This window comes from Pseudomonas sp. GW822-FHT04H02, from assembly GCF_058800645.1.
The window spans coordinates 401631-515173 of record NZ_JBXAMM010000005.1; the positions used below are offsets into that span (position 1 = coordinate 401631).

General features: G+C 64.0%; 100 protein-coding genes (2 of these 100 cut by a window edge). 51 read left to right on the top strand and 49 right to left on the bottom strand.

What is annotated here, in order from left to right; genetic code table 11:
* Both AC1RMG_RS23815 and AC1RMG_RS23820 read left to right on the top strand, forming a co-directional pair.
* On the top strand, positions 1 to 119 hold the 3' end of the coding sequence (locus tag AC1RMG_RS23815; RefSeq protein WP_011063953.1) for a M48 metallopeptidase family protein. It extends 394 nt beyond the left edge of the window; only the last 119 of its 513 coding nucleotides appear in the window; its start codon lies beyond the left edge, outside the window; its stop codon occupies positions 117 to 119.
* 23 nt (positions 120 to 142) lie between these two features.
* On the top strand, positions 143 to 439 hold the full coding sequence (locus AC1RMG_RS23820) for a winged helix-turn-helix domain-containing protein (RefSeq protein ID WP_011063952.1): 297 nt from the start codon (positions 143 to 145) through the stop codon (positions 437 to 439).
* Positions 440 to 442: 3 nt separating this feature from the next.
* On the opposite strand, the gene AC1RMG_RS23825 is transcribed toward AC1RMG_RS23820, so the two are convergent.
* Positions 443 to 895: a GNAT family N-acetyltransferase gene (locus tag AC1RMG_RS23825; protein WP_011063951.1), complete on the bottom strand. Its 453-nt coding sequence runs from the start codon at positions 893 to 895 to the stop codon at positions 443 to 445.
* A gap of 277 nt (positions 896 to 1172) precedes the next feature.
* On the opposite strand from AC1RMG_RS23825, the gene AC1RMG_RS23830 reads away from it, so the two are divergent.
* Positions 1173 to 1910, top strand: coding sequence for a substrate-binding periplasmic protein (locus AC1RMG_RS23830; protein ID WP_011063950.1), 738 nt, complete (start codon positions 1173 to 1175; stop codon positions 1908 to 1910).
* Between the two features lie 86 nt (positions 1911 to 1996).
* On the opposite strand, the gene yccS is transcribed toward AC1RMG_RS23830, so the two are convergent.
* The 9 genes from yccS to betI form a co-directional block, all read right to left on the bottom strand.
* The gene (yccS, locus tag AC1RMG_RS23835) at positions 1997 to 4189 is read right to left on the bottom strand and encodes a YccS family putative transporter (RefSeq protein WP_019095267.1); all 2193 of its coding nucleotides are present in this window, start codon (positions 4187 to 4189) and stop codon (positions 1997 to 1999) included.
* 124 nt (positions 4190 to 4313) lie between these two features.
* Positions 4314 to 5492 carry a BaiN/RdsA family NAD(P)/FAD-dependent oxidoreductase gene (locus AC1RMG_RS23840; RefSeq protein ID WP_493170396.1) on the bottom strand — a complete coding sequence of 393 codons (1179 nt, stop codon included), beginning with the start codon at positions 5490 to 5492 and terminating at the stop codon, positions 4314 to 4316.
* A gap of 61 nt (positions 5493 to 5553) precedes the next feature.
* The gene (dbpA, locus tag AC1RMG_RS23845) at positions 5554 to 6891 is read right to left on the bottom strand and encodes an ATP-dependent RNA helicase DbpA (RefSeq protein WP_230493580.1); all 1338 of its coding nucleotides are present in this window, start codon (positions 6889 to 6891) and stop codon (positions 5554 to 5556) included.
* Positions 6892 to 7135: 244 nt separating this feature from the next.
* On the bottom strand, positions 7136 to 8566 hold the full coding sequence (gene mdtD, locus AC1RMG_RS23850; protein WP_015637327.1) for a multidrug transporter subunit MdtD: 1431 nt from the start codon (positions 8564 to 8566) through the stop codon (positions 7136 to 7138).
* A gap of 36 nt (positions 8567 to 8602) precedes the next feature.
* Complete coding sequence (locus tag AC1RMG_RS23855; protein ID WP_125062321.1) at positions 8603 to 9940, bottom strand: TldD/PmbA family protein; 1338 nt, start codon at positions 9938 to 9940, stop codon at positions 8603 to 8605.
* Positions 9940 to 11382 carry a TldD/PmbA family protein gene (locus AC1RMG_RS23860; protein WP_093405260.1) on the bottom strand — a complete coding sequence of 481 codons (1443 nt, stop codon included), beginning with the start codon at positions 11380 to 11382 and terminating at the stop codon, positions 9940 to 9942. Before AC1RMG_RS23860 ends, AC1RMG_RS23855 begins: the two co-directional genes overlap by 1 nt.
* Positions 11383 to 11611: 229 nt before the next feature.
* Positions 11612 to 13315 carry a choline dehydrogenase gene (betA, locus tag AC1RMG_RS23865; protein WP_015637324.1) on the bottom strand — a complete coding sequence of 568 codons (1704 nt, stop codon included), beginning with the start codon at positions 13313 to 13315 and terminating at the stop codon, positions 11612 to 11614.
* A gap of 143 nt (positions 13316 to 13458) precedes the next feature.
* Entirely contained in the window at positions 13459 to 14931 is a 1473-nt protein-coding gene (gene betB / locus AC1RMG_RS23870; protein WP_011063942.1) for a betaine-aldehyde dehydrogenase, read from the bottom strand.
* A gap of 108 nt (positions 14932 to 15039) precedes the next feature.
* A complete protein-coding gene (betI, locus tag AC1RMG_RS23875) occupies positions 15040 to 15633 on the bottom strand; it encodes a transcriptional regulator BetI (protein ID WP_011063941.1) in 594 nt (197 codons plus the stop codon).
* 486 nt (positions 15634 to 16119) lie between these two features.
* Between betI and AC1RMG_RS23880 the strand changes: the two genes are divergently transcribed.
* On the top strand, positions 16120 to 18072 hold the full coding sequence (locus AC1RMG_RS23880) for a BCCT family transporter (RefSeq protein WP_225368821.1): 1953 nt from the start codon (positions 16120 to 16122) through the stop codon (positions 18070 to 18072).
* 187 nt (positions 18073 to 18259) lie between these two features.
* On the opposite strand, the gene choV is transcribed toward AC1RMG_RS23880, so the two are convergent.
* From choV to AC1RMG_RS23895, 3 genes are all read right to left on the bottom strand, one after another.
* Positions 18260 to 19438 (bottom strand): choline ABC transporter ATP-binding protein, encoded by a 1179-nt coding sequence (gene choV, locus AC1RMG_RS23885; protein ID WP_011063939.1) that lies wholly within the window; start codon positions 19436 to 19438, stop codon positions 18260 to 18262.
* Complete coding sequence (gene choW, locus AC1RMG_RS23890; protein WP_019095263.1) at positions 19435 to 20280, bottom strand: choline ABC transporter permease subunit; 846 nt, start codon at positions 20278 to 20280, stop codon at positions 19435 to 19437. Before choW ends, choV begins: the two co-directional genes overlap by 4 nt.
* A 70-nt stretch (positions 20281 to 20350) precedes the next feature.
* A complete protein-coding gene (locus AC1RMG_RS23895; protein WP_011063937.1) occupies positions 20351 to 21307 on the bottom strand; it encodes a choline ABC transporter substrate-binding protein in 957 nt (318 codons plus the stop codon).
* 427 nt (positions 21308 to 21734) lie between these two features.
* Here AC1RMG_RS23895 and AC1RMG_RS23900 point away from each other — a divergent pair, with 427 nt between their 5' ends.
* Positions 21735 to 23111 (top strand): L-serine ammonia-lyase, encoded by a 1377-nt coding sequence (locus tag AC1RMG_RS23900; RefSeq protein WP_011063936.1) that lies wholly within the window; start codon positions 21735 to 21737, stop codon positions 23109 to 23111.
* A gap of 412 nt (positions 23112 to 23523) precedes the next feature.
* Positions 23524 to 24627, top strand: a complete 1104-nt coding sequence (gene gbdR, locus AC1RMG_RS23905; RefSeq protein WP_011063935.1) for a choline metabolism transcriptional regulator GbdR — start codon at positions 23524 to 23526, stop codon at positions 24625 to 24627.
* On the opposite strand, the gene aac(6') is transcribed toward gbdR, so the two are convergent.
* Complete coding sequence (gene aac(6'), locus AC1RMG_RS23910; RefSeq protein ID WP_019095262.1) at positions 24628 to 25074, bottom strand: aminoglycoside 6'-N-acetyltransferase; 447 nt, start codon at positions 25072 to 25074, stop codon at positions 24628 to 24630.
* A 62-nt stretch (positions 25075 to 25136) separates the two neighbouring features.
* On the bottom strand, positions 25137 to 25400 hold the full coding sequence (locus AC1RMG_RS23915; RefSeq protein WP_015637320.1) for a hypothetical protein: 264 nt from the start codon (positions 25398 to 25400) through the stop codon (positions 25137 to 25139).
* Positions 25401 to 25714: 314 nt separating this feature from the next.
* On the opposite strand from AC1RMG_RS23915, the gene AC1RMG_RS23920 reads away from it, so the two are divergent.
* Positions 25715 to 26143, top strand: a complete 429-nt coding sequence (locus tag AC1RMG_RS23920) for a DUF4952 domain-containing protein (protein ID WP_169892498.1) — start codon at positions 25715 to 25717, stop codon at positions 26141 to 26143.
* 254 nt (positions 26144 to 26397) lie between these two features.
* On the opposite strand, the gene AC1RMG_RS23925 is transcribed toward AC1RMG_RS23920, so the two are convergent.
* The 5 genes from AC1RMG_RS23925 to AC1RMG_RS23945 form a co-directional block, all read right to left on the bottom strand.
* Positions 26398 to 27558, bottom strand: a complete 1161-nt coding sequence (locus tag AC1RMG_RS23925; protein ID WP_123431070.1) for a gamma-butyrobetaine dioxygenase — start codon at positions 27556 to 27558, stop codon at positions 26398 to 26400.
* Positions 27559 to 27582: 24 nt separating this feature from the next.
* Entirely contained in the window at positions 27583 to 28059 is a 477-nt protein-coding gene (locus tag AC1RMG_RS23930) for a thioesterase family protein (RefSeq protein WP_015637317.1), read from the bottom strand.
* Between the two features lie 108 nt (positions 28060 to 28167).
* Positions 28168 to 29133: an L-carnitine dehydrogenase gene (locus AC1RMG_RS23935; RefSeq protein ID WP_019095258.1), complete on the bottom strand. Its 966-nt coding sequence runs from the start codon at positions 29131 to 29133 to the stop codon at positions 28168 to 28170.
* 159 nt (positions 29134 to 29292) lie between these two features.
* Positions 29293 to 30180: a 3-dehydrocarnitine:acetyl-CoA trimethylamine transferase CdhC gene (gene cdhC, locus AC1RMG_RS23940; RefSeq protein ID WP_019095257.1), complete on the bottom strand. Its 888-nt coding sequence runs from the start codon at positions 30178 to 30180 to the stop codon at positions 29293 to 29295.
* Positions 30181 to 30268: 88 nt separating this feature from the next.
* The gene (locus tag AC1RMG_RS23945; protein WP_262213791.1) at positions 30269 to 31213 is read right to left on the bottom strand and encodes a choline ABC transporter substrate-binding protein; all 945 of its coding nucleotides are present in this window, start codon (positions 31211 to 31213) and stop codon (positions 30269 to 30271) included.
* Between the two features lie 194 nt (positions 31214 to 31407).
* Between AC1RMG_RS23945 and AC1RMG_RS23950 the strand changes: the two genes are divergently transcribed.
* Complete coding sequence (locus AC1RMG_RS23950) at positions 31408 to 32367, top strand: GlxA family transcriptional regulator (RefSeq protein ID WP_015637314.1); 960 nt, start codon at positions 31408 to 31410, stop codon at positions 32365 to 32367.
* 37 nt (positions 32368 to 32404) lie between these two features.
* Here the strand turns inward: AC1RMG_RS23950 and AC1RMG_RS23955 are convergent, their stop codons facing one another.
* The 4 genes from AC1RMG_RS23955 to AC1RMG_RS23970 all read right to left on the bottom strand — a co-directional run bounded on the left by AC1RMG_RS23955 (position 32405) and on the right by AC1RMG_RS23970 (position 34431).
* The gene (locus tag AC1RMG_RS23955) at positions 32405 to 32821 is read right to left on the bottom strand and encodes a DUF3010 family protein (RefSeq protein WP_015637313.1); all 417 of its coding nucleotides are present in this window, start codon (positions 32819 to 32821) and stop codon (positions 32405 to 32407) included.
* Positions 32822 to 32855: 34 nt separating this feature from the next.
* Complete coding sequence (locus AC1RMG_RS23960; protein ID WP_015637312.1) at positions 32856 to 33179, bottom strand: helix-turn-helix domain-containing protein; 324 nt, start codon at positions 33177 to 33179, stop codon at positions 32856 to 32858.
* Positions 33163 to 33417 (bottom strand): type II toxin-antitoxin system RelE family toxin, encoded by a 255-nt coding sequence (locus tag AC1RMG_RS23965; RefSeq protein ID WP_011063923.1) that lies wholly within the window; start codon positions 33415 to 33417, stop codon positions 33163 to 33165. The genes AC1RMG_RS23960 and AC1RMG_RS23965 overlap by 17 nt, the downstream gene beginning before the upstream one ends.
* A gap of 99 nt (positions 33418 to 33516) precedes the next feature.
* Positions 33517 to 34431: a LysR family transcriptional regulator gene (locus tag AC1RMG_RS23970; RefSeq protein ID WP_011063922.1), complete on the bottom strand. Its 915-nt coding sequence runs from the start codon at positions 34429 to 34431 to the stop codon at positions 33517 to 33519.
* A 181-nt stretch (positions 34432 to 34612) separates the two neighbouring features.
* Here AC1RMG_RS23970 and AC1RMG_RS23975 point away from each other — a divergent pair, with 181 nt between their 5' ends.
* The 3 genes from AC1RMG_RS23975 to AC1RMG_RS23985 are packed head-to-tail and all read left to right on the top strand — an operon-like array spanning position 34613 to position 36862.
* Entirely contained in the window at positions 34613 to 35950 is a 1338-nt protein-coding gene (locus tag AC1RMG_RS23975; RefSeq protein ID WP_072451775.1) for a nucleobase:cation symporter-2 family protein, read from the top strand.
* A 55-nt stretch (positions 35951 to 36005) separates the two neighbouring features.
* Positions 36006 to 36515: a nucleoside deaminase gene (locus AC1RMG_RS23980; RefSeq protein WP_041120175.1), complete on the top strand. Its 510-nt coding sequence runs from the start codon at positions 36006 to 36008 to the stop codon at positions 36513 to 36515.
* Positions 36512 to 36862 (top strand): hydroxyisourate hydrolase, encoded by a 351-nt coding sequence (locus AC1RMG_RS23985; RefSeq protein WP_015637310.1) that lies wholly within the window; start codon positions 36512 to 36514, stop codon positions 36860 to 36862. Before AC1RMG_RS23980 ends, AC1RMG_RS23985 begins: the two co-directional genes overlap by 4 nt.
* 108 nt (positions 36863 to 36970) lie before the next feature.
* Here AC1RMG_RS23985 and AC1RMG_RS23990 read toward each other — a convergent pair whose 3' ends face one another.
* Positions 36971 to 37372: a lysozyme inhibitor LprI family protein gene (locus AC1RMG_RS23990; protein ID WP_011063918.1), complete on the bottom strand. Its 402-nt coding sequence runs from the start codon at positions 37370 to 37372 to the stop codon at positions 36971 to 36973.
* 236 nt (positions 37373 to 37608) lie between these two features.
* Here AC1RMG_RS23990 and AC1RMG_RS23995 point away from each other — a divergent pair, with 236 nt between their 5' ends.
* The 6 genes from AC1RMG_RS23995 (at position 37609) to etfB (ending at position 45418) form a co-directional block, all read left to right on the top strand.
* The gene (locus tag AC1RMG_RS23995; RefSeq protein ID WP_011063917.1) at positions 37609 to 38586 is read left to right on the top strand and encodes a dipeptidase; all 978 of its coding nucleotides are present in this window, start codon (positions 37609 to 37611) and stop codon (positions 38584 to 38586) included.
* A gap of 161 nt (positions 38587 to 38747) precedes the next feature.
* Positions 38748 to 39278, top strand: a complete 531-nt coding sequence (locus AC1RMG_RS24000; RefSeq protein WP_011063916.1) for a 4-vinyl reductase — start codon at positions 38748 to 38750, stop codon at positions 39276 to 39278.
* 15 nt (positions 39279 to 39293) lie between these two features.
* On the top strand, positions 39294 to 41354 hold the full coding sequence (gene dgcA, locus AC1RMG_RS24005; RefSeq protein ID WP_065365108.1) for a dimethylglycine demethylation protein DgcA: 2061 nt from the start codon (positions 39294 to 39296) through the stop codon (positions 41352 to 41354).
* A gap of 114 nt (positions 41355 to 41468) precedes the next feature.
* The gene (gene dgcB, locus AC1RMG_RS24010) at positions 41469 to 43418 is read left to right on the top strand and encodes a dimethylglycine demethylation protein DgcB (protein WP_072443626.1); all 1950 of its coding nucleotides are present in this window, start codon (positions 41469 to 41471) and stop codon (positions 43416 to 43418) included.
* Positions 43418 to 44638 (top strand): electron transfer flavoprotein subunit alpha, encoded by a 1221-nt coding sequence (etfA, locus tag AC1RMG_RS24015; protein WP_493170402.1) that lies wholly within the window; start codon positions 43418 to 43420, stop codon positions 44636 to 44638. The genes dgcB and etfA overlap by 1 nt, the downstream gene beginning before the upstream one ends.
* Before the next feature lie 9 nt (positions 44639 to 44647).
* On the top strand, positions 44648 to 45418 hold the full coding sequence (gene etfB / locus AC1RMG_RS24020; RefSeq protein WP_011063912.1) for an electron transfer flavoprotein subunit beta: 771 nt from the start codon (positions 44648 to 44650) through the stop codon (positions 45416 to 45418).
* Between the two features lie 373 nt (positions 45419 to 45791).
* Here the strand turns inward: etfB and AC1RMG_RS24025 are convergent, their stop codons facing one another.
* Positions 45792 to 46193 (bottom strand): hypothetical protein, encoded by a 402-nt coding sequence (locus tag AC1RMG_RS24025; protein WP_493170404.1) that lies wholly within the window; start codon positions 46191 to 46193, stop codon positions 45792 to 45794.
* Between the two features lie 494 nt (positions 46194 to 46687).
* Between AC1RMG_RS24025 and AC1RMG_RS24030 the strand changes: the two genes are divergently transcribed.
* The 3 genes from AC1RMG_RS24030 to AC1RMG_RS24040 all read left to right on the top strand — a co-directional run bounded on the left by AC1RMG_RS24030 (position 46688) and on the right by AC1RMG_RS24040 (position 53452).
* Positions 46688 to 50140, top strand: coding sequence for an alpha/beta fold hydrolase (locus AC1RMG_RS24030; protein ID WP_492575329.1), 3453 nt, complete (start codon positions 46688 to 46690; stop codon positions 50138 to 50140).
* Between the two features lie 140 nt (positions 50141 to 50280).
* Entirely contained in the window at positions 50281 to 52149 is a 1869-nt protein-coding gene (locus AC1RMG_RS24035) for a c-type cytochrome (protein WP_493170406.1), read from the top strand.
* A 46-nt stretch (positions 52150 to 52195) separates the two neighbouring features.
* Positions 52196 to 53452 (top strand): metallophosphoesterase family protein, encoded by a 1257-nt coding sequence (locus AC1RMG_RS24040; protein WP_368995164.1) that lies wholly within the window; start codon positions 52196 to 52198, stop codon positions 53450 to 53452.
* 188 nt (positions 53453 to 53640) lie between these two features.
* On the opposite strand, the gene gbca is transcribed toward AC1RMG_RS24040, so the two are convergent.
* Positions 53641 to 54936 (bottom strand): glycine betaine monooxygenase oxygenase subunit, encoded by a 1296-nt coding sequence (gbca, locus tag AC1RMG_RS24045; protein ID WP_011063910.1) that lies wholly within the window; start codon positions 54934 to 54936, stop codon positions 53641 to 53643.
* Between the two features lie 291 nt (positions 54937 to 55227).
* Between gbca and gbcB the strand changes: the two genes are divergently transcribed.
* Entirely contained in the window at positions 55228 to 56328 is a 1101-nt protein-coding gene (gbcB, locus tag AC1RMG_RS24050; RefSeq protein ID WP_011063909.1) for a glycine betaine monooxygenase reductase subunit, read from the top strand.
* A 78-nt stretch (positions 56329 to 56406) separates the two neighbouring features.
* On the opposite strand, the gene AC1RMG_RS24055 is transcribed toward gbcB, so the two are convergent.
* The 3 genes from AC1RMG_RS24055 to AC1RMG_RS24065 all read right to left on the bottom strand — a co-directional run bounded on the left by AC1RMG_RS24055 (position 56407) and on the right by AC1RMG_RS24065 (position 59986).
* Positions 56407 to 57234 (bottom strand): nitrilase-related carbon-nitrogen hydrolase, encoded by an 828-nt coding sequence (locus AC1RMG_RS24055; protein WP_493170408.1) that lies wholly within the window; start codon positions 57232 to 57234, stop codon positions 56407 to 56409.
* Positions 57231 to 58676, bottom strand: coding sequence for a purine-cytosine permease family protein (locus AC1RMG_RS24060; protein ID WP_370058171.1), 1446 nt, complete (start codon positions 58674 to 58676; stop codon positions 57231 to 57233). Before AC1RMG_RS24060 ends, AC1RMG_RS24055 begins: the two co-directional genes overlap by 4 nt.
* Before the next feature lie 269 nt (positions 58677 to 58945).
* Positions 58946 to 59986, bottom strand: coding sequence for a threonine aldolase family protein (locus tag AC1RMG_RS24065; protein WP_011063906.1), 1041 nt, complete (start codon positions 59984 to 59986; stop codon positions 58946 to 58948).
* Between the two features lie 100 nt (positions 59987 to 60086).
* On the opposite strand from AC1RMG_RS24065, the gene AC1RMG_RS24070 reads away from it, so the two are divergent.
* The 8 genes from AC1RMG_RS24070 (at position 60087) to fdhA (ending at position 70054) form a co-directional block, all read left to right on the top strand.
* Positions 60087 to 60827 (top strand): TraX family protein, encoded by a 741-nt coding sequence (locus tag AC1RMG_RS24070; RefSeq protein WP_493170410.1) that lies wholly within the window; start codon positions 60087 to 60089, stop codon positions 60825 to 60827.
* 312 nt (positions 60828 to 61139) lie between these two features.
* On the top strand, positions 61140 to 62393 hold the full coding sequence (locus AC1RMG_RS24075; protein WP_011063904.1) for a serine hydroxymethyltransferase: 1254 nt from the start codon (positions 61140 to 61142) through the stop codon (positions 62391 to 62393).
* A 23-nt stretch (positions 62394 to 62416) separates the two neighbouring features.
* Positions 62417 to 63667: a sarcosine oxidase subunit beta family protein gene (locus tag AC1RMG_RS24080; protein WP_011063903.1), complete on the top strand. Its 1251-nt coding sequence runs from the start codon at positions 62417 to 62419 to the stop codon at positions 63665 to 63667.
* Positions 63668 to 63681: 14 nt separating this feature from the next.
* Positions 63682 to 63984 (top strand): sarcosine oxidase subunit delta, encoded by a 303-nt coding sequence (locus AC1RMG_RS24085; RefSeq protein ID WP_125062332.1) that lies wholly within the window; start codon positions 63682 to 63684, stop codon positions 63982 to 63984.
* A complete protein-coding gene (locus tag AC1RMG_RS24090) occupies positions 63981 to 66998 on the top strand; it encodes a sarcosine oxidase subunit alpha (protein WP_015637299.1) in 3018 nt (1005 codons plus the stop codon). The genes AC1RMG_RS24085 and AC1RMG_RS24090 overlap by 4 nt, the downstream gene beginning before the upstream one ends.
* 133 nt (positions 66999 to 67131) lie before the next feature.
* Entirely contained in the window at positions 67132 to 67764 is a 633-nt protein-coding gene (locus tag AC1RMG_RS24095; protein ID WP_011063900.1) for a sarcosine oxidase subunit gamma, read from the top strand.
* Between the two features lie 62 nt (positions 67765 to 67826).
* Positions 67827 to 68684 carry a formyltetrahydrofolate deformylase gene (gene purU / locus AC1RMG_RS24100; RefSeq protein WP_011063899.1) on the top strand — a complete coding sequence of 286 codons (858 nt, stop codon included), beginning with the start codon at positions 67827 to 67829 and terminating at the stop codon, positions 68682 to 68684.
* A gap of 170 nt (positions 68685 to 68854) precedes the next feature.
* Entirely contained in the window at positions 68855 to 70054 is a 1200-nt protein-coding gene (gene fdhA / locus AC1RMG_RS24105; RefSeq protein ID WP_011063898.1) for a formaldehyde dehydrogenase, glutathione-independent, read from the top strand.
* Between the two features lie 197 nt (positions 70055 to 70251).
* Here fdhA and AC1RMG_RS24110 read toward each other — a convergent pair whose 3' ends face one another.
* From AC1RMG_RS24110 to AC1RMG_RS24120, 3 genes are all read right to left on the bottom strand, one after another.
* Positions 70252 to 70836 (bottom strand): hypothetical protein, encoded by a 585-nt coding sequence (locus AC1RMG_RS24110; protein WP_072443634.1) that lies wholly within the window; start codon positions 70834 to 70836, stop codon positions 70252 to 70254.
* A 157-nt stretch (positions 70837 to 70993) separates the two neighbouring features.
* Entirely contained in the window at positions 70994 to 71668 is a 675-nt protein-coding gene (locus AC1RMG_RS24115; protein ID WP_125062333.1) for an anti-sigma factor, read from the bottom strand.
* Positions 71665 to 72309: a sigma-70 family RNA polymerase sigma factor gene (locus tag AC1RMG_RS24120; RefSeq protein WP_015637290.1), complete on the bottom strand. Its 645-nt coding sequence runs from the start codon at positions 72307 to 72309 to the stop codon at positions 71665 to 71667. Before AC1RMG_RS24120 ends, AC1RMG_RS24115 begins: the two co-directional genes overlap by 4 nt.
* A 223-nt stretch (positions 72310 to 72532) precedes the next feature.
* Between AC1RMG_RS24120 and AC1RMG_RS24125 the strand changes: the two genes are divergently transcribed.
* From AC1RMG_RS24125 to AC1RMG_RS24140, 4 genes are all read left to right on the top strand, one after another.
* Positions 72533 to 73099 (top strand): DUF2780 domain-containing protein, encoded by a 567-nt coding sequence (locus AC1RMG_RS24125; RefSeq protein WP_011063894.1) that lies wholly within the window; start codon positions 72533 to 72535, stop codon positions 73097 to 73099.
* A 138-nt stretch (positions 73100 to 73237) separates the two neighbouring features.
* The gene (locus AC1RMG_RS24130) at positions 73238 to 73666 is read left to right on the top strand and encodes a DUF350 domain-containing protein (RefSeq protein WP_123431061.1); all 429 of its coding nucleotides are present in this window, start codon (positions 73238 to 73240) and stop codon (positions 73664 to 73666) included.
* 10 nt (positions 73667 to 73676) lie between these two features.
* Entirely contained in the window at positions 73677 to 74372 is a 696-nt protein-coding gene (locus AC1RMG_RS24135) for a DUF1190 domain-containing protein (RefSeq protein ID WP_123397713.1), read from the top strand.
* Complete coding sequence (locus AC1RMG_RS24140) at positions 74369 to 75526, top strand: glutathionylspermidine synthase family protein (RefSeq protein WP_015637287.1); 1158 nt, start codon at positions 74369 to 74371, stop codon at positions 75524 to 75526. The genes AC1RMG_RS24135 and AC1RMG_RS24140 overlap by 4 nt, the downstream gene beginning before the upstream one ends.
* On the opposite strand, the gene yihG is transcribed toward AC1RMG_RS24140, so the two are convergent.
* The gene (yihG, locus tag AC1RMG_RS24145; RefSeq protein ID WP_011063890.1) at positions 75527 to 76414 is read right to left on the bottom strand and encodes a 1-acylglycerol-3-phosphate O-acyltransferase, YihG family; all 888 of its coding nucleotides are present in this window, start codon (positions 76412 to 76414) and stop codon (positions 75527 to 75529) included. It abuts the gene before it with no gap.
* 237 nt (positions 76415 to 76651) lie between these two features.
* Here yihG and rloA2 point away from each other — a divergent pair, with 237 nt between their 5' ends.
* The 5 genes from rloA2 (at position 76652) to AC1RMG_RS24170 (ending at position 80941) form a co-directional block, all read left to right on the top strand.
* On the top strand, positions 76652 to 77152 hold the full coding sequence (gene rloA2, locus AC1RMG_RS24150; protein WP_011063889.1) for a retropepsin-like aspartic peptidase RloA2: 501 nt from the start codon (positions 76652 to 76654) through the stop codon (positions 77150 to 77152).
* 59 nt (positions 77153 to 77211) lie between these two features.
* Positions 77212 to 77892, top strand: a complete 681-nt coding sequence (creB, locus tag AC1RMG_RS24155) for a two-component system response regulator CreB (protein ID WP_011063888.1) — start codon at positions 77212 to 77214, stop codon at positions 77890 to 77892.
* The gene (creC, locus tag AC1RMG_RS24160) at positions 77892 to 79310 is read left to right on the top strand and encodes a two-component system sensor histidine kinase CreC (protein ID WP_072451764.1); all 1419 of its coding nucleotides are present in this window, start codon (positions 77892 to 77894) and stop codon (positions 79308 to 79310) included. The genes creB and creC overlap by 1 nt, the downstream gene beginning before the upstream one ends.
* A gap of 91 nt (positions 79311 to 79401) precedes the next feature.
* On the top strand, positions 79402 to 80778 hold the full coding sequence (gene creD, locus AC1RMG_RS24165) for a cell envelope integrity protein CreD (RefSeq protein WP_041120144.1): 1377 nt from the start codon (positions 79402 to 79404) through the stop codon (positions 80776 to 80778).
* Positions 80771 to 80941, top strand: a complete 171-nt coding sequence (locus tag AC1RMG_RS24170; RefSeq protein WP_158267418.1) for a hypothetical protein — start codon at positions 80771 to 80773, stop codon at positions 80939 to 80941. The genes creD and AC1RMG_RS24170 overlap by 8 nt, the downstream gene beginning before the upstream one ends.
* On the opposite strand, the gene AC1RMG_RS24175 is transcribed toward AC1RMG_RS24170, so the two are convergent.
* On the bottom strand, positions 80938 to 81567 hold the full coding sequence (locus AC1RMG_RS24175) for a glutathione S-transferase (RefSeq protein ID WP_011063885.1): 630 nt from the start codon (positions 81565 to 81567) through the stop codon (positions 80938 to 80940). The genes AC1RMG_RS24170 and AC1RMG_RS24175 overlap by 4 nt on opposite strands.
* 100 nt (positions 81568 to 81667) lie before the next feature.
* Here AC1RMG_RS24175 and AC1RMG_RS24180 point away from each other — a divergent pair, with 100 nt between their 5' ends.
* Complete coding sequence (locus AC1RMG_RS24180; RefSeq protein WP_493170414.1) at positions 81668 to 82120, top strand: hypothetical protein; 453 nt, start codon at positions 81668 to 81670, stop codon at positions 82118 to 82120.
* Here the strand turns inward: AC1RMG_RS24180 and AC1RMG_RS24185 are convergent.
* The 7 genes from AC1RMG_RS24185 to AC1RMG_RS24215 form a co-directional block, all read right to left on the bottom strand.
* Positions 82067 to 82255 carry a hypothetical protein gene (locus AC1RMG_RS24185; protein WP_011063883.1) on the bottom strand — a complete coding sequence of 63 codons (189 nt, stop codon included), beginning with the start codon at positions 82253 to 82255 and terminating at the stop codon, positions 82067 to 82069. The two genes, AC1RMG_RS24180 and AC1RMG_RS24185, sit on opposite strands and share 54 nt — an antisense overlap.
* Positions 82252 to 83373 (bottom strand): PepSY-associated TM helix domain-containing protein, encoded by a 1122-nt coding sequence (locus AC1RMG_RS24190; protein WP_053154262.1) that lies wholly within the window; start codon positions 83371 to 83373, stop codon positions 82252 to 82254. The genes AC1RMG_RS24185 and AC1RMG_RS24190 overlap by 4 nt, the downstream gene beginning before the upstream one ends.
* Positions 83374 to 83434: 61 nt before the next feature.
* Positions 83435 to 85894, bottom strand: coding sequence for a TonB-dependent siderophore receptor (locus tag AC1RMG_RS24195; protein ID WP_077934888.1), 2460 nt, complete (start codon positions 85892 to 85894; stop codon positions 83435 to 83437).
* Between the two features lie 180 nt (positions 85895 to 86074).
* Positions 86075 to 87052: a FecR domain-containing protein gene (locus tag AC1RMG_RS24200; protein WP_493170416.1), complete on the bottom strand. Its 978-nt coding sequence runs from the start codon at positions 87050 to 87052 to the stop codon at positions 86075 to 86077.
* On the bottom strand, positions 87049 to 87567 hold the full coding sequence (locus AC1RMG_RS24205; RefSeq protein ID WP_011063879.1) for an RNA polymerase sigma factor: 519 nt from the start codon (positions 87565 to 87567) through the stop codon (positions 87049 to 87051). Before AC1RMG_RS24205 ends, AC1RMG_RS24200 begins: the two co-directional genes overlap by 4 nt.
* Positions 87568 to 87835: 268 nt before the next feature.
* Positions 87836 to 88543 carry a 3'-5' exonuclease gene (locus tag AC1RMG_RS24210; protein ID WP_065365120.1) on the bottom strand — a complete coding sequence of 236 codons (708 nt, stop codon included), beginning with the start codon at positions 88541 to 88543 and terminating at the stop codon, positions 87836 to 87838.
* Complete coding sequence (locus AC1RMG_RS24215) at positions 88540 to 90474, bottom strand: putative nucleotidyltransferase substrate binding domain-containing protein (RefSeq protein ID WP_015637279.1); 1935 nt, start codon at positions 90472 to 90474, stop codon at positions 88540 to 88542. Before AC1RMG_RS24215 ends, AC1RMG_RS24210 begins: the two co-directional genes overlap by 4 nt.
* A gap of 258 nt (positions 90475 to 90732) precedes the next feature.
* Between AC1RMG_RS24215 and AC1RMG_RS24220 the strand changes: the two genes are divergently transcribed.
* A complete protein-coding gene (locus AC1RMG_RS24220) occupies positions 90733 to 91179 on the top strand; it encodes a response regulator (protein ID WP_015637278.1) in 447 nt (148 codons plus the stop codon).
* A gap of 79 nt (positions 91180 to 91258) precedes the next feature.
* Here the strand turns inward: AC1RMG_RS24220 and AC1RMG_RS24225 are convergent, their stop codons facing one another.
* A complete protein-coding gene (locus tag AC1RMG_RS24225) occupies positions 91259 to 93436 on the bottom strand; it encodes a malate synthase G (RefSeq protein WP_011063875.1) in 2178 nt (725 codons plus the stop codon).
* 473 nt (positions 93437 to 93909) lie between these two features.
* Here AC1RMG_RS24225 and AC1RMG_RS24230 point away from each other — a divergent pair, with 473 nt between their 5' ends.
* Positions 93910 to 94428 (top strand): glycine cleavage system transcriptional repressor, encoded by a 519-nt coding sequence (locus AC1RMG_RS24230; RefSeq protein WP_011063874.1) that lies wholly within the window; start codon positions 93910 to 93912, stop codon positions 94426 to 94428.
* A gap of 222 nt (positions 94429 to 94650) precedes the next feature.
* On the opposite strand, the gene rarD is transcribed toward AC1RMG_RS24230, so the two are convergent.
* The 5 genes from rarD to AC1RMG_RS24255 all read right to left on the bottom strand — a co-directional run bounded on the left by rarD (position 94651) and on the right by AC1RMG_RS24255 (position 100469).
* Complete coding sequence (rarD, locus tag AC1RMG_RS24235) at positions 94651 to 95538, bottom strand: EamA family transporter RarD (protein ID WP_011063873.1); 888 nt, start codon at positions 95536 to 95538, stop codon at positions 94651 to 94653.
* 239 nt (positions 95539 to 95777) lie between these two features.
* Positions 95778 to 96752 carry a serine/threonine protein kinase gene (locus AC1RMG_RS24240; protein ID WP_011063872.1) on the bottom strand — a complete coding sequence of 325 codons (975 nt, stop codon included), beginning with the start codon at positions 96750 to 96752 and terminating at the stop codon, positions 95778 to 95780.
* 158 nt (positions 96753 to 96910) lie between these two features.
* Positions 96911 to 98815, bottom strand: a complete 1905-nt coding sequence (locus AC1RMG_RS24245) for a PhoX family protein (protein ID WP_019094533.1) — start codon at positions 98813 to 98815, stop codon at positions 96911 to 96913.
* 84 nt (positions 98816 to 98899) lie between these two features.
* Positions 98900 to 99664 (bottom strand): TOBE domain-containing protein, encoded by a 765-nt coding sequence (locus AC1RMG_RS24250; RefSeq protein ID WP_011063870.1) that lies wholly within the window; start codon positions 99662 to 99664, stop codon positions 98900 to 98902.
* A gap of 64 nt (positions 99665 to 99728) precedes the next feature.
* The gene (locus AC1RMG_RS24255) at positions 99729 to 100469 is read right to left on the bottom strand and encodes a ComFC family protein (RefSeq protein ID WP_262213855.1); all 741 of its coding nucleotides are present in this window, start codon (positions 100467 to 100469) and stop codon (positions 99729 to 99731) included.
* A gap of 90 nt (positions 100470 to 100559) precedes the next feature.
* On the opposite strand from AC1RMG_RS24255, the gene bioB reads away from it, so the two are divergent.
* The 10 genes from bioB (at position 100560) to AC1RMG_RS24305 (ending at position 112992) form a co-directional block, all read left to right on the top strand.
* Positions 100560 to 101615: a biotin synthase BioB gene (gene bioB, locus AC1RMG_RS24260; RefSeq protein ID WP_011063868.1), complete on the top strand. Its 1056-nt coding sequence runs from the start codon at positions 100560 to 100562 to the stop codon at positions 101613 to 101615.
* Positions 101616 to 101738: 123 nt separating this feature from the next.
* Entirely contained in the window at positions 101739 to 102917 is a 1179-nt protein-coding gene (gene bioF, locus AC1RMG_RS24265) for an 8-amino-7-oxononanoate synthase (RefSeq protein ID WP_493170418.1), read from the top strand.
* Positions 102910 to 103641, top strand: coding sequence for an alpha/beta fold hydrolase (locus AC1RMG_RS24270; RefSeq protein ID WP_041120124.1), 732 nt, complete (start codon positions 102910 to 102912; stop codon positions 103639 to 103641). The genes bioF and AC1RMG_RS24270 overlap by 8 nt, the downstream gene beginning before the upstream one ends.
* Entirely contained in the window at positions 103634 to 104446 is an 813-nt protein-coding gene (gene bioC / locus AC1RMG_RS24275; protein ID WP_053154238.1) for a malonyl-ACP O-methyltransferase BioC, read from the top strand. The genes AC1RMG_RS24270 and bioC overlap by 8 nt, the downstream gene beginning before the upstream one ends.
* Positions 104443 to 105123 carry a dethiobiotin synthase gene (bioD, locus tag AC1RMG_RS24280; protein WP_011063864.1) on the top strand — a complete coding sequence of 227 codons (681 nt, stop codon included), beginning with the start codon at positions 104443 to 104445 and terminating at the stop codon, positions 105121 to 105123. The genes bioC and bioD overlap by 4 nt, the downstream gene beginning before the upstream one ends.
* A 107-nt stretch (positions 105124 to 105230) precedes the next feature.
* Positions 105231 to 105527 carry a hypothetical protein gene (locus tag AC1RMG_RS24285; RefSeq protein WP_011063863.1) on the top strand — a complete coding sequence of 99 codons (297 nt, stop codon included), beginning with the start codon at positions 105231 to 105233 and terminating at the stop codon, positions 105525 to 105527.
* Positions 105528 to 105823: 296 nt separating this feature from the next.
* Entirely contained in the window at positions 105824 to 107629 is a 1806-nt protein-coding gene (locus AC1RMG_RS24290; RefSeq protein ID WP_015637270.1) for a phenylacyl-CoA dehydrogenase, read from the top strand.
* A 220-nt stretch (positions 107630 to 107849) separates the two neighbouring features.
* On the top strand, positions 107850 to 109142 hold the full coding sequence (locus AC1RMG_RS24295) for a GGDEF domain-containing protein (RefSeq protein ID WP_011063861.1): 1293 nt from the start codon (positions 107850 to 107852) through the stop codon (positions 109140 to 109142).
* 91 nt (positions 109143 to 109233) lie between these two features.
* A complete protein-coding gene (locus AC1RMG_RS24300) occupies positions 109234 to 111030 on the top strand; it encodes an acyl-CoA dehydrogenase C-terminal domain-containing protein (RefSeq protein ID WP_125063491.1) in 1797 nt (598 codons plus the stop codon).
* Between the two features lie 183 nt (positions 111031 to 111213).
* Positions 111214 to 112992, top strand: a complete 1779-nt coding sequence (locus AC1RMG_RS24305; RefSeq protein WP_015637268.1) for an acyl-CoA dehydrogenase C-terminal domain-containing protein — start codon at positions 111214 to 111216, stop codon at positions 112990 to 112992.
* 236 nt (positions 112993 to 113228) lie between these two features.
* Here the strand turns inward: AC1RMG_RS24305 and AC1RMG_RS24310 are convergent, their stop codons facing one another.
* Positions 113229 to 113543, bottom strand: partial view of a LysR family transcriptional regulator gene (locus tag AC1RMG_RS24310; RefSeq protein WP_011063858.1) — the 3' portion only. The gene runs 615 nt beyond the window's last position; only the last 315 of its 930 coding nucleotides appear in the window; the start codon falls outside the window, past its right edge — the gene reads right to left on this strand; the stop codon is at positions 113229 to 113231.

A 113543-nucleotide genomic window follows, 5' to 3' on the forward strand; every position in this document is an offset into this window, starting at 1 on the left:
ACAAGGCGTTCTACAAGCTCTGCGAGCATATGCTGCCGGGCTATCACCAGCTGGAGTTCGACCTGCGGGTCTACCTGACCTGGCGCGACCTGCAAGGCAAGGCGGGAGCGCCGGATTAACCCCTGAAGGCAAGGAGTGGGCGATGGATGTGAGCAAGACCAAGAGTAGTTTCTACCGCCGCCTGTATGTGGCGTACCTGATCGACAGCGGCCTGGCCAGCAGCGTGCCGGCGCTGACCGAGGTCACCGGCATGCCGCGGCGCACCGCCCAGGACACCATCGCGGCCTTGGCGGACCTGGACATCCTCTGCGAGTTCGAGCAGCAGGACGGCGCGCGCAACCATGCCGGGCGTTACCGGATCCACAACTGGGGTGCCATCGACAAGGGCTGGATCGAGCCCAACCTGCGGCAGATCAAGGCCGTGCTGGGCTATCCCTGAGGCTCAGGAGCGACGCATGCCGATGTGAGGAATACCGTCCTCCAGGTATGCTTCGCCCGCCACCACGAAACCGTAGCGGCCGTAATAGGCCTGCAGATGAGCCTGGGCCGAGAGGTAGATCGGCGTTTGCGGCCAGTGCCGCTCGGCCTGCTTCAGCGCCTGCTCCATCAGGGTGTGGCCCAGGCCCTGGCCACGGGCCTGTTCAGCGATGACCACGCGGCCGATGACCACGTCGCCGCCCTGGGAAGTCGGGTCCAGCAGGCGCAGGTAGGCCAGCAACCGGTCGCCGTCCCAGGCCATCAGGTGGCAGGTATCGCCTTCAAGGTCGCGGCCGTCGACTTCCTGATAAGGGCATTTCTGTTCCACCACGAAGACTTCGGTGCGCAATTGCAGAATCGCGTACAACTGTTCCTTGCCCAGGTCGGTGTGGTGTTTGCAGACCCATTCGATGGTCATCTTCATATCCTGTATTGAGTGCTGCGCGAAATAGTAAGCACATCGCCACGGGATGTCTTGCCGGTTGTCACGCAGAAATTGTTTCTGTGAGATGGGTCAAAATGCCACTACTGAGATCACTGGTATTTGTCTTCTTTGTGTAATCTGTTTTCAAGACCTGTGCATGGGTTCTGATGAGCTAATGTTAGGAGCTGGGCCGACCTGTGCCGCACAGGCCGCGACCCTGGAGTATGGGCTGGAACGCGCTGGGCCCAGGGCCCGCTAAGGATCTATTAGCATGCTGCGACTGCATCGAGCTTTGGCTTTGATCGGATTGCTGTTGCTGGGCCAGAGCGCTTTTGCCGAAAGGCTGCGGCTGGTCGCCGATGCCTGGCCACCCTTTACCGACGCGACCCTGGTCAATGGCGGCGTGGCCACCGACATTGTCAGCACCGCCCTGTCCCGCGCCGGCTATTCCAGCGAATTCGAGCAGGTGCCCTGGGCCCGGGCCCTGCTGGGCATCGGCGAGGGGCGCTACGACGTGCTGGTGAATGCCTGGTACAACGAAGAGCGCACCCAGTTGGGGCAGTTCTCCGCGGAATACATGGTCAACCGCGTGCGCTTCATCAAGCGCAAGGACGCGCCGCTGGAATACAGCAACCTCAAGCAGCTGCATGAGTACCCGGTGGCAGTGGTGCGTGGCTACGCCTATTCCCCCGAATTCGACAATGACCCCGATCTGCAGAAGGTGCCGGTGCACAACTTCGCCATGGCGGTGCGCATGCTGGCGGCGGATCGGGTCAAGCTGACCCTGGAGGACGAATACGTGGCCCGCTACTACTTGGCCCGGGAGTCACCGCGGGTACGCAATGCGGTGGAGTTCCTGCCCAAGCCCCTGAGCGAGAACAGCCTGCATATCCTGGTCAGCCTGAAGAACCCCGAGCATGCGCAGATCGTGGCCAGGTTCGACAAGGAAATCGCTGCCATGAAAGCTGACGGCAGCTACGACCGCCTGCTGCGCCAGCACGGCATGTAACCGAAGGTGCAGGAGCTGGCTTGCCAGCGAAAGCGACTCCGGACCGTGCATGAGTCTTGCGGCCCCTTTCGCCGGCAAGCCGGCTCCTACGGTTTTGCGTTGTCGCTGGTGTCCTTGATCAGATGCGCCGCCAGGGTCCGCAACGGGCCCAGCTGACGGCAGATCAGCGCCAGTTGGGTCTGCACCAGGCGCTGGCCTTCGTCGACCTCGTCGGGCATTTGCTCCAGCTCATTGGCCAGGGCTTCTTCGGCATCGCTCTGGATATCGATCGGGGTCTTGTTGGCCAGACCCTGGGCAATCTCGTCGATGCTGGCCGCCAGGCTGACCCCGGCGCCTTCGATCAAGTGCTCGCGAACCTCGTCCGGCAGCCGGGTCTCGCGGTGTGCGCCCAGGCCCGAGAGGTAGCTGAGCAAGGTGTGGGACAGCACCAGGAAGCGGAAGCCCACGTCCGCTTCCTTACGGAAATGCCCGGGTTCCATGAGCATGTTGGCCAGGGTGGTGGACAGCGCGGCGTCGGCGTTGTGGGCGTTGCGCCGGGCCAGGCGGTAGGCCAGGTCGTCGCTCTTGCCGGCGGCGTACTGCTGCATGATCTGGCGCAGGTAGATGCTGTTGCAGGTCAGGGTGTTGGCCAGCACCTTGTTCAGGCGTCGGCCCTGCCAGTCCGGCAGGAACAGGAACACCGCCAGCCCGGCGATCAGGCTGCCCAGCAGCGTATCGAACAGCCGCGGCAGGAACAGCCCATAACCGTCGCCCACCTGGTTGAAGCAGAACAGCACCATCAGGGTGATGGCCGCCGTGGCCAGGGTGTAGCGGGTGGTGCGGTTGGTGAAGAACACCACCCCGGCGGCAATGGCGAACAGCGACTGCACCAAGGGGCTGGGGAACAGGTCGAACAGCGCCCAGGCGATGGTCAGGCCGATGGCGGTGCCGATGATCCGCTGGCCCAGCTTGCGCCGGGTAGCGCCGTAGTTGGGCTGGCAGACGAACAGGGTGGTGAGGATGATCCAGTAACCCTGGGAAGGGTGGATCAAATGCACCATGCCGTAGCCGATGCTCAGCGCCAGGGGCAGGCGCAGGGCATGGCGGAACAGCAGCGAGGTTGGCGTCAGCTGGGTGCGCAGGCGGGTCCAGACATCCTTGAAGTTGCGTGGCGAACGGTCCAGCAGGCTGCTGTCGGTGGCGTCCGCCAGGGCGTCGGGGTTGCTGGCGTCGCTGAGCAGGCGGTCGAGGGTGCCGAGGTTGGCCGCCAGGGCTCGCAATGAGCGCAACAGCCCGCGCCAGGCCGGGTTGCTCTGGATCCGCAGGTGTTCCAGGGAAGCGTGCAGGTCGCCCAGGGCCTCGGCGAAGGTGGCGTCATAGACGAACGGCTGGCGCAACTGGATGGATTCGGCCAGGGCACGGCAGGCCTTGCCCTGCTGGCGCAGCAGGCGCTGGCAGCGGAACAGCACGTCGCTGTGGAAAAACGCCTCGGTCAGGGCGTTGTACGGGTAGTGGGAAGAGCTGGCGCGCTCATGAATGTCCTGGGCCAGGAAGTACAGCTTCAGGTAGCGGCTGACCTTCGACCCCGGCCGGCCGTTGCCCACCCGGTGCAGGATGATTTCCTTGGCGACGTTGAGGGCCGCCACCACCTTGCCGTTCTGCTTGGCCAGTTCCAGGCGCCGGGCCTCCACGTCCAGCTGGCGGATGGGCTCGAACAGCGAGGACTTGAGCTTGAGGTAGTAACCCAGTTCGCGAAACAGCCGGGCCAGGCTCTGCTGCACCGGCTGGTTGGAAAACAGCGCCTGCCACAGCACCGACAGCAGGCCGTACCAGGCGGCGCCGGCCACCAGCAGCAGCGGCTCGTGCCAGAAATCGATCACCGCGCCGCCGCGCTGGTCGACGCCGATCATGGTGTAGACCGAGAGGATCAGGGTCGCCGAGGCGATGGCGCCATAGCGTTCGCCCAGCGCCCCCAGCATGGTCAGGCCGAAGCTGGCCAGGGCCAGGGCGATGGCGAAGATCCAGGGGTAGGGGAACAGCAGTTCCACCGACAGCGCGGCAATGCTGAAGCACACCAGGGTCACGGCCAGGGAATTGAGCCGGCCTTGCCAGCTGTCGTCGGTTTCCGCCAGGGCGCTGGCGATGATGCCGAGGAACAGCGGGATCAGCAGGGCCATTTCATCCTGATACCAGCACAGCGCCATGCTGCCGGTCAGGGCGATGAACACCCGCACGCTGTAGCTGAATTTATCCAGCGCCCAGAGGCGGCGCAGGGATTGGCGAAAAGAGGTCGAGGACATGGAGTAGGGCAGGCCTTCCGGGGCGATGCAGCTAAATTGAGCCAGTATTGACGACGGCGCAATGCCGTCGTCACATCCTTGAGCAAAATCTGTTCCTCTTTCCTACGGCGCCCTGGCCACAGGCTCAGACGTACTGCGCCGCCGCGTAGCCCGAGGCCCAGGCCCACTGGAAGTTGAAGCCGCCCAGGTGGCCGGTGACGTCCAGCACTTCACCGATGAAATACAGCCCCGGGCTCTTCAGCGATTCCATGGTCTTGGACGAAACTTCCCGGGTGTCGACGCCGCCCAGGGTCACTTCGGCGGTGCGGTAGCCCTCGGTGCCCGCCGGTACCAGTTGCCAGCTGCCGAGTTTCTGCGCCACGTCCGCCAGCTCCGCCGGGGTGTACTGCTTCATCGGCTTGGAGACGAACCAGTGGTCGGCCAGCAGGCCGGCCATCTTCTTGGTGAAGATCTCCCCCAGGAGGGTCTTGAGCTCGCTGTTGGGGCGCTCGGCCTGCTGCTGTTGCAGCCAGCCCAGGGCGTCGTGGTCTGGCAGCAGGTTGATCTCGACGCTGTCGCCGGGCTGCCAGTAGGAGGAAATCTGCAGGATCGCCGGGCCGCTGAGGCCGCGGTGGGTGAACAGGATGTTCTCGCGAAAGCTCTGGTCGTTGCAGCTCACCAGGCAATCCACCGAGGTCCCCGATAGCTCGCTGCACAGCTCCTTGAGCTGGTCGGTGATGGTGAACGGCACCAGGCCGGCACGGGTCGGCAGCAGTTCATGGCCGAACTGTTTGGCCACCTGATAACCGAAGCCGGTGGCGCCCAGCGTCGGGATCGACAGCCCGCCGGTGGCGATCACCAGCGATTGGCACTGAACCTGGCCGAGGGTGGTGTCGAGCAGGTAGCCGCTTTCGACCTTTTCGATGGTCTGGATCGAGGTGTCCAGGCGCAGCTCCACGCCGACATGATCGCACTCGTCGAGCAGCATGCCGAGGATGTCGCTGGACTTGTTATCGCAGAACAGCTGGCCGAGTTTCTTCTCGTGGTAGGGCACGCCGTGCTTGGCCACCAGGCCGATGAAATCCCACTGGGTGTAGCGCGCCAGGGCCGATTTGCAGAAGTGCGGGTTCTGCGACAGGAAGTTGGCCGGCTCGGTGTACATATTGGTGAAATTGCAGCGACCGCCGCCGGACATCAGGATTTTCTTGCCGGCCTTGTTGGCGTGGTCCAGCAGCAACACCTGGCGGCCCCGGCCGGCCGCGGTCAGGGCGCACATCAGGCCGGCGGCGCCGGCGCCAATGATCACGACTTCGGTAGAACGCAAAACGGTGTCCTCATTAGGAGCGAACGACCCAGCGGCAGCGGCTACAGGTCAAGCAGTGGGGTTAGAGGACGCGCACGCGCAGCGAACGGCCCTTGATCTTGCCGTTGTTCAGGCGCTGCAGCGCCTGCATGACCACGGTGCGCTCAACCGCCACATACGACTGGAAGTCGAAGATCGCGATCTTGCCGACCTGGGCGCCCGGGATGCCGGCGTCGCCGGTCAGTGCGCCGAGAATATCCCCCGGACGTACCTTGTCCTTGCGCCCGCCGGCGATGCACAACGTGCTCATCGGTGGCTGCAGCGGGGCGCCGCCCTGGGACTTGAGGTTATCGACCTGATCCCAGTTCAACGGGGCTTTCTGCAGTTGTTCGATGGCTTGCGCGCGATGGGCTTCGGACGGTGCGACGAGGCTGACCGCGATGCCTTTCTCGCCAGCGCGACCGGTACGGCCAACGCGGTGAATGTGGATTTCCGAATCGCGGGCCAGCTCGACGTTGATCACCATGTCCAGCGCATCGATGTCCAGGCCACGGGCGGCGACGTCGGTGGCGACCAGTACCGATGTGCTGCGGTTGGCGAACATCGCCAGCACCTGATCGCGGTCACGCTGCTCCAGGTCGCCGTGCAGGCCGACGGCGGAGATGCCTTTGGCGGTCAGGTGATCGACGGTTTCCTGCACTTGCTGCTTGGTGAAGCAGAACGCCACACAGGAGGCCGGGCGGAAGTGGTGCAGGACTTTGGTCACTGCGCTCATGCGCTCTTCCGGTGAAATCTCGTAGAAGCGCTGCTCGATCTGCGTATCGTCGTGGAACGCTTCGGCTTTCACCGTTTGCGGATCGCGCATGAATTTCGACGCCAGTTGCTTGATGCCCACCGGGTACGTGGCGGAGAACAGCAGGGTCTGGCGGCGCGACGGGGTCTTTTCGATGATGTCTTCGATGGCGTCGTAGAAGCCCATATCGAGCATGCGGTCGGCTTCGTCGAGCACCAGCGTGTTCAGGCCGTCGAGCACCAGCGAACCCTTGCGCAGATGCTGCTGGATACGCCCTGGGGTGCCGACGATGATATGCGCACCGTGCTCCAGGGAGGCGATCTGTGGCCCGAACGACACGCCGCCGCACAGGGTCAGGACCTTGATGTTGTCTTCGGCGCGAGCCAGCCGGCGCACTTCCTTGGCCACCTGGTCGGCCAGCTCGCGAGTCGGGCAGATCACCAGGGCCTGGCAGCCGAAGTAGCGCGGGTTGATCGGGTTCAGCAGGCCGATGCCGAAGGCCGCGGTCTTGCCGCTGCCGGTCTTGGCCTGGGCGATCAGGTCCATGCCCTTGAGGATCACCGGCAAGCTCTGCGCCTGGATCGGCGTCATCTGGGCATAACCGAGGGAGTCGAGGTTAGCCAGCATGGCGGGAGACAGGGGCAAAGTATTAAAAGCGGTGGCAATGGTGGTCACGGGACTGGCCTGCAAAACAAAATGTCGCGCAGTGTATCAGTCCCGCTCCCACAACCTGCAAATTCTGGACGAGCAGCCTTGCAGGGGCGGTTTTGTGTAGGCGCTGGCTTGCCAGCGAAAGCGGCCGCGAGGTTGGCGCAGGGCCCGGGGGCCTCTTCGCCGGCAAGCCGGCTTCTACGGGGTGAGGTGCGTGGGTTCAGTGTTCGATGTGCTGCTCCTCGAGCTTGCGCGCGCGCCGGCCATCGGTGGGCGACAGCTGGAGGAAGATCGCCGCCGCCAGCATCGCCATGATGCCTACCGTGAGGAAGGTCAGTTGGAAGGCGCCGAGCACGGTGTCCACGCCATCGTTGCCCAACTCAGCGGTAAAGCCGCCCAGCAGCGCGCCGGCACAGGCCACCCCAAGGCTCAGGGACAGTTGCGCCACCACCGACAGCAGGCTGTTGCCGCTGCTGGCGGCGGCATCGTCGAGGTCGATCAGGGTCACGGTGTTCATCGCCGTGAACTGCAGCGAGTTGATCGCCCCCAGCACCGCCAGCATGCCCAGCAGCAGCGGGTAGGGCGTCTGTTCGCTGACCAGCCCCATGCTGGCCAGCATGATGCCCAGGGCCAGGGTGTTGCCGGTGAGCACGATGCGGTAGCCCAGGCGCTCGATCAGTGGCCGGGCGATGGATTTGGCCAGCATTGCCGCGGCCGCCAGGGGCAGCATGCTCATCCCCGCCTGGGACGGTGAATAGCCCAGGGCCACTTGCAGCAGCAGGGGCACCAGGAACGGCAGGGCGCCGCTGCCCAGGCGGGCGAACAGGTTGCCCAGAATGCCCACGGCAAAGGTCCGCACCTTGAACAGTGACGGGGCGAACAGCGGGTTGTCGGTGTGCACGGCCCGCAGCCAGTAGGCCGCCAGGCAGGCCAGCCCGCCGAACAGCAGCAACATCACCCGCAAGTGCGGCAGGTGCAGTTCCCCCAGGCCTTCCATGGCGATGGTGATCAGCACCATCGCCGCGCCGAACAGCACAAAGCCCAGGCTGTCGAAGCGTGTGCGCTCGCTGCCGCGCAGGTCGGGAATGAAACGCCACACCGCATAGCAGCCAACGGCGCCTACCGGCAGGTTGATCAGGAAGATCCAGTGCCAGGTCAGGTACTGCACCATCCAGCCGCCCATGGTCGGGCCGATCAGCGGCCCCAGAAGCCCGGGAATGGTGATGAAGCCCATGATCCGCACCAGTTCCGAACGCGGGTAGGCACGCAGCACCACCAGCCGTCCCACCGGCAGCATCAGCGCACCGCCCAGGCCCTGGATCACCCGGGCGCCAATCAGCTGGGTCAGGGTGTTGGACAGGGCGCAGAGCAGGGAACCGATGCTGAACAGCAAGATGGCGCCGAAGAAGATCCGCTTGGTGCCGAAGCGGTCGGCGATCCAGCCCGAGGCCGGGATCAAGAGGGCCACAGTGAGCATGTAGGCGATGATCACCCCCTGCATGCGCAGCGGGTTTTCCGCCAGGTCCTGGGCCATGGCCGGCAGGGCGGTATTGAGGATGGTGCCGTCCAGGGACTGCATGAAGAAGGCGATGGCCACCACCCAGGGCAGCCAGCGGGCGGTGGTGGCATCGAGTGGCGCGCGTTCGGGCATGGGACCTCTGGGTGAGTTCAGGTTTGAGGGCGGTTTCTACAGGGTCAGGGTCAGGCGGCTGACCAGCGCTCCGGGCAAGTGCATCGAAGCGGTCTGGCGCTGGCCGTAGGTACTGGCCGACAGCAGCAGCTCGCGTTGCTCGGTCAGGGCCTCCAGCTGCGAGCCCAGCAGGCTGTAGACGCTGTCATCGAAGCGCATGGTGCTCACGGGCGCCTGGATCTCGCCGTTCTCCACCCAGAAGGTGGCGAAGCGGGTCATGCCGGTCAGGCGCGCCGCCGGCAGGTCCGAGTAGTTCAGGTACCACAGGTTGCTGATGTACAGCCCGGTGCCCAGCTGCTTGAGGATCTCCTGCTGGGACAACTGCCCCGCGGCCATGTTCAGTGCACTGGGGTACTCACCGCTGCCGGCACCATTGGTGGTCAGGCCGTACTCGGCGGCGCTGCGGGAGTTGATCAGTTGGGCATTGGCGCTGCCCGCGACGATCAGTGACAGGTCGCTGCGCGGGTAGCCTTCGTCGGAAAACGCCGGGCTCAGGGAGCCACTGACCTGTTCGTCGAGCGACACCAGCGGGTTCAGCGCGGCATCACCGGCATAGAGCTTCTGCAGCGGGCTGTGCTTGCTGGCGATCGACTGGGCCGAGAAGCCGCCCCAGGCCAGCATGCCCATGATCTCCTCCAGGGCCGCCGGCGCCAGGTAGGCCCGGTACTGCCCGGGCGCCAGGGTGCGCAGTGGCCGGCCAAGGAATTCCAGTTGTTCCCGGGCCTGCTGGAAGCGCAGGGCGAAGGCCTGGCTGTCCCAGGCGTGCCCGGCGTAGCTGGCCTTCACCGCCTCGCCGTTTTCGTGGAACAGGCTGAAATCGAAGTTGAAGCTGTTGGCCTGGTGCCAGCCGAAGGCCCCGCCGGAACTGGCGAAGCCACGGCTGATGGGGCCGGCAGCGTAGATGCCCACCAGGTCCAGGCCGGCGCCGGCGCGACCGATTTCTTCCACCACCTGCTCACTGCCGGGCAGCGGCTGGTCCTGCACGTGATGGCTTTGCCAATGGGTGTGGTTGAGCATCAGGTACGGGTCGGCCGGCAGCAGCGGCAGGGTCTCGCGCAGTTGTTGCAGGCCATCGGCCAGGCGCTGGCGATCCACCTCGGGGTCATTGCTCAGGGTGATGCTGAGGTCGGCGTGGCGGCCATTGTCGATCAGCTTGAAATGCACGCTGGCCTGTTGCACCTGCCCGGCCTGGCGCACCTTGGCGTGGTTGAAGCGAATGAACTCCGAGGCTTCGGCGGCGTAGCTCAGGGTGAACTGCTCGGTCTCGCGCAGCGCGTCTTTGAGCCACTGCACCAAGGCCTTGAATGGCTGGGCCTGATCGGCTGTCCTGGTCATCAGGCGTCTCCTCCAAATACATCAATCTTGCTGAATACGCAGGCCGGCGAAGCATGGCCGACGCGAATCACCTGGTTGGGCTCGCCCTTGCCGCAGTTGGGTGTGCCCAGCACCTGGAAGGTGCTGCGGTCGCCGACCGCGCTGAGGTTGCGCCAGAACTGCGCGGAAATCCCCCGGTAATTGGGGTTCTTGACCACGCCCCGGAGTTCGCCGTTCTCGATCAACTGGCCCCATTCGCAGCCGAACTGGAACTTGTTGCGCGCATCGTCGATGGACCAGGAACGGTTGGTGGACATCAGGATGCCGTGCTCGATGTGCCCGATCATTTGCTCCAGGGGCTGGTCGCCGGGCTCGATGTTGAGGTTGGCCATGCGGTCGATCGGTGCACGGTTCCAACTGCTGGCGCGGCTGTTGGCGACGCCGTCGAGGCCGCTGCGGTATTGCGACAGGGCGCTGCCCAGGGGGCGTACCAGCAGGCCCTCGCGAATCAGGAACTGCTTGCTGGCCGCGGTGCCGTCGTCGTCGTGACTGTAGCTGGCCAGTTCCTCGGGGATCTGCGGGTCGAAAGTCACGTTGAGCAGCGAGGAGCCGTATTGCAGGCGGCCGAAATCCTGCTGTTTGACGAAGCTGGTGCCGGCGTAATTGCGCTCGTCGCCGAGAATGCGGTCCAGCTCCAGGGGATGGCCGATGGATTCGTGGATCTGCAGCATCATCTGGTCCGGCATCAGCAGCAGGTCCCGCGGGCCCTGGGGGGTATTGGGCGCCAGCAGCAGTTGCAGGGCCTGGTCGGCGACCCGCGGCGCAGCCCCCAGCAGGCCACAGCGGCTGATCACATCGCCGGCGCCCTGCTGGCCGAAGTTCTCCCGGCCGAGGCTGCGGGTCTGGCTGTCGCTGCCGTCGTAGGCGGTCACGTCCAGGCCCGGGTAGACGAAACGCTGGGCCTGGCGCAGCTCGGCGCCGGCGCTGTTGAGGTAGATCTGCTCGACCTGGGTCACGCCGATGCCCACCTGCCAGTTCACCAGGCGTTCATCCTTGGGCACCGAGGCCGACTCATCGCCCAGCAGCTGATAGCAGTCGCTGAGGGAGGGGAAGGGCTGCTCCAGGTTGGGCGAGAAATAGTCCGCGCGGTGGCTGGAGACCGGTTGCTCACGCAGGTCCAGCAGGGCATGGGCGGCGATGACCCGGGCCTGCTGCTCGGCGCGGTCAAGGGCGGCCTGCAGGCCGCTTTGCGACAGGTCGTTGGTGGCGGCGTAGGCTTCCACGCCGCGCACCCGCACGGTCAGCATCGCCCCTTCGTCTCGGCCCAGGCTCGGCGGCTCGGCGACGTTCTTGCGCACCGACAGGTACTGGTCCGATTCGCGGACATAACGCAGGGAAAAGAATTCGGCGCCCGTGCGCAAGGCAGCGAAGCGCTGCTTGAGCTGGGGGTGAAAGTCGAACATGGAGGACCTCCTTGTGAGGCGCGATAGCGGGTCGACGCGTTTCGCCAGCAAACGGAACACCGCCCGGCGGTTCCTACAGGTATAGGTGCTGATGGGCGCGGGGGCGAAAGGGGATGTGCAAGTTGCAGAACTGTAGCCGCTGCCGAAGGCTGCGATCAAGGAAGTAGTTCTGAAGGAATGAAGGGAAGAGAAAAAGGGCGCCGACCCTTGCGGTCGGCGCCCGTCAGGCTTACTGCGCGGCGGGAGTCACATCGCGCATCGGCTTGCCACGTACCGGGGCTTCACCGGCTACGTAGTAGGCCGCGGTGCTGCGTGGCAGTGGCTGGCGGCCACGGATCTTGTCGGCGATTTTCTCGGCCATCATGATCGTCGGCGCGTTGAGGTTGCCGGTGGTGATGATCGGCATGATCGAGGCATCCACCACGCGCAGGCCTTGCATGCCATGCACGCGACCCTGGCCATCCACTACAGCCATGTCGTCGGTGCCCATCTTGCACGAGCAGGATGGGTGGAAGGCGGTCTCGGCGTGCTCGCGGACGAACTTGTCCAGTTGCTCGTCGGTCTGCACCTCGATGCCCGGGCTGATCTCGCGGCCGCGGAAAGGGTCCAGGGCCGGCTGCTGCATGATTTCACGGGTCAGGCGGATGCCGTCGCGGAATTCCTGCCAGTCCTGCTCGGTGGCCATGTAGTTGAAGAGGATGCTCGGGTGCTGGCGCGGGTCCTTGGACTTGAGCTGCACGCGGCCACGGCTCGGCGAGCGCATGGAGCCCATGTGCGCCTGGAAGCCGTGCTCTTTCACACCATTGCTGCCGTTGTAGTTAATCGCCACCGGCAGGAAGTGGTACTGGATGTTCGGCCATTCGAACTCTTCGCGGGTACGGATGAAACCGCCGGCTTCGAACTGGTTGCTGGCTCCGATGCCGGTGCCGTTGAACAGCCACTCGGCACCGATGGCCGGCTGGTTCCACCACAGCAGCGATGGATACAGCGACACCGGCTGGGTGCAGGCGTACTGCAGGTACAGTTCCAGGTGGTCCTGAAGGTTCTCGCCCACGCCCGGCAGGTCGTGAACCACCGGGATGTCCAGGCTTTCCAGGAGGGCGCGAGGGCCTACGCCGGAACGTTGCAGCAATTGCGGCGACGCGATGGCGCCGGAGCTGACGATGACTTCCTTGCGCGCACGGGCTTCCACGCGCTCTTCAGTGCTGCCTTGCAGGTAGCTCACGCCCACGGCGCGCTTGCCTTCGAAGAGGATCTTGTCGGTCAGGGCGTGGGTGACGATGGTCAGGGTCGAACGCTTTTTCGCGGTGTCCAGGTAACCGCGGGCGGTGCTGGCGCGACGACCTTTAGGGGTGACGGTACGGTCCATCGGACCGAAGCCTTCCTGCTGGTAGCCGTTCAGGTCTTCGGTACGCGGGTAACCAGCCTGCACGCCGGCTTCGACCATGGCGTGGAACAACGGGTTGTTGCCGGCCTTGGGCGTGGTCACGCTGACCGGGCCTTCGCCGCCGTGGTAGTCGTTGGGGCCGATGTCACGGGTTTCCGCCTTGCGGAAATACGGCAGGCAATCCAGGTAGGTCCAGTCTTCCAGGCCTGGCAGCTTGGCCCAGCCGTCGTAGTCCATGGCGTTGCCGCGGATGTAGCACATGCCGTTGATCAGCGACGAGCCGCCCAGGCCCTTGCCGCGACCGCATTCCATGCGACGACCGTCCATGTGTGGCTCTGGATCGGTCTCGTAGGCCCAGTTGTAGCGCCGGCCTTGCAGGGGGAAGGCCAGTGCCGCCGGCATCTGGGTGCGGAAGTCGAAACGGTAGTCCGGGCCGCCGGCTTCCAGCAGCAGGACGGTGACGCCTTCGTCTTCAGTCAGACGGGTCGCCAGGGTGTTACCGGCAGAGCCGGCACCGATGATGATGTAATCGAATTCTTGGGCCATTGGAGCCTCCGTGGAGAGCTGCAAGCCTCAAGCTTCAAGCTGCGAGAAAAGGCAGCGAAGCGGGCTTGGCGTTGAATGAGGAGCAGGCGGCAAGACAGGCTGTTGTCCTGGCTTGCCGCTTGTAGCTGGCTGCTAGCGGCTGCTTAGAACACCGAGGCGTAGTCGCCCAGCTCGACCTGCACCGACTTGATGCGGGTGAAGTTGTTCAGCGAGCTGATGCCGTTCTCACGGCCCACGCCCGACTGCTTGTAGCCGCCAACCGGCATCTTGGCGTCGGACTCGCCCCAGGCGTTGATCCAGCAGATACCGGCTTCGAGCTGATGAATCACGCGGTGAGCGCGGTTCAGATCCTTGGTGACCAGGCCGGCAGCCAGGCCGAAGTCGGTGTCGTTGGCGCGGCGGATCACTTCTTCTTCGGTTTCGTAGGTCAGGATCGCCATGACCGGGCCGAAGATTTCTTCACGGACGATGGTCATGTCGTCGGTGCAGTCGGTGAACACGGTCGGTGCAACGAAGGCGCCCTTGGCGAATTCGCCGTCGGTCAGGCGCTCGCCGCCGCACAGTACGCGGGCACCTTCTTCTTTACCCTTGGCGATGTAGCCCAGCACGCTTTCCATGTGCGGGAAGCTGACCAGCGGGCCGAAGTTGGTGTTTTCGTCTTCCGGGTTGCCGATGCGGATGCGCGCAACGCGCTCGGCGATCTTGGCTTCGAAAGCGGCTTTCAGGTGGCTCGGCACGAACACGCGAGTGCCGTTGGTGCAGACCTGACCGGAGCTGTAGAAGTTGGCCATCATGGCGGTGTCGGCGGCGCGATCCAGGTCGGCGTCGTCGAAGATGATCAGTGGCGACTTGCCGCCCAGTTCCATGGTCACGTCTTTCAGCGAGGAGCTGGAAGCGCTGGCCATGACCTTCTTGCCAGTGTCGGTGCCGCCGGTGAAGGAGACCTTCTCGATGCGCGGGTGCTCGGTCAGCCAAGTGCCGACTTCGCGGCCGCTGCCGGTCAGGACGTTGAACACGCCATCCGGCAGGCCGGCTTCGGTGTAGATCTCGGCCAGTTTCAGGGTGGTCAGCGAGGTCACTTCGCTCGGCTTGAAGATCATCGCGTTACCGGCCGCCAGGGCCGGTGCGGATTTCCACAGGGCGATCTGGATCGGGTAGTTCCACGCGCCGATACCGGCCACTACGCCCAGGGGCTCGCGACGGGTGTAGACGAAGGAAGTGGTGCGCAGCGGGATCTGCTCGCCTTCGATGGCCGGTACCAGGCCAGCGTAGTATTCCAGCACGTCGGCGCCGGTGACGATGTCCACGTACTTGGTTTCGGAGAAGGCCTTGCCGGTGTCCAGGGTTTCCAGGGCGGCCAGTTCGTCGTTGCGCTCGCGGAGGATTTCCACGGCGCGACGCAGGATGCGCGAACGCTCCATGGCGGTCATGGCGGCCCAGATCTTCTGGCCTTTCTCGGCGCTGACCACGGCGCGTTCCACGTCTTCCTTGGTCGCACGCTGCACTTGTGCGAGAACTTCACCGTTGGCCGGGTTGATGGCATCGAAAGTGGCGTCGCTGCCGGCATCGGTGTAGCCGCCGTCGATGTAGAGTTTTTGCAGTTCGAAACGGGCCATAGTGTCCTCGCAAGTGCATTAAGTAGTGGGCTTGACCACCGGGCATGCCCCTAAGTTCGGGGCGCGCTGATCAGTGGCGGTTCAGGGGCCGAGCGTCTCTTTTGTGCTCTAGCGCTCCTGCTTAGCCAGTTGTAGATCCATGTATTCGTAAGCGATCCGTATCGCCTGGTCGGTGTCGAATGCATCACCCGACAAGGCACCACGCAGCCACAAACCGTCGATCAAGGCCGCCAGGCCGCGGGCGGCCTTGCGCGCATGGTAGAGCGGCAGGGCACGGCGGAACTGGCAACACAGGTTGGAATACAAGCGGTGGTCGTTGATCCGCTGCAACCTGTGCAAATCGGGCTGGTGCATGCTGGAAGCCCAGAAGGCCAACCAGGTTTTCATTGCCGGGCCGTTCACCTGGCTGGCATCGAAGTTGCCCTCGATGATCACTTTCAGATGAGCGCGCGGGCTGTCGTCCGTCAGGGCCTGGCGGCGTGCTCTGACGCCTTCGTTGAGCATGCTCATGATGTAACCCATCGTCGCTGCGATCAGGCCGTTCTTGTCCCGAAAGTAGTGACTGATGATGCCGTTCGAGACACCGGCCAAACGGGCGATCAGCGCAATGCTGGCGTCCCCCATTCCGACCTGATCGACCGCTTGCAGCGTGGCTTCGATCAATTGCTGGCGGCGTATGGGTTGCATACCGACCTTGGGCATCTGATACCTCTCCTTAGGCCTGTCGATTGGCGTATGACGCCCGTCGACTTGTGGGCCAGTCTATTTTGTTTTGATTGAACGTTCAATCAACAAAGAATAAGATCTGCGACAAATCGTCGCTGCCTGGGGAGTTTCTCCTGCTCGCAGATGGCGGAAAAACGACCTCCGAAAATGCCCGAAACTTACACGCGGCATAGCGTGGACCGGCAAGAGAGCACACGTGTTGAAGGGGCAGGACGCTCCGGGTTCCAGGCGACGAACTGCAGGTTCGTCACCGGCCCCGGATGCGGTTGCGCAACGCGGCTTTTGCGGTTTCGGGTGTTTTCGGGGTGTCTTTATAACACCCGATGATCGGCTGCCAACTAACCGATTGGTCGGGTGCCGTGTTGCCTTGTGTCCTTCTCTCGCACTGCCCGGAGCATCTGCGCAATGAGTTCTGCCTCTCTTATAAAGACCCCACCGGAGAAGGTGCGGGTCAACGGTTGGGTGTTCTACACCTCCACCGCGCTGATCCTGTTGTTGACCGCCATTCTGATCATCGCCCCGCAAGAGGCCGGCCGACTGCTGGGCATTGCCCAGGCCTGGTTGTCCCGCAGCTTCGGCTGGTACTACATGGTGGTGATCGCCGCTTACCTGGTGTTCGTGGTGGGCCTGGCGTTCTCCTCCTACGGCAAGCTCAAGCTGGGGACCAAGCAGGACACCCCGGACTTCAGTTACGGCGCCTGGGCGGGGATGCTGTTTTCCTCCGGCATCGGCATCTCGCTGCTGTACTTCGGTGCTTCCGAGCCCCTGGACCACTACTTCAACCCGCCGGAAGGCGTACCGGGCAGCAACCTGGCCGCACGCCAGGCGCTGCAGCTGACGTTCCTGCACTGGGGCCTGCACGGCTGGGCCATCTATGCCCTGGTGGGCCTGGCGGTGGCGTACTTCGCCTATCGGCATAACCAGCCACTGGCGCTGCGTTCGGCGTTGTACCCGCTGGTGGGCGAGCGCTGGGTCAAGGGCGCGGCCGGCCACGCGGTGGACGGCTTCGGCATGTTCGTGACCCTGCTGGGCCTGGTGACCAACCTCGGGATTGGTTCGATGCAGGTGTCTTCCGGCCTGGAAAACCTGTTCGGCATGGAGCACAGCAACACCAACCTGCTGATCGTGATCATCGTCATGAGCACGGTGGCCACCATCGCCGCGGTGTCCGGCGTGGAAAACGGCATCCGCCGCCTGTCCAACCTGAACATCGTGCTGTTCAGCGGCCTGCTGATCTTCGTCCTGCTGTTCGGCCCGACCCTGCACCTGCTCAACGGCTTCGTGCAGAACATCGGCGACTACCTGAACGGTGTAGTGCTCAAGACCTTCGACCTCTATGTGTATGAGGGCGACAGCGCCAAGTCCGATCGCTGGCTGGGCCTGTGGACCCTGTTCTACTGGGCCTGGTGGATTTCCTGGGCGCCATTTGTAGGCATGTTCATCGCGCGTATTTCCCGTGGTCGCACCGTGCGTGAACTGGTGGCCGGCGTACTGCTGATTCCCCTGGGCTTCACCCTGGCCTGGCTGTCGATCTTCGGTAACTCGGCCCTGGATCTGGTGGTCAATCAGGGAGCCGTGGAGTTGGGCAAGACGGCGTTGGAACAGCCGTCCATGGCGATCTACCAACTGCTCGAGCACTACCCGGCCTCGAAGATTGTCATCGGTGTGTCGATCTTCGTAGGATTCGTGCTGTTCCTGACCCCCGCCGACTCCGGGGCGGTGATGATGGCCAACCTTTCGTGCAAGGGCGGCAACGTCGACGAAGACGCCCCGCACTGGCTGCGGATCTTCTGGTCGGTGGTGATCACCCTGGTGACCATCGGCCTGCTGTTCGCCGGCAACTTCGAAGCCATGCAGACCATGGTGGTGCTGGCCGGCCTGCCGTTCTCGGTGGTGCTGATCTGCTTCATGTTCGGCTTGCACAAGGCCATGCGCCAGGACGTGCAGATCGAGCAGGAACAGGCGCAACTGGCCGAGCGTGGCCGCCGCGGTTTCAGCGAGCGCCTGAGCCAGCTGGACCTGCAACCGACCCAGTCGGTGGTGCAGCGCTACATGGACAAGCACGTCAGCCCGGCCTTGCAGGAAGCGGCGGCGCAGTTGCGCAACCTGAGCCTGGAAGTGCAGACCAACCTGGGCAAGTCGAAGAACCTGCTGGGCCTGCGCGTGGAAATGGATGAAGGCAATCCCTTCGTCTATGAAGTGAGCCTGGACGGCTACCTGGCGACGCCTAGCGAATCGACCCAGCCGGAAGGGGCCGACAGCGAAGTGCGCAGCCGTTTCTACCGCGCCGAGGTGTATCTGCACAACGGCAGCCAGGAATACGACTTGATGGGCTTCACCCAGGAGCAGATCACCCGGGATGTGCTCGATCAGTTCGAAAGCCATCGGCAGCTCCTTGGCCGTGTCTATAGCTGAGTGAAGTCACGGGCCGCTCCCTACGGAGCGGTTCCAGCCGCTGTAGGAGCCGGCTTGCCGGCGAAGGCGTCCTCAAGGGCACTGCAAGGCTTAAGGGCCTGTTCGCTGGCAAGCCAGCTCCTACAGAAGGGGGTGGGTGGTTAAAGCAAAACGCCGCGATTGCTCGCGGCGTTTTTGTGTCTGCTGCTTAACCCAGGTTCTTGCCGAGCAGCGCGTGGTAGAGCTCGCTGTCGCCAAGGATACCCACCACTTTCTGGTTGTCGTGGAGCACCAGTTTGTTGCCGGTCTGGTAGCGGATCTGCAGGGCATCGCGCATGCCGATGCTGGAGTCCACCAGGGTCGGGCGTCGGCCCAGTTCTTCCACGGCTTGCCCCGGAACCCAGTTCTGCAGGTCCAGCTGCGAGCCGTTGCGGCGTGCGCCCTTGATGGTGTTGCCTTCGGCCAGGTCGAGCCAGGAATCGCCACCCGGGTCCAGGCATACCGAGCCGTTGACCCGCTTGCAGTTGTCCAGGCTGCGCATCAGGCTGCGCCCGCACAGCACGTTCAGTGGGTTGGTGTGGGCAACGAAAGTCCGTACATAGTCGTCCGCCGGGTTGAGCACGATTTCTTCCGGGTTGCTGTACTGGATGATCCGTCCGTCTTTCATGATGGCGATGCGGCTGCCCAGCTTCAGGGCCTCGTCCAGGTCGTGGCTGACGAAGACGATGGTCTTGCTCAGCTTGCGTTGCAGCTCCAGCAGTTCGTCCTGCAGGCCCTGGCGGATCAGCGGGTCGAGGGCCGAGAAGGGTTCGTCCATCAGCAGGATATCGGCGTCCATGGCCAGGGCACGGGCCAGGCCCACGCGCTGCTGCATGCCTCCGGAGAGTTCGTCGGGCTTCTTGTTGCGCCACTGGGTCAGGCCCACCAGCTCAAGCTTCTCGTCCACCAGCTTGCGCCGTTCCTTTTCCGGGCGGCCCTGCATTTCCAGGCCGAAGCTGATGTTTTCGCGCACGGTCAGCCAGGGCATCAGGGCGAACTTCTGGAACACCATGGCGATGCGCTTGGTGCGCATCATCTTCAGCTCGGCGGGGCTGCAGGAGGCGATGTCGATCTGCTTGCCTTCATGCTCGACGAACAGCTTGCCGCGGCTCACGGTGTTCAGGCCGTTGATGCAGCGCAGCAGGCTCGACTTGCCGGAACCGGAGAGGCCCATCAGCACGCAGATCTCGCCTTTCTCGATGTCCAGGCTGGCATTCTCGACGCCGACGATCTGCCCGGTCTTCTTCAGGATCTCGTTGCGGGTCATGCCCTGGTCCAGCAGCTTGAGGGGCTCGCGCGGGTCCTTGGAGAAAATCACGTCGACCTTGTCGAAGCGGATAATGCTCATGCGTCACCTCCTACTTTGGCTTCAGGTTGCTTGCAGATGCGGTCGAGCATGATCGCCAGCAGCACAATGGCCAGGCCGGCTTCGAAGCCCAGGGCGATATCCGCGGTATTGAGGGCGTTGACCACCGGCTTGCCCAGGCCATCGGCGCCCACCAGGGCGGCGATCACCACCATCGACAGCGACAGCATGATGCATTGGGTAATGCCGGCGGCGATGCTCGGCATGGCGTGGGGCAGTTCAATGCGCGACAACAACTGACGGCGCGAGCAGCCAAAGGCCTTGCCGGCGTCCATCAACTCTTGTGGAACATCGCGAATGCCCAGGTAGGTCAGGCGGATCGGCGCGGCGATGGCGAACACCACCGTGGAAATCAAGCCGGGCACCACCCCCAGGCCGAACAGGGTCAGGGTCGGGATCAGGTAGACGAAGGTGGGCACGGTCTGCATCAGGTCCAGCACCGGCCGCATCATGGTGTAGAACAGCGGCTTGTGCGCCGCGACTATGCCCAGCGGTACGCCGATGAGCACGCAGACCAGGGTGGCGAACAGCACCTGGGCCAGGGTTTCCATGGTTTCCTGCCAGTACCCCAGGTTGAGGATCAACAGGAAGGACAGCACGACAAAGGCGGTCAGGCCCCATTTGCGCTGGATCAGGTGCGCCAGCAGGGCAATCAGGCCGATCAGGGCCAGGGGGTTGAACCAGGTCAGCGCGAACGTCACGCCGTGGATCATGGTTTCCAGGGTGGTAGCGATCGCGTCGAAGGTGCTGGCGCCGTGCTTCGTCAACCACTCGACGAAAGCCGCGATGTACTGGCCCAGGGGGATTTTCTGATCAGTGAGCATGGTATTGAACGTCCGCATGCAAGGGAAAAACAGCCCGGGCGGGCGAGCCCGCCCGGCGTAAGCGCACTACTTAATTTGAAGCTTGTGCAAGCTTGGCTTTCACGGCCTCCAGGCCAGGTTTACCGTCAATGGTGGTCACGCCGGCGAGCCAGGTATCGAGCACCTGAGGGTTCTGCTTCAGCCAGGCCTTGGCGGCCGCCTCAGGCTTCATCTTGTCGTCCAGCACGTTGCCCATCAGGGTGCTTTCCATGTTCAAGGTGAACGACAGGTTCTTCAGCAACTGGCCGACGTTGCTGCACTCTTCGGCATAGCCCTTGCGGGTGTTGGTGTAGATGGTGGCCTGGCCGAAGTTGGGGCCGAAGAACTCGTCGCCGCCGGTCAGGTACTTCATCTTGAAACGGGTGTTCATCGGGTGCGGTTCCCAGCCCAGGAACACCACCGCGGTGTCACGGCGCTGTGCGCGCTCGACCTGGGACAGCATGCCTGCCTCGCTGGATTCCACCACCTTGAAGCCGGCGTCCTTCAGGCCGAAGGCATTCTTGTCGATCATGGTCTGGATGGTGCGGTTGCCGTCGTTGCCCGGCTCGATGCCGTAGATCTTGCCGTCCAGTTCCTTCTTGAACTTGACGATGTCGGCGAAGTCCTTCAGGCCCTTGTCGTACAGCGACTCGGGCACCGCCAGGGTGTACTTGGCGTTTTCCAGGTTGGCCCGCAGGGTGGCCACGGTCCCGGCGTCGCGGTAGGGCTTGATGTCGTTTTCCATGGTCGGCATCCAGTTGCCGAGGAACACGTCCATGTTCTTGCCGTCGGCCAGGGACTTGTAGGTCACGGGCACGGAAATCATGGTGGTCTTGGTCTTGTAGCCCAGGGCGTTGAGCACGACGCTGGTGGTGGCGGTGGTCACGGTGATATCGGTCCAGCCGACATCGGAGAAGTTTACGGTGCTGCATTGTGCCGGTTCTGCGGCTTGTGCCAGAAGCGGCAGACTCAGCATGGCGGCCAACAACAACGACGGGGAACCTTTCATAGGGGGGACTCCTGGATGTTTTTTTGGCGGCGTTTGGACCGCGCTTATAAGTGTGGCGGTTGGTGTGTCGGGAACAGCTCTACCACCGTGCCTTGCAATCGAGTCGAGACTGATCATGTACCAGTGAAAATCTGTCGCCTACAGGGTGCGTCGTATCCAGTACAGGGAGGGTCGCATCCAGTGTCGGTGAGGTCGCTTACAGTGTTTTCGAGCGATTTTTCCTACAACTGAGCCGCAAAAAACGCCCAAAACCCCTGCGTTGCGCCTGGCGGCGTTAGTGGGCATGAGTGAGTCGGTGTCAGACGTCGCGGGCCTTGGCAAAAGCCTGATGATGCGCCCTTCTCGGCGGATTGCAGCTTGAGCGTAGCAGCTCCGTCAGAGGGCGTTTCCGGCGCCCGGACAGTGCTCAACCAGGAGTTACGCAGCAATGGCTATCAGTGTTTTCGACCTGTTCAAGATCGGCATCGGCCCCTCCAGTTCCCACACGGTCGGGCCCATGCGCGCAGCGGCTTTGTTCGTCCAGGTATTAAAGGAAAGGCAACTGCTGGAGCAGGTACGCCGGGTCGAGGTGCAGCTCTTCGGTTCGCTGTCCGCCACCGGCATCGGCCATGGCAGCGACAACGCGGTGATCATGGGCCTGATGGGGGAGTGGCCGGACGCGATCGACCCGTCGCTGATCGGCACGCGCATCGAGCTGCTGCGGGAAACCGACACCCTGTTGCTGGACGGGCGGCTGCCAGTGCCTTTCATCTGGGCCCGGGACATGCAGCTGGTGGACCGCAACCTGCCATTCCATCCCAACGCCATGACCCTGGTGGCCGCGGGCGAAGAGGGTGAGCTGCACCGCGATACCTACTATTCGGTGGGCGGCGGTTTTGTCGTCGACCAGGCCCAGGCCGACAGCGGTGTGGCGGACCTGGACCGCAGCGAGCTGCCTTACGACTTTTCCAGTGCGGTGGAACTGCTGGGCCTGTGCCAGAAGCACAACCTGCGGGTCGCCGAACTGATGCTGGCCAACGAGAAAGTCTGGCGTTCGGAAGAGGAAATTCGCAGCGGCCTGATGGCGCTCTGGCGTGCCATGCAGGACTGCGTGGAACAGGGGCTCAAGCACGAGGGCATCCTGCCTGGCGGGCTCAATGTGCGTCGCCGCGCGGCCAAGTTGCACCGTAGCCTGCAGGAACTGAACAAGCCCAATGTGATCGGCTCCACCCTCAGCGCCATGGAGTGGGTCAACCTGTTTGCCCTGGCGGTGAACGAAGAGAACGCCGCCGGCGGACGCATGGTCACCGCCCCCACCAACGGCGCGGCGGGGATCATTCCGGCGGTGCTGCATTACTTCATGAAGTTCAGCGAAGACGTCACCGACGCCAACGTGGTGGATTTCTTTCTCGGCGCGGCGGCCATCGGCATCCTGTGCAAGAAGAACGCCTCCATCTCCGGTGCCGAAGTCGGCTGCCAGGGTGAGGTGGGTTCGGCCTGCGCCATGGCGGCGGCCGGGCTGGCGGAAATTCTCGGGGCGACCCCGGAGCAGTTGTGCAACGCCGCGGAGATCGGCCTGGAGCACAACCTCGGCCTGACCTGTGATCCGGTGGGCGGGCTGGTGCAGGTGCCGTGCATCGAGCGCAACGCGATTGCCGCGGTGAAGGCGATCAATGCCGCGCAAATGGCCTTGCGCGGCGATGGCCAGCATTTCATTTCCCTGGACCGGGTAATTCGCACCATGCGTGATACCGGCGCCGACATGCACGACAAATACAAGGAAACCTCCCGTGGCGGCCTGGCGGTCAGCGCCGTGGAGTGCTGATTGCCGGCGCGCACAAATCGCTCACATGCCCAGGGGCGCGCCACCTTTTAGCGCGTCGTGAATAGACAAGTCGCCAACCGGGCCGGGCAGCCCCCGTGCCCGTGGCCCGGTTGTGCTTTGAGTGACACTCGCCCGCCCCTGTGCGAAGTGCCTGCCGCGCAAGTGCTACCTAACTGCTCACAGCTCTCTGAGCCTGGCCACCGCACGCCGACGGCGGCGCTTCTTATCCGCACATTGACAAGGGCTATGTAGACACGTCGCGACGTCGTTTTCAGGAGTTATTGAATGCCCATTCAACTTTAGGCATGGCAATTGCTCTGTGAATATCAAGCCCGTCTCCCTTGAGGAACAGGGCACATAAAAAGAGCCTCCGCCTGAGGCCATCACCCGCTTTGTGTGAGGAGATATCGCGATGACGTCGTTCAACTCCGGGGCCCAACCCCAGAACCGTGCGCCTCAATCCATCGGCTTTCTGCTGCTGGACAATTTCACGCTGATTTCCCTGGCCTCCGCAGTCGAACCCCTGCGCATGGCCAACCAACTGTCCGGTCGCGAGCTGTATCGCTGGACCACCCTCAGCGTCGATGGTGGCCAGGTCTGGGCCAGTGACGGTCTGCAGATCACCCCCGATGCCGCGATGCACAAAGCCCCCAGCCTCGATACCGTGATTGTCTGCGGCGGTATCGGCATCCAGCGCACCGTCACCCGCGAACATGTGTCCTGGCTGCAGAGCCAGGCCCGCCAGTCGCGCCGTCTGGGTGCGGTGTGTACCGGCAGTTGGGCCCTGGCCTGCGCCGGCCTGCTGGACGGCTTCGATTGCAGCGTGCACTGGGAATGCCTGGCGTCGATGCAGGAAGCCTTTCCCCGGGTGGCCATGAGCACCCGCCTGTTCACCCTCGACCGCAACCGCTTCACCAGCTCCGGCGGCACCGCGCCGCTGGACATGATGCTGCACCTGATCAGCCGCGATCATGGCCGCGAGCTGTCGGCGGCGATCTCGGAAATGTTCGTCTACGAGCGCATCCGCAACGAGCAGGATCACCAGCGCGTACCCCTCAAGCACATGCTGGGCACCAACCAGCCCAAGCTGCAGGAAATCGTCGCCCTGATGGAAGCCAACCTCGAAGAGCCGATCGACCTCGACGAACTGGCGGTGTACGTCGCCGTGTCCCGGCGACAGCTGGAGCGGCTGTTCCAGAAGTACCTGCATTGCTCGCCGTCGCGCTACTACCTCAAGCTGCGGCTGATCCGCGCCCGGCAACTGCTCAAGCAGACTCCCATGTCGATCATCGAAGTGGCGTCGGTCTGTGGTTTTGTCTCCACGCCGCACTTCTCCAAGTGCTACCGCGAGTACTTCGGCATTCCACCGCGTGACGAGCGCATCGGTTCCAACACCACTCAGCAGGTGGCGATGATGCCGCTGCCGCAAGCCATGGTTTTGGCGCCGCTGTCCGGGCCATTGTCGGCCCTGAGCCAGGCACGCAACGAATCGACCTTCGCCAGCGTGCGCCTGTAGTCACAGGCGTTTCTTGAAATACACCACGCGCTCGGTTTCCTCGAAACCCAGCGCGTGGTGCAGATCCTGGCTGGCCAGGTTGTCGAGGCTGGTGTCCGAGGCCATTTCCACGCATCCCTGTTGTTGCCCCCAATAGGCGACCTGCTCGATCAGGCGCTGGGCTATGCCCTGGCGACGATGCCCGGGGGCCACATAGATGCCTTCAAGAAAGACCACGGGGGAGCTGTCGGTGCCGTTGACGTAGTCGTGGCGCAATGCAGCCTCGGCCAGGCCCACGGCCTCACCGTTCTCGGTGCAGGCCAGCCAGCAGCCATAGCGCTGGGGCTCGGCCAGAATCTGCTGGATTTCGGCCTGGTGTTCATCCTGCGGGCAATCGGGCCACAGGCCCTGGCGCAATTGCAGCCACCCGCCAGCGTTGGCGGATGAACCAGGTTCAATGGGGGTCATGAGCGGGCCTGTGGTTTGTGGAGGAAACCCACTTTAGCAACCCGCCCGGGCCCCGGGGGCGTTCACGCGCGTTTTTGCTGCTGGTACTCGGCCAGGGCCGGCAGCAGTTGGCGGTCGATGGCCTGGCGTACGGCAGGCAGGATGGTCGCATTGCCGGTGAGCATCTGCTCGACCATGCCCTTGAGCGCCTTGGCCCGTGCATCGCTCAAGCCCCTTACCGCACATTCGCAGGCCTGCTCGGCGCTGGCACCTGCGGGCATTTCGAAACCCAGGGCCCGGAGTTGTCCCAGCAGGTCGTCCTGGTCAATCAGATCCGCGTGCATCATGACTCTTATCCTTGTTCAGGGAGCGTGGTCGTGAGCCGATTCTGGTAGGGCGTCCGGGTGGCGGCAAGGGCAGATTGTCGCGATGGCCCGTTTACCTATGAACAGGTCGTTTTCGGCTAAGTCGATGGCCATGGCCGGTTGCCAGAGCGTTGGGAAAAGGCGGCGCAATCAAGTCTTGCGGCGCTTGCTTGTGAGGCCTCGGGCTTGCCTGAAGGGTGGGGTAATGAGCGTTCCTGCCGCGCAAAGACTTTCTGTGCAAGCGCTGGGTGTTCGGTAGGATGGCCGCCGAGTGGCAAACCATGGAGCTGGAGTGGATGAAAGTGATGTTCAGAATGGGGTTCGCCTGTTTGTTGTTGATGGTTTCCGGCGCCGCTCTGGCCGCTCCCGAGTGCGACGATTTTCTGAAGGCCATGACCGATCCACCGAAGTCCCTGGAGTTTTTCCGTTGTGAGTCGAGGCCCCAGGATCAGGGCGCACCGCTGACTGCCAGTTACCGGGTCAAAGGTAAGGACGCCCATGAGGTAGAGCGCTATCTGCAGCGGGAGTTGGGGGGGCAGGAGGGGCTCAGGTTTGTCTGCTGCGGCTGGGAAACGAAGGGCTTCATTTCCTATAGGGATAGAAAGACCGGGCGTAATTACCAGATTGGCATGGGCTCTGAAGAGACGCCCTACAACCAGCGCCAGGATTGGCACAAGATCGGCTATTTCTATGTGACGGTGGTGCTGTATACCGAGGACATCTGAAGGCGTGGCAGTGGCCCTATTACCTATGAGCAGGTCGCTCTCGGCTAACTCGCGGGAAGGCAGAGTGGGCAGACTGAAACCAGCTCGCGTCGTGTCGGTTTGGTCACCTTCTCACCGCAGCTCCTCAGAAGTAGTCCCTGCCTCGATCCTGTCACGGCTTGATCGGGGCTTTTTTTTGCCTGTGGAAAGCTCTCCGGCAAGTTTCGCCGGCAAGCCGGCTCCTACAGGGGAGCCGGGGGCGGGAGGGGTGAGGATCAGCGCTGCAGCACCAGGATTCTGGAGAGCAGTTCGTCGCGGTCGATGTAGCAGCCCTGGAAGTGCCGGGCGCCGCTGGCCGGGTCGAAGGCGTTGCGCGCGTGCAGGGTGCGGCGGTTGTCGAAGCACCAGAGCTGGCCCGGGTCCAGGCGGCGAATGACCCGGAACCGGGCTTCGCGGGTCAGGGCGATAAAGCGCCGGTAGGCGCGGTACAGCCGGGGCATCTGTTCTTCCGTGGTGTCGAAGGGGCCACGCAGGAAATTGGCCATGCGGATTTCCGCGACCTGGCCCCGGGCATCCAGGGCGATGACCGGCGCCAGGCAGCGGTAGTCGCTGTGGCGGTCCTTGTTGCGAAACTCCACGGGAATTTCGCACAGGGCGCGGAACGCCTCGGGGTCTTCCCGGCGCAGGGCGTCGGCAATGGCAAAGCCGTCGACGAAAATGCTTTCGCCGCCTACCGCGTCATTCACCAGGCAATGCAGGAATTGCAGCCCCGGTTGCAGCTCGCGGGTCGGCAGGTCGCTGTGCAGCGGCAGATTGAAGGCGGTGTAGGCGTTGCTGTCGGCATCGGCCTTGGACTGCACGTTGAACAGCACGCCGAAATTGCTTTCGCGGATAAACGAAATACGCCGCGCAATCAGGGCCAGCGAGCCGGGTTCGGTGGGCGCGCCACGGACCTGGGTCAGGCCGGTATCGCGCAGGGCCAGCAGCCATTGCAGCAGCACCTGGGGGTCCTCCATCAGCGCCTGGTACTGGAACTCGGGCAGTTGCAGGCTGGCGTCCCACAGCGAGTGCCGGGCCTTGGCGGCCTGCCGTTCTTCGCGCGACTGTCGATCATAGGCATGGGCCCGCAGCCAGCCGGGGTCGAAGCGGCTGCGGTGGCCGTCCGCCCAGTCGAGGTTCAGGCAGCCGTCGGCATCAATGCGTGCGGCGCTGCACTCGAGGTCTTCGGCAACATCGACGATTTCCAGCACCTGTTCGCGGGTCACGCTGTAGACGCATTGCGGGCAAGGGCAGTTGTCCCGCAGCCATTGATGATGAAAAGGGCTGAGACGGCCGTCGGCCCAGTGCACCTGGAGCCGGTCCGGCAGGACCTGGACAGTGGCCAGTGCGCTGATCAACGGGTAACTGCGGTAGTCGGCAAGGGCGGCGGTGTTCACGGCGATCTCCTTTTCTTCTGAGGGCTATTTTTCCGCGGGCAGGGCGATCACCCGGCCGAGGCAGGCCGGGCGCGGCAGGTCCGCCTGCTCGGCGGCCAGGGTTTGCAGGCGTTGCAGCACCGGCTCACTGAACGGCGCCGAACGCGGCCCGGCCAGGTCGACGTGGAGCAGCATTTGCTCGTTGCCTGCCAGCTCCCGGGGATCATCGAGTCTGTGCAGGCTGTGGTAGAGGTGCAGGCGCTTGCGATCGTGGCCGATGATCTGGGTGCGCACTTCGACCTCGGTGTCGAGCTTCACCTCATGCAGGTAGTTCAGGTGCAGTTCCAGGGTGAACAGCGAGTGGCCGCTGGCTTCGCGGTTGTCGCTGTCGAGCCCCAGGCGATCCATCAGGGCGTCAGTGGCATAGCTGAAGATCAGCAGGTAGAAGGCATCGCGCAGATGGCCGTTGTAATCGACCCAGTCGCTGATGATGCGGGTGCTGTAGGTGGTCAGGGCAGGCATAAGGTCACCGGATAACGGTAGGAGCCGGCTTGCCGGCGAAGGCGTCCGTTGGGTTTGCGCCTGGCTTGGCGGCCCGTTCGCCGGCAAGCCAGTTCCTACGGGGTTGGGTTAGTCGTGAAAGTGCATGCCGTGCTTGGCCTTGGTGGTTTTCACCGCCTCCAGCACCGCCAGCAGGCAGTCATCACGATAGCGCTCCAGGGCCGCAATGCTGTGGGTGCCCAGTTGCTCGGCGGTGCCTTCGACCACGTCGTCGATCAGCTTGTCGGTCAGCTCCGGGGCCGGCAGGTAGGTCCAGGGCAGTTGCAGCGCCGGGCCGAACTGGGCCATGAAGTGGCGCATGCCGGCGTCGCCGCCCGCCAGGGTGTAGGTGAGGAAGGTGCCCATGAACGACCAGCGCAGGCCGGCGCCAAAGCGGATCGCATCGTCGATTTCCCCGGTGGTCGCCACGCCGTCGTTGACCAGGTGCAGGGCCTCGCGCCACAGCGCTTCGAGAAGACGGTCGGCGATGAACCCCGGGACTTCCTTGCGCACGTGAAGGGCGCGCATCCCCAGGGATTCATAGACCTTGATCGCGGCCTGGACCGCTTCGGGCGCGGTGCGCTTGCCGCCCACCACCTCCACCAGCGGCAGCAGGTACACCGGGTTGAACGGGTGGCCCACCACGCAGCGTTCCGGGTGGGTCGAGCCCTCGTAGAATTCGCTGGGCAAAAGGCCCGAGGTGCTGGAGCCGATCAGCGCCTCAGGCTTGGCCGCGGCGCTGATTCTGCTGTGCAGTTCCAGCTTGAGCTCCAGGCGTTCGGGAGCGCTTTCCTGGATGAAGTCGGCATCCTTCACGCATTCCTCGATGGTGTCGACGAAGCGCAGGCGCTGTTGTGATGCTCCGGGGGCCAGCCCTTGTTTTTCCAGCGCGCCCCAGGCGTTGGCGACGCGCTTGCGCAGGGCCGCTTCGGCGCCGGGCGCCGGGTCCCAGGCCACTACGTCGAGGCCGTGGGCCAGGGCTCGGGCCACCCAGCCGCTGCCGATCACGCCGCTGCCCAGGGCGGCGAAAGTTTTGATATCGGTAATAAAAGTCATCGCGTCTTCCTGGATAAAGAGTTCGTAGGAGCTGGCTTGCCAGCGAAGCTATTGGCGGCCTTGCGGGCCCCTTCGCCGGCACGCCGGCTGCTACGAGCTCGGATGTGACGGCCTCTTCGCGAGCAAGCTCGCTCCTACGGGGGGAGAGGTGGATTGGGGTCAGCCGCGTTGCTTCAGGCCCATTTTCTGCCGGCCTTCGGCCGGGGTCAGGACCCGGGCGCCGAGGCGGCTGAGGATTTCCGTGGCCCGTTCCACCAGTTGGCCGTTGGTGGCGAGCACGCCGCGATCCAGCCACAGGTTGTCTTCCAGGCCGACCCGCACGTTGCCCCCCAGCAGCACCGCTTGCGCAGCCATGGGCATCTGCATGCGGCCAATCCCGAAGCCGGCCCAGACCGCGTCCGCCGGCAGGTTGTCGACCATGGCCTTCATGGTGGTAGTGTCCGCCGGGGCGCCCCAGGGAATGCCCAGGCACAGCTGGAACAGCGGGTTGTCCAGCAGGCCTTCCTTGATCATCTGCTTGGCGAACCACAGGTGCCCGGTGTCGAAGATTTCCAGCTCGGCCTTCACTCCCAGCTCCTGGATACGCTTGGCGCCGGCCCGCAGTTGAGCCGGGGTGGAGACGTAGATGGTGTCGCCGTCGCCGAAGTTCAGGGTGCCGCAGTCCAGGGTGCAGATCTCCGGCAGCAGTTCCTCGACGTGGGCCAGGCGGGTCAAGGGGCCGACCAGGTCGGTGTTGGGGCCGAACTCCATGGGGTTCTCGCCGCCGCCGATCTCCAGGTCGCCGCCCATGCCGGCGGTGAGGTTGACGATGATGTCGATGTCGGCCTCGCGGATCCGCTCCATCACTTCGCGGTACAGCGCCACATCGCGGCTGAACTTGCCGGTGGCGGGGTCGCGCACATGGCAGTGCACCACGGTGGCGCCGGCCTTGGCGGCTTCTACGGCGGCCGCGGCGATCTGTTTCGGGGTGACCGGCACGTGCGGGCTCTTGGCGGTCGTGTCGCCAGCACCGGTGAGTGCGCAGGTGATGATGACGTCGTGGTTCATGGTGCGGTTCCTTACAGGCGTGTTTGCTGAGGGCGTGAGGTGGCCGTGCGCAGCCCAGGGCGGGCTGCGGGGCGGCAGTGGCGGTGGCTTATTTGCTGGTCAGTTGCAGGTGCTCGGCGGCCGGCTTGCCATCGAAGGTGGTGACCCCTTCCAGCCAGCGCTGCTGGTCCTGCGGGTGGTCCTTGAGCCATTGCCGCGCGGATTCCAGGGCATCCTTGTGATCCAGCAGCGGCTGCATCATGCGGCTCTCGTCTTCGGCGCTGAAGGTCAGGTTGGTCAACAGCCGGTGCACGTTCGGGCACTGCTCGGCGTAGTCAGGCGCGGTGACGGTCCACACCGTGGCCTGGCCTTCGTTGGGCCCCAGGGCGTTTTCGCTGCCGCTGAGGTAGGTCATCTTGAAGTTGACGTTCATCGGGTGCGGCGCCCAGCCGAAGAACACGATGGCCTCGTTGCGTTTCACCGCTCGGGCCACCGCCGACAACATGCCCGCCTCACTGGACTCCACCAACTGGAACTTGCCCAGGCCGAACTGGTTCTTGGCGATCATTTCCTTGATCTGGGTATTGGCTCCCGAACCCGGTTCGATGCCGTAGATCTTGCCCCCCAGTTCCTTCTGGAACCTGGCGATGTCGGCAAAGGTCTTCAGCCCCTTGTCCGCCAGGTAGGCCGGCACGGCCAGGGTGGCGCGGGCGTCCTTGAGGCTCGGTTCGGCCAGGACCTTGACCTGGTTGGCGTCTACGAAGGGGGTGATGGTCTGGGTCATCAGCGGGTTCCAGTAGCCCAGGAACAGGTCCAGGCGCTGGTCACGGATGCCGGCGAAGATGATCTGCTGGGAAGCACTGGTCTGCTTGGTCTTGTAGCCGAGGCCGTCGAGCAGGACCTGGGTCAGGGCGCTGGTGGCGATCACGTCGGTCCAGTTGACCACGCCCAGGCGCACGTTCTGGCAACTGGCGGCATCGGCGGCCAGGGCCCCGCTGCTCAGAAAAACGCTACTACTAAGCGCAAGCACACAGCTGCTGATCAGTCGTTTCATGATGCTTTCCTCGGCAGGTCGTTATTGTCGGTCCCGGCGTCTTTGTGCGCAGGTGTTGCCAAGGTACGCAGGCGCCGCCGGTGGCAAGCGCACAGCGGCGACCGACTCTTGCACTGCAGCGACCTGCCCCCTTGTGGCACGGGGGCATTTGGCGTATCACAAGGCCCACGCTGGCCGTCACCGGAGTGCGTTGCATGTCCCAGGACTTCTATTTCCTGCTGATGCCGGGGTTTTCCGCCATCGGTTTCATCTCGGCCATCGAGCCGCTACGGGTGGCCAACCGCTTTCGTGGCGAGCTGTACCGCTGGCATGTGCTGAGCGCCGACGGCGGCGCGGTGCTGGCCAGCAATGGCATGTCGGTGAATGTCGATGCGGCCCTGGAGCCGCTGAAGAAAGGCGCGACCTTGTGGGTGGTGGCCGGTTTCGAGCCGCTGAAGTTTCTCACCCCGGCCCTGGAGCACTGGTTGCGGCGGCTGGAGGTGGAGGGCGTGACCCTGGGCGGGATCGACACCGGTAGCGTGATCCTCGCCGAGAGCGGTTTGCTGGAGGGGCACCGGGTGACCTTGCACTGGGAGGCCATCGAGGCCTTCAAGGAGTCCTACCCGCAACTGAGCGTGACCCAGGAGCTGTTCGAGATCGATCGACGGCGCATCACCTGTGCCGGCGGCACGGCGTCCATCGACATGATGCTCGACCTGATCGCCCAGGCCCACGGCCCGCAACTGGCGGTCCAGGTCAGCGAGCAGTTCGTGCTGGGGCGCATCCGCCCGCGCAAGGATCACCAGCGCATGGAAGTCGCCAGCCGCTACGGCATCAGCAACAAGAAGCTGGTGCAGGTGATCGGCGAAATGGAACAGCACAGCGAACCGCCCCTGAGCACCCTGGCCCTGGCCGAGTCGATCAAGGTCACCCGGCGCCAGCTGGAGCGCCTGTTCCGCCTGCACCTCAACGACACCCCGAGCAATTTCTACCTGGGCCTGCGCCTGGAGAAAGCCCGCAAACTGCTGCGCCAGACCGACATGAGCGTGCTGGAGGTGAGCATTGCCTGCGGGTTTGAATCGCCGTCCTACTTCACCCGCAGTTACCGCGCGCGTTTCGTGCGGTGCCCGCGGGAAGACCGGCGCCCGTCGGGCGGCGGCCGCGAGCTGGCTTGACTCGGGCTCGGTAGCGCCGGCCAGCCGGCTCCTACGGTTACTTTTTCAGCAGGGCGGCGCAGGCGGCTTTGTAGGCTTCGTGCTGGTATTTGTTGAGGCTCGCGGCCAGAGCGAAGCCGTGCTTCTTGTACTGGGCGTTGATGGTTTGGGGCGACAGCAGGGTCACCTCGCAATTCTCCAGCAACTGAAACACGCCTTCGATCTTGAAGGTGGTGGGGCCGCCGGCGAACTCGCCTTTCTTGCTGCGCTTCTTGATGGCGATGCGGGTGATCCCGTGTTCGCGCACGAAGGCCCCGACCTGGCTGGCGAAGGCCCTGACGTTGGCGGCCTCGTCATCGTCTTCCAGGGCGATTTTCTTGGTGGCCAGCGGCTGGTGTTGCACCGCGCCGTCTTGCAGGGTGGCGAGGGCGAAGATGGCTTCGCTGCCTTTGATCTCGATACCGCAGATGCTCATGGGGAACCCTTTCAATCAGTGAGTGAGGCGCAGCTTACAGCTCCAGCTGGTCGGCGCGTATGCCGAAGGCGGCGGCGATCTTTTCCCGGGTGGCCCGGCGCGGCCGGGCGACGCTTTCCTGCTGGGCAAAGGCCGGCTGGGAGATCCCCAGGCGCCTGGCGACTTCGTCCTGGGTGAGGTGCAGGTGCTCGCGCCAGGCGCGGATCGGCGTGGCGCCGTCGACCATGCGGCTGACCACGTCATGGGGTATCAGATCGGCTTCCTTGTACTGCGCCATGTACTGCGCGTAGGGAATCACCACGAATGCCGGGCTGCCGTCCGGGCCGTGGATGATCTGGATGTCAGTAGGTACGTTCATCACGTTTCTTGACCTCTTGAACACTGACGATGTGTATGGCTCCGTCCCAGTCGAACAGGACCCGGTACTGCCCGACCCGAAGACGATAGGCATAAGTGTGGCCGGACAGGGCTTTGACGTTGCCACTGGCGGGCATGTCGGCCAGCAGGGCAATCGCATCGCGAACCTGGACCTGATGCTCGTGGTGCAGTCGCATCAACTGCTTGACCGCTTTTCTACTCCAGAGGATCTCGTTCATGGCGGACTATATAAGTCTTTTATAAGGAATGCGAATCCTTGCTTATATTTCCTGCCCGGCCAAGTGCAGAACCTTGTCCCTTTGTTGCCCGCGCCAGCATTACCAGGTCGTGGACTGCCCGCGCCGGTCCACCTCGTACACCTTCTGGCGCAGCAGCCGCTCCTTGAGCCAGCGCTCGGCCTTGCCCATCACCCGTTGTCGGGCCCAGAGCAGGTCGACGCCGATCAACCAGTCGGTATGGGGGTAGGCCCCCAGTTGCAGTTCCACCAGCTCGCCCTTGGCCAGTTCACGCTGGATCAGTTGCCGCGGCAGGGTGGCCCAGCCCAGGCCGGCGCGGACCATTTCCAGCAGCGCCAGGTAGTTTTCCGCCTGCCACAGCTGGGTGGAGCGCAGGTATTCGCTGCTGGGCAGCTTGTTGGCGTGGGCGCTGAAGGCCAGGCGCCGGTGCACGTGCAGGTCGTCGAAGGTCACGCTGTCGAGCTGCGCCAGCGGGTGGTCCGGGTGGCAGACGTGCAACATGATCAGCTTGCCCAATTGCTGGAACTCCAGCTCCTGGGGGTAGCCCGGTTGCGAGAAGGCGATGCCCAGCACCGCTTCACCCCGGGCCACCAGCTCGCTGGCGTCCCCGGACAGCGGGTGGCGGATCAGCAGGTCGACATAGGGAAAGGCCTGTTCGAACTCCCGCAGGGCCGGCATCAGCGGGCCATAGGGGGTTTCGATGACGATCGACAGGTGTGGCTCCACCACCTGCGACAGGCAGTCGGCGTTGGCCTGCAGGGTCAGGCAGCGCTCCAGCACCGCCTCGGCCTGCAGCAGCATCTTCTGCCCGGTGGCCGTCAGCACCGGGCTGCGAGCGCTGCGGTCGAACAGCTCGACCCCCAGGTCCGCCTCCAGGTTGCCGATGGCCACGCTGACCGTGGACTGGGTCTTGCCCAGCTTGCGTGCGGCGGCCGAGAACGAGCCGCTTTGCGCGGCCTGTACGAACATCTGCAGTTGATCCAGCGAAAAGCGCATCGCGGCTCCCGGCCCTGGAAGAGGGCTGTCTGATCCATCGTTAAAAACGATGGCTGCTCATTTGTTTCATCGTATTCAAGCACAGATCATGGCCCCGACGTCCGTACTTCCTGCCGGCGGCGCTTGCCCCGGATGCCTGCCAAAACAAAAGCAAAAGCTGCACCTTCAGGAGACCTGCGACATGACAATTTCCCGCGTGCATCCCGTGGACGAGGTCCTGCCCGTCCGCCAGCTGTTCACCTTCGGCCTGCAGCATGTGCTGGTGATGTATGCCGGTGCGGTGGCGGTACCGTTGATTCTAGGCAATGCCCTGGGCCTGACCCCGGCGCAGGTGGTGCTATTGATCAACGCCAACCTGCTGACCTCGGGCATCGCCACCCTGGTCCAGACCCTGGGGTTCTGGCGTTTTGGCGCGCGGCTGCCGTTGATCCAGGGCTGTTCGTTCATCGCCCTGGCACCGATGATCATGATCGGCAAGCAGTTCGGCCTGACCGAGGTGTTCGGCGCGGTGATCGCCGCAGGCGTCATCACCATTGCCCTGGCGCCGCTGTTCAGCCGTCTGCTGCGGTTTTTCCCGCCCGTAGTGATCGGCAGCCTGATCACCATCATCGGCATTTCCCTGATGCCGGCAGCGGCGATCTGGCTCGGCGGCGGCAACCCCGCGGCGGACGATTTCGGCGCGCCGGCCAACCTGCTGCTGGGGCTGGCCACGGTAGCGGTGACGCTGGTGATCTACGGCAAGTTCTCGGGCTTTATCGGCAACCTCAGCGTGCTCATCGGCTTGCTGGTGGGCAGCCTGATCGCCGCGGCGTTCGGCATGACCGACTTTGCCCAGGTGAGCCAGGCGGCCTGGTTCGAACTGAGCCGGCCCATGGCGTTTGGGGCTCCACAGTTTTCCCTGGTGCCGATCCTGATCATGACCCTGGCGATGCTGGTGATCATGGCCGAGACCACCGGCAACTGCCTGGCCATCGGCAAGCTCACCGGCAAGCCGACCACTCAGCGCACCCTGGGCGATGCGTTCCGCGCCGATGGCCTGTCGACCCTGCTCGGCGGCCTGTTCAACAGCTTTCCCTACAACGCCTTTACCCAGAACACCGGGCTGATCGCGCTGTCCAGGGTCAAGAGCCGCTTCGTGGTGGCTGCGGCCGGGGCAATCATGGTGCTCATGGGGCTGTTTCCCAAGCTGGGTGCCCTGGTGGCCGCGGTGCCGACCCCGGTGCTTGGCGGTTGCGCCATCGTGATGTTCGGCATGACTACAGTGGCCGGCATCCAGGAACTGTCGCGGGTGCCGTTCGAAGGTACGCGCAACGCCATCGTGGTGGCGGTGTCGGTCAGCGTCGGGGTGCTGCCGATGTCCTTCCCGGCGCTGTTCGCCCATCTGCACGGTCCCCTCAGGCTGGTGCTGGAAAGCGGCATCTTCCTTGGCGCCATCACCGCCATCGTTCTCAACCTGCTGCTCAACCCCCGTGAGGCCGCCACCCAGGTGCTGGCAGCCCATGTCGAGCTCAATGACTGACGTTTTTCTCGCCGCCATTGCTGTGGCGGCTCCTGCCCATGAAAAGGAGGTCAAGATGACCCAGATTCTTTCTTCCATCCCTGCCGGCGTCACCGAACTGGACCTGCACCTGCTGCGCCAGAGCATCCAGCTCGCCGAAGAGGCCAAGGCCCGCGGCCGTCATCCGTTCGCGGCCCTGGTGGCCGATCGCGACGGCAAGGTCATCGCCAGCGCCGGCAACAACTCGATGCCCCCCGAAGGCGACCCGACCCAGCACGCCGAACTGGCGGCAGCGGCGCTGGCGGCCAAGCGCCTCAGCCCCCAGGCCCTGGCCGAGTGCACCCTGTACACCAGCGCCGAGCCCTGCTGCATGTGCGCCGGGGCCATCTACTGGACCGGCATTGGTCGGGTGGTCTACGCCTTGTCCGAACATGAGCTGCTGGAGTTGACCGGCGACCACCCGGAAAACCCGACCTTTTCCCTGCCGTGCCGCGAAGTGTTCGCCCGTGGGCAGCGGCAGATCCCGGTGTTCGGGCCGATGCTTGAGAGCGAGGCCGCCCTGGCGCACAAGGGCTTCTGGAAATGAACGGCGGCCTATCCATCCATGTGGTGGACGTCGCCAGCGGCAAGGTGGCCGAAGGCATGGCGGTGCGGGTGCGCCGCCTGGGCGGCGAGCTGCTCTGCGCAGGGCGAATTGCCGGCAACGGCTTGCTGAGCGAGCTTGCCGAGCGGTCGGCGAGCTTCGGCCAGGGCGTCTACGAAGTGGAGCTGGACGTGGCGGCGTTCTATCGCGAGCAAGGCCAGGCGCTGCCGCCGGTGCCCTTCCTCGAGGTGCTGGCGTACCGCTTCGGCCTGGATGATCCGCGCCAGCACTACCACCTGCCGTTCAAACTCACCGCCTGGGGCGTCTCGTGCTTTCGCGGTGGCGCCTGACCCGGCGCTGACCTGTAGGAGCGAGCTTGCTCGCGAAACGCTCGCAGCCACCACAACCGGTTCGCCAGAGCGCTTTTCGCGGGCCGGCCCGCTCCTAGCGGTGGCGGGTCATTCCTGGGCGATGGATTCGATGAACTCCGAGCGTTCGTCGCTCATGCGCGCCAGGCAGTCATTGGTGGCGATGGTGTAGGCCTTGGTGCCGGGCTTGGCCGGAAAGGACTCCATCGCGCAGTCGGCGTCGCGCTGCTTCTGCCACAGTTGCTGGGCATTTTTGACCTTGGCGCTGATGTCGGCCAGTTGCCCTTTGTCGCTGCCATAGAGGGTGCCCAGGCGTTCCAGCAGGCTCTGCACGTTGTCGCCCAGCAACTGTTCGGCGGTGGTCCTGTTGTAGGTCGCGCATTCCAGGGTCTGCACGTCGTTTTCCACGCCGTCGCAGGGAGAACTGTCGGTCTCCTCGGCTGCCTGTACGCCCGTCGCCATCAGTACCAAGGCCAGGAAGATCGGTTTCATTGCATCGCTGCCCCTAATCCGGTGAAGCATCCACTAAAGGCGCGAATTCTGGCGCAAGCCCCGGGCAAAGAACAGAGGCCACCCATGCCCTCCGTCCGGCCCTTTGTCGGCGCTTGACGCTTTCGGCAATTCCCCTGTCGTTTTTGCACCCAGGCGCCCCGGCCCTCAAGCATATGCTGACCCCAAAGCGCCGGCAGACGATTCGGCGCATGAATCGCCAATAAGGGGACAGCCTGATGAGCCCAGCCGAACTACACGCCGACAGCATCGTTATCGACGGGCTGATCATTGCCAAGTGGAACCGCGAGCTGTTCGAGGACATGCGCAAGGGCGGCCTGACCGCAGCCAACTGCACCGTGTCGGTTTGGGAAGGTTTCCAGGCCACGGTCAACAACATTGCCTCCAGCCAGAAGCTGATACGCGAAAACAGCGACCTGGTGATGCCCGTGCGCACCACCGCGGACATTCGCAAGGCCAAGGAGCTGGGCAAGACCGGCATCCTCTTCGGCTTCCAGAATGCCCATGCCTTCGAAGACCAGATCGGCTACGTCGAGGTGTTCAAACAGCTGGGCGTGGGCATCGTGCAGATGTGCTACAACACCCAGAATCTGGTGGGCACCGGCTGCTACGAGCGTGATGGCGGGCTCTCCGGGTTCGGCCGCGAGATCGTCGCCGAGATGAACCGCGTCGGGGTCATGTGCGACCTGTCCCACGTTGGTTCCAAGACCAGCGAGGAAGTGATCCTCGAATCCAAGAAGCCAGTCTGCTACTCCCACTGCCTGCCGTCTGGGCTCAAGGAGCACCCGCGCAACAAGTCCGATGCCGAACTGAAATTCATCGCCGACCACGGCGGTTTCGTCGGCGTGACCATGTTCGCGCCGTTCCTGGCCAAGGGCATCGACTCCACCATCGACGACTACGCCGAAGCCATCGAATACACCATGAACATCGTCGGTGAAGATTCGATTGGCATCGGCACCGACTTCACCCAGGGCCATGGCCAGGACTTCTTCGAATACCTGACCCACGACAAGGGCTACGCCCGGCGCCTGACCAACTTCGGCAAGATCATCAATCCCCTGGGCATCCGCACCGTGGGCGAGTTCCCCAACCTCACCGAGACCCTACTCAAGCGCGGCCACAGCGAGCGCGTGGTGCGCAAGATCATGGGCGAGAACTGGGTCAGCGTCCTGAAGGACGTCTGGGGCGAATAAGGCCACCCCCAACAGCACATTCCTGTAGCCGCTGCCGCAGGCTGCGATCGGCTCCGAAGGAGACGCGCTCTTGCGGCCCTCGGAAGGCTCTTCGAGCCTTTTCGCAGCCTGCGGCAGCGGCTACAGACGTACTTATCCACAGAATTCCGGAGTTTTGAAACATGGCCAAGATCGCCCCGCAATTGCCTATCGAAGTCGACAGCGAAACCGGTGTCTGGACTTCCGACGCCCTGCCGATGCTCTACGTGCCACGGCATTTCTTCGTCAACAACCACATGGGCATCGAGGAGGTATTGGGCGCCGATGCCTACGCCGAGATCCTCTACAAGGCCGGCTACAAGTCCGCCTGGCACTGGTGCGAAAAAGAAGCCGAATGCCACGGCCTGGAAGGCGTCGCGGTGTTCGAGCACTACATGAAGCGCCTGTCCCAGCGCGGCTGGGGCCTGTTCAAGATCCAGGACATCGACCTGGATAAAGGCACCGCCAGCGTCAAGCTCGAACACTCGGCCTTCGTCTACGTGTACGGCAAGGTCGGGCGCAAGGTGGACTACATGTTCACCGGCTGGTTCGCCGGTGCCATGGATCAGATCCTGGCGGCCCGTGGCAGCAAGATCCGCACCGTGGCAGAGCAGGTTTACGGTGGTTCCGAAGAAGGCCACGACGATGGCCTGTTCGTCGTCAAACCGTTGTAAGCGGAGTTAAGACAAATGGCTTTCGAAGCGATGTTCCAGCCGATCCAGATCGGCAAACTGACCATCCGCAACCGTGTGCTGAGCACTGCGCACGCCGAGGTCTACGCCACCGACGGCGGCATGACGACTGAACGGTATGTGAAGTACTACGAGGAAAAGGCCAAGGGCGGCATCGGCCTGGCGATCTGTGGTGGTTCCTCGGTGGTGGCCATCGACAGCCCCCAGGAGTGGTGGAGCTCGGTGAACCTGTCCACCGACCGCATCATCCCGCATTTCCAGAACCTGGCCGACGCCATGCACAAGCATGGCGCCAAGATCATGATCCAGATTACCCACATGGGCCGGCGCTCGCGCTGGGACGGTTTCAACTGGCCGACCCTGATGTCGCCGTCCGGGGTGCGCGAGCCAGTGCACCGCGCCACCTGCAAGACCATCGAGCCGGAGGAAATCTGGCGGGTGATCGGCAACTACGCCCAGGCCGCGCGCCGGGCCAAGGCCGGTGGCCTGGACGGTGTCGAGCTGTCGGCGGTGCACCAGCACATGATCGACCAGTTCTGGAGCCCGCGGGTCAACAAGCGCACCGACGAATGGGGCGGCACCTTCGAGAAACGCATGCGTTTCGGCCTGGAAGTGCTCAAGGCGGTACGCGCTGAAGTGGGCGACGATTTCTGCGTGGGCATGCGCCTGTGCGGCGACGAATTCCACCCGGACGGCCTGTCCCACGAGGACATGAAGCAGATCGCCAAGTACTACGACGACACCGGCATGCTGGACTTCATCGGCGTGGTGGGTTCGGGCTGCGACACCCACAACACCCTGGCCAACGTGATCCCCAACATGAGCTTCCCGCCGGAGCCGTTCCTGCACCTGGCGGCGGGCATCAAGGAAGTGGTCAAGGTGCCGGTGCTGCACGCACAGAACATCAAGGACCCGAACCAGGCCACGCGGATTCTCGAAGGCGGTTACGTCGACATGGTGGGCATGACCCGCGCGCACATGGCCGACCCGCACCTGATCGCCAAGATCAAGATGGGCCAGATCGACCAGATCAAGCAGTGCGTCGGCGCCAACTACTGCATCGACCGCCAGTACCAGGGCCTGGACGTGCTGTGCATCCAGAACGCCGCCACGTCCCGTGAATACATGGGCGTGCCGCACATCATCGAGAAAACCACCGGCATCAAGCGCAAGGTGGTGGTGGTCGGTGCCGGTCCTGCCGGTATGGAAGCCGCTCGCGTTGCCGCCGAACGCGGCCATGACGTGACCCTGTTCGAGAAGAAGGAAGCCATTGGCGGGCAGATCACCACGGCCTCCAAGGCCCCGCAACGGGACCAGATCGCCGGTATCACCCGCTGGTACCAGCTGGAGCTGGCGCGCCTGAAAGTCGACCTGCGCCTGGGCACCGCGGCGGACAGCGCGACCATCCTCGACCTGCGCCCCGACGTGGTGGTGCTGGCCGTGGGCGGCCATCCGTTCATCGAGCAGAACGAGCACTGGGGCGCCGCCGAAGGGTTGGTGGTCAGCAGCTGGGACATCCTCGACGGCAAGGTGGCGCCGGGCAAGAACGTGCTGGTGTACGACACCATCTGCGAGTTCACCGGCATGTCGGTCACCGACTTCATCGCCGACAAGGGTTCGCAAGTGGAAATCGTCACCGACGACATCAAGCCGGGCATCGCCGTGGGCGGCACCTCGTTCCCTACCTACTACCGCAGCTTGTACCCCAAGGAAGTGATCATGACCGGGGACCTGACCCTGGAGAAGGTCTACCGCGAGGGCGACAAGCTGGTGGCGGTGCTGGAGAACGAATACACCGGCGCCCGGGAAGAACGGGTGGTGGACCAGGTGGTGGTGGAAAACGGCGTGCGTCCTGACGAAGAGCTCTACTACGGGCTCAAGGAAGGTTCGCGCAACAAGGGCCAGATGGACGTCGAGGCGCTGTTCGCGATCAAGCCGCAGCCGTGCCTGAGCGAGACGGGGGAGGGCTACCTGTTGTTCCGCATCGGCGACTGCGTGTCCCAGCGCAACACCCATGCCGCGATCTACGACGCACTGCGCCTGTGCAAGGATTTCTAAGCCACTTCCTGTAGGAGCCGGCTTGCCGGCGATCGGCACTGGCGAGATACCGCGTGCTGCCTGATCGCTGGCAAGCCAGCTCCTACAAGGCCCCAGGTCTTTGGGAGCTCCACCATGTTGAACACCCTTCTTCCCATTCTGTTGTTCGCCGCCATCGGCCTTGCGGTCCTTGGCGCGCTGCGACGCGTGGCCATGTGGCGTCGGGGGCGAGCCTCCAAGGTCGATCTGATTGGCGGCCTGCTGGCCATGCCCAAGCGCTACATGGTGGATCTGCACCACGTGGTGGCCCGGGACAAATACATGGCCAACACCCACGTGGCCACGGCGGGGGGCTTTGTCCTGGCCGCCGTGCTGGCGATCCTGGTGCACGGTTTCGGCCTGCACAACCGCATCCTGGGTTATGCCTTGCTGCTGGCCACCACGCTGATGTTCGTCGGCGCGCTGTTCGTCGCCAAGCGCCGGCGCAACCCGCCGGCGCGGCTGTCCAAAGGGCCGTGGATGCGCCTGCCCAAAAGCCTGCTGGCATTCTCCGTGAGCTTCTTCGTGGCGACCCTGCCGGTGGCCGGGATCCTTCCGGAAAACTTCGGTGGCTGGCTGCTGGCGGCGCTGCTTGCGCTGGGTGTGCTCTGGGGCGTGTCCGAGCTGTTCTTCGGCATGACCTGGGGCGGGCCAATGAAGCACGCCTTCGCTGGCGCCCTGCACCTGGCCTGGCACCGGCGCGCCGAGCGCTTTGGTGGCGGACGCTCCACCGGCCTCAAACCGTTGGACCTGGAAGACCCGAACGCGCCTTTGGGGGTGGAAAAGCCCAAGGACTTCACCTGGAACCAGTTGCTGGGCTTCGACGCCTGCGTGCAGTGCGGCAAGTGCGAGGCGGCGTGCCCGGCCTTCGCCGCCGGCCAGCCGCTGAACCCGAAGAAACTGATCCAGGACATGGTGGTCGGCCTGGCCGGCGGTACCGACGCGCAGTTCGCTGGCAGCCCGTACCCTGGCAAGGCCATCGGCGAACACGGCGGCAACCCGCACCAGCCCATCGTCAACGGCCTGGTGGACGCCGAGACCCTGTGGTCCTGCACCACCTGCCGGGCCTGTGTCGAGGAATGCCCGATGATGATCGAACACGTCGATGCCATCGTCGACATGCGTCGCCATCTGACCCTGGAGAAGGGCGCCACGCCGAACAAGGGCGCCGAGGTCCTGGAAAACCTCATTGCCACCGACAACCCCGGCGGCTTCAACCCCGGCGGGCGGATGAACTGGGCGGCGGACCTGAACCTGTCCCTGCTCAGCGACAAACAAAGCACCGACGTGCTGTTCTGGGTCGGCGACGGCGCCTTCGACATGCGCAACCAGCGCACCCTGCGGGCCTTTGTCAAAGTGCTCAAGGCGGCCAAGGTGGACTTCGCCGTGCTCGGCCTGGAAGAGCGCGACAGCGGTGACGTGGCCCGGCGCCTGGGCGACGAAGCGACTTTCCAGCTGCTGGCCAAGCGCAACATCCAGACCCTGGCCAAGTACCGCTTCAAGCGCATCGTCACCTGCGATCCCCACAGTTTCCATGTGCTGAAGAACGAGTATGGCGCCTTCGATGGCAACTACCTGGTGCAGCACCACAGCACCTACCTGGCCGAGCTGATCGGCGCCGGTGCGCTGAACCTGGGCCAGCACAAGGGCAGCAGCGTGACCTATCACGATCCTTGCTACCTGGGTCGTTACAACGGTGAGTACGAAGCCCCTCGGGACGTACTGCGTGCCCTGGGCATCGAGATCAAGGAAATGCAGCGCTCGGGCTTCCGTTCCCGTTGCTGCGGCGGTGGCGGCGGCGCGCCGATCACCGACATTCCGGGCAAGCAACGGATTCCCGACATGCGCATGCAGGACATCCGCGAAACCGGCGCCGAGCTGGTGGCCGTGGGTTGTCCACAGTGCACGGCGATGCTCGAAGGGGTGGTGGAGCCGCGGCCGATGATCAAGGACATCGCCGAACTGGTAGCCGATGCCTTGCTCGAAGACGCCGCCCCGAGCAAAGCGCCGGCGTCGGTGAAACCTGAACCTGCGGAGGTGCACTGATGAGCGACATTATCCGCCGCGATCCCCGGGCCGAGTGGATCGCCCGCAACCGCCTGCACCCGCTGCACGCGGCCATGCAGCCGGCGCAACACAGCTGGATGGGGCCCAATGGCCTCATCCGCAAGAACCCCCACGGCATCGGTTTCATCGGCCCCAACGGCCTCAAGCGCATCGACCGCAGTGGCGCCCAGCAGGGCGGCAGCGCCAAGCGCACGGCAGCGGCCGAGGTGCAGTTGCCGCTGCATCAAGTGGCGCAGCCGGCGTTCTACATCAGCGTGGTGCCGGACATGGTCGGTGGCCGCCTGAGCAGCCACGACCGCGACCTGCTGGGCCTGGCCCATCAGCTGGCGGGCCAGGACGGCGCGGTGCTGGCGGTGGTGTTCGGCGAGCACAAGGAATCGGCCTTCGCCACCGCGGGTGTCGACCGCCTGCTGGTGCTGCAAGGCAGCGAGTTCGAAGGTTATGCACCGGAGCAACGGGTGCAGGGCCTGCGGGCTGTGGATAACCAGTTCAGCCCGCGCCACTGGCTGCTGCCCGACAGCCGCACCGGCGGCGGCGAACTGGGCCGGCGCCTTGCCGCCGCCCTGGGCGAACGCCCGGCGACCCGGGTCTGGCAGGCCAAGGACGGGCAGTGCATCGGCCGTGCCGGTGCGGGCCTGCAGGACCTGGCGCGGCCGGTGGCGCGCTTGATCCTGGCCGCCGCCGAATGCGCGGAGCCGGTCAGTGAAACCCGCCACGAAGCCTTGCCGGTGGAGTTATCCACAAGCGTGGCCCGCAGCCTGGCGCGGATCGAAGACCTGGGCGCAGTGGCGGTGGACCCGGCGGCGATTCCCATGGCCGAGGCCGAATTCATCTTTTCCGGGGGCAACGGGGTCAAGGACTGGCCGCTGTTTCACCAGACCGCCGCCGCCCTGGGGGCCACCGAAGGCGCTTCGCGGGTGGCGGTGGACGACGGCTTCATGGCCCGCGACCGGCAAGTGGGGGCCAGTGGTATCTGGGTCACCGCGCGGGTCTATGTGGCGGTGGGGATTTCCGGAGCGATCCAGCACCTGCAAGGCATTGGTGCCTGCGACAAGGTGGTGGCGATCAACCTCGACCCGGGTTGCGACATGATCAAGCGTGCCGACCTGTCGGTGATTGGCGACAGCGCGGAGATTCTCAAGGCCTTGATCGCGGCGGTAGCGGCCTACCGCAACGACGCCAAGCGCGATGCGGCTTAAGGGGATGTTATGCATAGCAATGTAATCAGCCTGATTTCGATTGGCGCCCACCCCACCTCCGGCCGCCCGCGGCGTGCCGAACAGGATGCCCGGGCAGTGGAACTGGGCCTGCAACTGGCCGGTGCGCAGTTGCAGGTGCTGCATGCCGGCGATGTAGCCGAACCGGCCCTGCGCGCCTACCTGGGCATGGGCCTGGAACAGCTGCATGTGCTGGAGCAGCCGGCGGGCGCCGATGCCCTGCCGGCACTGACCCAGTACCTGCGTCATGCCGGCGCCCAGGTGGTGCTCACCGGCAGCCAGGCGGAAACCGGCGAGGGCTCGGGGATGCTGCCATTCCTGCTGGCGGAAAACCTCGGCTGGCCGCTGGTGGTGGGGCTGGCCCAGGTCGAGTCCCTGGGCGATGGCGTGGCCCATGTCCTGCAAGCCTTGCCTCGCGGCCAGCGACGCCGGCTCAAGGTGCGCCTGCCATTCCTCGCCACTGTGGATAACGCCGCACCCAAGCCGCGCCAGAGCGCCTACGGCCCGGCGCGCCGCGGCGTGCTCGAAACCGACCAGGTGCTGGTGGTGGAGGACGAGTTGTTCACAGGCTCCAGCCTGCAGCCGGCCAAGCCGCGCCCCAAGCGCCTGAAAGTGATCAAGGCCAAGAGCGGCGCCGACCGCATGAAAGCCGCTACCGCCAAGGCCAGCGGCGGCACCGGCCAGGTACTCAAGGGCGTCAGTCCTGAGGCGGGTGCCGAAGCCATTCTCAAATTGCTCATCGAAGAAGGCGTAGTGCGCTGACCTCAGGGTTATGCACAACCCCAGGCACCGCTGTTCGCTGGCAAGCCAGCTCCTACGGGGGAAATGCACCCATGCCCTGTAGGAGCCGGCTTGCCGGCGAAGAGGCCAGCGCGGTTTTGCACAATTCCCGGGCGCAGCCGTGCGCAGCCGTGCGCTGGCAAGCCAGTTCCCACAAGGGGAAATGCACCGATGCCCTGTAGGAGCCGGCTTGCCGGCGAAGAGGCCTGCGCGGTTTTGCACAATTTCCGGCCGTCTTTCGCGACAGGGGGGTAGGGTTACTCACAATCCCTGTGTGCGGACCTGTGGATAAGGTGTTCGCGCCTCGCTCCAGCCCTTGTTCAGCAGGCCCTGGCGCCGCCTGTACGATTTTTGATCAGGCTAAGTCGAGGTTTTTTATGGCGTTTTTTCCATGATGGGAAAACCTTCGGGCAGACTTTTGCACAGCAGTTGCCCCCAAAGTCTGTTGGCGCTTCTGTGGATAAGATGTTCGCTTAGCGCTGTATCCCTTGCAGAACGGGGCTTTCAAGATTTTGTTCAAAAAACGACCAAATGCTGGTTTTTCCGCAGAATATCCTGGCGTGCCCCTGATAATGCGCGGCTTTTGGCGGTTTTCCACAGTGCCCGACTCGTGCACCCGAGTTGCCCCCAAAGTCTGTTGGCCGTTCTGTGGATAAGGTGTTCGCCTTCCTCTGTAGCCCTCTGAATACGTGGCTTTGATGGCCATGTTCAAAAAATGATCAATACCTTGTGAAACAGCACTTTCTTCATAAGTCACGGATTTTATTGCCATTGCCCGGCGAAATATCCCCATGCCAGAGGAACTTGCCCACAGTTGCTGTGGGCCAAGGTGTGGATAAGGTGTTCGTCGAAGGCTGCACCCCTTGTAATCCATAGCTTGTGCGGCAATAGATCAAATTTCATACAGTTCTAATGGCTGCCTTGACACTGGCAAGTGGCCTGTCTTCACTGATGCCACAAGGACTTGGCAGTTACTTATCCACATCCGGTTCCCGGGAGCTCAGGCAATGGACTGTCGTTTATCACAGGCTTCTGCGATCCGCGCCTTTCTCCCTCGACGCACCCGCCGCCGCGCCACCAACCAGCGCGCCCGCCTATAGCTGCGCCCCCGGGCTGTCGCCCGTTGGCACTTTTTCCACAGTTTGTGTTTCTGGCACCCAGGCCTGCCTGTGCGGCTGCTCGGTGCGCGTTCGGCTTCACCTATCAGAGGCGACCAAAGAGTGGCCCCATCTGCCTGAGAGGAATCCCGTCATGACTCGGATCGCGACCCCCATCAGCGAGATCCAGGAACACTACGACGTTATTGTCATCGGTTCGGGCTACGGGGGCGGCATTGCGGCCTCTCGATTGTCCCGGGCCGGCCGCCGGGTCTGCCTGCTGGAGCGGGGCCGGGAGATCCAGCCCGGCGAGTACCCCAACACCCTGGCCAGCGCCACCGAAGAACTCCAGGTACATGACCCCGAAGGCCATGTCGGCTCGCGCACCGGGCTGTTCGACTTGCATGTCAACGCCCAGCAGAACGTGGTGGTGGGGTGTGGCCTGGGCGGCACTTCGCTGATCAATGCCAACGTCGCCCTGGAGCCCGAGCCCGGAGTATTCGACGACCCACGCTGGCCCCGGGCAGTGCGCGAGCACCGTGACACACTGCTCAAGGAGGGCTACGACCGGGCCCGGGAAATGCTCAAGCCCAACCCCTATCCGAACTCGGCGCCGCCCCTGGCCAAGCTCCAGGCCAACCAGAAGTCCGCGGACTTTCTCAAGCAGGGGGCGCATTTCTACAAGCCGCCGATCAACGTGACCTTCACCAAGTTGCCCAACAACCTCAACCACGTCGGGGTCGAGCAACTGCCGTGCAACCACTGTGGCGACTGCGTCTCGGGCTGTAACAACAAGGCCAAGAACACCACCCTGATGAACTACCTGCCGGACGCCTGCAATCACGGTGCGCAGATTTTCTGCCAGGCCCAGGTGCGTCATCTGGAGCGTGATGGCGACGGCTGGATCGTGCACTTCCAGTACCTGGACAGCGGCCGCGAGAAGTTCTCGGCGCCGACCCTGTTCGTCAAGGCCGACATTGTCGTGCTGTCCGCCGGCACCCTGGGCTCCACCGAGATTCTTCTGCGTTCCCGGGCCAAGGGCCTGGCCACTTCGGACCAGCTCGGCGAGCACATGAGTGGCAATGGCGACATCCTTGGCTTCGGTCACAACTGCGAACAGCCGATCAACGGCATCGGCTTCGGTACCCACCCGGCCAGCGAACTGAAACCGGTGGGGCCCTGCATCACTTCGATCATCGACATGCGCACCGAAGGCGACTGGCGCAGCCGCATGGTGATCGAGGAGGGTTCGATTCCCGGCGCAATGGGCCAGGCCATGGTGCCAAGCATGGCGCTGTTCGCCGCTACCCTGGGCCAGCCTACCGACACCAGCCTCAGCGGCAAGCTGGGCTACAAGGAGCGGGAGGCCGAAAGCTTCCTGCGCGGGCCCTACCACGGTGCGCTGCACAACATGCAGACCTACCTGATCATGAGCCACGACGACGGTCGCGGCCGCATGCTGCTGGATGCCCAGGATCAACTGCGCATCGACTGGCCGGGCGTCGGCGAACAACCCAACGTGGTCCTCGGCAACGAGCGGCTGCATAAGGCCACCCGGGCCCTGGGTGGGATCTGGGTGGAGAACCCGATCTGGACCCCGTTGCTCAAGCACAGCATCGTCTCGGTGCATCCGCTGGGCGGTTGCGTGATGGGCGAGGACGCCGGGCAGGGGGTGGTCAACCACAAGGGCCAGGTGTTCAGCGGCCCCAGCGGCGATGCGGTGTACCCCGGGCTGTATGTGACGGACGGTGCGGTGATTCCCACCTCGCTGGCGGTCAACCCGCTGCTGACCATCTCTGCGGTGAGCGAGCGCAACATGCGCCTGCTGGCGGAGGATCGCGGCTGGCAGATCGACTACCGGCTGCCCTCGGCACCGAGCAAGGCGGTACCGGCGCCGACCCTGGGAGTGCAGTTCACGGAAACCATGAAGGGCTATTTTTCTACCGCCTTCACCCAGCCCCAGGGCACCGACCTCAAGCTGTACGAGGCGGCGGCCCAGCGCGGAGAAACGCAAAACTCGCCCATCGAATTCACCCTGACCATCACCGCCGACGACCTCAACCGGATGATCAAGGAGCCACAGCACGCCGCCACCCTGGTGGGCACCCTGAATGCTCCGCTGCTGTCGGCGCAGCCGCTGGTGGCCAGCCACGGGGTGTTCAACCTGTTCGAGGAATTCCAGCAGCAGGTCGGCGTGCGCCACATGAACTACGACATGCGCCTGAGCGCCGAGGACGGCAACGAGTATTTCTTCAGTGCCTTCAAGACCGTGCCCGAGGACCACGGGGTGCTGAACATCTGGCCCGACACCAGCACTCTCTACGTGACCCTGTACCGGGGCCGGGACAAGGCCGGGCCGGTGCTGGGCTCTGGTGTGATGCACATCCTGCCGGCGGACTTCGCCAGGCAGATGACCACCATGAAGGTGCTCAACGCTCGCAACGAGCGCGAGCGCATCGAAGCCCTGGCGCGCTTCGGCAAGTTCTTCGCCGGGATCCTCTGGGAAAGCTACGGCGGGGTATTCGCCGGGGACATCTACTTCAACCCCGACGCACCGCCCCGGATCAAGCGCCCCCTGGATGCGCCGGCCCCCACGGTGCATTTCTTCGAGACCGAAGACCGGGTGCAACTGCGCCTGACCCGCTACCAGGCCGGCGGCAAGGGCCCGGTGATGCTGGTGCACGGCCTGGGCGTGGGCTCCAATATCTTTTCCACCGACACCATCCAGGCCAACCTGCTGGAGTACCTGTGCAAGCACGACTATGACGTCTGGCTCCTGGATTTTCGGGTCAGCATTCTGCTGCCGGCGAGCAAGCAGGAGTGCAATGGCGACCAGATCGCGGCGTATGACTTCAAGGCTGCCATCGGCCAGATCCGGCAGGCGACCGGGGCCCGGGACGTGCAATGCGTGGTGCATTGCTACGGCGCCACCACCTTCTTCATGTCGCTGCTGGCAGGCCTGCAGGATGTGCGCTCGGTGGTCTGCTCGCAGATCGCCGCCGACACCGTGGTGGCCACGGCCACCGGGATCAAGGCCGGCCTGCACCTGCCGGGAATGCTCGATGCCATTGGCATCAAGTCCCTGACCGCCTATGCCGACAGCAAGGAAAGCTGGTTCAACAAGCTCTACGACACGGCCCTCAACGGCTATGCCCGGCTTGAGGCCCAGGGCTATTGCACCAACCCGGTGTGCCACCGCATCACCTTCATGTATGCCTCGCTGTACCGCCACGACACCCTCAACCAGACCCTGCACGACAACCTGCACGAGCTGTTCGGCGAATCCAACATCCAGACTTTCGAGCACCTGGCGCTGATCTGTCGCAAGGGGCACCTGGTGGACTTCAAGGGACGCGACGTCTACATGCCGCATTTCGACCGGTTGAAGCTGCCCATCTGCTTTATCAGCGGGGCCGATAACCAGTGCTACCTGCCGCAAAGCACCCAGAAGACCTATGAGCGCCTGTGCCAGATGCATGGTCCCGAGCTGTTCAGCCGCCATGTGGTGCCGGGGTATGGGCATATCGACTGCATCTTCGGTGAGAACGCCGTGGTCGATGTGTACCCGCTGATCCTCGCGCACCTGGAGAAGACCGCCCAGGGCTGATCCCTGCCGGCTCCCGCTCTGCGGTGCCTCAGGTGCCGCAGCCACAGGCCTCGCCCGGGTGACGAGCACCGCAGGCCAAGGTGCCCAGGGCCTTGGGGCGCCTTCGGCAGCAGTTCCACATGGATGCAGGAATGCTTGAAATGAACGTTTATATTCGCTGGTTCCAACGCTTTATCTGGCTGGGCATCGCCATGAACATGGTGTTCGCCCTGCCGGCGCTGTTTGCCCCGGCCCTGCTGACCGCCGTGGTCGGGCTGCCGCCGGTGCTCTCCGATCCCTGGCTGGAGAACGCCGGCATGCTGCTGGTGGGCATCAGCCTGTTCTACATGCCCTCGGGCTTCAATGCGCCGCGCTACGTAGTGCATTCCTGGCTCTGTGTGTTGTCGCGGCTGGTGGCCGTGGCGTTCTGGATCTACCTGATCGACACCAGCAACCAGCCCCAGGTGTTTGTGCCCATGCTCATGGGTGATCTGGGCATGTTCCTGGTCCTCGGCATTCTGTTGTACCTGGGCAATGTCCCGGCCAACCGGCCCTGGGCCTTGCTCAAGGCCGGCCTGCGCGCATGGTGCCAGGGCTGGGAAGCCTGCTGGAGGCGCCACAGTTTTCGTGTGGCGAGCCTGCTGGCGCTGCTGGTGCTGGGGTTCGTCGGTTATGAAACCTGGGTCAACATGCTGCGCGAGGTGCCCCAGCCGGTGGAGGCCACGGATGAGGATCACTTCAAGTACGCGGCCATCGGCCTGGGCATCGAGGCACGGATTCCTTACTACCTGTTCGCCGTGCTGCCGCAGTTGTGCCCGGAAAAACTGCCCCGGCCCGGCGGTTATGAGGTCTTCGGCTTCCTCTACGAGAATGGCCGGGACCTGCCCGTGGGCATGGCCAAGCGGCAGTTGGGCTACCCGACGGTGGAACCCAATTGCGCCCTGTGCCACACCGGCGCCTACCGCGCCAGCGCCAGCGATGTATCCCGAGTGGTGCCCACCGCGCCGGCCAACCTGATGCAGCTCCAGGCCTTCCAGTGGTTCGCCTACGATTGCGCCAACGACCCGAAATTCACCGTGGATGCGCTGATGACCGCGATCAACGCCAAGTTCCAGCTGGGCCTGATCGAGCGCCTGTACAACCGCTACCTGATCATGCCCATGGCCAAGAGCGCGCTGCTCAAGCAGAAGCAGGCCTACGCCTGGCAGAAGCTGCGGCCACAGCAGGGGCCGGGGCGCACCGACACCTTCAACCCGACCAAGATGGTGGTGTTCGGCTTCCCCGACGATTCCACCATCGGCACCGTGGACCTGCCGCAAATCTGGAACCAGAAGCCGCGGGAGTCCATGTACCTGCACTGGGATGGCAACAACAACCAGATTCGCGAACGCAACTACGCTGCGGCAATGGCGGTGGGGGCGACCCCGGAATCGGTGCTGCCGCAGAGCTTCAACCGGGTCACCAACTGGTTGCTGGGGCACAAGCCGCCGGCCTGGCCGTTCGCCCTCGATCAGGCCAAGGCTGCCCAGGGCAAGCCGCTGTGGGAGGCCAACTGCGCCGGTTGCCATGAGTTCGGCAAGGCTGACACCGGCCAGGTCACCACCGGCATCCAGGAGCTGGGCACCGACCCCCACCGCCTGGATTCCTTCACCACCGGGCTGGTGCAGGCCTTTCATGGCTTCAAGAAACCGCCCTTCGATTTTGGTGCCTATCGCAAGACCCAGAGCTACAGCAACACTCCCACCGACGGCATATGGCTGCGTGCGCCTTACCTGCACAACGGCTCGGTGCCCAGCCTCTGGGACCTGCTGCAGGCTCCCCAACGGCGGCCCCAGGTGTTCTTCACCGGCTCGGACGTCTATGACCCGCAGAACGTCGGCTTCATCACCAGCGGTCCGACGGTACAGGGCCCGGGCTACTTCAAGTACGACACCCGCCTGGAGGGCAACAGCAACAGCGGCCACCTGTACGGCACGCAGCTTTCCGACGAGCAGAAATGGCAGTTGATCGAGTACATGAAAACCCTGTGAGTGCCACGGGATATCAGGGCAAAGCACCATCAAGAGGGATGCCGCCATGTCATTTGTGAGCAACCTGGAACACGAATACGACCAGGTGAAGACCCGGGTCGACGGCCTGCTCGCCAGGCTCGATCTGGCCTGGAAGAAACTCAGCAACCAGCTCGAACCCAAGGAGTTGCAGGGCATTGTCAGCCTGTTGCAGCGCGCCCATGACCAGGCGCAGTACGCCATCCTCCATGGCGAGCTGCCGCCCGGCCAGGCACCGGTGCCCTGGGAACTGGCCCACGGCCTGTCGGTGCTGCACCTGGGCAACGCCGCGCCCTTGCCACAGACCGTGGCCGAGCTGCAGACCCAGGTGATGAAGGACGGCACCCTGCTGGGCTGTCGCCAGTGGGAGCTGCTGGATCTGCGCTGGAGCGAGGCCTTGCTCAACTGGCTGGAGAACCTGCGCGACCATGCCCCCTTCGGCAGCACCCCGGCGCTGATCGAGATGGCCGACGACGTGCTGCTGGACATGGCCGGCGACTGGGGCACCGGGTATTTCGACAGCCAGTCGGCGGCGCAGCGAGTGGCGAACCTGATCACCCAGGACAAGCCGGACTTCACCATTCACCTGGGGGATGTGTATTACGCCGGCACCGGCAGCGAAGAGAACGCCGATCTTGCGGACTGGCCCCAGGGTTCCCAGGCCTCGTTCAGCCTCAACTCCAACCATGAGATGTACAGCGGCGCCCATGGCTATTTCGCCGAGATCGACGCGCTGTTTCCCAGGCAGCAAGGCACCAGCTACTTCGCCCTGTTCAACAGCCACTGGCTGATCATTGGCCTGGACAGCGCCTATGCCGCCGACGAGATGAACCTGTACATGGACGGCAACCTGGACCCCACGCAGGCGCAATGGCTCAAGGACCTGGTGGCCAGCAAGGGGCAGGGACGCAGGATCATGCTGCTCAGCCATCATCAGGGCCTGGACATCAGTGGCCAGCAGCAGACCGCGTTGTACAAGCAAGTCTTCGCGGCCCTGGGCCGGGCACCGGACTACTGGTATTGGGGGCACCTGCACAACGGCATCTGCTATGCGCCCAGGGACGGCATGTACGGGCGCTGCATCGGCCATGGGGCGATTCCCTATGGCGTTACCAGCGAACTGAAGGGCAACGCCCAGGTGCAATGGTCGGAAACCCTTTCGGCAGACGATCCGAACTACCCGCTACGGGTGCGCAATGGCTATGTGAAGGTGAGGCTGGACGGCCCGCAGATCAGCGAGACCTTCATCGGCGAGACCGGCGCGGTCAGCTGGTCGCGGCCCTGAAGGCCCTGTAGCCGCTGCCGACCCCGCGAGGCTGCGACAAGGTCCGCAGGACCTTGCTTGACGGTTTTCCGCCGGACCTCAGGCGCTCTCAAGATCGCTGCGCCTGCTGCGTCGGAGTGCCGCCCAAGCCGTTCGCAGCCTGCGGCAGCGGCTACACAAGCCTTGTAGCCGCTACGGTGCTTGCAGTGTCAGCCGGTGACCGGAACACCCTTGAGGTAAGGCGCCGGTTCCGCCCCCAGGTTGCTCAGCATGCGCTCGCTGTACCAGTCGACGAAGTTGACCACGCCGAACTCGTAGGTCTTGGAGTACGGGCCGGGCTGGTAGGCGGTGGAGTTGATGCCGCGCTGGTTCTCTTCCGCCAGGCGCCGGTCCTGGGCGTTGGTGGCGTCCCACACCTGGCGCATGCGCTCGACGTCGTAGTCCACGCCTTCCACGGCGTCCTTGTGCACGATCCACTTGGTGGTGACGATGGTTTCCTGGGCGCTGATGGGCCACACGGTGAACACGATGATGTGGTCGCCCATGCAGTGGTTCCACGAGTGGGGCAGGTGCAGGATGCGCATCGAGCCCAGGTCCGGGTTCTTGATCCGGCCCATGAGTTTGGCGCAGCCCTGCTTGCCGTCCAGGGTCATGGACACGGTGCCCTTGAGCAGCGGCATGCGCACGATGCGGTTGCGCAGGCCAAAGCTGGCGTGGGCGTAAGGGATCTTCTCGGCTTCCCAGGCGGCAGCGGAGGCGGCCACGTGGTCCTTGAACGCCTGGTCGGCCCGCGGGTCGGTGACGTCGTCCCATTCCAGCAGGGTTTTCAGCAATTCGGGGTGCGAGCCGCCGCAGTGGTAGCACTCGCGGTTGTTCTCCAGCACCAGCTTCCAGTTGGCCTTTTCATGCAAGGTGGTCTGCACCGCCACCTTGGTGTTCTCCATGTCGTAGGGCTCCATGTAATGGGCCAGGGTCGCCAGGAAGTCGTCGATGGCCGGCGGGTTCTCGGCCAGGGAGATGAAGATGTAGCCGCCGGCGGTCTTCACGTTCACCGGTTTCAGGCCGTATTGCTTCATGTCGAAGTCGGCGCCCATCTCGGTGCCGGCGAACAGCAGGCGGCCGTCCAGTTCGTAGGTCCACTGGTGGTAGTGGCAGACCAGCTTGGCGACCTTGCCCTTGTCGCTGGTGCACAGCCGTGAGCCGCGGTGGCGGCAGACGTTGTGGAAGGCGTGGACCACGCCGTCGGCGCCGCGGATGACGATGATCGGGTTCTTGCCGATCTGCAGGGTGATGTAGTTGCCCTTGGTGGGGATTTCGCAGGTCATGCCGGCGATCAGCCATTCCTTCTGGAAGATCTCCTGCATGTCGATATCGAACAGCCTTTCATCGCAGTAGAACGGCTGCGGCAGGGAAAAGGTCCGCTCACGTTCCTGCAGCATCTGTGCAGTGGCCTTGCGTGCAGGTTCCAGCGGATCGCCCAAGCTCAGGGTTGCGGTGACGTCCATCGTTCAAGTCCTCATGGCCGTTCAGTGCGGCCGGCGAATTAATTAGTGGCTACGGTGGGTGCTACGCAAGTCACGAAAAAAACGGCTGTTGTCGTTGAGGCGAGTGTGGGTCCGCAGGCGCCAAGAACCTTATCCATGGGCGACATGGCCCAATCTGTTCCCGACGCGCCAGCCCCGGCAGCTGGGGGCTGGTCGCGATAAGCATGTGAATGTCGCAGATAGGTAAATGGGCGCGAGAAGCCTTACGCAGAATCGCTGACAAGACGCCGACCGTCGGCCGTGGAGAACAGCATGTCCAACACCTTCCTTAACCCGGTAACCACCCAGACCTGGGCCAATGGCCGTCACATCGTCCGTTGCGTCAAAGTCATCCAGGAAACCTGGGACGTGCGGACCTTCTGCTTCATGGCTGACCAGCCGATCATGTTCTTCTTCAAACCGGGGCAGTTCGTCACCCTGGAGCTGGAGATCGAGGGCCAGCCGGTGATGCGTTCTTACACCATCTCCAGCTCGCCCTCGGTGCCCTACAGCTTCTCGGTGACCATCAAGCGCGTGCCCGGCGGCAAGGTCTCCAACTGGCTGCACGACACCCTGCACGAAGGCCAGGAACTGGCGGTGCACGGGCCGGTGGGGCTGTTCAACGCCATCGACTTTCCGGCGCCGAAGATCCTCTACCTCAGCGGCGGCGTCGGCATTACCCCGGTGATGTCCATGGCGCGCTGGTTCTACGACACCAACGCCAACGTCGACATGGTGTTCATCCACAGCGCCCGTTCCCCCAAGGACATCATTTACCACCGCGAGCTGGAGCACATGGCCTCGCGGATCGACAACTTCAGCCTGCACCTGATCTGCGAAAAGCACGGCCTGGGCGAGCCCTGGGCCGGTTATCGCGGCTACCTGAACCACAAGATGCTGGAGTTGATGGCCCCGGATTTCCTGGAGCGGGAAGTGTTCTGCTGCGGCCCCACGCCCTATATGAGCGCGGTCAAGCGGCTGCTGGAAGCCGCCGGTTTCGACATGGCCCGCTACCACGAGGAATCCTTCGGCGCGACCCCGGCCGAAGCCCGGGCCGATGCGGTGGAACACGCCGAACAGGCGGCCGAGGCGCCGGAGCCGGACCTGGCGGACCTGCATCAGGTGGAGTTCACCGCTTCGGGCAAGAGCATCCGCGTGGCCCCCGGGGAAACCGTGCACGCGGCGGCGGCCAAGCTTGGCCTGATGATTCCCAAGGCCTGCGGCATGGGCATCTGCGGCACCTGCAAGGTGCTCAAGCTGGGGGGCGAGGTGGAGATGGAGCACAACGGCGGGATCACCGAGGAAGACGAAGCCGAAGGCTACATCCTGTCCTGCTGCAGCGTGCCCAAGGGCGACGTGCGCGTGGAGTTCTGATCGCCGGCAAACCGGCCCCTGCATCCGTTTGCTGTAGGAGCCGGCTTGCCAGCGAACAGGTGCAACCTGATCCTTCGGTTACTGATACAACGCCGGGCGCCGATCCAGGTGCACATGGTTATGTTCACTGATGGACTTGTGCCAGGCCTGGGTCAGGTCCAGCTCCGCCAGCAGCAACTGCTCGGCGCTTTTCCGATCCCTGCCCGCCAGTGGATAACCGTCGGCATCGACAAGGGTCGAGCCGCCCACCCAGTTCACTCCACGTTCCTCGCCGCAGCGGTCGCAGGCGGCGATGAACATCCGGTTGACCGCCGCATTGGCCTGCACCCGGACCATCTCCGCCGGCCGCTCGCCGAGCGGGCGCGGGCCATCCGGCCAGTTCACCGGGGCGCACAGCAGGGCCGCGCCGGCCAGGGCTGGCAGGCGCACCCACTCGGGAAACTCCAGGTCGTAGCAGATCATCATGGCGATCGGCCCGAAGCGGGTCGGCACCACCGGCGGCGGCTCGTCGCCCGGGGTGAAGATCAGGTTTTCCCGATCCCACAGGTGGGCCTTGCGGTACAGCGTCAGCCTGCCTTCGGGTTCGACCAGCGCCGCGCTGTTGGCCACGCGCTCCTGGTCCAGGCGCTCGCAGAAGCCGCCGACGATCACCACCTGCAGCTCTTCGGCCAGGGTTTTCCACAGGCTCAGGGTCGGCCCGTCGAGGCTTTCCGAGAGTGCCAGGGCTTCATTGCGGTCGCTGAACACATAGCCGCTCTGCACCAGTTCCGGCAGCACCACCACCTGGGCGCCGCGGGCGGCGGCCTGGCGTATCGCCTCGGCGCCCAGGGCGCGGTTGTACTTAAGGTCGCCGATGCGCGGGGCCACTTGCTGGCAGGCCACCTTGAGGGACGCCTGAGGAATCATTGCGCGCCTCCTTCCAGTTGCTGCTCGCTGGCCTGGATGGCCAGGCGCTCCGCGTCCAGGTCCAGGTTGCGGGTCAGTGCCCAGTAGACCAGCGCGGCCACGGCAAGGCCAACCACGAAGGCAATGTCGGCGCCGCCCAGGGCCTGGGACAGCGGGCCCTGGAAGAAACTCAGGGACATGAACGGCACCATCGCCAGCAGGCCGAGGAAATACGCCAGCAGCCCGGCGCTGGACCAGCGGCCATAGATCCCGGTGTGATTGAAGATGTCGCTGATGGCGTAGCGACCTTTGCGCACCAGGTAGAAGTCCGCCAGGTTGACTGCGGTCCAGGGCACCAGGAAATACAGCATCAGCAGCACGAAAGTGTTGAAGCTGCCCAGGTAGCTCTCGGGAATGTTCATGGCGATGAGAAAGATCACCACCGCCACCAGCACGATTCCGCAGACCCGGCTCTTGAGGTTGGGCTTGATCGACTTGAAGCCGTCGATGGCGCTGATGCCGGTGAGCATGGCGCCGTAGCAGTTGACCGCCATGATGCCCACCAGCGCCGGCACTGCGATCAGCACGGTGAAGGTGCCGAAGCCGGGGATCACCCGGTTGCCCACTTCGCGCACGCTGGCGATGGCATCGGGGGAGGGCAGGGCCGAGGCCAGGAACGCCCCCAGGGACATCAGCCACAGGGCCGAACCGGCGGCGCCCAGGTAGGTCCAGAAGATCACCTGGCGCGACGGCGTCTTGTGCGGCAGGTAGCGTGAGTAGTCGGAGACGTACACCGAATAGCTGATCTGGTAGCCGGCGGCGGCCGACAGCTGGATCAGGAACGCCGACCAGGAGAACTGCGGGTCGGCCAGGGCCGAGTCGGCCTGCAGGGTCAGCAGGGCACTGACGGTGAGCACCGCGAACACGCTGATCATCACGTAGGTCAGCCAGCGCTGCACGGTGTGCAGCAGGTCATGGCCGATCACCGCGATCAGCACCGCCACGGCGATCATCAGGGTGTACCAGGGCGCCCGGGCGCCGGGCATCACGGTGTTGATGGCATCGGTGGCGAGAATCACGTTGAACACGTTGAAGCCGATGTAGACGAACACCACGGCGGTGAACGGCACGATGGCGCCACGCAGGCCGAACTGGGCGCGGGACTGGATCATCTGCGGCAGCCCCATGCGCGGGCCCTGGTTGGCGTGGAAGGCCATGCAGAAGGTGCCCAGGCAGACGCCGATGACGATCGCCAGGATGGCGTATTGCAGGGCGAGGCCCAGGGCTGCGCCGGTGAAACCGGTGACCATGGTGGTGAGCACGAAGTTGCCGGTGAACCAGAAGGGCCCCTGATGCCAGACCTTGCCGTGGCGCTCGTTGCGCGGCACGTAGTCGATGGAACGGGTTTCGATCTTCAGGCCGGGAGGCTGGGCGTTCTCGGTGACGCAAGAAGAAGTCGTCATGGGGTACAGCCTTATTTTTATAGGTCGACCCCGGAGTCTCGGACAAACGCTGCGGTTGTTGAATCAGTGGGGGCAAATAATCAGTTCAGGAATTTGTGAACTGATGTGGGGGGCTTGACGGGCCTCTTCGCTGGCAAGCCAGCTCCTACGGGGCGGGAGGCGTGCTGGCCGTTGTAGGAGCCGGCTTGCCGGCGAAGGCGTCGGTGAGCGCGGCGCTTGGGTTGCGGGCCTCTTCGCTGGCAAGCCAGCTCCTACAGGCGGGGGGTGGGTCAGGCGCTCATGACGGTGCGGATGTCGGCTGCCAGTTCGCGCACGCGGTCTTCCTCGGTGTCCCAGGAGCACATGAAGCGCGCGCCACCCTTGCCGATGAAGGTATAGAAGCGCCAGCCCTTGGCCGTCAGTGCGGCAATGGCCGGTTCCGAGAGTTGCAGGAACACGCCGTTGGCCTGCACCGGGAACATCAGTTCCACGCCAGGAATGTCGGCCACCAGTTGGGCCAGCAGCTGCGCGCAGTGGTTGGCGTGGCGGGCGTGCTTGAGCCAGGCGTCGTTTTCCAGGAGGCCGACCCAGGGCGCGGAGAGAAAGCGCATTTTCGAGGCCAGCTGGCCAGCCTGCTTGCAGCGGTAGTCGAAGTCTTCCGCCAGCTTGTGGTTGAAGAACAGGATCGCTTCACCCACCGCCATGCCGTTTTTCGTGCCGCCAAAGCACAGCACGTCCACGCCGGCCTTCCAGGTCAGCTCCGCCGGGGTACAGCCGAGGAAGGCGCAGGCGTTGGAGAAGCGCGCGCCGTCCATGTGCAGGTTCAGCCCCAGTTCCTTGCAGGTGGCACTGATGGCGCGAACTTCTTCCGGGGTGTAGACACTGCCCACCTCGGTGGCCTGGGTCAGGGTTACCACCCGCGGCTTGGGATAGTGGATGTCCTGGCGCTTGAGGGCGATCTCGCGGATCGATTCCGGGGTCAGCTTGCCGTTCTGGGTGCCGGCGATCAGCAGCTTGGAGCCGTTGGAGAAGAACTCCGGGGCGCCGCACTCGTCGGTTTCGACGTGGGCGGTTTCCGAGCAGATCACGCTGTGGTAACTCTGGCACAGCGACGACAGGGCCAGGGAGTTGGCGGCGGTGCCGTTGAAGGCGAAGAACACTTCGCAATCGGTTTCGAACAGTTTGCGGAAATGATCCGAGGCGCGAGCGGTCCACTGGTCGTCGCCGTAAGCGCGCTCGTGGCCGTGGTTGGCCTGCTCCATGGCGGCCCAGGCTTCGGGGCAGATGCCGGAGTAGTTGTCGCTGGCGAATTGTTGGCTCTTGTCGGTCATGGCCGGCTCCGTGGTCGATGATGGTGCGCACTTTAACCAAGAATAATGGCCCAGCACACGCTCTGTTTATGCCGGAATAATGCATGGCCCATAAGGATTTATGCGTGACGCGATGCTGAAACCCGACACTGCCCGGCGCGACGGGGCGCTGGATGCGCTGAAATGGCTGGCGCTGCTGAGCATGGTCCTCGATCACCTGCGTTATGTGGGCCTGAGCCTGGACTGGCTTTACGTACCCGGGCGCCTGGCGTTTCCCTGGTTCTGCCTGGCCATGGCGGTGAACCTGACCCGGGCCAGGGATGAAATCGACCGCCGGCCCGGCCCATGGCGCTACCTGGGCTGGTTGCTGCTGTTCAGCCTGCTGAGCGAGATTCCCTATCGCCTGTTCATTCCCGACCCCGATACCTTGAATGTGTTGCCCTCCCTGGCCCTGGGCCTGCTGGTGGCTCGCGGCTGGCAGCGGCGCAGAGGCCTGGACCTGGGGCTTGGCCTGCTGGCCTTGCTGCTGGCGGTGGTTTTCAGCGAGCGGCTGATGTTCGGCGCCTTCGGGGTGTTGCTGCCGCTGGCCCTGGTACTGGTGTTGCGCCGGCCCTGGTATTTCAGCCTGCTGCCTGGGGCGCTGTGCCTGGCGGCCAATCAATGGGAAACCTTGTTCCCGGCGGCGCGCCTGGGCAATCAGGTGGCGACCTGCGGTATTGCCGCTTGTCTGCTGGCGCCGTGGCTGGGGCTGATGCTGCTGCGGGGGCTGCGTGGCAGGTCGGTGCCGGCCATGCGCCGCTGGGCCTACCTGCTGTACCCGGCGCACTTTCTCCTGCTGCTGGCCCTGCGCGCAGCCCTTTAGGAGCCGGCTTGCCGGCGAAGGCGCCCGTGAGGGTTTGCGCCCGGCTTGCGGGCCTCTTCGCTGGCAAGCCGGCTCCTACGGCAGAGAGCGTTGCGTTCCGGGGGAAGGACAGGCCCGATCCAGAGCCGTTGGCGGGTGGTGCGGGCAGGCATTTATCTCCGCACGCCAGGGCATGTCGTAAACGCACCTTTGCGTGGCGTCCATAGGCATTTGAGTTCCCCTTCCCGGTCATACCATCGCATCCAAAGGGCGTAGCTGTAAGGCTCGCCTCACCGAGACGAAAGGCGCACCGCCGCCGCTGGGAGAGACGTGATGTTCAGCAAGCAAGACCAGATCCAGGGTTACGACGATGCACTGCTGGCGGCCATCAATGCCGAGGAACAACGCCAGGAAGATCACATCGAGCTGATCGCGTCGGAAAACTACACCAGCAAGCGGGTGATGCAGGCGCAAGGCAGCGGGCTGACCAACAAGTACGCCGAAGGCTATCCGGGCAAGCGCTACTACGGTGGCTGCGAGCACGTGGACAAGGTCGAGGCCCTGGCCATCGAGCGCGCCAAGCAACTGTTCGGTGCCGACTACGCCAACGTCCAGCCGCACTCCGGTTCTTCGGCCAACAGCGAGGTGTACCTGGCCCTGCTGCAGGCCGGCGATACCATCCTCGGCATGAGCCTGGCCCATGGCGGCCACCTGACCCACGGGGCCAAGGTGTCGTCCTCGGGCAAGCTGTACAACGCGGTGCAGTACGGCATCGACACCCGCACCGGGTTGATCGACTACGACGAAGTCGAGCGCCTGGCCGTGGAACACAAGCCGAAGATGATCGTCGCCGGCTTCTCGGCCTACTCCAAGACCCTGGACTTCCCGCGCTTCCGGCAGATCGCCGACAAGGTCGGGGCGCTGCTGTTCGTCGACATGGCCCACGTCGCCGGGCTGGTGGCCGCCGGTCTGTATCCCAACCCGCTGCCCTATGCCGACGTGGTCACTACCACCACCCACAAGACCCTGCGCGGTCCCCGTGGCGGGCTGATCCTGGCCAAGGCCAACGAAGAGATCGAGAAGAAACTCAACGCTGCCGTTTTCCCGGGTGCCCAGGGCGGTCCGCTGATGCATGTGATTGCGGCCAAGGCAGTGTGCTTCAAGGAAGCGCTGGAACCTGGCTTCAAGGCTTATCAGCAGCAAGTGATCGACAACGCCCAGGCCATGGCCGGCGTATTTATCAAACGTGGCTACGATGTAGTGTCCGGCGGCACCGACAACCACCTGTTCCTGGTCAGCCTGATTCGCCAGGGCCTGACTGGCAAGGATGCCGATGCCGCCCTGGGCCGCGCCCACATCACCGTGAACAAGAACGCCGTGCCCAACGACCCGCAGTCGCCGTTTGTCACGTCCGGCCTGCGCATCGGCACCCCGGCGGTCACCACCCGCGGTTTCAAGGTCACCCAGTGCACCGAACTGGCGGGCTGGATCTGCGACATTCTCGACCACCTCGGCGATGCCGACGTCGAGGCCAATGTCGCCCGTCAGGTGGCGGCCCTGTGTGCTGATTTCCCGGTTTACCGCTGAGAGCCGCAACTGGAGCAATGACTATGCAACGCTATTCGGGCTTCGGCCTCTTCAAGCACTCTCTCAGCCACCATGAAAACTGGCAGCGCATGTGGCGCACCCCGACCCCGAAGAAAGTCTATGACGTGGTCATAGTCGGCGGCGGCGGGCATGGCCTGGCCACCGCCTACTACCTGGCCAAGGAACACGGCATCACCAATGTCGCGGTGGTGGAGAAGGGCTGGCTGGGCGGCGGCAACACCGCGCGCAACACCACCATCGTGCGTTCCAACTACCTGTGGGACGAGTCGGCGCAGCTCTACGAGCACGCCATGAAGCTGTGGGAAGGCCTGTCCCAGGACCTCAACTACAACGTGATGTTCTCCCAGCGCGGGGTCTACAACCTGTGCCATACCCTGCAGGACATCCGTGATTCCGAGCGCCGGGTCAGCGCCAACCGGCTCAACGGCATCGACGGCGAACTGCTCAACACCCAGCAGGTGGCGGACGAGATCCCCTACCTGGACTGCTCGAAGAACACTCGCTACCCGGTGCTCGGCGCCACGGTCCAGCGCCGCGGCGGCGTGGCCCGTCACGACGCCGTGGCCTGGGGCTTTGCCCGCGCCGCCGACGCCCTGGGCGTGGACCTGATCCAGCAGACCGAAGTCATTGGTTTTCGCAAGGAAAACGGCGTGTGCATCGGCGTCGAGACCAACAAGGGCTTTATCGGTGCCAAGCGCGTCGGGGTGGTCACCGCCGGCAACTCCGGGCACATGGCCAAGCTCGCGGGTTTTCGCCTGCCGATCGAATCCCACCCGCTGCAGGCGCTGGTGTCGGAGCCGATCAAACCGATCATCGACAGCGTGATCATGTCCAACGCGGTGCACGGCTACATCAGCCAGTCGGACAAGGGCGATCTGGTGATCGGTGCCGGTATCGACGGCTGGGTCGGCTACGGCCAGCGCGGTTCCTACCCGGTGATCGAGCACACCATCCAGGCCATCGTCGAGATGTTCCCGGTCCTCTCCCGTGTGCGCATGAACCGCCAGTGGGGCGGCATCGTCGACACCAGCCCGGACGCCTGCCCGATCATTTCCAAGACCCCGGTGCCGAACATGTTCTTCAACTGCGGGTGGGGCACTGGTGGCTTCAAGGCCACCCCGGGCTCGGGCAACGTGTTTGCCGCAAGCCTCGCCAAGGGCGAGATGCATCCTCTGGCCGCCCCTTTCTCCATCGACCGTTTCCACAACGGCGCGCTGATCGACGAACACGGCGCTGCTGCGGTCGCCCACTAAAAGGACAACTCCCTATGTTGCATATCTTCTGTCCTCACTGCGGCGAGCTGCGCTCCGAAGAGGAATTCCATTCGTCCGGCCAGGCGCATATTCCACGGCCCCTGGACCCCAGCGCCTGCACCGACGAGGAGTGGGGCGACTACATGTTCTTCCGCGACAACCCTCGCGGCCTGCACCACGAGTTGTGGATCCACGCCGCCGGTTGCCGCCAGTACTTCAACGCTACCCGCGACACCGTGACCTACGAAATTCTTGAGACCTACAAGATCGGCACCAAGCCGCAATTCACCGCCAAGGCTGCTGGAGAGAAGGTATGAGCCAGACCAATCGCCTGTCCAACGGCGGACGCATCGACCGCAACAAGGTCCTGACCTTCACCTTCAACGGCCAGAGCTACAAGGGTTTTGAGGGCGACACCCTGGCCTCGGCCCTGCTGGCCAACGGCGTGGACATCATCGGCCGCAGCTTCAAGTACTCCCGGCCCCGGGGCATCTTCGCCGCAGGCTGCGAGGAGCCCAACGCGGTGCTGCAGATCGGTGCCACCGAAGCCACCCAGATCCCCAACGTGCGCGCCACCCAGCAGGCGCTGTACCAGGGCCTGGTCGCCACCAGCACCAACGGCTGGCCCAGCGTCAACAACGACATGATGGGGATTCTCGGCAAGGTCGGCGGCAAGCTGATGCCGCCGGGCTTCTACTACAAGACCTTCATGTACCCGCAATCGTTCTGGATGACCTACGAGAAGTACATCCGCAAGGCCGCGGGTCTGGGCCGTTCGCCCACCGAGAACGATCCGGACACCTACGACAACATGAACCAGCACTGCGACGTGCTGATCGTCGGCGCCGGCCCCGCGGGCCTTGCCGCCGCCCTGGCAGCGGCCCGCAGTGGCGCCCGGGTGATCCTCGCCGACGAGCAGGAAGAGTTCGGCGGTACCCTGCTGGACAGCCGCGAGAGCCTGGACGGCAAGCCGGCGGCGGAGTGGGTGGCCAGTGTGGTTGCCGAACTCCAGTCGCTTCCGGATGTGTTGCTGCTGCCACGGGCCACGGTCAACGGCTACCACGACCACAACTTCCTGACCATTCACGAGCGTCTCACCGATCACCTCGGCGACCGCGCGCCCATCGGCCAGGTACGCCAGCGCATCCATCGGGTCCGCGCCAAGCGCGTGGTGCTGGCCACCGGCGCCCATGAGCGGCCGCTGGTCTACGGCAACAACGACGTGCCGGGCAACATGCTGGCTGGCGCGGTCTCCACCTATGTGCGGCGCTACGGCGTGGCCCCGGGCAAGAAACTGGTGCTGTCCACCAATAACGACCACGCCTACCGTGTGGCCCTGGACTGGCTCGACGCCAGCCTGCAAGTGGTGGCCATCGCCGATGCGCGGCACAACCCGCGCGGCGCCCTGGTGGAAGAAGCCCGGGCCAAGGGTATTCGCATCCTCACCTCCAGCGCGGTGATCGAGGCCCGTGGCAGCAAGCACGTGACCGGCGCGCGTGTAGCGGCCATCGACGTCAAGGCACACAAGGTCACCAGCCCCGGCGAATGGCTCGACTGCGACCTGATCGCCAGCTCCGGCGGCTACAGCCCGGTGGTGCACCTGGCCTCGCACCTGGGCGGCAAGCCGGTGTGGCGCGAAGACATCCTCGGTTTCGTGCCCGGTGAAGCGCCGCAGAAACGTGTGTGCGTCGGTGGCATCAACGGCGTCTACAGCCTCGGCGATACCCTGGCCGACGGTTTCGAAGGCGGTGTGCGCGCCGCCAGCGAAGCCGGTTTCCAGGCCGTTGAGGGCGTTCTGCCCAAGGCCCTGGCCCGTCTTGAAGAACCGACCCTGGCGCTGTTCCAGGTGCCCCACGAAAAAGGCACGGCGCGTGCGCCGAAGCAATTCGTCGACCTGCAGAACGACGTCACTGCGGCCGCCATCGAACTGGCGACCCGCGAGGGCTTCGAGTCTGTGGAACACGTCAAGCGCTACACCGCCCTGGGCTTCGGCACCGACCAGGGCAAGCTGGGCAACGTCAACGGCCTGGCCATCGCCGCCCGCTCGCTGAACGTCAGCATTCCGCAGATGGGCACCACCATGTTCCGTCCGAACTACACGCCGATCACCTTCGGCGCCGTGGCTGGCCGGCACTGCGGGCACATCTTCGAGCCGGTGCGCTTCACCGCGCTGCATGCCTGGCATGTGAAGAATGGCGCCGAGTTCGAAGACGTCGGCCAGTGGAAACGCCCCTGGTACTTCCCTAAGAACGGCGAAGACCTGCATGCCGCGGTCAAGCGTGAATGCCAGGCCGTGCGCGACAGCGTCGGCCTGCTGGACGCCTCGACCCTGGGCAAGATCGACATCCAGGGCCCCGATGCCCGGGAGTTCCTCAACCGCATCTACACCAATGCCTGGACCAAGCTCGACGTGGGCAAGGCCCGCTACGGCCTGATGTGCAAGGAAGACGGCATGGTCTTCGACGACGGCGTCACTGCCTGTCTGGCCGACAACCACTTCCTGATGACCACCACCACCGGCGGCGCGGCTCGCGTGCTGCAGTGGCTGGAGATCTACCAGCAGACCGAATGGCCGGACCTCAAGGTGTACTTCACCTCGGTCACCGACCACTGGGCCACCATGACCCTGTCCGGGCCCAACAGCCGCAAGCTGCTGAGCGAAGTCACCGACATCGACCTGGACAAGGACGGCTTCCCGTTCATGACCTGGAAGGAAGGCCTGGTGGGTGGCGTACCGGCGCGGGTGTTCCGTATCTCGTTCACCGGCGAGCTGTCCTACGAGGTCAACGTCCAGGCCGACTACGCCATGGGCGTGCTGGAGCAGATCGTCGAGGCCGGCAAGAAGTACAACCTGACCCCCTACGGCACCGAGACCATGCACGTGCTGCGGGCCGAGAAGGGCTTCATCATCGTCGGCCAGGACACCGACGGCTCCATGACCCCGGACGACCTGAACATGGGCTGGTGCGTGGGCCGGACCAAGCCGTTCTCCTGGATCGGCTGGCGCGGCATGAACCGTGAAGACTGCGTGCGCGAGCAGCGCAAGCAACTGGTGGGCCTCAAGCCGATCGACCCGACCCAGTGGCTGCCGGAAGGTGCGCAACTGGTGTTCAACCCCAAGCAGGCGATCCCGATGAGCATGGTGGGCCACGTGACCTCCAGCTATGCCCACAACTCCCTGGGTTATTCCTTCGCCCTGGGTGTGGTCAAGGGGGGGCTCAAGCGCCTGGGCGAGCGGGTCTTCGCACCGCTGGCCGATGGCCGGGTGATCGAGGCGGAAATCGTTTCCTCGGTGTTCTTCGACCCCAAAGGCGACCGCCAGAACATCTAAGGCACAACACGCTCATGTAGGAGCTGGCTTGCCAGCGAAGGCGGCCTCAAGGCTGCCACAAGGCCCAAGGGCCTCTTCGCCGGCAAGCCGGCTCCTACAGGGTGTTATCAATAGAATTCAGGACAGGTGCTCTATGACCGCAGTCAACGTTTACCAACAGCGCCCCACCACCGGGGCCAAGGCCGAGTCGTCGTTGCACCACGCCGACCTGCCGAGCCTGGTGGGCAAGGGCCGCAAGAACGCCGGGGTGACCCTGCGCGAGAAAAAACTCCTCGGCCACCTGACGATCCGTGGCGACGGCCACGATCCGGCCTTCGCCGCCGGCGTGCACAAGGCCCTGGGCATCGAACTGCCGGGCGCCCTGAGCGTAGTGGTCAAGGGCGAGACCAGCCTGCAATGGCTGGGCCCGGATGAGTGGCTGCTGATCGTGCCCAGCGGCGAAGAGTTCGCCGCCGAGCAGAACCTGCGGGCCGCCCTGGGCGACCTGCATATCCAGATCGTCAACGTCAGCGGCGGCCAGCAGATTCTCGAATTGTCCGGGCCCAACGTGCGCCAGGTGCTGATGAAGTCCACCAGCTACGACGTGCACCCCAACAACTTCCCGGTGGGCAAGGCCGTGGGCACGGTGTTCGCCAAGTCGCAACTGGTGATCCGCCGTACCGGCGAAGACACCTGGGAGCTGCTGGTGCGCCGCAGCTTTTCCGATTACTGGTGGATGTGGCTGCAGGATGCCGCGGCCGAATATGGCCTGAGCGTCCAGGCCTGAAACCCGCTCCTACAGAGAACCGACCGCGCTGCGGTTGCCCCAACGAACAGGAGTTATCCCGCATGAGCCGCGCCCCCGACACATGGATCCTCACCGCCGACTGCCCCAGCGTGCTCGGCACGGTGGACGCGGTGACCCGCTTTCTGTTCGAGCAGGGCTGCTACGTCACCGAGCACCATTCCTTCGATGACCGGCTCTCGGGCCGTTTCTTCATTCGCGTGGAGTTCCGCCAGCCCGATGGCCTGAACGAGCAGGGTTTCCGCGAGGGCCTGGCACAGCGGGCCAAGGCTTTCGAGATGAACTTCGAACTGACCGCGCCGCACTACCGGCCGAAGGTGGTGATCATGGTCTCCAAGGCCGACCACTGCCTCAACGACCTGCTCTACCGCCAGCGCATCGGCCAGTTGCCCATGGACGTGGTGGCGGTGGTGTCCAACCACCCGGACCTCAAGCCCCTGGCCGACTGGCACCAGATTCCCTACCACCACTTCCCCCTCGATCCCAACGACAAGCCGTCCCAGGAGCGCCAGGTGTGGCAGGTGATCGAGGACTCCGGCGCCGAACTGGTGATCCTTGCCCGCTACATGCAGGTGCTGTCGCCGGAGCTGTGCCGCAAGCTCGATGGCAAGGCCATCAACATCCACCACTCGCTGCTGCCGGGCTTCAAGGGCGCCAAGCCTTATCACCAGGCCTACAACAAGGGGGTGAAACTGGTGGGAGCCACGGCGCACTACATCAACAACGACCTGGACGAAGGCCCGATCATCGCCCAGGGCGTGGAGGTGGTGGACCACAGTTACTACCCCGAAGACCTAATCGCCAAGGGGCGGGATATCGAGGGCCTGACCCTGGCCCGGGCGGTGGGTTATCACATCGAACGGCGGGTGTTCCTGAACGGCAACCGGACGGTGGTGCTCTGATGATTCCCAGGGCTGCTGCGCAGCCCTTCGCGAGCAAGCTCGCTCCTACAGGCGTTGCGCCTGTTCGCGCGAAAGCGATTTTGAAAACGAAACAGCATCTGTACCCGAGCAATCCACGTGTTTCCCCTTTGGGTTACGCGGTTCCATAACAACAACAGCGAGGTGAAAGCATGTCTGGTAATCGTGGTGTCGTGTATCTGGGCAGCGGCAAGGTCGAGGTACAGAAAATCGACTATCCAAAAATGCAGGACCCGCGCGGCAGGAAGATTGAGCACGGCGTCATCCTGCGCGTGGTCTCCACCAACATCTGCGGTTCGGACCAGCACATGGTCCGTGGTCGTACCACCGCCCAGGTCGGCCTGGTGCTGGGCCATGAAATCACCGGCGAGGTGATCGAGAAGGGCAGCGACGTCGAGAACCTGAAGATCGGCGACCTGGTCTCGGTGCCGTTCAACGTGGCGTGCGGGCGCTGCCGCTCCTGCAAGGAACAGCACACCGGGGTCTGCCTGACCGTCAACCCGGCTCGCGCCGGCGGTGCCTATGGCTACGTCGATATGGGCGATTGGACCGGCGGCCAGGCCGAATACGTGCTGGTGCCTTACGCCGACTTCAACCTGCTGAAACTGCCGAACCGCGACAAGGCCATGGAGAAGATCCGCGACCTGACCTGCCTTTCCGACATCCTGCCCACCGGTTATCACGGCGCCGTCACCGCCGGTGTCGGCCCTGGCAGCACCGTCTACGTGGCCGGTGCCGGTCCGGTGGGCCTGGCGGCCGCTGCTTCGGCGCGCCTGCTGGGGGCCGCGGTGGTGATCGTCGGTGACGTCAACCCGGTACGCCTGGCCCACGCCAAGGCCCAGGGTTTTGAAATTGCCGACCTGTCCAAGGACACCCCGCTGCACGAGCAGATCGCCGATTTGCTGGGCGAGCCGGAAGTGGACTGCGCCGTGGACGCCGTGGGCTTCGAAGCCCGGGGCCACGGCCATGCCGGTGCCCAGCACGAAGCCCCGGCCACCGTGCTCAACTCCCTGATGGGCGTGGTGCGGGTGGCGGGCAAGATCGGTATCCCTGGCCTGTACGTCACCGAAGACCCGGGCGCCGTGGACGCCGCGGCGAAGATGGGCAGCCTGAGCATCCGCTTCGGCCTGGGCTGGGCCAAGTCCCACAGCTTCCACACCGGCCAGACCCCGGTGATGAAGTACAACCGCCAACTGATGCAGGCCATCATGTGGGACCGCATCAACATTGCCGACGTGGTAGGGGTTGAAGTCATCAGCCTCGACGACGCCCCGCGCGGCTATGGCGAGTTCGATGCCGGCGTGCCGAAGAAATTCGTCATCGATCCGCACAAGCTGTTCAGTGCTGCCTGAGACTTGAGGCGATAGAAGAAAAAGGGCGACCCACGGGTCGCCCTTTTGCGTTGTGGCATAAGCCCGAGACCGCCGCGAGCACTTCGTACCCCGTGGCTAAAAACACCCCCCTGTAGCCGCTGTCGAGCTTGCGAGGCTGCGCAAAGGTCCGCAGGACCTTGCGTGGCGATCCTGCGTCGGGCGCTGCCGATATCGAGTCAGAAACCCTTGCCCGGGTAGTCGACCCAGTGTTCTCCACTGAGGATGTACTGCGCGGCGGCCTCGCTAAACACACCTGGCGCATCCCGCTGGAAACGCGATCGCCACTGGGGTAGCCACCAGTAGTTGAGCGCCGTGCCTCTTGGGAAAAGCACCATGCTCAGGACGGATTGGTCGATGAGCCCGCGCTGATACAACTGGTGAATGCGGTCCATGAAATCCAGGTAGTAGCCGATGGGCAGCGAGAGCATCAGCACGGCGGTATGGAATTTTTCCGTGGGCGCTCGTTGCGGGTTTTCCAGCAGGCCCAGGGCTTCGCAGTAATGGGCCTGGGGCTGGCGAGCCAGGGTCTGGGCCGCCGGGACTTCGAGAATGATCAGTGAGTGGATCTCCTCTTGCCAGTCGGCGCCGTGGGTCTCCTGGAAGTACTGGCTGATGACCTCGGTCAGGGGGCCGGTGGCATGGGCTGCGTCCGAGCAACGGTTGCCGTCGATGGGGCGGCCGATGATCCAGATGACGAGGGGGATGGCCAGGACCAGGGCGATGCAGCTGTAGAGGGCCGTTCTGATTGGAGATCGTTTCACTGCAAGTGCCGAAAGGTGCGGGGGGCTTGCGCGGCAACCCGGGGCTGGCGCAGACCCTGCTGGTGAGTGGGCAGGGCAGTTTAGCGTTGGCGGCTTCGCTGGCAAGCCAGCTCCTACACAAGCCTTGCAGGAGCCGGCTTGCCGGCGAAGATTCCCGTCAGAGCGCCGCCAATTGCCCCTGGTACAGCACCGGCCCGGTGGGTTGCCCGGTAGGCGAGCCGCCGTGGGGTTCCAGGCTCACCGCCAGGGCGATCGGGGTACCCAGCAGGTCGCGCTGGGCCTGGGTCAGGTTGATCCGGCCCTTGCCGCCCACCGGTACCACGCCCAGGGAAATAGGCTTGCCATCGGCAGGAATCGCCCAGAGTTCCAGGCTGCGGTCCAGGCCGATGGCGGCCAGGGCCAGGGGTTCCACCTGCAGGTACTGGGCGTGGGCCTTGATCTGCAAGGCCGGTTGCTGGTCGGCGCTGAGCAGGGTGGCGCTGTAGCGTACCTGGTCGTCCTGCCGGATAAAGCCGATGTACAGGGTGGCCAGCACGGCGCAGGCGGCGATCGCCAGGCGCAGGCGCATCCACAGCGGGTTTTTCTGCGGCATGTGCAGGACCTGGGGCTGGATACGCGCCTGGATGCCTTGCCACACATGCTCCGGCACTTCCTGCTCGGGCAGGCCTGCGGTCAGGCTGGCGAGGCTCTCCTGCCACTGCGCCAGTTCCTCGCGCAGGGCCGGGTCGTCCAGCAGGAGCATGTCGAAGCGCCGGCGCGCGGCGCCCTGCATCAGGCCGATGGCGTAGTCGGCGGCGAGGGCGCGGCGCCGTTCGGGGGTTCGATAATTCATGATTCAAGGCACCTGCGCAGGCGTTCCATGCCGCGGCGGATCCAGGACTTGACCGAGCCCAGGGGCGCGGCCAGTTGCTCGGCCAGTTCGGAGCAGGACAGGCCCTGGAAGTAGGCCACGGTGATGGATTGGCGTTGCATACCCTCCAGGCTTTCCAGGCAGCGGTTCAGGGCCCGGGCCTGGCGGGCGCTGTCCAGTTGTTCGTGGGCCGAGGGGGCGTCGTCCATCAATTGCTGTTGCTCCCCCTCGCCCAGGGGCCGCTCGCGGTGCTTGCGCAGTTGGTCGATGGCCTGGTTGCGGGTGATGTTGATCATCCAGGTCAGGGGGGCGGACAGGTGCGGCTGGTAGCGCACGGCGTTGTTCCAGATGCGCACGAAGCTTTCCTGCAGCACCTCCTCGGCCAGGTCGCGGCGGCCCATGAAGCGCAGGGCCACCCCATTCAGGCACGGGGCAACGCTGCGGTACAGGGTTTCGAAGGCGCGGCGATCGCCCAGTGAGCACTGGGCCAGCAAGTGCCGCAGTTGATCGGGGTCGAGAGCGGAAATGGCGGTTCTCCAGGCAGGTGGCAAATGAATGGACCACGGCTGGCAACGGTCGATCCAGCCAGAGGGTAGTCCAGGGTGGGCGGTTGTTCCATTCACGGGTTGCGACCTCCTGCTACGGCCGGTGCCGATGTGCCTGCGCCGGTCGTCGTTGCTGCATATACGCAGAGCGGCGAGCCGTGGATGCGTGATTCTCGACTAAAATCCACAGGGTGCGGGCGCCGCTGCGCCACTTTCGGAACATTCGCCCGATGCTTCAGTCAAAAGGCTGTTTTCCAGCCATCCGAACACGGGTGGTTTCCTGCCCCATGAGGTTGTTTCGATGAATATTCCACGCGGTTTCGCCTTGGCTACCCTGATGACCCTGGCAGCCGGTTCGGCCCTGGCCGGCGGTTTCAGCCTGAACGACGCGGCCAATGCCATTTCCGGCATGCAGGGCGGCGACAAGGCTGCCGCCGCGGCCCCCACTTCCCAGACCGCCGGCCTGCTCGGAGCCCTGGGTTCGCAACTGAATGTCACTCCCCAGCAAGCCATCGGCGGTACGGGCGCCATGCTTGGCCTGGCGAAGAACCAGTTGAGCAGCACCGACTATTCCCAGTTGAGCAAAAGTGTCCCGGGCCTGGACAAGCTCTCGGGCAGCAACGCCCTGGGCAGCCTGGGTGCCCTGAGCGGCCTGCTGGGCCAGTCGTCCGGGCAGACCAAGGGCCTGGACAGCGCCCTGGGCGACGTCAAGGACACCAATGACCTGAACAACGCCTTCGGCGCCCTGGGCATGGACAGCGGCATGATCGGCCAGTTTGCGCCGGTGATCCTGCAGTACCTGGGCCAGCAGGGCGTTGGCGGCTCCCTGCTGCAAAGCCTGAGCGGCATATGGGGCGTGGCCAAGTAGCGCGCTCCGGCCCCGGCGCCTGGCGCGCCGGGGCCCTCCCAGTTTCCTGCAATCCTGGTCTTTACCTTTCCCGGAGTTTTCGCCGAATCGGGCCTGTGCTATATCTCGCGCCCCGTTTTCCAAGGAAGCTTGAACGCGATGTTCATGGATGCACTGAAGATGTCTCTGCCCGCCGATGCGGTGCTCGGTTTCATGCTCTACATGCTGGGCGCGGCCCTGGTCTTTGCCCTCTATGCGTTCATCTATACGCGCCTGACCCCCTATAACGAATTCGCCCTGATCCGCGAGGGCAACAGCGCGGCTTCCATCGCCCTGTCCGGTGCCTTGCTGGGTTTTGCCATTCCGGTGGCCAGCGCTATTTCCCATTCAATCTCGATCATCGACTTCCTGCTCTGGGCCGGCATCGCCGCGGTGGTGCAGCTGCTGGCGTTCTTTGTGGTCAGCCTGACCCTCAAGGGCCTGTCCCAGCGCATTGCCAGCCAGGAGTACGCGGCGGCCATCCTGGTGGCATCGGTTTCTGTCGGTGTCGGCCTGCTGAACGCGGCCTGCATGACCCCTTCGGTCTGAGGGCGCGGCCATGAAACGCAGCAAGAGCGTGCGCCTGGTGTTGCTGGGCAGCGTGCCGTTTGCCCTGGCCGCCTGTGACGGCCAGTCCCAGGCGACCCGGGAAGTGCGCCAGACCCAGAATTTCAGCAGCGTCAGCGAATGCGAACGGGCACAGATTCCGTCCGCCATTTGCCAGGCCGCCCGCGATGACGCCCGCGAGCGTGGGGAGCGTGTGGCCCCGCGTTACCTGGACCTGCAACGTTGCGAGGAGGATTTCGTCACCGCCAACTGCATGGTCTCGCGCGATAACCGAGCCTATGTACCGATTTCCAGCGGTTTTGCCCTGACCTCCCAGCGCACGGTGCCGGACAAGCCCGAAGAAGAACAACAGACCAGCTCCAGTGGTGGTGGTGGTGGTGGTGGTGGTGGCTCCAGCTCGGGCTCGCGCTTCTGGCGCTGGATCGGCCTGGATTCGACCCCTGAACCGCGCTATTTCAGCGAGGCCCTGTACAAGCAGCGCGATGGTCGTGGCGGTACCCAGCTGAGCACCCTCAGCCAGCAGGTGGAGGCCGGCAAGACCTTCTCCGGCGCCAGTGGCGGGCGCTTCGGGATATCCAGCCCGGAACACTTCACCAGCGCCGGCAACCCGCTGGCCGGCGCCCATGAAGTGGTCAGCCGCAGCGGCTTCGGTTCCTCCAGCCGCAGCAGTTGGAGCTTCGGTTCTTGAAGCGCATCCCCAGCACCCCGCGTGCGGACTGGCAAGCCACGGCGGAGCAACTGGGTTTTGCCTTCCACACCTTCGACGGTGAGCCTTACTGGGACGAGTCGGCCTACTACCGCTTCAGCCTGCGGCAGATCGAGGACGACCTGGAAGACCCGACCCAGGAACTGCACGAGCTGTGCATGGCCCTGGTGGCCGAGGTGGTGGACAGCGAGGAACTGCTGGAGCGCCTGGCTATCCCTGCGGCCTTTCATGAGTTGATCCGCCAGTCATGGAAGCAGGGCGACCCCCACCTCTATGGGCGCATGGACCTGTGCTACGACGGCACCGGCCCGGCCAAGCTCCTGGAAACCAACTACGACACGCCGACCTCGCTGTACGAGGCGAGCTTCTTCCAGTACGTCTGGCTCGAACAGCAGATGCAGCGCGGGCAATTGCCGGCCGGCTGCGACCAGTTCAACAGCATCGAGGACAAGCTGCTCCAGGCCTTCGTCCAGGGCGGCTTCAAGTCGCCGATGCACTTTGCCTCGGTCAGGGATTCGCTCGAAGACCGCGGCACGGTCGAATACCTGCGCGACATTGCCCGTCAGGCCGGCCTGGGGACGCGGTTGCTCGACATCGAGGACATCGGTCTGAATGCCGGCGGGCGTTTCGTCGACCTGCTGGGCACCCCCATCGACAGCCTGTTCAAGCTCTACCCCTGGGAGCACCTGTTCAACGAAGCCTTTGGCCCGGCCATTGCCGGCAGCCGCACGCAGTTTGTCGAGCCGCCGTGGAAAGCCATTCTCTCCAACAAGGGCGCGCTGGCCCTGCTCTGGGAACGGCATGCGGGGCACCCGAACCTGCTGCCGGCGTTTATCGACGACGACCCCGCCGCCAGCCTGGGCCCGGGGTGGGTGCGCAAGCCGTTCTTTTCCCGAGAGGGCGCCAATGTGGAAATCTGCACCGAAGGCGGCGAGCATTTGATCGAGGCCGGGCCCTACGGCGGCGGGCCCTGCATCCGCCAGCAGTTCCACCCCTTGCCGGTGTTTGCTGGCAACCACACGGTGATCGGCAGTTGGGTGATCGGGGACCAGCCGGCGGGTATCGGCATTCGTGAGGACAACTCGCCGATCACCAAGGACAGCAGCCGCTTCCTGCCCCACGTGATCAGCGATTGATCAGCGGCTTTCGCCCAGCAACTCGCTGATGCGCTGGTCCTTGTCGGTCCACAGCCGGTTGACCCAGTCCTGCACCTGCTGGCGGAACGCCGGGTCGTTTTCGTAATCGCCCTGCCACAGCGCGGGGTCCAGTTCGCGGGTGCGGATGTCGATGATCACCTTGGGCACGCTGCCGCAGATCAGGTCCCAGAAACCGGGAATGCGTTCCTGGGGATAGACCACGGTGACATCCAGCATGGCGTCCAGCTGTTCGCCCATGGCCGCGAGGACAAAGGCCACGCCGCCAGCCTTGGGCTTGAGCAGGTGCTGGAAGGGCGAGCCCTGCTGCTGGCGCTTGGCCGGGGTGAAGCGGGTGCCCTCCAGGTAGTTGACCACGGTCACCGGCTGGCGCTTGAACAGCTCGCAGGCAGCCTTGGTGATTTCCAGGTCCTTGCCTTGCAGTTCCGGGTGCTTGGCCAGGAAGGCCTTGCTGTAGCGCTTCATGAAGGGGTAGTCCAGGGCCCACCAGGCCAGCCCCAGGAACGGCACCCAGATCAGTTCCTTCTTGAGGAAGAACTTGAAGAACGGCGTGCGCCGGTTGAGGGTCTGGATCAGGGCCGGGATGTCGACCCAGGATTGGTGGTTGCTCACCACCAGGTAGGAGGTGTCGACCCGCAGGCCCTCGCCGCCGCGTATGTCCCAGCGGGTGGGGATGCACAGGGCGAAGATCAGCTTGTCGATCTCGGCCCAGGTCTCGGCGATCCACATCACCGCGGCCGAGGCGTAGTCGCGCAGGCGCCCGGGCAGGACCAGCTTGAGCAGGGCGAACACCATCAACGGGCCGAACAGCACCAGGGTGTTGAGCAGCAGGAGCAGGGTGACGAAACAGCCGGTGAGCAGGCGGCGCATAAGGCACTCTTTGCAATCTTTTGGGCGCGCCATGATAAGCAGCTTCGGCGGGCAGGCCAAATTCTAGTGTGCTGACGAATGTTTCACCTGGGGGCGGGTAGGGTGGGTGGCAATTGGCTGGGGTGTCTATCGGGGCCCTTTCGCCGGCAAGCCGGCTCCTACGGGGCTCGGGTAGAACCAATTCGTTGGCGGCGGTCTAAAATCCCGCTGCCCACTTTCTTCAAGGAATCCACCGTCGTGAAATCTGTCCTTGCTCTTGTGTCTCTGTTGGCGCTGCCGGTGATGGCTGCCGAGCCGACCCTGTATGGCCGTTACGAATACATCCGCCTGCCGGAAATCGGCGAAACCCTGCAAGCCAAGATGGACACCGGGGCCCTGACCGCTTCGCTGTCGGCCAAGGATATCCAGACCTTCACCCGCGATGGCGAGGACTGGGTGCGCTTCCGCCTGGCCACCAAGGACGCTGGCAGCAAGGTCTACGAACACAAGGTGGCGCGCATCAGCAAGATCAAGAGCCGTTCCGACGAGGACGATGACCGGGAAGAGCCGCAGGCGGCCAAGCGCCCGGTGGTGGAACTGGAAATGTGCCTGGGCAACGTCAAGCGCACGGTGGAGGTCAACCTCACCGACCGCAGCAGCTTCAACTACCCGCTGCTGATTGGCGCCAAGGCCCTGCGCGAATTCGGTGCGGCGGTGAACCCGGCGCGGCGTTATACCGCCGATAAACCCGACTGCTGATTGACGACTTACCAGGCATCCGGCACCGTTCGCCCACTGAATTTGCGTGCTTGGATGCCATGCCCCATATCCTGATTGTCGAAGACGAAGCGGCGATTGCCGACACCCTGATCTTTGCCCTGCAAGGCGAAGGCTTCACTACCACCTGGCTGAGCCTGGGCCGTGCGGCCCTGGAGCATCAACAGGCGAGCCCGGCGGACCTGATCATCCTCGACATCGGCCTGCCGGATATCAGCGGCTTTGAAACCTGCAAGCAACTGCGGCGCTTCAGCGAGGTGCCGGTGATGTTCCTCAGTGCCCGGGACGGCGAGATCGACCGGGTGGTGGGCCTGGAAATCGGTGCCGACGATTATGTGGTCAAGCCCTTCAGCCCGCGGGAAGTGGCGGCGCGGGTCAAGGCGATCCTCAAGCGCATGGTCCCGCGGGTGGCTCCCGAGGCGGTCGCGGCGTTGTTCGTGATTGACCCTGAGCGGGTGCAGATCAGTTACCGTGGCCAGCCCCTGAGCCTGACCCGGCATGAGTTCCGCCTGCTGCAATGCCTGCTGGAACAGCCCGAGCGAGTGTTCAGCCGCGAGCAGTTGCTGGACGCCCTGGGGGTAATGGCGGATGTGGGCTATGAGCGCAACATCGACAGCCATATCAAGAGCCTGCGGGCCAAGCTGCGCCTGGTGGCGGCCCAGGCCGAACCGATCCAGACCCATCGCGGCCTGGGCTACAGCTACAGCCCGAGCCACGCCTGATGACCTTGGGGCTGCGGATCTTCCTGGTCTATTTGCTGTTCATCAGCCTGACCGGCTATTTCGTGCTGAGCACGGTGATGAAGGAGATTCGTCCCGGGGTCCGCCAGTCCACCGAGGAAACCCTGGTGGACACCGCCAACCTGCTGGCGGAGATCCTGCGGGATGACTTCAAGGCCGGCACCCTCAGCGAGAACCGCTGGCCGCAGCTGTTGCGTGCCTATGGCGAGCGGCAACCGGCGGCGACCATCTGGGGCCTGCCGAAGAATCAGGTCAACCACCGCATCTACGTGACCGACGCCAAGGGCATCGTGGTCCTGGATTCCAGCGGCCTGGCGGTGGGCCAGGACTATTCGCGCTGGAACGACGTGTACCTGACCCTGCGCGGCCAGTACGGCGCGCGCTCGTCGCGCTCGCTGGCCGACGATCCCAATTCCTCGGTGATGCACGTGGGTGCGCCGATCCGCGACAACGGCCAGATCATCGGCGTGGTCACCGTGGCCAAGCCCAACAGTTCCCTGCAGCCCTATGTCGACCGCACCGAGCGGCGCCTGCTGTGGTACGGCGCCGGGCTGATCGCCATGGGCCTGCTGTTCGGTGCCTTGCTGTCCTGGTGGCTGAGCGCCGCGCTGCGGCGCATGACCGCCTATGCCCTGGCGGTCAGCGAAGGGCGCCGGGCCGAGTTGCCGCACTATCGCGGCGGTGAAATGGAACAGTTGGCCACGGCGGTGGAACACATGCGCACCCAGCTCGAAGGCAAGGCCTACGTCGAGCGCTACGTGCATACCCTGACCCACGAACTGAAAAGCCCCCTGGCGGCGATTCGCGGGGCGGCGGAGCTGCTGCAGGGCGAAATGCCCCTGGAACAGCGCCAGCGTTTCGTCGGCAATATCGACAGCGAAAGCGCGCGCATGCAGCAGTTGATCGAGCGCCTGCTGAACCTGGCGCAGGTGGAGCAGCGCCAGGGCCTGGAAGAGCGGGTGAATGTGCCCCTGGCGCCGTTGTGCAAGGAGCTGCTGAACAGCCAGCACGGGCGTATCGAAGGCAAGCAACTGCAGGTGGAACTTCGGGTGTCGGCGGACCTGGCCTGGTCCGGCGAGCCGTTCCTGCTGCGCCAGGCCCTGGGCAACCTGCTGACCAATGCCCTGGACTTCAGCCCCGTGGGCGGCCTGTTGCGTTGCAGCGCGCAACCTGTGGAGGAGGGCGTGGAGCTGGTGCTGTTCAACCAGGGCGAGCCGATTCCGGACTATGCCCTGCCACGCCTGTGCGAGCGGTTCTATTCCCTGCCGCGCCCGGACAGCGGACGCAAGAGCACCGGCCTGGGGCTGAACTTCGTCGAGGAAGTGGTGCAGTTGCATGGCGGCCAGATGCGTATCGACAACGTTCCGGGCGGGGTGCAGGTGACCTTGCGCCTGCCCTGAGCGGGGATTCTCCACAGACTCTCCACATTGCTTCCATAAAACCCCCATAGCCGCGTTCCAGACTCTCTCCCATTCGAACCGGGAGAACCTCATGAACCGCAACCTGACCTTCAAACTCGGGGCCATTGGCCTGTTGATCCTGCTGTTGCTGATACCGCTGCTGATGATCAGCGGCCTGATCAGCGAGCGCCAGAGCCTGCGCGACGGCGTGCTCGACGATATTGCCCGCAGTTCCAGCACCCAGCAGCAGATCCGCGGCCCGGTGATGGTGGTGGATTACCGCAAGACCGTGCGCACCTGGAAGACCGACGAAAAGACCAAGAAGCGCTATCAGGAAATCGGCGAGGAGCAAGGGCGCATGTTCTTCCTGCCGGAACACTTCGAGCTGGACGGCAAGGCCCAGACCGAGCTGCGTGCCCGGGGCATCTACGAGGCTCGGCTGTTCCACGCCGACAACCACATCAGCGGCCATTTCGCCGTGCCCGAGCAATACGGGATCAAGGAAGATTTTGCCGACTACCAGTTCGACCAGCCCTTCCTGGCGGTGGGCATCAGCGATATCCGCGGCATCGAGAACGCCCTGCAACTGCAACTCAACGGCCAGACCCTGGACTTCGCCCCGGGCACCTTCGTCAGCTGGCTGGATGAAGGCGTGCATGTGCTGCTGCCGCCCCTGGACCTGAAAAAGAACACCCGCCTGGATTTCGCCTTCGACCTGCGCCTGCAGGGTACCGGCCAGTTGCAGGTGCTGCCGGTGGGCAAGACCAGCAAGGTCCTGCTGACGGCCAACTGGCCGCACCCGAGCTTTATCGGCAACTACCTGCCGGTGCAGCGTGAAGTGACCGAGCAGGGCTTTTCAGCCATCTGGCAGACCTCGTTCTTCTCCACCAACCTGGAACAGGCCATGGAGCGTTGCGCATTCGGCACGCAATGCCAGGACTTCAACGGCCGCAGCTTCGGCGTGAGTTTCATCGACCCGGTGGACCAGTACCTGAAGAGCGACCGGGCCATCAAGTACGCCTTGCTGTTCATCGGCCTGACCTTCGCCGGCTTCTTTCTCTTCGAGGTACTCAAGAGTCTGTCGGTGCACCCGATCCAGTACGGGTTGGTGGGCGTGGCCCTGGCGTTCTTCTACCTGTTGCTGCTGTCGCTATCGGAGCACCTGGGCTTTGCGCTGGCCTATGGCGTGTCGGCGGCAGCCTGTGTGGGGCTGATCGGCTTCTATGTCAGCCATGTGCTGCACAGCTGGCGTAACGGCGCGCTGTTCGCGATCGCGCTGGCGGCTTTGTACGGCCTGCTCTATGGCCTGCTCAGCGCCGAGGATTACGCGCTGCTGATGGGCTCGCTGCTGCTGTTCGGGCTGTTGGGCGTGTTCATGGTGCTGACCCGCAAGCTGGACTGGTATGGCATTGGCCAGCGCAAGGCAGCGCAGCCTTTGCAGTTCGATCTGGAGGCCGTCCATGAGTAGGTCATTGGGTTTGCGTGAGGATCAGCGCCAGCGGGAGCATCTGGCGCAGCGCATCGGTCAGTTGTTTCCGCTCGATGCCTGGTGGCTGGTACGCCAGCAAGCCATGCCCCGTGCTGCAGGAGCCGGCTTGCCGGCGAAGAGGCCCGATCGCCTGACCGATTAGACCGGCGGCCGGGTCGCCAGCATCGACGGGCGCTGGCTGATCTCGAAGTACCAGGCGGCCAGCTGGGGATGGTCCTGGCGCCATTCCAGGTCGGGGTGGCGGAAATCCAGGTAGCCCAGGGCGCAGGCAACGCTGATGGCGGCAATATCGAAGTGGCTGGCCAGTTCGGCAATCGCTTCGGCTTCCAGCACCGCCAGGGCTCGGCGGATCTTGTCGCGCTGGCCGTCGAGCCACTGTTCCCAGTGTTTTTCCGGGGCACGCAGGGCCAGCTCGTAGCGCACCAGTACCGAGGCGTCCATGATCCCGTCGGCCAGGGCCGCGAGCGTCAGGCGCCGCCAGCGGGCCGAGCCGTCCCGGGGGATCAGCGGGTTGCCGACGTGCTGCTGGTCCAGGTAGTCGAGGATTACCCGGCTGTCGTACAGCACCTGGCCGTTGTCCAGGCGCAGGGCGGGGATCTTGCCCAGGGGGTTGTCCTGGTTCAGCGCGGCGTCCGGAGCTACCGGGCTCAACTGGCTGGCTTGCAGGGCGACCCGGTTCAACTGCCCGGTTTCATGCAGCAGCACCATGACTTTGCGTACGTAAGGTGATGCCGGGTTGTGGAACAGCGTCATGCTTGGGGTGGACATGAATATTCCTCGCGGGTGGAAGTCTCGCAGCCCGGGGATCTTAGCGCAGCCTGTGGCATTGGCCACAGGGGCGATTGGCGATACAGACGAGGAGTGATGAGTGCGCAGGTCCTATCTTCTACACGGGTTGTACAGCCTGGCCCTGACCCTGTTGGGCGCGCTGGCGGTGTATCTGGCCTTGCAATACGAGTTCCGCCGCAAGGGTGAAGGGGAGCCGGAGCTGGTCATAGCGTTCGCCTACATGGCCTGGTACTGGGCCCTGCCGGCACTGGCCCTGCCGGGCCTGGGCTGCGCACTGCTGGCCTGGCGCGGGCCCGACCCGGTGACCCAGCCCTGGCGCTGGAGCCTGGCGGCCAGCTATGTGCCGCTGCTGGGGCTGGCGTTGTTCAGCGTGCTGGTGGCCATCGAGGCGCTGCTGGAAAATCGCCTGTTCATCCCGGTGATGCTGATCGGCCTCGGGCTCTCGATGTACCTGTGGCGTGGTTTCCCGGCGCCAGGTTCAGGCCGCCGGCTTGCGCCGCAACAGGCCGCGCAGGGCGATCAGCGTCGGTAGGCCCAGGCCCAGCCAGCTCAGGCTGTCCCAGGCCCCGTCTCCCAGTAGCGCCGCGAACAACCCGGCGGCGCAGAGCAGGCCAATGCCCAGGGGCGCGGCGAAGACCTTCCAGAAGTTCGATTGCCGGGGTTTCATGGGCGCACCTGCGGCATCGACTTGCCGGCTCGCCGGCGGGCTAGCCACAGGTACAGGCCGCTGCCCAGGACAATGATGGTCAGCACGTCCATCGCCGCCCACAGCACCTTCATCGGCATGCCGCCGTAGTCGCCGAAATGCAGCGGCTGGGACATGCCCATGGCGTCCATGTACCAGGGCCGCCCGGCCACGGCGGTGACCTGCAGGCTACTGGCGTCGATCAGCACCGGGGTCAGCAGGTGCGAAGTCAGGTGGCTGCTGCCCTTGAGGAACACCGCGTAGTGATGCTCGCTGGAAAAGCGTGTGCCGGGGAAGGCGATGAAGTCCGGCTGCATGCCCGGGGCGGCTTCCCTGGCGATATCCAGCAGGCGGCTGGCCGGCGCCAGTGAGGTCAGTGGCGGCGCGTCGCGGTAGGGCGCGACCATGGCGCTGAGGCTGTCGTTGCGCCAGGCGGCGATGATCAGGTCGGCACAAGCGCTGATCACGCCGGTAACGCCCACCACCAGGGCCCAGGTCAGGGTTACCACGCCGATCAGGTTGTGCAGGTCGAGCCAGCGCAGGCGGCTGGACTTGTCCTGGCGCACCGTGGCGAACTTCAGGCGGCGCATGAACGGCAGGTAGAGCACCGTGCCGGAGATGATCGCCAGCACGAAGAGGATGCCCATGAAGGCCAGCAGCAGCTTGCCCGGCAGCCCGGCGAACATGTCCACATGCAGGCGCAGCATGACCATCATCAACCCGCCATTGGCCGAGGGCATGGCCACGGCCTCGCCGGTGCGGGCGTCGAGCATGAAGGTGTGGGAGGCGTTGGGCTCGGTGCCGGCGGTCCTGGCCATGATGGTCATCACGCCATTGGGTTCGTCCTCGTCCCAGCCGAAGTACTGCATGACCTCACCCGGGCGATGAGCCTCGGCGGCCTTGACCAGTTGTTGAAGGTCCAGGTGCGGGGTGTCGGCAGGCATCTCCCGCAGTTCGGGGGAATCCCCCAGCAGGTGGTCGATCTCGTGGTGGAAGATCAGCGGCAGGCCGGTGAGCGCCAGCATCAGCAGGAACACCGTGCAGATCAGGCTGGTCCAGGTGTGGATAAAGGACCAGCGGCGGATTGTCTTGCTTTTCATCGAGGCTCCAATGGCAAAAGGGCCGCGGTTCAGGCGGCCCTTCGGCGAGGGTTTTCCCTTCTTAGAATTTGTAATTCACGCTGGCCATGACGTTGCGGCGGTCGCCGTAGTAGCAGTAGGTGCCGTCGCAGGTCGACATGTATTCCTTGTCGAACACGTTGTTGGCGTTGAGGGCCACGCTGGCGCCCTTGAGCGAGCTGTCCAGGCGGCCGAGATCGTAGTGCACCGCGGCGTCATACACGGTGTAGGACGCGGTATCGCCGTCGGATTTGCGCGCGACATAGGCCAGGTTGCCTGCCGGCACGTTGTTGGTCTCGCCGATATAGCGGGCGCCGAAGCCTACGCCGAAGCCGTCCAGCAAGCCGTTGTGCCAGGTGTAGTCGGCCCAGATCGAGGCCTGGTTCTCCGGGGTCAATGGCAGTGGGCGGTTTTTGTCCTGAGGGTCGCCGACCTTGGTCATCTTGCTGTTGGCATAGGTATAGGCCGCCGTCAGCTTGAGGTTCTCATTGACGTTGCCCACCGCTTCCAGCTCGAAACCACGGACCTTGGCTTCCCCCAGGGGCCGGCTGACACCCAGGCTGTCGGTAAGGACGATGTTCTGCCGGGTCAGGTCGTACACCGCGGCAGTGAACAGCATGTCGCTGCCAGGAGGCTGGTACTTGAGGCCCAGTTCGTATTGCTTGCCGGTGCTGGGCTCGAAGGCCTGGCCCTTGGCGTTGCCGCCGGGTTCGGCCTGGAAGGATTCGGCGTAGGAGATGTAAGGGGTGAAGCCGGAATCGAAGACGTAGCTGAGGGCCGCGTTGCCGGTGAAGGCCTGGTCGTTGCGCTCATCGTGGGGCTTGTTGGCGATGTTGTAGAACCGGGATTCGGTGTGCAGCCAGTCCTGGCGCCCGCCCAGGGTCAGGCGCCAGTTGTCCAGGGCCATCTGGTCCTGGACGTAGAGGCCGGTGCCCTGGCGCTTCTGGTTGTAGTCGTTGTAGGCAAAGTAGGCGACTTTGCTGAAATCCTGACCGTAGACCGGGTTGATGATGTTGCTGGTTGGCGCTTCACCGTACAGCCACTTGTAGTTGGTGTTGACGCGCTGGTAGTCCAGGCCCAGCAACAGGGTGTGCTTGAGCTCGCCGGTGTCGAAGTCGGCCTGGAAGTTGTTGTCCACGGCGAACTGGCTGATGTCCTCGTTGACGATGTTGGCGCCACGGCGCACGGTGCCGTCGGCACTCACCGCCTGGTCGGGCTTGTTGGGCCAGTAGCTGCCACCGGCGGTAATGCCCTGGAACGACAGATCGCTCTTGGTGTAGCGCAGGTTCTGGCGGAACTGCCAGACGTCATCCAGGCGGTGCTCGAAGGCGTAACCCAGTGCGTAGTAGGTCTTGTCGTAGTATTCCCAGCTCGGATCGCCAAGGTTCTTGTGGTACTTGATCTCGCCCGCCGGGCTCGCCAGTTTGGTGCCCTGCAACGGCAGGAACTGGCTGGTGATGCCGGTATCGTCACGATTGAACTGGCTGAGGAAGGTCAGCTTGGTGTCTTCGTCAATGTTCCAGGTCAGGCTGGGGGCCAGGTTGTAACGCTTGTCCTGGTTGTGCTCGATGGCGGTGTTGCTGTCGCGGACCACGCCGCTGACGCGATACAGGAAACGCCCTTCGTCATCGATGGGGCCGGTGCTGTCGAAGCTGATCTGCTTGCGCTGGTAACTGCCGATCTGCAGTTGCACTTCGTGGCTGCTGCTGTCTTCCGGGCGGCGGCTGACCATGTCCAGCAAGCCCCCGGGTGGTGTCTGGCCGTAGACCGAGGACGCCGGGCCGCGGAGCAGGGCTACACGCTCCAGGTCCCAGGTTTCCAGCTTGGGCATGGTGTAGGTGCCCTTTGGCAGGGGCAGGCCATCGAGGAACTGGGTGGGTTCGAAGCCCCGCACCTTCAGCCACTCGGCGCGGCTGTCGCTGCCGTAGCTGCTGGCGGTGACGCCGGGCATGTAGCGCACGGCATCGTCGAGGTTCTGTACCGCACGGTCGCTCATCTGCTCACGGGTAGCGACGGAGATGGATCGAGGCACTTCACGCAGTTCGGTATCGGTCTTGGTGCCGACGGCAGTGCGCTTGGCCATGTAACCCTCGACTGGACCCCACGCCGTTTCATAGCTGCTCTGGCCGCTGATATTGGTTTGCGGCAAGGCCACCACGCCTTCCGGTGTCGCCACCAGGCTGTAGGTGCCGGCGCTGCTGTGCTCCAGTTGCAGGCCGGTGCCACGCAGGGCCTCACGCAGGGCGCCCGGCGCATCGAACTGGCCCTTGACCGGGGCCGAAGTCTTGCCCGCCGCCAGGGATGGATTCAGGCTCAGGGCCAGGCCGGCCTGGCTGGCGATCTGGTTCAGGGTGCTGGCCAGCGGTGCGGCCGGCAGGTTGTAGGCGCGCACGCTGGTGGACTGTTCGGCAGCCATCAGCGCCGGGCTGGCCAGGGGGGCGCAGAGGGCGATGGCAACGGCCAAGAGACTGGGGCGCAACAGGGTGTCTAGCGGGCGGGACATACGGCGGCTCCTGAATGGAAATGTTTCGCAATTGCCTAGGTGCCGGACGAGATTGGAAAAGTGATAGGGCGGATTGAAAATAATTTAGATTTAGACTGATTGAGGCTAATTCGCCGGCAAGCCAGCTCCTACGGGATCGGTGCAGGAGCCAGCTTGCCGGCGAAGGCTGCGACACCGACCTCAGTGCTTGGCGTCGGCCTTGGCCACCACCGTCACCCACCAGGGGGTGTGCCGTTCGATCTTCACCGGCAGGGTCGGCAGCAGGGCATTGAGCGCGAGGTCCGTGTCATGCAACGGGAAACTGCCGGTGATCCGCAGGTCGGCCAGTTCCGGTGCGACGCCCAGGTGACCACGGCGGTAACGGCCCAGCTCATCGATCAGGTCACCGAGCCGGGCGTTGTCCACCACCAGCATGCCCCGGGTCCAGGCGTCGGCCCCCAGGTTCAGGGCCTGCAGCGGGCCGAGGCCATCGCGGCGCATCAGCACTTGCTGGCCTTCCTTGAACACTTGCTCGTCCTGACCGGCTTGCGGCCGCGCCGCCACCGCCGATTGCAGCACCCCGAGGCGGGTGCCCTGGTCCTCGCGCTTGACCAGGAACCGCGTGCCCAGGGCGCGCATACGGCCGTCGCGGGTTTCGACGATGAACGGCCGGCTGTCGTTGTGCCCGGTCTCGATCAGGATCTCGCCTTCCTGAAGCACGATCCGCCGCTGCTTCTCGTCGAAGCGCACATCCAGCGCACTGTGGGTATTGAGGTTGATCACCGTGCCGTCGGCCAGGCGCAGGGTGCGCTGCTCGCCGGTGGCGGTGCGCTGGTCTGCCAGCCAGTAGTCCATCGGCAGGTAGCGTTCCCCGGCAAACAGCGCCAGGCCGCCGAACAGCACGACGCTGGCGACCCCGCGACCCAGCTTGCGTACCCGCCGGCGCAAGCCTTCGCGCGATTGCAGCAAGGCGTTGCGGGCCGGGCCGGTGGCCACGCCAAAGCGCTGGTCGAGCATGCCCAGCTGGCGCCAGGCGCGGGCGTGTTCTTCATGGGCAGCGTGCCACTTGGCAAACTCTTCGCGCTCCACGGCACTGGCGCCGCCATCCAGCGACAGCTGCCAGGCGATGGCGGCATCCAGCACCTGGGCCGACACCGGCTTGGAACTCATGGGGGTCATAGCGGCTCCCCGTACAGGGCGATGTAGCACTGGCGGATGCCCTGGGCCAGGTATTGGCGCACCCTTGGCACCGAGACCCCCAGGCGTTCGGCGATCTCGGCGTGGCTCAGGCCGTCGAGGCGGTTATAGAGGAAGGCCATGCGCGCCTTGCTGGAGAGCTTGCCCAGCAGGCGGTCGATGGCCTTGAGGTCTTCGAGGATCATCTGCTGTTCTTCGGGCGACGGTTGTTCGCCTTCGGGGATCAGCATCAGTTCGCTGAGGTAAGCCTGTTCCAGCGCGGCGCGCCGGAAATAGTCGAACAGCAGGCCCTTGGCGATGGCCACCAGAAACGCCCGCGGCTCCCGGGGCGCCTTGAGTTCGTCGCGGCCCAGCAGGCGCACGAAGGTGTCCTGGCTCAGGTCCTCGGCCCGCTGGCTGCAGGCAACGTTGCGCCGTAGCCAGGCCAACAGCCAACCACGATGGTCGCGATACAACGCACCAACCAGCTCATTGTGAGGGCTTTGGACTGACGACAACGGAACTCACCAATCGAGAAGTTTAAACTAACGAGAATTATTCGCGATTGTGGCAGAGGCGAAACAGTGGCGCAATTGACGCTGGTCGGCTGCCTTGTGGCTGAAGAGGGCGGGTGCCCAAGACAAGGAACCAGTTGTGTCGAGGGAACTGGCTCCCGTTGGCGTGCGCAGCACGCCCAAGGCGTTGTATCTGTTAGATCCAGGACTCAGGTTCTACGGCCGCGGCGCGGCCGAGCGGGAGCAAGCTCCCTCGCCACAGTGCGGCTGCTCAAAACGAAGGGGCCTGCTGCCGGCGTTTCCACTGGCCCAGGCGCTGTTGCAGGTTCAGCGGGCTGTGGATCTGCTGCTGGCGGGCGCGGTTGAACAGGATCAGCGCCAGCTCCGCGGTGGCCAGGGCATCGGCCGCCGCGTTATGCCGCTCCACCACTTGCAGGTTGAACCAGCGCACCCAGTCGTCCAGCCCGGCTTCGCGGATCTGGGCCTGGGGGCACAGCAGCGGCGCCATGTCCGCCACATCGAGGAAGCTGTGTTGCAGGCGGTAGCCCAGGCTGTCCTTCAGCGCCCGGCCGAGCATGTGCTGGTCGAACGGGGCATGAAAGGCCAGCAGCGGGCTGTCGCCGACGAACTCCATGAAATCCAGCAGGGCCTCCACCGGATCACAGCCGGCGGCGATGGCGCTGGGACCCAGGCCGTGGATCAGTACGCTGGGGCTGAGCTTGTGGCCCTCGCGTTGCAGGGTGCGCTCGAACTGCTGGCTGAAGTCGATGGCACCGTCTTCGATCACCACCGCGCCAATGGACAGCACCTGGTCGCGGTTGAGGTTGAGGCCGGTGGTTTCCACGTCCACCACTACCCAGCGCTGCTCTCGCAGGCTGCTTTCATTCAGCTCGGTGAAGGCCGGTAGCCGATCGCGACGCTGTTGCTGCTCGGCACTCAGCAGGCTGACTGCGGGGCGGAACCAGGCAAACAGGCTCATAGCTGGTACCGCAAGGCCAGGCTGCTTTGCAGGCGCTGGGCCTGGCGCAGGGATTCACGCAGGATGCGCCGGTCCAGGTGGTTCAGGCTGTCCGGGTCGACCCGGTTGGAATAGGGCTGGTTCTCCCGGGTCTGGCGCTGGTGCTGCTGCATGCGGGTCTGCTGGATGAAGTGATAGGCCTCTTCATAGGCGGCGCCGTCCAGGGGCTCGATCACTTGTTTGGACACCAGCTGGCGCAGGCGCTCCAGGGTATTGATCGCGCCGATGCCGTTGGCCAGGGCCAGCAACCGGGCACCGTCGACGAAGGGGGTGAGGCCCTGGACCTTGAGGTCCAGGGTGGCCTTTTCGCCATTTTTCCTGGCCAGCACGAACTCGCGAAAACGCCCCACGGGCGGGCGCTGGCGCAGGGCGTTTTCCGCCATCATGCGTTGGAACAGACGGTTGTCCGCCACCTGGTCGAGGATGCCCCGACGCAGTTGTTCGGCGCTCTGTTCATCGCCCCAGACCACCCGCAGGTCGAAATAGATGCTCGAACCCAGCAGGTTTTCCGGGGTGGCCTCGCGGATGAAGGCCGCGAAGCGCCTGGCCCATTCAGCACGGGACAGGCACAGCTCGGGGTTGCCGGCCATGATGTTGCCCTTGCACAGGGTGAAACCGCACATGGCCAGGCTCTGGTTGATCTGCTGGGCGATGGGTAGCAGCTTGCCGCGGATTTCTGCCGCGTGGGCCGCGTCCCGGGCCTCGAACAGGATGCCGTTGTCCTGGTCGGTGTGCAGGGTCTGTTCGCGTCGGCCTTCACTGCCAAAGCACAGCCAGCTGAAAGGCACGCCGGGGTCGCCCTTGTCGGCCAGGGTCAGCTCGATGACCCGGCACACGGTGTGATCGTTGAGCAGGGTGATGATATGGGTGATCTGGGTCGAGGAGGCGCCGTGGGCCAGCATGCGCTCCACCAACTGGCCGATCTCGCCCCGCAGCGCCACCAGGTGTTCGACCCGGGGCGCGTTGCGGATGGTCCGCGCCAGGTGCACCAGGTCGACCCGCTGCAGGGAAAACAGATCGCGCTCGGAAACCACCCCGCACAGGCGCTGTTCTTTCACCAGGCAGACGTGGGCGATGTGCCGCTCGGTCATGGCGATGGCGGCGTCGAAGGCGCTGTGGTCCGGGCTGAGGAAGAACGGCGCCTGGGTCATGTGCTGTTCGATGGGCTGGTTGAGGTCCTGGGTGCCGTCGGCCACCACCTGGCGCAGGTCGCGCAGGGTGAAGATCCCCAGCGGGGCCTTGCGTTCGTCCACCACGACGATGCTGCCGACCTGCTGCTCATGCATCAGCGCCACGGCTTCGCGCAGCGGCGTCTGCGGTGAACAGGCCACCGGATGACGCATGGCCAGCTCGCCCAGGCGGGTGTTCAGGGAATACTGGGTGCCGAGGGTTTCCACGGCTTTCTGTTTGACTTGCTGGTTGACCTGGTCCAGCAGGCTGCTGACTCCACGCAGGGCGAAGTCGCGAAACTCCGCGGACAGGGCGAACAGCTTGATGAAAGCGCCCTTGTTCAGTTGCAGGCAGAACGTATCTTCGGCGGCGCGATGCTCGGTGCGGGTCGCGCGCTCGCCCAGCAGCGCGGCCAGGGGGAAACACTCGCCGGAAGTGATTTCGAAGGTGGTCTCGGTGCTGCCCTTGGCGGCGTGTGTGCGTTCGCCCACCACGCGGCCCTGCTTGACGATATAGAAGTGCTCAACCGGGCCGTCGGCCGGCTTGATGATGCTGTCGCCGGGGCCGTAGAAGCGCAGTTGGCATTGTTCTACCAGGTAGGCCAGATGCAGCTGCTCCATCTGGTTGAACGGCGGGAACCGTTGCAGGAACTGCACGGTCCCCTGGATGTTCTGCAACACCGCGGTCTTCCCGGCCTGGGTGAAGGCGTCCGCTTTACTCATAACGATTACCGCAGTCTTTTTGGATTTGTTGTGGTCGGATCACGGCATGGTCGGCTGCAACGTCTGGGGTGCCCATTGGACGTAAGTCTAGGTAGCGCCCTAGGGGCCGGACATTTGGCTTTGAAGCGTCGGCAATCAATGCGAAAAAGCTCTGATCAAGACTCTTGGCAATTTTTCCGACGAAGTGCACATTGGAGGCCTGCTTAGCGATGTCTGACCACTGTGCTAGGGGATTGATCTGTTCATGTAGAGAAATGTATGCCCGACCACGATATTTTGAGTGACGCCGAGCGCGAGGCCCTGAGTGCGGTCATGCTGGAACCGGATCTGCCGCCCCAGCGGGTGCTGATCGCCGATGACGACAAGGATGCACGGGAGCTGCTTGCGGAGATTCTTGGCCTGGATGGCATCCGTTGCATCACGGCGGCCAGTGGCAAGGCCGCACTTGAGTTGCTTGAATCGAATAAATCCATCGGCCTGTTGATCACCGATCTGCGCATGGCGCCCTGCAATGGCCTGGACCTGATCCGCCAGGTGCGTGAATCGGAGCGGGCGGCGCTGCCGATCATCATCATTTCCGGCGACGCCGATGTCCGCGATGCCATCGCCGCCATGCACCTGAGCGTGGTGGACTTCCTGCTCAAGCCGATCGACACCACCAAGCTGCTGGCCCTGGTCAAGCACGAGCTGGGCGTGGTGCTCTAGCCGATCCCTTGCCACACAGGCGAAAAAAAGCCCCGGCCTTGCGACCGGGGCTTTTTTAATTACTGCTGGTTACGCGGGCTTACAGACCGTTCTTGGCCTTGAACTCGCGACGCCGGCGGTGCAGGACCGGCTCGGTGTAGCCGTTTGGCTGCTTGGTGCCTTCGATCACCAGTTCCAGGGCGGCCTGGAAGGCGATGTTGCTGTCGAAGTCTGGTGCCAGGGGACGGTACAGCGGGTCGCTGGCGTTCTGCCGGTCAACCACCGGAGCCATGCGCTTGAGGCTTTCCAGCACCTGCTCCTGGGTGACCACGCCGTGGCGCAGCCAGTTGGCGATGTGCTGGCTGGAGATACGCAGGGTGGCGCGGTCTTCCATCAGGCCGACGTCATTGATGTCCGGCACTTTCGAACAGCCCACGCCCTGGTCGATCCAGCGCACCACGTAACCGAGAATGCCCTGGGCGTTGTTGTCCAGTTCGTTCTTGATCTGCTCCGGCGTCCAGCTCGGGTTGACCGCCAGCGGGATGGTCAGGATGTCATCCACCGAGGCGCGGGCACGCTTGGCCAGTTCGGCCTGGCGGGCGAATACGTCGACCTTGTGATAGTGCAGCGCGTGCAGCGCAGCGGCGGTCGGGGATGGAACCCAGGCAGTGTTGGCACCGGCCAGTGGGTGAGCGATTTTCTGTTCGAGCATCGCTGCCATCAGGTCCGGCATCGCCCACATGCCCTTGCCGATTTGCGCGCGACCTTGCAGGCCGGTGCTCAGGCCGATATCGACGTTCCAGTTCTCGTAGGCGCCGATCCATTTCTCGGCTTTCATGTCGGCCTTGCGCACCATGGCGCCGGCTTCCATGGAGGTGTGGATTTCGTCGCCGGTGCGGTCGAGGAAGCCGGTGTTGATGAACACCACGCGCTCGCTGGCCGCCTTGATGCAGGCCTTGAGGTTGACCGTGGTGCGGCGCTCCTCGTCCATGATCCCGACTTTCAGGGTGTTGCGCGGCAGGTTCAGCACCTCTTCGATGCGGCCGAACAGCTCGTTGGTGAACGCCGCTTCTTCGGGGCCGTGCATCTTCGGCTTGACGATGTACATCGAGCCGGTGCGGCTGTTCTTGCGCGACGTGTTGCCGTTGAGGTTGTGGATCGACGCCAGGCTGGTGACCAGGCCGTCGAGGATGCCTTCCGGCACTTCGTTGCCATCCTTGTCGAGGATCGCATCGATGGTCATCAGGTGGCCGACGTTGCGCACGAACAGCAGCGAACGACCGTGCAGTTTCACCGGCTCGCCATTGACCCCGGTGTATTCGCGATCGGCGTTCATGGTGCGGGTGAAGGACTTGCCACCCTTGGAAACTTCTTCCGCCAGGTCGCCCTTCATCAGGCCGAGCCAGTTGCGGTAGATCACCACCTTGTCGTCGGCATCCACTGCGGCGACCGAGTCTTCGCAGTCCATGATGGTGGTCAGGGCCGCTTCCATCAGCAGGTCCTTGACCCCGGCGGCGTCGGTCTGGCCGACCGGGCTTGTGGCGTCGATCTGGATCTCGAAGTGCAGGCCGTTGTGCTTGAGCAGGATCGCGGTAGGGGCCGCAGCGTCGCCCTGGTAGCCGATCAGTTGCGCGTCGTTGCGCAGGCCGCTGTTGCTGCCACCCTTGAGGCCGACCACCAGCTTGCCGCCGACGATCTTGTAGCTCACCGAGTCCACGTGGGAGCCGGCAGTCAGCGGCGCGGATTCATCGAGGAAGGCGCGGGCGAAGGCGATGACCTTGTCGCCGCGGACCTTGTTGTAGCCTTTGCCTTTTTCCGCACCATCGGCTTCGCTGATGGCATCGGTGCCGTACAGGGCGTCGTACAGCGAGCCCCAGCGAGCGTTGGAAGCGTTGAGGGCGAAGCGCGCATTCATCACCGGCACCACCAGCTGCGGGCCGGCCATGTGGGCGATCTCTTCATCGACGTTTTGCGTCGTGGCCTGGAAATCCGCCGCTTCTGGCAGCAGGTAACCGATGTCTTGCAAGAAGGCTTTATAAGCCACAGCGTCATGCGCCTGGCCGGCACGGGACTGGTGCCAGGCATCGATACGTGCCTGGAAGTCATCGCGTTTGGCGAGTAGGGCTTTGTTCTTCGGCGCCAGGTCGTGAATGACCTTGTCTGCACCGGCCCAGAACGAGTCGGCGGTGAGGCCGGTACCGGGAATGGCTTCGTTGTTCACGAAGTCGAACAGGACTCTGGCGACCTGCAGGCCACCGACTTGAACGTGCTCAGTCATTGCTTGCCTCACTCTGCTCAGCTATTTCGCTTTTCAGCTCTTCAAATTAACAATGAAGCCGGCGGCCATTTAAAGCACAACCCTGTTCTCCAGTACATGCCATCGCTGGCGGCTGGGTCCTTCCAATCAACGGCGGAGCCTTGCTGACGGGCTGTTGCGGGGGTTGCGATCAGGCCTTGGCGGACATCGTTCCAACGTTATGTAGTGCGCGCTGCGGCATACTACATGATGAACTGCGGTTGTGAAAATTAGACTAAAAGCGTCGTTCCGCGACTTTAAAGTGCAGTGCGGTCACGCAGGGGGATGCGATGTTCTCAAAAAGCCGGTGGATTGTTCCATATAAATACAAAAAGTTGTACACGATTTGTGTTTTGCCTTGCGCACCCTCGTAGGAGCCGGCTGCTATGGGCTGGAAGGCGCGGGGAATGAGGCTGCCTATACTGGATCTTTCATTGCTCAAAGAGGGCTGCGCCATGGACCATCTCGTTCTCACGGTATTCGCCCCGGACAAGGCCGGCCAGGTCGAGCGCATTGCCCAGTGCATCGCCGAGCATGGCGGCAACTGGCTGGAAAGCCGCCTGTCACGCATGGCCGGGCAGTTCGCCGGGATCCTGCGGGTGGCAGTGCCGGCCGAAGCCTACGATGAACTGGTGGATGCCCTGCAAGGCTTGTCGGCCCAGGGCATTCGCGTGTTGATCGCCGAAAGCGGCGTGGAGCAGTCCTGCACCTGGAAACCCATCGCCATGGAACTGGTGGGCAACGACCGCCCGGGAATCGTGCGCGACATCACCCGGCTGCTGGCCGAGCAGGGGGTGAACCTGGAGCGCTTGGTGACCGAGGTGCGCCCAGCGCCCATGAGCAGCGAGCCGCTGTTCCACGCCGAGGCGATCCTTGCGGTGCCCCTGACCCTGTCCCTGGAAGTGCTGCAGGCGCGCCTGGAAACCCTGGCGGACGACTTGATGGTGGAATTGGTCCTGCGCAGCGAGCCCTGAGCCTTGTGAGGGTTATCCCAGTAAACCGTGCATGTGCCTGTGGATAACCTGTAGAGACCAGGCCCTGGCCCAGAGCCAGCGCGGCGTTGCGCCAGTTGATCAAAAAACCAGCAGTTTCAAGGGCTTGTGCACAAAGGACGGGGATCAGGTTGTGGATAACCTTGGGAAGAACCGCTGCAAGCCACGAAGAACGTGGCCTGCAGGGCTTTGTGCGTTTATTGATCAGCGACGCCCGCGCAGGCTGAGCCAGGCATCCACGCTGTATACCGCCAGGCCGGCCCAGATAAACATGAAGGCCAGCAGGGTGCTGGAGGACAGGTGCTCGTCGAACAGCAGCACGGCCTGCAGCAGCACCAGGGTGGGAGCCAGGTACTGGAGGAAACCCAGGGTGGTGTAGGGCAGGTCCCGCGCGGCAGCGTTGAAGCACACCAGAGGTACCAGGGTCACCGGGCCGGCAGCCACCAGCCACCAGGCCTGGGAACTGCTCCAGAACTCGGCATGGGCACTGCTGGCATCGGGGTGCAGCAGCAGCCAACCCAGAGCGATGGGCACCAGCATCCAGGTTTCCACCACCAGGCCGGGCAGGGCCTTGACCGGCGCCTGCTTGCGGATCAGCCCGTAGAAGCCGAAGCTCAGCGCCAGCATCAGCGAGACCCAGGGCAGGCTGCCTACCTGCCACACTTGCTGGGCCACGCCCACCGCCGCCAGGATTACCGCCAGCCACTGCATGCGCCGCAGGCGTTCGCCAAGAATCAGCATGCCCAGCAGCACGTTGACCAGTGGGTTGATGTAGTAGCCCAGGCTGGCTTCGAGCATGCGCCCGTTGTTCACCGACCAGACGTAGGTCAGCCAGTTGGCGGCGATCAGGGTGCCGCTCAGGGCCAGGATCGCCAGGCGCCTGGGGTTGTCCCGCAGTTCGCGCCACCAGCCGGGGTGCTTCCACACCATCAGCAGCAGGGCGCCGAACAGCGCCGACCAGAGCACCCGGTGGATGATGATCTCGACCGCGGGAACGCTGGCGATAGCTTTGAAATAGAGCGGGAACAGACCCCAGATGATGTAGGCGGTCAGACCCAGGATGTACCCGCGGCGCGGGTTGGCGGCTTGCATGCAGAATCCTTGCTTAGGCAGCTAACAAAGCCGCAATTGTAAGGACAATTGTCTAGACCTGTCCTGACTTTTACCCCGCCGCCCACTGTGGACGCCGGCTTGCCGACGAGGGCAATCTCTCGGGCCCTTTCGCTGGCAAGCCAGCTCCTACAGCTGGCGCCCTTGTGTGGGTACCGGCTTGTCGGCGAAGGCGGTTTCTCGGGCCCCCTTCGCTGGCAAGCCAGCTCCTGCAGGTCGGGTCAGAACAGCTTGAGGGGTTCTTCGTTGAGGGCCGCCAGCTGTTCGCGCAAGGCCAGCACCTGATCGCCCCAATAACGTTCGCTGCCGAACCAGGGGAAACTGTGGGGGAACGCCGGGTCGTCCCAGCGTCGTGCCAGCCAGGCGCTGTAGTGCATCAGGCGCAAGGCTCGCAGTGGTTCGATCAGGGCCAGCTCCCGCGGGTCGAAATCATGGAACTCGCTGTAGCCATCCATCAACTCGGACAACTGGCCCAGGCATTCCTGGCGGTCGCCGGCGAGCATCATCCACAGGTCCTGCACCGCCGGGCCCATGCGGCAGTCATCCAGGTCGACGATATGGAACATCTCGTCGCGGCACATCATGTTGCCGGGGTGGCAGTCGCCGTGCATCCGGATGTTCTGGTGTGGCGTGGCCTGGTAGACCTCTTCCACCCGCTTGAGCAGGTCCCGGGCCACCGACTCGTAGGCTGGCAGCAGGCTCTTGGGGATGAAGTTGCCCTGCAGCAGGGTTGCCAGGGAATCGTGACCGAAGTTCTTCACCCCCAGGGCTTCGCGGTGTTCGAACGGGCGGGTGGCACCCACCGCGTGCAGGCGGCCCAACAACTGGCCGAGACGGTAGAGCTGGTCCAGGTTGCCTGGCTCCGGGGCGCGGCCGCCGCGGCGGGGAAACAGGGCGAAACGAAAGCCCGCGTGTTCGAACAGGCTGGCGCCGTCATGAATGATCGGCGCCACCACCGGCACGTCGCATTCGGCGAGTTCGAAGGTGAAGCGGTGCTCTTCCAGGATCGCTTCGTTGGTCCAGCGCTGGGGCCGGTAGAACTTGGCGATCAGTGGCTCGCTTTCGTCGATGCCGACTTGATAGACGCGATTTTCGTAGCTGTTGAGCGCCAGCACGCGGGCGTCGCTGAGAAAGCCGATGCTTTCAACGGCGTCCAGGACCAGATCGGGGGTCAGTGTTTCAAACGGGTGCGACATGCTTACTCCTGCGCGCAGCAGGCTGCCGCGTCCGGCCAAGCATGGTAACGCAGACGGGGAGCCAGCGGGGGAGGGTTTGCCGGTGGTTCGGCCGTGCGTCGGGTTCGCCGCCCAGCCGGTTCCTGCGGGTGCAGAAGCCGGCTGGGCGCGAGGCGGGGTCAGGCGCCGATGACGCCGCCGTCTTCCCGGGTGATGGCCATGACCGAGGAGCGTGGCTTGCCGTTGGGCAGGTGTTCGGGGAATGTCGAACCGCCGTTTTCCCCAGGGTGCTGGATACCCACGAACAGGGTCTTCTGGTCCGGGGCGAAGGCGATGCCGGTGACTTCGCAACCCACCGGCCCGACCATGAAACGGCGGATCTCACCGCTGTCCGGGTCGGCGCAGAGCATCTGGTTGTTGCCCATGCCGGCGAAGTCGCCGCTGTTGCTGTAGTCGCCGTCGGTGAGGATCCACAGGCGCCCGGCCTTGTCGAAACCCAGCCCGTCGGGGCTGTTGAACATATTCTGCGGGGTGATGTTGGACGACCCACCCTTAGGTTGGCCGGCGTGCACCCCCGGGTTGCCGGCCACTACGAACAGGTCCCAGGAAAAACTCATGGCACCATGGTCGTCGCCGCCGGTGCGCCAGCGCAGGATCTGCCCGTAGACGTTCTTCTCCCGCGGGTTGGGGCCGCCTACCGGCTGGCCGTCCTCGCCACGCTTGGAGTTGTTGGTCAGGGTGCAATAGACCTGGCCGTCCTTGGGGCTGACCACTATCCATTCCGGGCGGTCCATGCGCGTGGCCTGGACCACGCTGGCGGCCAGGCGAGCCTGGATCAGCACCTGGGCCTGGTCGGCGAAGCCGCTGCTGGCGTCGATGCCGTTCTTGCCGTGGGTCAGCTCGATCCACTGGCCCTGGCCCTTGGGGTGGTCCGGGTTGCCGTCGCCGGCATCGAAGCGCGCCACGTACAGGGTGCCGTGGTCCAGCAGGTCGCGGTTGGCCTTGGGGTTGCGGTGGTTGATCTTGTCGCGGCTGATGAACTTGTAGATGAATTCGCCACGCTCGTCGTCGCCCATGTAGACCACGGCGCGGCCGTCGCGGGTTTCGGCCAGGGCGGCGTTTTCGTGCTTGAAGCGACCCAGGGCGGTGCGCTTGACCGGGGTCGATTGCGGGTCGAACGGATCGATTTCCACCACCCAGCCGTGACGGTTGAGTTCGTTGGGGTTCTTCGCCAGGTCGAACCGCGGATCGTGCAGGTGCCAGTTGATCTCCTTGCTGGCCACCACGGCGCCGTAGCGCTTCTGCGCGGCGTCGAATTTCTGCTCGGCGTTGCTGCTGCCGAAGCAGTCGGTGAAGTTCTCTTCGCAGGTCAGGTAGGTGCCCCATGGGGTCTTGCCGTTGGCGCAGTTCTGGAAGGTGCCGAGGACTTTCCTGCCCTTGGGGTCGGCGCTGGTCTTGAGCAGATCGTGACCGGCTGCGGGGCCACTCAGGCGGATCGGCGTGTTGCCGTGGATCCGTCGGTTGTAGCGTGAGCCCTGGACGAACTGCCACTGGCCATTCTTGCGCTGCACTTCAATCACCGACACGCCTTCGCTGGCCTGGGCCTTGCGCACGTCTTCGGCGGATTGCGGCAAGCCGCCATGGGGGTAGAGGTAGCGGTAGTTGGTGTATTCGTTATTGATGGCCATCAGCGCGCGGTGGCGGTCGTCCGGGAAGGCGAACAGGCTCATGCCGTCGTTGTTGTCGCCAAACTGCACTTCCTGGGCCCGGGCGGTGCCATTGCCGCTGGGGTCGAAGGCCGGGCCGTTCTTGGCCAGGGGCTGGCCCCAACTGATCAGTACCGAGGACTTGTAGCCAGGTGGCAAGGTGATGCTGTCGCTGGTGGCGGCAGGGATGCCGGCAAAGCCCAGCAACTGGCTGGTGCCGGCGCTGACGCTGGCGGCCAGGGCGCTGCGGCTCAACAGGTTGCCGCCCAGGAACAGCGCTGCACCGCACAGGGCGCCGGCACCGATGAAACCGCGGCGGCTGAGGCCGACCAGCTGTTCCAGGTCGGTGGGTTGGTCTTCTTCTAGTAACAGGCTCATATCAGGCTCCCTGCAGGTTTTTGCAGCCACCTTAATGAGCCCCCATGACGAATATGTTGCAGTGAAATGGCGGTGGAGCCTTGGTCAGAGCGGGGTTCCGATCAGCACGTGGGACGGTGAGAACTGCACCTGGACGGTCGAGGACTCCTTCAACTCCAGGGTCTTGAGCAGCAACGGCTCGGCCAGGGCGCACAACGTCTGACCATTGGGCAGGGCAATTCGCACCTCGCAGGGGCCGTCCTCGGCGTCGAGAATCTGCTCGATCGTGCCCCTCAGGCAATTGTGTCCAGTTGTTACTTGGGCGCCCGCAGCTTGTACGTCCAGCCAGCCAGCCTTGATCAGTGCCACCACTTCGGTCCCCGGCAGCAGTTCCAGGCGCAGGGTGCTGTCGTGGGTGATCTGCGCCTGGAGTTGCAGGCCCTCGGGCAGTTCCAGGACGATCAGGTCGTTGCAGCCCTGGCTTTCGACAGCCCGGACCTTGCCATGCAACTGATTGCGCGCGCTGGTGCGCAGCATCAGGCGGCTGAGCAAGTCGAGGTCGCTGGTGTCTTCCGCTGCTTCCAGTACCTGGGCCTGCAGAGCTTGCAGGCGCTGGTAAAGACGCAGCACCCGCTCGCCCTCGGCGGACAGCTTGGCGCCGCCGCCGCCCTTGCCGCCGACGCTGCGCTCCACCAGCGGGCTCTGGGCCAGGTTGTTCAGTTCGTCGATGGCATCCCAGGCTGCCTTGTAGCTCAGGCCGGCGCTTTTTGCCGCGCGGGTGATGGAGCCTTGTTCGGCGATGTGTTGCAGCAAGGCAATGCGTTGCGGGCGGCGGACGATGTGCTGGGTCAACAGAGTGGGCAAGGACATGGCGGGGGCGCTTTGAACACTGGGGTGGGACTGGGAGTTTGCGGCTTGGGCGACGAGAGTCAAGTCAGTCGCCGGTGCCGGGGCTTGGGGTCCTGGCCAGGCAGTAGATATCCACCCGACGGGCACCGGCGTTGATCAGCAAACGGGCCAGGGCCTGGGCGGTGGCGCCGGTGGTCAGGACATCGTCCACCAGGGCCAGGTGTCGTCCTGCAACCTGGGCCTGATCTGCAAGGGCGAAGGCCTGGCGCAGGTTGCGCTGACGGGCCCGGGCATCCAGGCCCTGCTGGGCGGGGGTGTCTTGGGTGCGCAGGAGGAGCTTGGGTTGCACCACCAATTGCAACGAAGCGCCCAGCCACTGGGCCAGCATGCCTGCCTGATTGAAGCCGCGCTGGCGCAGCCGCCTGCGGGACAGTGGCACCGGCAGCAGGCAATCAGGCCGTGGCAGGCCTTCATCGAAGCGATAGTGGAGGAACTGGCCGAGAAGTTCGGCCATCAGCCGGCCAAAAGGCCATTTCTCATGGTGCTTGAAACGACTGATCAGGCTGTCCACCGGGAAATCGTAGCGCCAGGGTGCGATCACCCGCTGAAACGCCGGCGGCTCTTGCAGGCACTGGCCACAGGTGAGGCCGGGCCCAGGCAGGGGCAGGGCGCAGACTGAACACTGGGCGCCGAGCCAGGGCAGCTCGTCCAGGCAGGGAGCACACAGGGCCAGGGCCGAATCGCTGGGTTCGTCACACAATAAACATGCCTGATTGTTTTTTAACCAGATGTAAACCTGTCCTTTGTATCTGGGTTGACAGTGCATGACTCTTCCTTAAATATGCCGAACATCCGTGTCGCGGCTGTGGGCTTTCCTGTCCTGCGCCGCTTGCCAAGCATAATCAAGGAATCGCCCATGAGCGCCAGCACCACCGCCACCCTGCGTCATGATTGGACTTTGGCTGAAGTCAAAGCCCTGTTCGTCCAGCCCTTCAATGACTTGTTGTTCCAGGCGCAGACGGTGCACCGCGCGCATTTCGACGCCAATCGGGTCCAGGTTTCCACGCTGCTGTCGATCAAGACCGGCGCCTGCCCGGAAGATTGCAAATATTGTCCGCAGTCCGGTCACTACAACACCGGCCTGGAAAAGGAAAAGCTCCTTGAGGTGCAGAAGGTCCTGGAAGAGGCCGCCCGGGCCAAGGCCATCGGTTCTACCCGTTTCTGCATGGGCGCGGCCTGGAAGCACCCTTCTGCCAAGGACATGCCCTATGTGCTGGAGATGGTCAAGGGCGTGAAGGCCATGGGCCTGGAAACCTGCATGACCCTGGGCCGTCTCGATCAGGACCAGACCGAGGCGCTGGCCAAGGCCGGCCTGGACTACTACAACCACAACCTCGATACCTCGCCGGAGTTCTACGGCAACATCATCACCACCCGCACCTACAGCGAGCGCCTGCAGACCCTGGCCTATGTGCGTGACGCGGGCATGAAGATCTGCTCCGGCGGCATTCTCGGCATGGGCGAATCCCTGGATGACCGCGCCGGCCTGCTGATCCAGCTGGCCAACCTGCCGGAGCATCCGGAGTCGGTGCCGATCAACATGCTGGTGAAGGTGGCGGGTACGCCGCTGGAAAATGCCGAAGAGGTAGACCCCTTCGACTTTATCCGCATGCTCGCGGTGGCGCGGATTCTCATGCCGCAATCCCATGTGCGGCTATCGGCGGGCCGTGAGGCGATGAACGAGCAGATGCAGGCCCTGGCGTTCTTCGCCGGCGCCAACTCGATTTTCTATGGCGACAAGTTGCTGACCACCGCCAACCCGCAGGCCGACAAGGACATGCAGCTGTTCGCGCGCCTGGGCATCCAGCCCGAAGCCCGCGAAGAACACGCCGACGAGGTGCACCAGGCCGCCATCGAACAGGCCCTGGTGGAGCAGAAAAGCAGCGAGCAGTTCTACAACGCCGCCGTCTGACCTTCTGCCGTAGGAGCCGGTTTGCCGGCGAATCTCGCGAGCCTCATGGATTTCGCGTCGCCTGCTTCGCCGGCAAGCCAGCTCCTGGCGATGAACTGTCCGTAAGCCAATATCGAGGCCTGCATGTCTTTTGATCTCGCCGCGCGCCTTGCTGCTCGCCGTGCCGAACACCTCTATCGCCAGCGCCCGCTGCTGCAGAGCCCCCAGGGGCCGCAAGTGGTGGTCGACGGTCAGCCATTGCTGGCCTTTTGTAACAACGACTACCTGGGCCTGGCCAACCATCCGCAAGTGATCGAAGCCTGGCGCTCCGGTGCCAGCCGCTGGGGCGTGGGCGGTGGTGCTTCCCATCTGGTGATCGGCCACAGCACGCCCCATCACGCCTTGGAAGAGGCGCTGGCCGAACTCACTGGCCGCCCTCGGGCGCTGTTGTTTACCACCGGCTACATGGCCAACCTGGGGGCGGTGACGGCGCTGGTGGGGCAGGGCGATACGGTGCTGGAGGATCGTCTCAACCACGCGTCGCTGCTTGATGCGGGGCTGCTTTCCGGTGCGCGCTTCAACCGCTATCTGCACAACGATGCGCACAGCCTGGCCAAGCGTCTGGAAAAGGCCACCGGCAATACCCTGGTGGTCACCGATGGGGTGTTCAGCATGGACGGCGATGTCGCCGATCTGCCGGCCCTGGCTCGGGCAACCAAGGCCCGTGGCGCCTGGCTGATGGTGGACGATGCCCATGGTTTCGGGCCGCTGGGGGCCAATGGCGGCGGGCTGGTGGAGCATTTCGGCCTGGGGCTGGATGAGGTGCCGGTACTGATGGGCACCCTGGGCAAGGCTTTCGGCACCGCCGGAGCCTTTGTCGCCGGCAGCGAGGATCTGATCGAGAGCCTGATCCAGTTTGCCCGGCCTTATATCTACACCACCAGCCAGCCGCCAGCCCTGGCCTGCGCCACCCTGAAAAGCCTGGAACTGCTGCGCAGCGAGCATTGGCGGCGCGAGCACCTGGCGGCCTTGATCCGTCAATTCCGCCAGGGCGCCGAGCAGATCGGCCTGCAGCTGATGGACAGTTTCACCCCGATCCAGCCGATCCTGGTGGGCGACAGTGCTCGGGCCGTGCGCCTGTCGCAGATGCTGCGTGAACGGGGAATCATGGTCAGCGCCATTCGCCCGCCTACCGTGCCGGCCGGCAGCGCGCGGCTGCGGGTGACCTTGTCCGCGGCCCACAGCGAAGCTCAGGTGCAGCTATTGTTAAGCGCGTTGGCAGACTGTTTCAGAGAACTGCAAGCGGAGCCGAGCCATGCGTGATCGACTGATTCTGTTGCCGGGCTGGGGCTTGGGCGTGTCGCCGCTGGAACCTCTGGCGGCGGCCTTGCAGGGGCTGGATGAACACTTGCGGGTGGAGATCGAGCCCTTGCCGGAGTTGACCTCCAGCGACCCGCAGGACTGGCTGGACGAACTCGATGACGCCGTGCCGGACAATGCCTGGCTGGGTGGCTGGTCCCTCGGCGGCATGCTGGCTTCGGAACTGGCGGCGCGCCGTGGGGAGCGCTGCTGCGGCCTGCTGACCCTGGCCAGCAATCCCAGTTTTGTCGCCCATGAACAATGGGCCAGTGCCATGGCCGGGGAAACCTTCGACGGCTTCCTGGCCGGCTGCGCGGCCGATCCGCGAACCACCCTCAAGCGTTTTGCCTTGCTCTGCGCCCAGGGCGCCGCGGACACGCGAGGCCTGTCGCGGTTGCTCCTGAGCGGCGCGCCGACCACGGCGCCGGCGGTGCTGATGGCCGGGCTGGAGTTGCTGGCGCAGTTGGATACCCGCGAAGCCTTGCAAGGCTTTCGCGGGCCGCAGTTGCACTTGTTTGCCGGGCTCGATGCTCTGGTGCCTGCCGAGGCGGCCGGTGAATTGCTGGCCTTGCTGCCGGATATTGAAGTTGGCCTGATTGAACACGCCAGCCACGGATTTCTCCTGGAGGACCCCCATGGAGTGGCGGGAGCGATCCAGGCTTTCTTGCATGAGTCCGGTGATGACTGATCTTTCTCTGACTGCCTTTCCCGGTCGCCTGCCTGACAAGCGCCAGGTCGCGGCTTCGTTCTCCCGCGCGGCGGCCAGCTACGACAGTGTTGCGGAGCTGCAGCGTGCGGTCGGGCAACAATTGCTCAGCCGTCTGCCCCCGGGCCTTGAGCCACGGTGCTGGCTGGACCTGGGCTGCGGCACCGGGCATTTCAGCCGGGTGCTGGGGCAGCGTTTCAGTGCTGCCCAGGGGCTGGCCCTGGATATTGCCGAGGGCATGCTCAATCACGCCCGGCCTTTGGGTGGCGCGGACCATTTCATCGCCGGGGACGCTGAACGCCTGCCGTTGCAAGGCGACAGTTGCCAATTGATCTTCTCTAGCCTGGCGGTGCAATGGTGCGACGATTTCTCTGCCGTGCTCAGTGAAGCGATGCGGGTGCTCAAGCCGGGCGGCGTGCTGGCTTTTGCCAGCCTGTGCGTGGGTACTTTGCAGGAACTGCGCGATAGTTGGGCGCAGGTCGATGGCCAGGTTCACGTCAATCGCTTCCGTGAGTTCGAACGTTATCGACAGCTGTGTGAAGCCAGTGGCTTGCAAGTGCGCAGTCTGGAAAAGGCGCCCCATGTCCTGTATTACCCGGATGTGCGCAGCCTGACCCATGAGTTGAAAGCCCTGGGCGCGCACAACCTCAATCCCGGACGCCCGGGCGGCTTGACCGGACGGGCGCGGATCGCCGGGTTGATCGATGCCTACGAGGGTTTCCGACAGGCCAAGGGCCTGCCGGCGACTTATCAAGTGGTCTATGCCGTGCTGGAGAAACCGCTATGAGCCCTGCCTACTTCATTACGGGTACCGATACCGATGTGGGGAAAACCACCATTGCGGCCGGCTTGCTGCATGCGGCGCGTCTGGCCGGCCTGAGTACTGCTGCGGGCAAGCCGGTGGCTTCGGGTTGCGAGCTGACGGCCAAGGGCTTGCGCAACGCCGATGCCCTGGCATTGCAGGCGCAGTCTTCGTTGCCGTTGGCCTATGCAGAAGTGAATCCGGTTGCCTTCGAACCGGCCATCGCCCCTCATCTGGCAGCGCGAGAGGCCGGGGTGGCGCTGACCGTGCAGTCGCTGTTGACGCCCATGCGCCATCTGCTGGCCAAGGGCGCGGACTTCACGCTGATCGAAGGCGCGGGTGGTTGGCGGGTACCCCTGGCAGACCAGGACAATCTGTCGGATCTGGCCATGGCGCTGGGGCTGCCGGTGATCCTGGTGGTGGGCGTGCGTCTGGGTTGCATCAATCATGCGTTGCTGACGGCCGAAGCCATCGCTCAGGACGGCCTGCAACTGGCGGGGTGGGTGGCCAATATCATCGATCCAAAGACCTCTCGTCTGGAGGAAAACCTCGCAACCCTGGCCGAGCGCTTGCCGGCCCCGTGCCTGGGCAGGGTGCCGAAACTCAAGCCGGCCAGCGCCGAGGCGGTGGCCGAGCATTTGCAACTGGATCTGCTGGACTAGATTTTGCCTATTGCAAGGCATATTGCCATTAGTGTTTTTGACGGGTGTTTTCTTGACGGGTCTGCTTCAATGACACCTGTCACTCATTCTCAAGGTCGAGTTCTCCCATGCAAATCTCCGGGAACACCGCTTTCTACGCCGGGCTGAACGCTATCCAGACCGGGCAGAATCGCGTCGATCAAGCCGCCGGCCAGATTGCCAGCACTGCAGTTGAACGCTCTGCCGGCAGCCAGTCGTCGGATGTTCAGGTTGACCGCCTGCGCGCTGTGGATCGCAGCCAGGAATCGGATCTGGCCAGCAGCATGGTGGAGATGTCCATGGGCAAGATCCAGGCAGAGCTGGGCGTCAATGTCGCCAAGGCCTCGGATGAAGTCCTCGGCACCCTGATCGATACCTACGCCTGATTACCCTCTGCAAAAGCCCGGCCTCCCAAAGAGACCGGGCTTTTTCATGCCTTTTCCGTTGATAGCGGCTCTCGCTGATTCCTTTCCCTGACTGATTGCCGGTGCGTCGGCTCCTACACTTCATGGCAGTGCCGTGGGTGTTCGCCTGCGTATGCATTTTGTTTCGATGACGAAAGGCATTGGCGCGACGCTTGACAAGATTTGGGCGTAAACGTATGTTTCAAACAACTGTTTGACCGCTATAAAAACTCAACGCGGTTGTTCATTCCCGGTTACATCAGCAGAGGTTTATCGCTATGCCTGACTACAAGGCCCCCTTGCGTGATATTCGCTTCGTTCGTGACGAGCTGCTCGGCTATGAGGCGCATTATCAGAGCCTCCCGGCTTGCCAGGACGCCACTCCGGACATGGTTGACGCCATTCTCGAGGAAGGTGCCAAGTTTTGTGAGCAGGTGCTGGCTCCGCTGAACCGTGTGGGCGACCTGGAAGGTTGCACCTGGAGTGAATCCGGCGTTAAGACCCCTACCGGCTTCAAGGAAGCCTACAAGCAATTCGTCGAAGGCGGCTGGCCAAGCCTGGCTCACGACGTTGAGCACGGTGGTCAGGGCCTGCCTGAATCCCTGGGCCTGGCGGTCAGCGAAATGGTTGGCGAAGCCAACTGGTCGTGGGGCATGTACCCTGGCCTGTCCCATGGCGCGATGAACACCATTTCCGAGCACGGTACTGCCGAGCAGCAAGAGGCCTACCTGACCAAGCTGGTGTCCGGCGAATGGACCGGCACCATGTGCCTGACCGAGCCGCACTGCGGCACCGACCTGGGCATGCTGCGCACCAAGGCCGAACCTCAGGCCGATGGTTCCTACAAAGTCACTGGCACCAAGATCTTCATCTCTGCCGGTGAACACGATATGGCCGACAACATCGTCCACATCGTTCTGGCCCGCCTGCCGGACGCACCGGCCGGTACCAAGGGTATTTCGCTGTTCATCGTGCCCAAGTTCCTGCCTAACGCTGATGGCAGTGTAGGTCAGCGCAACGCCGTGAGCTGTGGTTCCCTGGAACACAAGATGGGGATCCACGGTAACGCCACCTGCGTGATGAACTTCGACGCGGCCACCGGTTTCCTCATCGGCCCGGCGAACAAAGGCCTGAACTGCATGTTCACCTTCATGAACACCGCGCGCCTGGGTACCGCTCTGCAAGGCCTGGCCCATGCCGAAATCGGCTTCCAGGGCGGCCTGAAGTACGCTCGCGATCGCCTGCAAATGCGCTCCCTGACTGGCCCGAAAGCGCCGGACAAGGCTGCCGACCCGATCATCGTGCACCCTGACGTGCGCCGCATGCTGCTGACCATGAAGGCCTTCGCCGAAGGCAACCGGGCAATGGTCTACTTCACTGCCAAGCAGGTCGATATCGTCAAGTACGGTGTGGATGAAGAAGAGAAGAAGAAAGCCGACGCACTGCTGGCGTTCATGACTCCGATCGCCAAGGCGTTCATGACTGAAGTTGGTTTTGAATCCGCCAACCACGGTGTGCAGATCTATGGCGGCCACGGCTTCATCGCCGAGTGGGGCATGGAGCAGAACGTTCGCGACAGCCGTATCTCGATGCTGTACGAAGGCACCACCGGTATCCAGGCACTCGACCTGCTGGGCCGTAAAGTGCTGATGACTCAGGGCGAGGCTCTGAAAGGCTTTACCAAGATCGTCCACAAGTTCTGCCAGAACAACGAAGGCAACGAAGCCGTCAAGGAATTCGTCGCACCCCTGGCTGCACTGAACAAAGAATGGGGCGAGCTGACCATGAAGGTCGGTATGGCTGCCATGAAAGATCGCGAAGAAGTCGGCGCGGCCTCCGTGGACTACCTGATGTACTCCGGTTATGCCTGCCTGGCCTACTTCTGGGCCGACATGGCACGCCTGGCGGCTGAAAAGCTGGCAGCCGGCACCACCGAAGAGGCGTTCTACACCGCCAAGCTGCAGACTGCGCGTTTCTACTTCCAGCGCATCCTGCCGCGTACCCGCACTCACGTTGCAACCATGCTTTCGGGTGCCAACAACCTGATGGACATGAAGGAAGAAGACTTCGGCCTGGCTTACTAAGCCCGACCGCAGTGGTTCGAAAAGCCGTTCGCCCCTTGGGGCGAGCGGTTTTTTTATGCCCGCAGAATCTTCATGAAAATTCCCGACTAAATCGCTAAGCAGAAGCGATTTCCTGCCGTTAAAGAGATGGCAATGTGATGTCCATCACACCGCGTGTGCTTAACTTCAACAAATGAAGGCACAATGCCATTCATTGATCAGCCGGGTCGGAGTTTTACCCTTGCCGCGTTCTTTCGCTGTACGTTTCAGTCACTTTGTACCGTCTTTACTGCTTCTGCTTGCGGGGCTGGCGGCCGCCTACGTCAAGGACCTCAACGTCTTCTTCACCTCGCTGTTCAACGTGCTGCCAACCTTGGTGCTGTTGCTGGGCGGGGCGTATTGCGCGGTGTATCGGCGCCAGCGCGAGCTGTTCTTGATGGTCACCGTGTACATCGCCTATTTCCTGCTGGACACCCAGACCGACTACTACCGGGACAACGGCAGGGTCCGGGAAGACGCGGCGGTGGTGTTCCATCTCTGCTGCCTGTTGCTGCCCCTGTTGTTCGGCCTGTTCGCTGCCTGGCAGGAGCGCACGCACCTGTTCCAGGACATGGTGGCGCGTTTTGCCGTGCTGCTGGCCTTCGGCAGTGTGGCTCTGGGGCTCGAGCAGAGTTACCCGCAGGCTCTGCTGAACTGGTTGGCGGAGATCCGCTGGCCGGCCCTGCATGGCAGTTGGATGAGTTTGATCCAGTTGTCGTATCCAGTGTTCTTCGCAGCCTTCCTGCTGCTGGCGATCCAGTACTGGCGCAGCCCGCGTCCGCTGCACGCGGCGCAACTGGTGGGGCTCCTGGGGTTGTTCTGGATGCTGCCCAAGACCTTCATCCTGCCGTTCACCCTGAACATCATGTGCAGCCAGGTGATGCTGATGATCGCTGCTGCTGTCGCCCACGAGGCCTACCAGATGGCGTTCCGCGACGAGCTGACCGGCCTGCCGGGACGCCGCGCGCTTAACGAGCGCATGCAGCGCCTGGGGCGCAACTATGTGCTGGCGATGACCGACGTCGATCACTTCAAGAAATTCAATGACACCCACGGGCACGATGTGGGCGACCAGGTGTTGCGCCTGGTGGCCAGCAAGCTCTCGAAAGTTACCGGGGGCGGCCGGGCCTACCGTTACGGAGGCGAGGAGTTTGCCGTGGTGTTCGCCGGCAAGACCATGGACGAATGCATGCCGCATCTGGAGATGATTCGCGAGATCATCGCCACCTACAACATTCAACTGCGTAATCAGGACAACCGCCCTCAGGACGACCAGCAGGGTCGCCAGCGTCGCGGTGTCGCTGCCGCGTCCAGTGTCTCGGTGACCATCAGTATCGGCGTCGCCGAGCGGCTGGCAGAGCACCGGACTCCGGAGGAAGTGCTCAAGGCTGCAGACCAGGCGCTCTACAGCGCCAAGGGGGCGGGGCGTAACTGTGTCATTGCATTCGGGCAGAACCGCCGCGGCGCGGTGCGCATGGATACAGCTGCGGGTTGAGTGATGATGGCGCATTCAGCGCCTGCACAGTCATTGGCAGGCTGAGGGCGGCGGCAGTAGGTTGGTCTGATCTGCTGCCGGAGAAACCACCATGCCCGAGTATCAAGCCCCCTTGCGCGACATGCGCTTTCTGATCGATCACGTCTTCGACTTTCATGCCAGTTACGCGGCGTTGGGGGCCACTGACGCCAGCCCGGACATGGTCAGTGCCATCCTCGAGGAAGGCGCGAAATTCTGCGAAAACGTCCTGGCCCCGTTGAACCGTTCCGGTGACGAGGAAGGTTGCCACTTTGATAACGGCGTGGTCACCACGCCCAAGGGCTTCAAGCAGGCCTTCGCCCAGTACGTTGAAGGCGGCTGGCACGGGTTGGCCGCCGATCCGGCCTATGGCGGCCAGGGACTGCCCCACTCGCTGGGGCTGGTGATCAGCGAGATGGTGGGCTCCAGCAACACCTCCTGGGGCATGTACCCGGGCCTGACCCACGGTGCCATGTCGGCTATTCATGCCCACGGCAGCGCGGAACAGAAGCAGTTGTACCTGGGCAAGCTCACCGCCGGGCAATGGACCGGCACCATGTGCCTGACCGAAGCCCATTGCGGCACTGATCTTGGCATCATCAAGACTCGCGCGGTGCCCCAGGCAGACGGCAGCTATGCGGTGACGGGGAGCAAGATCTTCATCTCCGCCGGCGAGCACGACATGAGCGAGAACATCGTTCACCTGGTGTTGGCCAAGCTGCCGGACGCGCCGGCCGGAACCAAGGGTATTTCGCTGTTCATCGTGCCCAAGTTCCTGCCGGATGCGGCAGGTGAGGCCGGCGAGCGCAATGGCGTGAGCTGCGGCTCCATCGAGCACAAGATGGGGATCAAGGCGTCCGCGACCTGTGTACTGAACTTCGACGGTGCCAGGGGCTTTCTGATTGGTCAGGCCAACAAAGGCCTGAACTGCATGTTCACCATGATGAACCACGCCCGCCTGGGGACCGGAATGCAGGGCCTGTGTCTGGGTGAAACCAGCTTCCAGGGGGCGATCAGATACGCCAACGATCGTTTGCAGATGCGGTCGCTGACCGGCCCCAAGTCTCCGGACAAGGCGGCGGACCCGATCATCGTCCACCCTGATGTGCGGCGCATGCTGCTGACCATGAAGGCGTTCAACGAAGGCAACCGGGCCCTGGCCTACTTCACCGCCCAGTTGCTGGATGTGGCGCATCTCAGCCGCGATGAAGCCCAGCGCCAGGACGCCGAGAACCTCCTGGCGTTCCTCACCCCGATCTGCAAGGCCTTCATGACCGAGACCGGGCTGGAAGTGACCAACCACGGCATGCAGGTGTTCGGCGGTCATGGGTTTATTCGCGAATGGGGCATGGAGCAGTTGGTACGTGATTGCCGCATTGCTCCGATCTATGAAGGTACCAATGGCATCCAGGCCCTGGACCTGCTGGGCCGCAAGGTGCTGGGCAGCCAGGGCAAGCTGCTGCTGGGCTTTACCCGGATTGTGCACAAGTTCTGCAGCGCGCATACCGAACATCCGCAGCTCCAGGCTTATGTCGCGCAACTCGATGCCTTGAACCGTCAGTGGGGCGAGTTGACCACCAAGGTCGGCATGGCAGCCATGAACAACCCCGACGAAGTGGGGGCCGCGGCCTTGGATTACCTGATGTACAGCGGCTACATCGTCCTGGCCTATTTCTGGTTGCGCATGGCTCTGGTCGCACAGCAGCAACTGGACGCCGGGCAGGGCGACCAGGACTTCGCCACCGCCAAGCTGATCACCTGCGAGTTCTATTTCAAGCGCCTGCTGCCCCGTACGGGGGCTCATCGGGCGGCCATCGAGGCCGGCAGTGATTGCCTGATGAAGCTTCCCGCGCAGTTGTTCGCCTTGTAACTGCTAGGGCGGCACGAACAAAGCCCGCTGCTGCGGGTTTTTTCGTGCTTGGGAATATCTGTGACTAAAAATTACATAAAGGTCACTAGTTGACCCTATGTGTCGCAAAAGTTGTTCGGGTACACTCTGGTTTTCTAAATGGGTCCGTTTCGGCCCGCTTTTTTAGTTCTTGCGAGGTTTGCCATGGCTGACTACAAAGCGCCCTTGCGCGATATGCGCTTCGTCCTCAATGAAGTTTTCGAGGTCGCCAAACTCTGGGCCCAGTTGCCGGCTCTGGCTGAGACTGTGGATGTCGAGACGGTCGAGGCGATTCTGGAGGAAGCGGGCAAAGTCACCGCCAGAAGCATTGCTCCGCTGAGTCGCGGTGCCGACGAGGAAGGTTGCCACTGGGACAACACCGAGGTGACCACCCCTGAAGGTTTCCCACAGGCCTATCAGACCTACGCCGAAGGTGGTTGGGTCGGTGTGGGTGGCGATCCCGAGTTCGGCGGCATGGGCATGCCCAAGGCGGTATCGGCCCAGGTCGAGGAAATGGTCAACTCCGCGAGCCTGGCCTTTGGCCTGTACCCGATGCTGACTGCCGGGGCCTGCCTGTCGATCAACGCCCATGCCAGCGAAGAGCTGAAAGCCACCTACCTGCCGAACATGTATGCCGGTGTCTGGGCAGGCTCCATGTGCCTGACCGAGCCCCATGCCGGTACCGATCTGGGGATTATCCGCACTAAGGCCGAGCCTCGGGCCGACGGCTCCTATGCCATCAGCGGAACCAAGATCTTCATTACCGGTGGTGAGCACGACCTGACGGAAAACATCATTCACCTGGTGCTGGCCAAGCTGCCGGATGCGCCGGCTGGTCCCAAGGGTATTTCCCTGTTCCTGGTGCCCAAGTTCATGGTCAATGCCGATGGCAGCCTGGGCGAGCGCAACCCGGTGACCTGTGGTTCGATCGAGCACAAGATGGGCATCCAGGCTTCGGCCACGTGCGTGATGAACTTCGATCAGGCCATCGGTTACCTGGTGGGTGAACCGAACAAGGGCCTGGCGGCCATGTTCACCATGATGAACTACGAGCGTTTGGGGGTAGGTATCCAGGGGCTGGCCACTGGCGAGCGTTCCTACCAGAACGCTATTGAATATGCTCGTGATCGCCTGCAGAGCCGCTCGCCTACCGGCCCGCAAGCCAAGGACAAGGTAGCCGACCCGATCATTGTGCACCCGGATGTGCGGCGCATGCTGCTGACCATGAAGGCTGCAAACGAAGGCGGCCGGGCATTTTCCACCTATGTGGCGATGCAATTGGATACCGCCAAGTTCAGCGAAGATCCGGATACCCGCAAGCGCGCGGAAAGCCTGGTGGCTTTGCTGACCCCGGTGGCCAAGGCTTTCCTGACCGACCTGGGTCTGGAAACCACGGTTCATGGCCAGCAGATCTTCGGCGGCCACGGCTATATCCGTGAGTGGGGCCAGGAACAACTGGTACGCGATGTACGGATTACCCAAATCTACGAGGGCACCAACGGTATCCAGGCTCTGGATCTGGTGGGACGCAAGATCGTCGGGAGCGGCGGTGCGTTCTATAAGCTGTTTGCCGACGAGATCCGCCATTTCACCGCTACGGCGGATGAGCAATGGGGGGAGTTCACCCGCCCGCTGAACGCGGCGCTGGACAATCTGGATGAGCTGACCGCCTGGGTATTGGACCGGTCCGCCAGCAACCCCAACGAAATCGGGGCAGCGTCGGTGGAATACCTGCAGGTATTTGGCTACACCGCCTACGCCTACATGTGGGCACTGATGGCCAAGGCTGCGTTGGGCAAGGAGCAGGAAGACGACTTCTATGCCAGCAAACTGGGGACGGCGCGGTTCTACTTCGCCCGCCTGCTGCCGCGTATCCACTCGCTTAGCGCCTCGGTCAAGGCCGGTAGCGAATCGCTGTTCCTGTTGCAGGCTGAGCAGTTTTAACCAGCAAGGGCGTTTGTAAGTCATCTCTTACATAACGTGCTGCTGATCGTCCATATCGGTAGATGACGGCTGAAGCTAATCTACTTCACATGGACGTCGCGCAGGAAGCGCAAAGCAACAACACGGACACGTAGGATTCCGCCAGGATGGTGGAGTGAAAAGGATGTCAGGGAAACAGTCTGCAAAGCCCCGCTTCGGCGGGGTTTTCTTTTGTCCGGGTTTTTATTTTGGCAGGCTTATCCCGGCACCTCCACGGCGGAAGTTCCCCCCAGGCGCGGTTCCTGCGCATTCATCGAGTCTTCCAACAAACTGCGCAGCAGCTCCAGCGTCCCTTGCTGACGCTGCAGATCCCGGCAGACCAACCCCACCTTTAGCGGCACCCTGGGCTCGCTCAGCGGTTTCCACAACAGTTCCTTGTTGCCGTGCTGCTGTTGGGAGCGCCCGGGAAGCACGGTGGCCAGCCGTGTATGGGGCAGGCTGTCGAGAATCCCGGCCATGTTGTTCAGCTCCGCCTGCACCTGCGGGCGCCGCCCCAGATTGGCCAGTTGAGC

Coding starts and splice junctions, on each gene's coding strand:
- AC1RMG_RS23820 (WP_011063952.1), top strand. CDS start 143: ATGGATGTGAGCAAGACCAAGAGTAGTTTCTACCGCCGCCTGTATGTG.
- AC1RMG_RS23825 (WP_011063951.1), bottom strand. CDS start 895: ATGACCATCGAATGGGTCTGCAAACACCACACCGACCTGGGCAAGGAA.
- AC1RMG_RS23830 (WP_011063950.1), top strand. CDS start 1,173: ATGCTGCGACTGCATCGAGCTTTGGCTTTGATCGGATTGCTGTTGCTG.
- yccS (WP_019095267.1), bottom strand. CDS start 4,189: ATGTCCTCGACCTCTTTTCGCCAATCCCTGCGCCGCCTCTGGGCGCTG.
- dbpA (WP_230493580.1), bottom strand. CDS start 6,891: ATGCTGGCTAACCTCGACTCCCTCGGTTATGCCCAGATGACGCCGATC.
- mdtD (WP_015637327.1), bottom strand. CDS start 8,566: ATGCCCGAACGCGCGCCACTCGATGCCACCACCGCCCGCTGGCTGCCC.
- AC1RMG_RS23855 (WP_125062321.1), bottom strand. CDS start 9,940: ATGACCAGGACAGCCGATCAGGCCCAGCCATTCAAGGCCTTGGTGCAG.
- AC1RMG_RS23860 (WP_093405260.1), bottom strand. CDS start 11,382: ATGTTCGACTTTCACCCCCAGCTCAAGCAGCGCTTCGCTGCCTTGCGC.
- betA (WP_015637324.1), bottom strand. CDS start 13,315: ATGGCCCAAGAATTCGATTACATCATCATCGGTGCCGGCTCTGCCGGT.
- betB (WP_011063942.1), bottom strand. CDS start 14,931: ATGGCCCGTTTCGAACTGCAAAAACTCTACATCGACGGCGGCTACACC.
- betI (WP_011063941.1), bottom strand. CDS start 15,633: ATGCCCAAGGTCGGTATGCAACCCATACGCCGCCAGCAATTGATCGAA.
- choV (WP_011063939.1), bottom strand. CDS start 19,438: ATGAGCATTATCCGCTTCGACAAGGTCGACGTGATTTTCTCCAAGGAC.
- choW (WP_019095263.1), bottom strand. CDS start 20,280: ATGCTCACTGATCAGAAAATCCCCCTGGGCCAGTACATCGCGGCTTTC.
- AC1RMG_RS23895 (WP_011063937.1), bottom strand. CDS start 21,307: ATGAAAGGTTCCCCGTCGTTGTTGTTGGCCGCCATGCTGAGTCTGCCG.
- AC1RMG_RS23900 (WP_011063936.1), top strand. CDS start 21,735: ATGGCTATCAGTGTTTTCGACCTGTTCAAGATCGGCATCGGCCCCTCC.
- gbdR (WP_011063935.1), top strand. CDS start 23,524: ATGACGTCGTTCAACTCCGGGGCCCAACCCCAGAACCGTGCGCCTCAA.
- AC1RMG_RS23915 (WP_015637320.1), bottom strand. CDS start 25,400: ATGATGCACGCGGATCTGATTGACCAGGACGACCTGCTGGGACAACTC.
- AC1RMG_RS23920 (WP_169892498.1), top strand. CDS start 25,715: ATGAAAGTGATGTTCAGAATGGGGTTCGCCTGTTTGTTGTTGATGGTT.
- AC1RMG_RS23930 (WP_015637317.1), bottom strand. CDS start 28,059: ATGCCTGCCCTGACCACCTACAGCACCCGCATCATCAGCGACTGGGTC.
- AC1RMG_RS23935 (WP_019095258.1), bottom strand. CDS start 29,133: ATGACTTTTATTACCGATATCAAAACTTTCGCCGCCCTGGGCAGCGGC.
- cdhC (WP_019095257.1), bottom strand. CDS start 30,180: ATGAACCACGACGTCATCATCACCTGCGCACTCACCGGTGCTGGCGAC.
- AC1RMG_RS23945 (WP_262213791.1), bottom strand. CDS start 31,213: ATGAAACGACTGATCAGCAGCTGTGTGCTTGCGCTTAGTAGTAGCGTT.
- AC1RMG_RS23950 (WP_015637314.1), top strand. CDS start 31,408: ATGTCCCAGGACTTCTATTTCCTGCTGATGCCGGGGTTTTCCGCCATC.
- AC1RMG_RS23955 (WP_015637313.1), bottom strand. CDS start 32,821: ATGAGCATCTGCGGTATCGAGATCAAAGGCAGCGAAGCCATCTTCGCC.
- AC1RMG_RS23960 (WP_015637312.1), bottom strand. CDS start 33,179: ATGAACGTACCTACTGACATCCAGATCATCCACGGCCCGGACGGCAGC.
- AC1RMG_RS23965 (WP_011063923.1), bottom strand. CDS start 33,417: ATGAACGAGATCCTCTGGAGTAGAAAAGCGGTCAAGCAGTTGATGCGA.
- AC1RMG_RS23970 (WP_011063922.1), bottom strand. CDS start 34,431: ATGCGCTTTTCGCTGGATCAACTGCAGATGTTCGTACAGGCCGCGCAA.
- AC1RMG_RS23975 (WP_072451775.1), top strand. CDS start 34,613: ATGACAATTTCCCGCGTGCATCCCGTGGACGAGGTCCTGCCCGTCCGC.
- AC1RMG_RS23980 (WP_041120175.1), top strand. CDS start 36,006: ATGACCCAGATTCTTTCTTCCATCCCTGCCGGCGTCACCGAACTGGAC.
- AC1RMG_RS23985 (WP_015637310.1), top strand. CDS start 36,512: ATGAACGGCGGCCTATCCATCCATGTGGTGGACGTCGCCAGCGGCAAG.
- AC1RMG_RS23990 (WP_011063918.1), bottom strand. CDS start 37,372: ATGAAACCGATCTTCCTGGCCTTGGTACTGATGGCGACGGGCGTACAG.
- AC1RMG_RS23995 (WP_011063917.1), top strand. CDS start 37,609: ATGAGCCCAGCCGAACTACACGCCGACAGCATCGTTATCGACGGGCTG.
- AC1RMG_RS24000 (WP_011063916.1), top strand. CDS start 38,748: ATGGCCAAGATCGCCCCGCAATTGCCTATCGAAGTCGACAGCGAAACC.
- dgcA (WP_065365108.1), top strand. CDS start 39,294: ATGGCTTTCGAAGCGATGTTCCAGCCGATCCAGATCGGCAAACTGACC.
- dgcB (WP_072443626.1), top strand. CDS start 41,469: ATGTTGAACACCCTTCTTCCCATTCTGTTGTTCGCCGCCATCGGCCTT.
- etfA (WP_493170402.1), top strand. CDS start 43,418: ATGAGCGACATTATCCGCCGCGATCCCCGGGCCGAGTGGATCGCCCGC.
- etfB (WP_011063912.1), top strand. CDS start 44,648: ATGCATAGCAATGTAATCAGCCTGATTTCGATTGGCGCCCACCCCACC.
- AC1RMG_RS24030 (WP_492575329.1), top strand. CDS start 46,688: ATGACTCGGATCGCGACCCCCATCAGCGAGATCCAGGAACACTACGAC.
- AC1RMG_RS24035 (WP_493170406.1), top strand. CDS start 50,281: ATGAACGTTTATATTCGCTGGTTCCAACGCTTTATCTGGCTGGGCATC.
- AC1RMG_RS24040 (WP_368995164.1), top strand. CDS start 52,196: ATGTCATTTGTGAGCAACCTGGAACACGAATACGACCAGGTGAAGACC.
- gbca (WP_011063910.1), bottom strand. CDS start 54,936: ATGGACGTCACCGCAACCCTGAGCTTGGGCGATCCGCTGGAACCTGCA.
- gbcB (WP_011063909.1), top strand. CDS start 55,228: ATGTCCAACACCTTCCTTAACCCGGTAACCACCCAGACCTGGGCCAAT.
- AC1RMG_RS24055 (WP_493170408.1), bottom strand. CDS start 57,234: ATGATTCCTCAGGCGTCCCTCAAGGTGGCCTGCCAGCAAGTGGCCCCG.
- AC1RMG_RS24060 (WP_370058171.1), bottom strand. CDS start 58,676: ATGACGACTTCTTCTTGCGTCACCGAGAACGCCCAGCCTCCCGGCCTG.
- AC1RMG_RS24065 (WP_011063906.1), bottom strand. CDS start 59,986: ATGACCGACAAGAGCCAACAATTCGCCAGCGACAACTACTCCGGCATC.
- AC1RMG_RS24070 (WP_493170410.1), top strand. CDS start 60,087: ATGCGTGACGCGATGCTGAAACCCGACACTGCCCGGCGCGACGGGGCG.
- AC1RMG_RS24075 (WP_011063904.1), top strand. CDS start 61,140: ATGTTCAGCAAGCAAGACCAGATCCAGGGTTACGACGATGCACTGCTG.
- AC1RMG_RS24080 (WP_011063903.1), top strand. CDS start 62,417: ATGCAACGCTATTCGGGCTTCGGCCTCTTCAAGCACTCTCTCAGCCAC.
- AC1RMG_RS24085 (WP_125062332.1), top strand. CDS start 63,682: ATGTTGCATATCTTCTGTCCTCACTGCGGCGAGCTGCGCTCCGAAGAG.
- AC1RMG_RS24090 (WP_015637299.1), top strand. CDS start 63,981: ATGAGCCAGACCAATCGCCTGTCCAACGGCGGACGCATCGACCGCAAC.
- AC1RMG_RS24095 (WP_011063900.1), top strand. CDS start 67,132: ATGACCGCAGTCAACGTTTACCAACAGCGCCCCACCACCGGGGCCAAG.
- purU (WP_011063899.1), top strand. CDS start 67,827: ATGAGCCGCGCCCCCGACACATGGATCCTCACCGCCGACTGCCCCAGC.
- fdhA (WP_011063898.1), top strand. CDS start 68,855: ATGTCTGGTAATCGTGGTGTCGTGTATCTGGGCAGCGGCAAGGTCGAG.
- AC1RMG_RS24115 (WP_125062333.1), bottom strand. CDS start 71,668: ATGAATTATCGAACCCCCGAACGGCGCCGCGCCCTCGCCGCCGACTAC.
- AC1RMG_RS24125 (WP_011063894.1), top strand. CDS start 72,533: ATGAATATTCCACGCGGTTTCGCCTTGGCTACCCTGATGACCCTGGCA.
- AC1RMG_RS24130 (WP_123431061.1), top strand. CDS start 73,238: ATGTTCATGGATGCACTGAAGATGTCTCTGCCCGCCGATGCGGTGCTC.
- AC1RMG_RS24135 (WP_123397713.1), top strand. CDS start 73,677: ATGAAACGCAGCAAGAGCGTGCGCCTGGTGTTGCTGGGCAGCGTGCCG.
- yihG (WP_011063890.1), bottom strand. CDS start 76,414: ATGCGCCGCCTGCTCACCGGCTGTTTCGTCACCCTGCTCCTGCTGCTC.
- creB (WP_011063888.1), top strand. CDS start 77,212: ATGCCCCATATCCTGATTGTCGAAGACGAAGCGGCGATTGCCGACACC.
- creC (WP_072451764.1), top strand. CDS start 77,892: ATGACCTTGGGGCTGCGGATCTTCCTGGTCTATTTGCTGTTCATCAGC.
- creD (WP_041120144.1), top strand. CDS start 79,402: ATGAACCGCAACCTGACCTTCAAACTCGGGGCCATTGGCCTGTTGATC.
- AC1RMG_RS24170 (WP_158267418.1), top strand. CDS start 80,771: ATGAGTAGGTCATTGGGTTTGCGTGAGGATCAGCGCCAGCGGGAGCAT.
- AC1RMG_RS24175 (WP_011063885.1), bottom strand. CDS start 81,567: ATGTCCACCCCAAGCATGACGCTGTTCCACAACCCGGCATCACCTTAC.
- AC1RMG_RS24185 (WP_011063883.1), bottom strand. CDS start 82,255: ATGAAACCCCGGCAATCGAACTTCTGGAAGGTCTTCGCCGCGCCCCTG.
- AC1RMG_RS24190 (WP_053154262.1), bottom strand. CDS start 83,373: ATGAAAAGCAAGACAATCCGCCGCTGGTCCTTTATCCACACCTGGACC.
- AC1RMG_RS24195 (WP_077934888.1), bottom strand. CDS start 85,894: ATGTCCCGCCCGCTAGACACCCTGTTGCGCCCCAGTCTCTTGGCCGTT.
- AC1RMG_RS24200 (WP_493170416.1), bottom strand. CDS start 87,052: ATGACCCCCATGAGTTCCAAGCCGGTGTCGGCCCAGGTGCTGGATGCC.
- AC1RMG_RS24210 (WP_065365120.1), bottom strand. CDS start 88,543: ATGAGCCTGTTTGCCTGGTTCCGCCCCGCAGTCAGCCTGCTGAGTGCC.
- AC1RMG_RS24215 (WP_015637279.1), bottom strand. CDS start 90,474: ATGAGTAAAGCGGACGCCTTCACCCAGGCCGGGAAGACCGCGGTGTTG.
- AC1RMG_RS24220 (WP_015637278.1), top strand. CDS start 90,733: ATGCCCGACCACGATATTTTGAGTGACGCCGAGCGCGAGGCCCTGAGT.
- AC1RMG_RS24225 (WP_011063875.1), bottom strand. CDS start 93,436: ATGACTGAGCACGTTCAAGTCGGTGGCCTGCAGGTCGCCAGAGTCCTG.
- AC1RMG_RS24230 (WP_011063874.1), top strand. CDS start 93,910: ATGGACCATCTCGTTCTCACGGTATTCGCCCCGGACAAGGCCGGCCAG.
- rarD (WP_011063873.1), bottom strand. CDS start 95,538: ATGCAAGCCGCCAACCCGCGCCGCGGGTACATCCTGGGTCTGACCGCC.
- AC1RMG_RS24240 (WP_011063872.1), bottom strand. CDS start 96,752: ATGTCGCACCCGTTTGAAACACTGACCCCCGATCTGGTCCTGGACGCC.
- AC1RMG_RS24245 (WP_019094533.1), bottom strand. CDS start 98,815: ATGAGCCTGTTACTAGAAGAAGACCAACCCACCGACCTGGAACAGCTG.
- AC1RMG_RS24250 (WP_011063870.1), bottom strand. CDS start 99,664: ATGTCCTTGCCCACTCTGTTGACCCAGCACATCGTCCGCCGCCCGCAA.
- AC1RMG_RS24255 (WP_262213855.1), bottom strand. CDS start 100,469: ATGCACTGTCAACCCAGATACAAAGGACAGGTTTACATCTGGTTAAAA.
- bioB (WP_011063868.1), top strand. CDS start 100,560: ATGAGCGCCAGCACCACCGCCACCCTGCGTCATGATTGGACTTTGGCT.
- bioF (WP_493170418.1), top strand. CDS start 101,739: ATGTCTTTTGATCTCGCCGCGCGCCTTGCTGCTCGCCGTGCCGAACAC.
- AC1RMG_RS24270 (WP_041120124.1), top strand. CDS start 102,910: ATGCGTGATCGACTGATTCTGTTGCCGGGCTGGGGCTTGGGCGTGTCG.
- bioC (WP_053154238.1), top strand. CDS start 103,634: ATGACTGATCTTTCTCTGACTGCCTTTCCCGGTCGCCTGCCTGACAAG.
- bioD (WP_011063864.1), top strand. CDS start 104,443: ATGAGCCCTGCCTACTTCATTACGGGTACCGATACCGATGTGGGGAAA.
- AC1RMG_RS24285 (WP_011063863.1), top strand. CDS start 105,231: ATGCAAATCTCCGGGAACACCGCTTTCTACGCCGGGCTGAACGCTATC.
- AC1RMG_RS24290 (WP_015637270.1), top strand. CDS start 105,824: ATGCCTGACTACAAGGCCCCCTTGCGTGATATTCGCTTCGTTCGTGAC.
- AC1RMG_RS24300 (WP_125063491.1), top strand. CDS start 109,234: ATGCCCGAGTATCAAGCCCCCTTGCGCGACATGCGCTTTCTGATCGAT.
- AC1RMG_RS24305 (WP_015637268.1), top strand. CDS start 111,214: ATGGCTGACTACAAAGCGCCCTTGCGCGATATGCGCTTCGTCCTCAAT.